General features: G+C 59.3%; 105 protein-coding genes, 1 tRNA gene and 4 pseudogenes (2 of these 110 running past the window's edge). 49 read left to right on the top strand and 61 right to left on the bottom strand.

Annotated features, from left to right (window positions below):
* From ACA052_RS01360 to ACA052_RS01325, 8 genes are all read right to left on the bottom strand, one after another.
* Positions 1–417, bottom strand: partial view of a DsbA family oxidoreductase gene (locus tag ACA052_RS01360; protein ID WP_497648072.1) — the 5' portion only. The gene continues 240 nt to the left of window position 1, outside the view; 417 of the gene's 657 nt are visible here — the first part of the coding sequence; it begins with the start codon at positions 415–417; its stop codon lies beyond the left edge, outside the window.
* A complete protein-coding gene (locus ACA052_RS01355; RefSeq protein WP_497648071.1) occupies positions 414–635 on the bottom strand; it encodes a tautomerase family protein in 222 nt (73 codons plus the stop codon). The genes ACA052_RS01360 and ACA052_RS01355 overlap by 4 nt, the downstream gene beginning before the upstream one ends.
* Before the next feature lie 104 nt (positions 636–739).
* A complete protein-coding gene (locus ACA052_RS01350; RefSeq protein ID WP_497648070.1) occupies positions 740–979 on the bottom strand; it encodes a hypothetical protein in 240 nt (79 codons plus the stop codon).
* 63 nt (positions 980–1,042) lie between these two features.
* Positions 1,043–2,326 (bottom strand): OprD family porin, encoded by a 1,284-nt coding sequence (locus tag ACA052_RS01345; RefSeq protein WP_497648069.1) that lies wholly within the window; start codon positions 2,324–2,326, stop codon positions 1,043–1,045.
* Between the two features lie 409 nt (positions 2,327–2,735).
* Entirely contained in the window at positions 2,736–2,948 is a 213-nt protein-coding gene (locus tag ACA052_RS01340) for a hypothetical protein (RefSeq protein WP_497648068.1), read from the bottom strand.
* A 244-nt stretch (positions 2,949–3,192) separates the two neighbouring features.
* Positions 3,193–4,299, bottom strand: a complete 1,107-nt coding sequence (gene aguA / locus ACA052_RS01335) for an agmatine deiminase (RefSeq protein WP_497648067.1) — start codon at positions 4,297–4,299, stop codon at positions 3,193–3,195.
* Between the two features lie 4 nt (positions 4,300–4,303).
* Positions 4,304–5,182, bottom strand: coding sequence for an N-carbamoylputrescine amidase (gene aguB, locus ACA052_RS01330; protein WP_497648066.1), 879 nt, complete (start codon positions 5,180–5,182; stop codon positions 4,304–4,306).
* A gap of 304 nt (positions 5,183–5,486) precedes the next feature.
* Positions 5,487–8,399 (bottom strand): aminotransferase, encoded by a 2,913-nt coding sequence (locus ACA052_RS01325; protein ID WP_497648065.1) that lies wholly within the window; start codon positions 8,397–8,399, stop codon positions 5,487–5,489.
* Positions 8,400–8,544: 145 nt separating this feature from the next.
* Between ACA052_RS01325 and rfbC the strand changes: the two genes are divergently transcribed.
* From rfbC to ACA052_RS01305, 4 genes are read left to right on the top strand one after another with little or no spacing between them, the layout of a single operon-like run.
* Positions 8,545–9,090 (top strand): dTDP-4-dehydrorhamnose 3,5-epimerase, encoded by a 546-nt coding sequence (gene rfbC / locus ACA052_RS01320; protein ID WP_497648064.1) that lies wholly within the window; start codon positions 8,545–8,547, stop codon positions 9,088–9,090.
* 52 nt (positions 9,091–9,142) lie between these two features.
* The gene (locus tag ACA052_RS01315; protein WP_497648063.1) at positions 9,143–10,951 is read left to right on the top strand and encodes a sensor histidine kinase; all 1,809 of its coding nucleotides are present in this window, start codon (positions 9,143–9,145) and stop codon (positions 10,949–10,951) included.
* Complete coding sequence (locus ACA052_RS01310; RefSeq protein ID WP_497648062.1) at positions 10,948–12,342, top strand: sigma-54-dependent transcriptional regulator; 1,395 nt, start codon at positions 10,948–10,950, stop codon at positions 12,340–12,342. Before ACA052_RS01315 ends, ACA052_RS01310 begins: the two co-directional genes overlap by 4 nt.
* Before the next feature lie 39 nt (positions 12,343–12,381).
* Positions 12,382–12,837 (top strand): YiiD C-terminal domain-containing protein, encoded by a 456-nt coding sequence (locus tag ACA052_RS01305; protein ID WP_497648061.1) that lies wholly within the window; start codon positions 12,382–12,384, stop codon positions 12,835–12,837.
* 100 nt (positions 12,838–12,937) lie between these two features.
* Here the strand turns inward: ACA052_RS01305 and cysQ are convergent, their stop codons facing one another.
* Together cysQ and nudE are read right to left on the bottom strand one after the other, a co-directional pair.
* Positions 12,938–13,765: a 3'(2'),5'-bisphosphate nucleotidase CysQ gene (gene cysQ, locus ACA052_RS01300; protein ID WP_497648060.1), complete on the bottom strand. Its 828-nt coding sequence runs from the start codon at positions 13,763–13,765 to the stop codon at positions 12,938–12,940.
* On the bottom strand, positions 13,762–14,328 hold the full coding sequence (nudE, locus tag ACA052_RS01295; RefSeq protein ID WP_497648059.1) for an ADP compounds hydrolase NudE: 567 nt from the start codon (positions 14,326–14,328) through the stop codon (positions 13,762–13,764). Before nudE ends, cysQ begins: the two co-directional genes overlap by 4 nt.
* Before the next feature lie 90 nt (positions 14,329–14,418).
* Between nudE and yrfG the strand changes: the two genes are divergently transcribed.
* Positions 14,419–15,081, top strand: a complete 663-nt coding sequence (gene yrfG, locus ACA052_RS01290; protein ID WP_497648058.1) for a GMP/IMP nucleotidase — start codon at positions 14,419–14,421, stop codon at positions 15,079–15,081.
* 103 nt (positions 15,082–15,184) lie between these two features.
* Here yrfG and lysM read toward each other — a convergent pair whose 3' ends face one another.
* A complete protein-coding gene (gene lysM, locus ACA052_RS01285) occupies positions 15,185–15,634 on the bottom strand; it encodes a peptidoglycan-binding protein LysM (protein WP_150712480.1) in 450 nt (149 codons plus the stop codon).
* A gap of 136 nt (positions 15,635–15,770) precedes the next feature.
* Here lysM and ACA052_RS01280 point away from each other — a divergent pair, with 136 nt between their 5' ends.
* The 4 genes from ACA052_RS01280 (at position 15,771) to ACA052_RS01265 (ending at position 20,730) form a co-directional block, all read left to right on the top strand.
* Positions 15,771–16,658: a LysR family transcriptional regulator gene (locus tag ACA052_RS01280; protein ID WP_497648057.1), complete on the top strand. Its 888-nt coding sequence runs from the start codon at positions 15,771–15,773 to the stop codon at positions 16,656–16,658.
* A 92-nt stretch (positions 16,659–16,750) separates the two neighbouring features.
* The gene (gene fdhD / locus ACA052_RS01275; protein WP_497648056.1) at positions 16,751–17,590 is read left to right on the top strand and encodes a formate dehydrogenase accessory sulfurtransferase FdhD; all 840 of its coding nucleotides are present in this window, start codon (positions 16,751–16,753) and stop codon (positions 17,588–17,590) included.
* Complete coding sequence (locus tag ACA052_RS01270) at positions 17,587–19,935, top strand: FdhF/YdeP family oxidoreductase (RefSeq protein WP_497648055.1); 2,349 nt, start codon at positions 17,587–17,589, stop codon at positions 19,933–19,935. The genes fdhD and ACA052_RS01270 overlap by 4 nt, the downstream gene beginning before the upstream one ends.
* A 312-nt stretch (positions 19,936–20,247) precedes the next feature.
* On the top strand, positions 20,248–20,730 hold the full coding sequence (locus ACA052_RS01265; protein ID WP_497648054.1) for a glycine zipper domain-containing protein: 483 nt from the start codon (positions 20,248–20,250) through the stop codon (positions 20,728–20,730).
* Between the two features lie 64 nt (positions 20,731–20,794).
* Here the strand turns inward: ACA052_RS01265 and ACA052_RS01260 are convergent, their stop codons facing one another.
* From ACA052_RS01260 to ACA052_RS01250, 3 genes are all read right to left on the bottom strand, one after another.
* Positions 20,795–21,226 (bottom strand): acyl-CoA thioesterase, encoded by a 432-nt coding sequence (locus tag ACA052_RS01260; protein ID WP_497648053.1) that lies wholly within the window; start codon positions 21,224–21,226, stop codon positions 20,795–20,797.
* A 93-nt stretch (positions 21,227–21,319) separates the two neighbouring features.
* Positions 21,320–22,546, bottom strand: coding sequence for a 3-hydroxyacyl-CoA dehydrogenase (locus ACA052_RS01255; protein ID WP_497648052.1), 1,227 nt, complete (start codon positions 22,544–22,546; stop codon positions 21,320–21,322).
* A 211-nt stretch (positions 22,547–22,757) separates the two neighbouring features.
* Positions 22,758–24,686, bottom strand: coding sequence for a RecQ family ATP-dependent DNA helicase (locus ACA052_RS01250; RefSeq protein ID WP_497648051.1), 1,929 nt, complete (start codon positions 24,684–24,686; stop codon positions 22,758–22,760).
* Between the two features lie 439 nt (positions 24,687–25,125).
* On the opposite strand from ACA052_RS01250, the gene ACA052_RS01245 reads away from it, so the two are divergent.
* The 4 genes and pseudogenes from ACA052_RS01245 (at position 25,126) to ACA052_RS01230 (ending at position 26,796) form a co-directional block, all read left to right on the top strand.
* Positions 25,126–25,428, top strand: coding sequence for a hypothetical protein (locus tag ACA052_RS01245; RefSeq protein ID WP_497648050.1), 303 nt, complete (start codon positions 25,126–25,128; stop codon positions 25,426–25,428).
* A 333-nt stretch (positions 25,429–25,761) separates the two neighbouring features.
* A pseudogene (locus tag ACA052_RS01240) lies at positions 25,762–25,854 on the top strand (hypothetical protein); the annotation flags it as partial.
* 349 nt (positions 25,855–26,203) lie between these two features.
* Positions 26,204–26,359 (top strand): annotated as a pseudogene (locus ACA052_RS01235) (YhfG family protein); the annotation flags it as partial.
* A gap of 88 nt (positions 26,360–26,447) precedes the next feature.
* Positions 26,448–26,796, top strand: a pseudogene (locus tag ACA052_RS01230) (DUF1493 family protein).
* 111 nt (positions 26,797–26,907) lie between these two features.
* Here the strand turns inward: ACA052_RS01230 and ACA052_RS01225 are convergent.
* Entirely contained in the window at positions 26,908–28,449 is a 1,542-nt protein-coding gene (locus ACA052_RS01225) for a phosphoenolpyruvate carboxykinase (protein ID WP_497648049.1), read from the bottom strand.
* 182 nt (positions 28,450–28,631) lie between these two features.
* Positions 28,632–29,534 (bottom strand): Hsp33 family molecular chaperone HslO, encoded by a 903-nt coding sequence (gene hslO, locus ACA052_RS01220; RefSeq protein WP_497648048.1) that lies wholly within the window; start codon positions 29,532–29,534, stop codon positions 28,632–28,634.
* A 104-nt stretch (positions 29,535–29,638) separates the two neighbouring features.
* On the opposite strand from hslO, the gene ACA052_RS01215 reads away from it, so the two are divergent.
* Positions 29,639–30,448 (top strand): phosphatase PAP2 family protein, encoded by an 810-nt coding sequence (locus ACA052_RS01215; RefSeq protein ID WP_497648047.1) that lies wholly within the window; start codon positions 29,639–29,641, stop codon positions 30,446–30,448.
* An 89-nt stretch (positions 30,449–30,537) separates the two neighbouring features.
* Here ACA052_RS01215 and ACA052_RS01210 read toward each other — a convergent pair whose 3' ends face one another.
* Complete coding sequence (locus tag ACA052_RS01210; protein WP_497648046.1) at positions 30,538–30,945, bottom strand: RNA-binding S4 domain-containing protein; 408 nt, start codon at positions 30,943–30,945, stop codon at positions 30,538–30,540.
* Positions 30,946–31,061: 116 nt separating this feature from the next.
* Between ACA052_RS01210 and rimA the strand changes: the two genes are divergently transcribed.
* Genes rimA through rimK form a run of 3 tightly spaced genes read left to right on the top strand, consistent with a single transcriptional unit; the run spans position 31,062 to position 33,239 of the window.
* Positions 31,062–31,841 (top strand): S6 modification regulatory phosphodiesterase RimA, encoded by a 780-nt coding sequence (rimA, locus tag ACA052_RS01205; protein ID WP_497648045.1) that lies wholly within the window; start codon positions 31,062–31,064, stop codon positions 31,839–31,841.
* Between the two features lie 16 nt (positions 31,842–31,857).
* Positions 31,858–32,337 carry a retropepsin-like aspartic endopeptidase RimB gene (gene rimB / locus ACA052_RS01200; RefSeq protein WP_497648044.1) on the top strand — a complete coding sequence of 160 codons (480 nt, stop codon included), beginning with the start codon at positions 31,858–31,860 and terminating at the stop codon, positions 32,335–32,337.
* On the top strand, positions 32,334–33,239 hold the full coding sequence (gene rimK, locus ACA052_RS01195; protein WP_003220641.1) for a 30S ribosomal protein S6--L-glutamate ligase: 906 nt from the start codon (positions 32,334–32,336) through the stop codon (positions 33,237–33,239). Before rimB ends, rimK begins: the two co-directional genes overlap by 4 nt.
* Before the next feature lie 84 nt (positions 33,240–33,323).
* Here the strand turns inward: rimK and ACA052_RS01190 are convergent, their stop codons facing one another.
* Positions 33,324–34,637: an ATP-binding protein gene (locus tag ACA052_RS01190; RefSeq protein WP_497648043.1), complete on the bottom strand. Its 1,314-nt coding sequence runs from the start codon at positions 34,635–34,637 to the stop codon at positions 33,324–33,326.
* A 102-nt stretch (positions 34,638–34,739) separates the two neighbouring features.
* Positions 34,740–35,480 (bottom strand): osmolarity response regulator transcription factor OmpR, encoded by a 741-nt coding sequence (gene ompR / locus ACA052_RS01185; protein WP_027922237.1) that lies wholly within the window; start codon positions 35,478–35,480, stop codon positions 34,740–34,742.
* A gap of 361 nt (positions 35,481–35,841) precedes the next feature.
* On the opposite strand from ompR, the gene ACA052_RS01180 reads away from it, so the two are divergent.
* The 7 genes from ACA052_RS01180 to tauD all read left to right on the top strand — a co-directional run bounded on the left by ACA052_RS01180 (position 35,842) and on the right by tauD (position 44,265).
* A complete protein-coding gene (locus tag ACA052_RS01180; RefSeq protein WP_497648042.1) occupies positions 35,842–38,166 on the top strand; it encodes a Tex family protein in 2,325 nt (774 codons plus the stop codon).
* The gene (locus ACA052_RS01175; protein WP_497648041.1) at positions 38,166–38,549 is read left to right on the top strand and encodes a PaaI family thioesterase; all 384 of its coding nucleotides are present in this window, start codon (positions 38,166–38,168) and stop codon (positions 38,547–38,549) included. Before ACA052_RS01180 ends, ACA052_RS01175 begins: the two co-directional genes overlap by 1 nt.
* Positions 38,550–38,792: 243 nt before the next feature.
* Positions 38,793–40,376, top strand: coding sequence for a glutamate--cysteine ligase (gene gshA / locus ACA052_RS01170; RefSeq protein WP_497648040.1), 1,584 nt, complete (start codon positions 38,793–38,795; stop codon positions 40,374–40,376).
* 254 nt (positions 40,377–40,630) lie between these two features.
* On the top strand, positions 40,631–41,608 hold the full coding sequence (gene tauA, locus ACA052_RS01165) for a taurine ABC transporter substrate-binding protein (RefSeq protein WP_497648039.1): 978 nt from the start codon (positions 40,631–40,633) through the stop codon (positions 41,606–41,608).
* Between the two features lie 16 nt (positions 41,609–41,624).
* Entirely contained in the window at positions 41,625–42,419 is a 795-nt protein-coding gene (gene tauB / locus ACA052_RS01160; protein ID WP_497648038.1) for a taurine ABC transporter ATP-binding subunit, read from the top strand.
* Positions 42,416–43,249: a taurine ABC transporter permease TauC gene (tauC, locus tag ACA052_RS01155; protein WP_497648037.1), complete on the top strand. Its 834-nt coding sequence runs from the start codon at positions 42,416–42,418 to the stop codon at positions 43,247–43,249. The genes tauB and tauC overlap by 4 nt, the downstream gene beginning before the upstream one ends.
* Before the next feature lie 179 nt (positions 43,250–43,428).
* Positions 43,429–44,265 carry a taurine dioxygenase gene (gene tauD, locus ACA052_RS01150; RefSeq protein ID WP_497648036.1) on the top strand — a complete coding sequence of 279 codons (837 nt, stop codon included), beginning with the start codon at positions 43,429–43,431 and terminating at the stop codon, positions 44,263–44,265.
* Positions 44,266–44,355: 90 nt separating this feature from the next.
* Here the strand turns inward: tauD and mgrA are convergent, their stop codons facing one another.
* Positions 44,356–45,393, bottom strand: coding sequence for an L-glyceraldehyde 3-phosphate reductase (mgrA, locus tag ACA052_RS01145; RefSeq protein ID WP_497648035.1), 1,038 nt, complete (start codon positions 45,391–45,393; stop codon positions 44,356–44,358).
* Between the two features lie 232 nt (positions 45,394–45,625).
* Positions 45,626–46,516: a LysR family transcriptional regulator gene (locus tag ACA052_RS01140; RefSeq protein ID WP_497648034.1), complete on the bottom strand. Its 891-nt coding sequence runs from the start codon at positions 46,514–46,516 to the stop codon at positions 45,626–45,628.
* Positions 46,517–46,645: 129 nt separating this feature from the next.
* Between ACA052_RS01140 and ACA052_RS01135 the strand changes: the two genes are divergently transcribed.
* Together ACA052_RS01135 and ACA052_RS01130 are read left to right on the top strand one after the other, a co-directional pair.
* Positions 46,646–47,386 (top strand): SDR family oxidoreductase, encoded by a 741-nt coding sequence (locus tag ACA052_RS01135; protein ID WP_497648033.1) that lies wholly within the window; start codon positions 46,646–46,648, stop codon positions 47,384–47,386.
* 129 nt (positions 47,387–47,515) lie between these two features.
* Positions 47,516–47,776 carry a hypothetical protein gene (locus ACA052_RS01130; RefSeq protein WP_497648032.1) on the top strand — a complete coding sequence of 87 codons (261 nt, stop codon included), beginning with the start codon at positions 47,516–47,518 and terminating at the stop codon, positions 47,774–47,776.
* 8 nt (positions 47,777–47,784) lie between these two features.
* Here ACA052_RS01130 and betT read toward each other — a convergent pair whose 3' ends face one another.
* Positions 47,785–49,740 carry a choline transporter BetT gene (gene betT, locus ACA052_RS01125; protein ID WP_497650249.1) on the bottom strand — a complete coding sequence of 652 codons (1,956 nt, stop codon included), beginning with the start codon at positions 49,738–49,740 and terminating at the stop codon, positions 47,785–47,787.
* Between the two features lie 376 nt (positions 49,741–50,116).
* Positions 50,117–51,043 (bottom strand): serine O-acetyltransferase EpsC, encoded by a 927-nt coding sequence (epsC, locus tag ACA052_RS01120; protein ID WP_497648031.1) that lies wholly within the window; start codon positions 51,041–51,043, stop codon positions 50,117–50,119.
* Positions 51,044–51,233: 190 nt separating this feature from the next.
* On the opposite strand from epsC, the gene ACA052_RS01115 reads away from it, so the two are divergent.
* The 12 genes from ACA052_RS01115 to ACA052_RS01060 all read left to right on the top strand — a co-directional run bounded on the left by ACA052_RS01115 (position 51,234) and on the right by ACA052_RS01060 (position 63,652).
* Complete coding sequence (locus tag ACA052_RS01115) at positions 51,234–52,226, top strand: D-cysteine desulfhydrase (protein ID WP_497648030.1); 993 nt, start codon at positions 51,234–51,236, stop codon at positions 52,224–52,226.
* A 289-nt stretch (positions 52,227–52,515) separates the two neighbouring features.
* Positions 52,516–53,316 carry a cystine ABC transporter substrate-binding protein gene (gene tcyJ, locus ACA052_RS01110; RefSeq protein WP_497648029.1) on the top strand — a complete coding sequence of 267 codons (801 nt, stop codon included), beginning with the start codon at positions 52,516–52,518 and terminating at the stop codon, positions 53,314–53,316.
* Positions 53,316–53,981: a cystine ABC transporter permease gene (tcyL, locus tag ACA052_RS01105; RefSeq protein ID WP_497648028.1), complete on the top strand. Its 666-nt coding sequence runs from the start codon at positions 53,316–53,318 to the stop codon at positions 53,979–53,981. The genes tcyJ and tcyL overlap by 1 nt, the downstream gene beginning before the upstream one ends.
* A 4-nt stretch (positions 53,982–53,985) precedes the next feature.
* The gene (gene tcyN / locus ACA052_RS01100; protein ID WP_497648027.1) at positions 53,986–54,741 is read left to right on the top strand and encodes an L-cystine ABC transporter ATP-binding protein TcyN; all 756 of its coding nucleotides are present in this window, start codon (positions 53,986–53,988) and stop codon (positions 54,739–54,741) included.
* Positions 54,742–55,181: 440 nt separating this feature from the next.
* Positions 55,182–55,946, top strand: coding sequence for a hypothetical protein (locus ACA052_RS01095; RefSeq protein ID WP_497648026.1), 765 nt, complete (start codon positions 55,182–55,184; stop codon positions 55,944–55,946).
* Positions 55,947–56,334: 388 nt separating this feature from the next.
* On the top strand, positions 56,335–57,576 hold the full coding sequence (locus ACA052_RS01090) for an SfnB family sulfur acquisition oxidoreductase (RefSeq protein WP_497648025.1): 1,242 nt from the start codon (positions 56,335–56,337) through the stop codon (positions 57,574–57,576).
* Positions 57,577–57,614: 38 nt separating this feature from the next.
* The gene (locus tag ACA052_RS01085) at positions 57,615–58,808 is read left to right on the top strand and encodes an SfnB family sulfur acquisition oxidoreductase (RefSeq protein WP_497648024.1); all 1,194 of its coding nucleotides are present in this window, start codon (positions 57,615–57,617) and stop codon (positions 58,806–58,808) included.
* Positions 58,808–60,166: an LLM class flavin-dependent oxidoreductase gene (locus tag ACA052_RS01080; protein WP_497648023.1), complete on the top strand. Its 1,359-nt coding sequence runs from the start codon at positions 58,808–58,810 to the stop codon at positions 60,164–60,166. The genes ACA052_RS01085 and ACA052_RS01080 overlap by 1 nt, the downstream gene beginning before the upstream one ends.
* A 131-nt stretch (positions 60,167–60,297) precedes the next feature.
* Complete coding sequence (locus tag ACA052_RS01075) at positions 60,298–61,107, top strand: MetQ/NlpA family ABC transporter substrate-binding protein (protein WP_497648022.1); 810 nt, start codon at positions 60,298–60,300, stop codon at positions 61,105–61,107.
* 2 nt (positions 61,108–61,109) lie between these two features.
* Complete coding sequence (locus tag ACA052_RS01070; RefSeq protein ID WP_497648021.1) at positions 61,110–62,231, top strand: methionine ABC transporter ATP-binding protein; 1,122 nt, start codon at positions 61,110–61,112, stop codon at positions 62,229–62,231.
* The gene (locus ACA052_RS01065) at positions 62,221–62,865 is read left to right on the top strand and encodes a methionine ABC transporter permease (protein ID WP_497648020.1); all 645 of its coding nucleotides are present in this window, start codon (positions 62,221–62,223) and stop codon (positions 62,863–62,865) included. The genes ACA052_RS01070 and ACA052_RS01065 overlap by 11 nt, the downstream gene beginning before the upstream one ends.
* Positions 62,866–63,022: 157 nt before the next feature.
* On the top strand, positions 63,023–63,652 hold the full coding sequence (locus ACA052_RS01060; RefSeq protein WP_497648019.1) for a class I SAM-dependent methyltransferase: 630 nt from the start codon (positions 63,023–63,025) through the stop codon (positions 63,650–63,652).
* 92 nt (positions 63,653–63,744) lie between these two features.
* Here the strand turns inward: ACA052_RS01060 and ACA052_RS01055 are convergent, their stop codons facing one another.
* From ACA052_RS01055 to ACA052_RS01045, 3 genes are read right to left on the bottom strand one after another with little or no spacing between them, the layout of a single operon-like run.
* The gene (locus ACA052_RS01055; protein WP_497648018.1) at positions 63,745–66,795 is read right to left on the bottom strand and encodes an efflux RND transporter permease subunit; all 3,051 of its coding nucleotides are present in this window, start codon (positions 66,793–66,795) and stop codon (positions 63,745–63,747) included.
* Complete coding sequence (locus tag ACA052_RS01050; RefSeq protein ID WP_497648017.1) at positions 66,792–67,859, bottom strand: efflux RND transporter periplasmic adaptor subunit; 1,068 nt, start codon at positions 67,857–67,859, stop codon at positions 66,792–66,794. Before ACA052_RS01050 ends, ACA052_RS01055 begins: the two co-directional genes overlap by 4 nt.
* Entirely contained in the window at positions 67,856–68,959 is a 1,104-nt protein-coding gene (locus ACA052_RS01045; protein WP_497648016.1) for an efflux RND transporter periplasmic adaptor subunit, read from the bottom strand. Before ACA052_RS01045 ends, ACA052_RS01050 begins: the two co-directional genes overlap by 4 nt.
* 230 nt (positions 68,960–69,189) lie before the next feature.
* On the opposite strand from ACA052_RS01045, the gene ACA052_RS01040 reads away from it, so the two are divergent.
* A complete protein-coding gene (locus ACA052_RS01040; protein WP_497648015.1) occupies positions 69,190–70,386 on the top strand; it encodes an AAA family ATPase in 1,197 nt (398 codons plus the stop codon).
* A gap of 112 nt (positions 70,387–70,498) precedes the next feature.
* On the opposite strand, the gene ACA052_RS01035 is transcribed toward ACA052_RS01040, so the two are convergent.
* The 7 genes from ACA052_RS01035 to ACA052_RS01005 all read right to left on the bottom strand — a co-directional run bounded on the left by ACA052_RS01035 (position 70,499) and on the right by ACA052_RS01005 (position 76,525).
* On the bottom strand, positions 70,499–71,365 hold the full coding sequence (locus ACA052_RS01035; RefSeq protein ID WP_497648014.1) for a transporter substrate-binding domain-containing protein: 867 nt from the start codon (positions 71,363–71,365) through the stop codon (positions 70,499–70,501).
* A complete protein-coding gene (locus ACA052_RS01030; protein ID WP_497648013.1) occupies positions 71,362–72,144 on the bottom strand; it encodes an amino acid ABC transporter ATP-binding protein in 783 nt (260 codons plus the stop codon). Before ACA052_RS01030 ends, ACA052_RS01035 begins: the two co-directional genes overlap by 4 nt.
* Entirely contained in the window at positions 72,141–72,800 is a 660-nt protein-coding gene (locus ACA052_RS01025) for an amino acid ABC transporter permease (RefSeq protein WP_497648012.1), read from the bottom strand. The genes ACA052_RS01030 and ACA052_RS01025 overlap by 4 nt, the downstream gene beginning before the upstream one ends.
* Complete coding sequence (locus ACA052_RS01020) at positions 72,781–73,446, bottom strand: amino acid ABC transporter permease (protein ID WP_497648011.1); 666 nt, start codon at positions 73,444–73,446, stop codon at positions 72,781–72,783. Before ACA052_RS01020 ends, ACA052_RS01025 begins: the two co-directional genes overlap by 20 nt.
* 545 nt (positions 73,447–73,991) lie before the next feature.
* Positions 73,992–74,774 carry a MetQ/NlpA family ABC transporter substrate-binding protein gene (locus tag ACA052_RS01015; protein ID WP_497648010.1) on the bottom strand — a complete coding sequence of 261 codons (783 nt, stop codon included), beginning with the start codon at positions 74,772–74,774 and terminating at the stop codon, positions 73,992–73,994.
* A 180-nt stretch (positions 74,775–74,954) separates the two neighbouring features.
* Positions 74,955–75,884, bottom strand: a complete 930-nt coding sequence (locus ACA052_RS01010) for a sigma 54-interacting transcriptional regulator (protein ID WP_497648009.1) — start codon at positions 75,882–75,884, stop codon at positions 74,955–74,957.
* A 59-nt stretch (positions 75,885–75,943) separates the two neighbouring features.
* A complete protein-coding gene (locus tag ACA052_RS01005; RefSeq protein ID WP_497648008.1) occupies positions 75,944–76,525 on the bottom strand; it encodes an alpha/beta hydrolase in 582 nt (193 codons plus the stop codon).
* A gap of 713 nt (positions 76,526–77,238) precedes the next feature.
* On the opposite strand from ACA052_RS01005, the gene ACA052_RS01000 reads away from it, so the two are divergent.
* Complete coding sequence (locus ACA052_RS01000) at positions 77,239–77,550, top strand: hypothetical protein (protein ID WP_497648007.1); 312 nt, start codon at positions 77,239–77,241, stop codon at positions 77,548–77,550.
* 65 nt (positions 77,551–77,615) lie between these two features.
* On the opposite strand, the gene ACA052_RS00995 is transcribed toward ACA052_RS01000, so the two are convergent.
* Positions 77,616–78,689 carry a fatty acid desaturase gene (locus ACA052_RS00995; protein WP_497648006.1) on the bottom strand — a complete coding sequence of 358 codons (1,074 nt, stop codon included), beginning with the start codon at positions 78,687–78,689 and terminating at the stop codon, positions 77,616–77,618.
* 100 nt (positions 78,690–78,789) lie between these two features.
* Between ACA052_RS00995 and ACA052_RS00990 the strand changes: the two genes are divergently transcribed.
* Positions 78,790–79,794 (top strand): AraC family transcriptional regulator, encoded by a 1,005-nt coding sequence (locus ACA052_RS00990; RefSeq protein ID WP_497648005.1) that lies wholly within the window; start codon positions 78,790–78,792, stop codon positions 79,792–79,794.
* Here the strand turns inward: ACA052_RS00990 and ACA052_RS00985 are convergent.
* The 4 genes and pseudogenes from ACA052_RS00985 to ACA052_RS00970 form a co-directional block, all read right to left on the bottom strand.
* Positions 79,795–80,489 (bottom strand): annotated as a pseudogene (locus ACA052_RS00985) (HipA domain-containing protein).
* A complete protein-coding gene (locus tag ACA052_RS00980; RefSeq protein WP_497648004.1) occupies positions 80,482–80,730 on the bottom strand; it encodes a helix-turn-helix domain-containing protein in 249 nt (82 codons plus the stop codon). The pseudogene ACA052_RS00985 and the gene ACA052_RS00980 overlap by 8 nt, the downstream one beginning before the upstream one ends.
* A 105-nt stretch (positions 80,731–80,835) precedes the next feature.
* Entirely contained in the window at positions 80,836–81,201 is a 366-nt protein-coding gene (locus ACA052_RS00975; protein WP_497648003.1) for a response regulator, read from the bottom strand.
* A gap of 164 nt (positions 81,202–81,365) precedes the next feature.
* Positions 81,366–82,052 (bottom strand): Crp/Fnr family transcriptional regulator, encoded by a 687-nt coding sequence (locus tag ACA052_RS00970; RefSeq protein WP_497648002.1) that lies wholly within the window; start codon positions 82,050–82,052, stop codon positions 81,366–81,368.
* An 85-nt stretch (positions 82,053–82,137) separates the two neighbouring features.
* Between ACA052_RS00970 and ACA052_RS00965 the strand changes: the two genes are divergently transcribed.
* Positions 82,138–82,656, top strand: coding sequence for an Mpo1 family 2-hydroxy fatty acid dioxygenase (locus ACA052_RS00965; protein WP_497648001.1), 519 nt, complete (start codon positions 82,138–82,140; stop codon positions 82,654–82,656).
* 89 nt (positions 82,657–82,745) lie between these two features.
* On the opposite strand, the gene ACA052_RS00960 is transcribed toward ACA052_RS00965, so the two are convergent.
* From ACA052_RS00960 to dibA, 6 genes are all read right to left on the bottom strand, one after another.
* Positions 82,746–83,735 carry a sulfate/molybdate ABC transporter ATP-binding protein gene (locus ACA052_RS00960; RefSeq protein ID WP_497648000.1) on the bottom strand — a complete coding sequence of 330 codons (990 nt, stop codon included), beginning with the start codon at positions 83,733–83,735 and terminating at the stop codon, positions 82,746–82,748.
* A gap of 3 nt (positions 83,736–83,738) precedes the next feature.
* Positions 83,739–84,611 (bottom strand): sulfate ABC transporter permease subunit CysW, encoded by an 873-nt coding sequence (gene cysW / locus ACA052_RS00955; protein ID WP_497647999.1) that lies wholly within the window; start codon positions 84,609–84,611, stop codon positions 83,739–83,741.
* Between the two features lie 13 nt (positions 84,612–84,624).
* The gene (gene cysT, locus ACA052_RS00950) at positions 84,625–85,443 is read right to left on the bottom strand and encodes a sulfate ABC transporter permease subunit CysT (protein ID WP_497647998.1); all 819 of its coding nucleotides are present in this window, start codon (positions 85,441–85,443) and stop codon (positions 84,625–84,627) included.
* Between the two features lie 176 nt (positions 85,444–85,619).
* Positions 85,620–86,633, bottom strand: coding sequence for a sulfate ABC transporter substrate-binding protein (locus ACA052_RS00945; protein ID WP_497647997.1), 1,014 nt, complete (start codon positions 86,631–86,633; stop codon positions 85,620–85,622).
* Between the two features lie 149 nt (positions 86,634–86,782).
* Positions 86,783–86,965, bottom strand: coding sequence for a sulfur starvation response protein OscA (gene oscA, locus ACA052_RS00940; protein WP_409833049.1), 183 nt, complete (start codon positions 86,963–86,965; stop codon positions 86,783–86,785).
* A gap of 246 nt (positions 86,966–87,211) precedes the next feature.
* The gene (gene dibA, locus ACA052_RS00935; protein ID WP_497647996.1) at positions 87,212–89,131 is read right to left on the bottom strand and encodes a phosphodiesterase DibA; all 1,920 of its coding nucleotides are present in this window, start codon (positions 89,129–89,131) and stop codon (positions 87,212–87,214) included.
* A 147-nt stretch (positions 89,132–89,278) separates the two neighbouring features.
* On the opposite strand from dibA, the gene desA reads away from it, so the two are divergent.
* Positions 89,279–90,463, top strand: a complete 1,185-nt coding sequence (desA, locus tag ACA052_RS00930) for a delta-9 fatty acid desaturase DesA (protein ID WP_497647995.1) — start codon at positions 89,279–89,281, stop codon at positions 90,461–90,463.
* Between the two features lie 263 nt (positions 90,464–90,726).
* Positions 90,727–91,716, top strand: a complete 990-nt coding sequence (locus tag ACA052_RS00925) for a GGDEF domain-containing protein (protein WP_497650248.1) — start codon at positions 90,727–90,729, stop codon at positions 91,714–91,716.
* Positions 91,717–91,829: 113 nt separating this feature from the next.
* Here the strand turns inward: ACA052_RS00925 and ACA052_RS00920 are convergent, their stop codons facing one another.
* The 3 genes from ACA052_RS00920 to gabD form a co-directional block, all read right to left on the bottom strand.
* Positions 91,830–93,044, bottom strand: a complete 1,215-nt coding sequence (locus ACA052_RS00920; RefSeq protein ID WP_497647994.1) for an HDOD domain-containing protein — start codon at positions 93,042–93,044, stop codon at positions 91,830–91,832.
* Between the two features lie 125 nt (positions 93,045–93,169).
* Complete coding sequence (gene gabT, locus ACA052_RS00915) at positions 93,170–94,447, bottom strand: 4-aminobutyrate--2-oxoglutarate transaminase (protein WP_497647993.1); 1,278 nt, start codon at positions 94,445–94,447, stop codon at positions 93,170–93,172.
* A gap of 183 nt (positions 94,448–94,630) precedes the next feature.
* Entirely contained in the window at positions 94,631–96,073 is a 1,443-nt protein-coding gene (gene gabD, locus ACA052_RS00910) for an NADP-dependent succinate-semialdehyde dehydrogenase (RefSeq protein WP_497647992.1), read from the bottom strand.
* Between the two features lie 349 nt (positions 96,074–96,422).
* On the opposite strand from gabD, the gene ACA052_RS00905 reads away from it, so the two are divergent.
* The 4 genes from ACA052_RS00905 (at position 96,423) to ACA052_RS00890 (ending at position 99,371) form a co-directional block, all read left to right on the top strand.
* Positions 96,423–96,499, top strand: a tRNA-Arg gene (locus ACA052_RS00905).
* 206 nt (positions 96,500–96,705) lie between these two features.
* Complete coding sequence (locus tag ACA052_RS00900) at positions 96,706–97,989, top strand: S-type pyocin domain-containing protein (RefSeq protein ID WP_497647991.1); 1,284 nt, start codon at positions 96,706–96,708, stop codon at positions 97,987–97,989.
* A gap of 14 nt (positions 97,990–98,003) precedes the next feature.
* Complete coding sequence (locus tag ACA052_RS00895) at positions 98,004–98,243, top strand: pyocin S6 family toxin immunity protein (protein ID WP_497647990.1); 240 nt, start codon at positions 98,004–98,006, stop codon at positions 98,241–98,243.
* An 834-nt stretch (positions 98,244–99,077) separates the two neighbouring features.
* Entirely contained in the window at positions 99,078–99,371 is a 294-nt protein-coding gene (locus ACA052_RS00890) for a DUF3077 domain-containing protein (RefSeq protein ID WP_497647989.1), read from the top strand.
* A 235-nt stretch (positions 99,372–99,606) separates the two neighbouring features.
* Here the strand turns inward: ACA052_RS00890 and ACA052_RS00885 are convergent, their stop codons facing one another.
* From ACA052_RS00885 to ACA052_RS00865, 5 genes are all read right to left on the bottom strand, one after another.
* Entirely contained in the window at positions 99,607–99,816 is a 210-nt protein-coding gene (locus ACA052_RS00885; protein WP_497647988.1) for a hypothetical protein, read from the bottom strand.
* 79 nt (positions 99,817–99,895) lie between these two features.
* Positions 99,896–100,498, bottom strand: a complete 603-nt coding sequence (locus ACA052_RS00880; RefSeq protein ID WP_497647987.1) for a hypothetical protein — start codon at positions 100,496–100,498, stop codon at positions 99,896–99,898.
* Entirely contained in the window at positions 100,495–101,061 is a 567-nt protein-coding gene (locus tag ACA052_RS00875) for an RNA polymerase sigma factor (RefSeq protein ID WP_497647986.1), read from the bottom strand. Before ACA052_RS00875 ends, ACA052_RS00880 begins: the two co-directional genes overlap by 4 nt.
* A 1-nt stretch (position 101,062) precedes the next feature.
* Entirely contained in the window at positions 101,063–102,754 is a 1,692-nt protein-coding gene (locus tag ACA052_RS00870) for a vWA domain-containing protein (RefSeq protein ID WP_497647985.1), read from the bottom strand.
* 86 nt (positions 102,755–102,840) lie between these two features.
* Positions 102,841–103,401, bottom strand: coding sequence for a YbhB/YbcL family Raf kinase inhibitor-like protein (locus tag ACA052_RS00865; protein WP_497647984.1), 561 nt, complete (start codon positions 103,399–103,401; stop codon positions 102,841–102,843).
* 139 nt (positions 103,402–103,540) lie between these two features.
* On the opposite strand from ACA052_RS00865, the gene ACA052_RS00860 reads away from it, so the two are divergent.
* Entirely contained in the window at positions 103,541–105,064 is a 1,524-nt protein-coding gene (locus tag ACA052_RS00860) for an FAD-dependent oxidoreductase (protein WP_497647983.1), read from the top strand.
* Positions 105,065–105,209: 145 nt separating this feature from the next.
* On the opposite strand, the gene ACA052_RS00855 is transcribed toward ACA052_RS00860, so the two are convergent.
* The 9 genes from ACA052_RS00855 to ACA052_RS00815 form a co-directional block, all read right to left on the bottom strand.
* Entirely contained in the window at positions 105,210–106,715 is a 1,506-nt protein-coding gene (locus ACA052_RS00855) for a YdgA family protein (protein ID WP_497647982.1), read from the bottom strand.
* Positions 106,716–106,956: 241 nt separating this feature from the next.
* A complete protein-coding gene (locus tag ACA052_RS00850) occupies positions 106,957–107,592 on the bottom strand; it encodes an NADH:ubiquinone oxidoreductase subunit N (protein ID WP_497647981.1) in 636 nt (211 codons plus the stop codon).
* 81 nt (positions 107,593–107,673) lie between these two features.
* Positions 107,674–109,122 (bottom strand): efflux transporter outer membrane subunit, encoded by a 1,449-nt coding sequence (locus tag ACA052_RS00845; RefSeq protein WP_497647980.1) that lies wholly within the window; start codon positions 109,120–109,122, stop codon positions 107,674–107,676.
* Positions 109,119–110,006: an efflux RND transporter periplasmic adaptor subunit gene (locus tag ACA052_RS00840; RefSeq protein WP_497647979.1), complete on the bottom strand. Its 888-nt coding sequence runs from the start codon at positions 110,004–110,006 to the stop codon at positions 109,119–109,121. The genes ACA052_RS00845 and ACA052_RS00840 overlap by 4 nt, the downstream gene beginning before the upstream one ends.
* Positions 110,003–110,212: a DUF1656 domain-containing protein gene (locus tag ACA052_RS00835; protein WP_497647978.1), complete on the bottom strand. Its 210-nt coding sequence runs from the start codon at positions 110,210–110,212 to the stop codon at positions 110,003–110,005. Before ACA052_RS00835 ends, ACA052_RS00840 begins: the two co-directional genes overlap by 4 nt.
* The gene (locus ACA052_RS00830; RefSeq protein ID WP_497647977.1) at positions 110,209–112,281 is read right to left on the bottom strand and encodes an FUSC family protein; all 2,073 of its coding nucleotides are present in this window, start codon (positions 112,279–112,281) and stop codon (positions 110,209–110,211) included. The genes ACA052_RS00835 and ACA052_RS00830 overlap by 4 nt, the downstream gene beginning before the upstream one ends.
* Positions 112,278–112,706, bottom strand: a complete 429-nt coding sequence (locus ACA052_RS00825) for a MarR family winged helix-turn-helix transcriptional regulator (protein WP_497647976.1) — start codon at positions 112,704–112,706, stop codon at positions 112,278–112,280. Before ACA052_RS00825 ends, ACA052_RS00830 begins: the two co-directional genes overlap by 4 nt.
* Before the next feature lie 145 nt (positions 112,707–112,851).
* On the bottom strand, positions 112,852–113,097 hold the full coding sequence (locus ACA052_RS00820) for a DUF2789 domain-containing protein (protein WP_497647975.1): 246 nt from the start codon (positions 113,095–113,097) through the stop codon (positions 112,852–112,854).
* 118 nt (positions 113,098–113,215) lie between these two features.
* A protein-coding gene (locus ACA052_RS00815; RefSeq protein ID WP_497647974.1) for an aminoacyl-tRNA deacylase crosses the window boundary here: on the bottom strand, positions 113,216–113,445 show its 3' portion. Its footprint extends 232 nt past the window's final position; 230 of the gene's 462 nt are visible here — the last part of the coding sequence; its start codon lies beyond the right edge, outside the window; the stop codon is at positions 113,216–113,218.

The raw sequence follows: 113,445 nt of genomic DNA, 5'->3' as shown, positions 1-113,445 counted from the left end.
GCGATCACTCGGGTTCTGGCCGTCGGTGAAGTAAGCGCGTAGCAGGATTTTCTTCAGCTCAACCTGCCGTCCTTCCTGCAGCGCCCACAACAACAGCCGATGCGCATCAAACGTGTTGTAGAAGTGAGTACGCTTCTCAAGATCGAACGTGAAACCGATGGCCTCGCCGCGTTCGATCTGCATCGCTTTGCCGGCGGCAACGTCCTCGGCGGTTCGTCCATATTTGCGCATCAAATGCTCGACCGCTTTCTCGCCGACTGCCGGCATGTCCGGGTTCAACTCAAAAGGCTTGTAGGTCAGGGCCACCGACACTTCACTGGCCACATTCTCGATCGCCTGCTCCAGCGCCGTCGCACCCAATGCGCACCAAGGGCACACCACGTCGGAAATGAAGTCGATGGAGACGGACGTGGTCATGACTTGCCCTCCGTCTCAGCCAGTTGCTTGCGGTACTGGGTGGTGGTGATGCCGGCGTAGCCCCAGTTATCGGTGTCGACTTCTTCGATCACGATGTGGGTAAGGTGCGGATCCTTTTTGAGGACGCGTTGCAGGGTTTCAGTGATTTCGGCGATCACCTGAGCTTTCTGCTCGGAGGTAACGCCATCGCGGGTGATGCGAACGCTTACGAAAGGCATGAGGAATCTCCAGTGACCTGCTCATCGGGGTGATGGGTAGGTGTTGGAGTTCAATGTATGAGGTTGTCTGGAGGGGATAAAGGGGGGGGCGGGAACATCATTAGTTACTTGGTGTAATTGGTGCAGTCACGACTACACAACACTTTTGCCTCAGAAAGGATCAGTCGGCTGGCGCTGACCGTCGCTGCCGATTCAGCGACCGGGCCCGAGAACTCGAATTCGATGCAGGAACCAACCGGAGTAATGACGAAGGCAATCATCGATGATGTGGTGAAGGTGTTGGACGCACCCCGATCAACAATCGCAGCCAGTAAAATCATCTCGTGTACCCAAAGTGCGCGCATAAAAAGCCCCGAACCAGTCGGGGCTTCTTTTTTTTCAGCCTTGAATCAGGCCTCAACCCATCATCAGAAAATGTTGATCGGGTAATCCACAAACACGCGCAGTTCGTTACCGCTGGCGTTGTATTCACTCGATTTCTGCGAAACGCGCAGGATCGAGCTGCGCAGTTTCACGCTCAGGTCTTTGGCCGGGCCGCTTTGGACGACGTACTTGAACTGGTTGAAGATTTCACGCTCGGTTCCGCCTTCGCTGGTGGACGTGGTGATGTTGTCACCGCGCACGTAGGCCACGCTGTAGCTCAGGCCTGGAACGCCGAAAGTGCTGAAGTCCAGGCCGTAGCCCAACTGCCAGCTGCGTTCGTCTTCGGCGTTGAAGTCGGACCAGTAGGAGTTCGCCAGGTAGATGGTGTTGCCACCGTCACCGATGCGGCCTTGATCCTTCTGATAGCCGCCATAGGCATAGCCCAGGTTGCTGTCGCCGGTGCTGCGCTGGTGGGCGATGGTGAACGAGTGCGGGCCGGTGGCGAAGGTCGCAGCCAGGCTCCAGATCTTGTTGTCGTCGCCGGTGGCCTGGCTTTCGCGGACGTAGGAATCGTCCAGCTTGGTACGGTAGCCGTTGAAGTCCAGGGTCAGGGACTGATCCTTGTCGATCGGGAACACGTAGTTGGCGTTTACGTATTGCTTCTTCAACACGTCTTCAACGTCGGATGCGTATACCGCAGCCTTGAATTGTTCGGTGAACTGGTAGCTACCACCCAATACGTTGATCGACTTCAGGCCGCCGCTGTCACGTGCTTCCGCGCTTTTGCGCGATTCGGCGGTGAAGCGACCGGCGTTCAGCTCAAGGCCCTTGATCTCTTTGGAAGTGATCATGGTGCCCGTGTAGCTTTCCGGCAGCAGGCGCGAGTTATCGTAGCTCAGCACCGGCAGGACCGGCATCTGGTCACCGTAGGTCAGGACGGTGTTGGACACGCGAAATTTTACCGCGCCGCCGGCCTTGGCCAGATCGCCAGCCGGGTTGCCGCTGTCGCCTTCCTTGAAGAAGTCGATGCCCTGGCCGCCGCTGTGGCTGCCACGGTCCAGACGCAAGGCATACAGGCCGAAGGCATCAACGCCTACGCCCACGGTGCCTTGGGTGAAGCCCGATGTGTAGGTGCCGATGGCAGCCTGACCCCACTCGCGCTGATCGGGATTACCGTCTTTTTTGTCGCGGTTGATGTACGCATTGCGCAGCAGCACTTTGAGGCTGCTGTCTTCAACAAAACCCTTGGACTCAGCCTGGTCGTTTGCCATAACCGATGTAGCACTCAACATCCCCAGAGCGATCAAGCTGATTCGCTTATTCAACATTTTGTTCTTTTCCTTATTACCGGTTGATACGCGCTGTGTCGAACGGCTGAAACGGCGCTATCGCACTCTTTTTTCACCTCGAAACAAAAAGGCCCGCCCACTAAAAATCGCGGCGGGCCTTTTTATTAATTTGAGTCATGGCGGTTAGCCACAGGCGTTGGGGCGAATCCTAGTCGCGCCCTTAACCTTGTGTCAATTTCATCAATCTTCTGAAGATAGGCAAAAATCGTCTAAGGCGATGAGCGGGACTTATAGCTTCTGAAAGCAAAATCAAAAGATCGCAGCCTGCGGCAGCTCCTACATTGATCCCTGTAGGAGCTGCCGCAGGCTGCGATCTTTTGATCTGCAAAAAAAAACGCTGCCATCCCCGGCAGCGCTTTTTTGTTTTATCAATCCGTTGCTGTTCTTCTTATCCTTCCATCACATCCCACAACGCATCCAGTTCCGCCTCGCTAAATAAACCAGCGGGATAGCGCTCGATCATCGTCCGGCGCGGATCACTTTCTGTGATCTGACGCGTTCCTTTGGACTTCAACCAGTGCGCCAGGATCTGGAGCGATTCGCTGTTTACTGCCAGGGGATGCAACGCCCGCTCGCTCACAATGTTTACTTCGGCGTTCATTTCCGCGCTCTCTCCTGGTGTGTGAGCGGCTAACTTATCCAAGGTTTATGACAGAACATCGAAGTTCTCCCCTCCCTGTTTCACCCCATGACAGATACAAGAGCTGTGCCAATGTGTCGCAAGTATCGACAAGTGGATACAAAGAAGCCCGCGGTCCTGTAGGGATGCGGGCTTCGTTGTCAAACGCGAAGGTAAAACGCTGCTTGAGCGATTTCGCTATCAACTCAAGCTGTTACAACCTCACTCACTGCTTGTGCGGCGCGGGCTGTTGTTGGGTAAGGCAGTGGATGTTTCCGCCTCCCAGTAACAGTTCACGCCCGGGCACCATCACCACTTCGTGCTGCGGGAACAAGGCCTGCAAAATCTCTTTGGCAGGACCGTCCAGCGGATCGTCGAAGCTTGGCGCGATGATGCCGCCGTTTACAATCAGGAAGTTCACGTAGGAACCGGCCAGACGCACGGTCGGATTTCTTTCTTGCGTACCATCCACCGGATCAACACCCGCACACTCTTCCTCAGTCGCGTACAGCGGCCCCGGAATTGGCATCTTGTGCACCGTAAATGGGCGACCCTTGGCGTCCGTGCTGCTTTGCAGCACGTTCATCGCCGCCTGGCAGCGCGGGTAGTTCGGGTCCTGCGGGTCATCGGTCCAGGCCAGCAGTACTTCACCCGGACGCACGTAGCAGCAGAAGTTATCCACATGGCCGTCGGTTTCGTCATTGAACAAACCGTCCGGCAGCCAGATGATTTTATCCACAGCCAGATTCGCGCTGAGCACCGCTTCGATCTCTGCACGATTAAGGTGCGGATTTCGATTGCGGTTGAGCAGGCATTCTTCGGTGGTGATCAGCGTGCCTTCGCCGTCAACGTGGATCGAACCGCCTTCGAGTACGAAGCCTTCGGTGCGGTAGCGTTGGCTGCGCTCGATCTCGAGGATCTTGCCGCCGACCTGCGAATCACGGTTCCACGGCGAATACAGACCGCCATCAAAACCGCCCCACGAGTTGAAGTCCCAGTTAACACCCCGGACTTCGCCGCTGTTATTGATAACGAACGTCGGGCCTGTGTCGCGAACCCAGGCGTCATCGCTGGACATTTCCACAACGCGGATATTCGGCCCGTCGAGACGGGCACGAGCGTTTTCGTACTGGCCGGCGGAAACCGCCACGGTCACCGGTTCGAAGCGGGCGATGGCCTTGGCCACCGCCACGTGTGCGGCTTGTGCCGGTTTGCCACCCAACCGCCAGTTGTCCGGGCGCTCGGGCCAGATCATCCAGGTCTGGGTTTGTGGCGCCCACTCGGCGGGCATGTAGAAGCCATCGGCGCGCGGGGTGCTGTGTAAAGTGGTCATCGGATCAGGACTCCAGGGAACCGTCGAGGGTTTTGATCGCATTGTATAGGTTCGGGCGTCGATCACGGAACGAGCCCCACGCGCTGCGAATGTGCTCCAGTTCATCGAGGTCGAAGCTCTGAACCAACACGCCTTCCTCGGTTTTGTCGAGTTCCTGAACCTTTTCGCCGAACTGGTTGGCGATGAACGACGAGCCGTAGAACGTAATGTCGTAGCCGTCCTGTTCTTCGTTGCCGATGCGGTTGCTGGCGATGAGCGGCATCAGGTTGGCGCCGGCATGGCCTTGTTGCACGCGCTGCCAGTGATCACGGGACGAGATGGTCTTGTCGTGCGGCTCGCTACCGATGGCGGTCGGGTAGAACAGAATTTCCGCGCCCAACAACGCCATGCTGCGGGCGCATTCAGGGAACCACTGATCCCAGCAGATGCCAACGCCGATTTTCGCGTAACGGGTGTTCCAGACTTTGAATCCGGTATCGCCTGGATTGAAGTAATACTTTTCGTGATAGCCAGGGCCGTCCGGGATATGGCTTTTCCGATAAATCCCGAGGTTGCTGCCGTCGGCATCGATGATCGCGATGCTGTTGAAACGCGCGCGGCCCGCCAGCTCATAAAAACTGATCGGCAGCACGACCTGCAATTCTTTGGCGACTTTCTGGAAGTGCTTGATGGCGACGTTGTCTTCAACCGTCGTGGCCAGTTGCAGGTAATCCGGGTTCGGCTTCTGGCAGAAGTACGGAGCCTCGAACAGTTCCTGGATGAGGATGATCTGCGCGCCTTTGGCTGCGGCCTCACGGACCAGCTTCTCGGCAGTCTCGAGGTTGGCTTCAAGGTCCCAGGAACAGGCCATCTGGGTGGCGGCGACGGTAACGATACGACTCATGAATCATCTCCGGGAAGTGCTGAGGGTCGAGGGTGGCATCGACCGATGACAGAAAGGGGAAGCACCGGACGTGATGAGTCACGCCGTGGCAATGGCGACTTTATAGCCGATAAAAATCGGCTTTCAAAGCTGTCAGTACGCCTTCTGTCTAAAATTTCGCACTTAAACCCGATAACAATCGACATTGATCTGTAGGAGCTGCCTGAGGCTGCGATCTTTTGATCTTCGCTTTTTAAAAGCAAGATCAAAAGATCGCAGCCTGCGGCAGCTCCTACAGGGTCAGGGTCAGGGTCAGCGGTGATGATTACAGTCCTTCGCTCAGTACCTTCGAAAGCATATCGACGAAGAAATCCACGCTTTGGCGCGAGGTGACCATCGGCGGTTTGATCTTGAGGACGTTCAGGTAATCGCCCGTTGGCTGCATGAAGATCCCCAATTCACGCAGGCGATCACACAACGCGGTGGTTTCTTCAGTGGCGGGTTCCAGGGTTTCACGGTTGCGGATTAACTCCACACCCAGATAAAAGCCCGATCCATGCACCGCGCCCACCAGCGGATGAATATCGATCAGCGCTTCAAGACGCTCCTTGAAATACCCGCCCACAACCTGGGCATTTTCCCAGAGCTTTTCTTCTTCCATCACATCCAGCACCGCCATGCCGATCTGGCAACTGACCGGACTGCCGCCAGCCGACGAGAAGAAATAACCCTCGGCCTCCAGCGCTTCGGCGATTTCCCGGCGGGTGATCACTGCGCCCAGTGGCTGGCCGTTGCCCATGCCCTTGGCCATGGTGATGATGTCCGGCACCACGCCTTGCTCTTCAAAGCCCCAGAAAAAATGGCCCATGCGCCCGTAACCAACCTGCACTTCGTCGGCGATGCACACGCCACCCTGCGCCCGAACCAATGCATACACGTGCTTCAAATAGCCCGGCGGCAGCGAAATCCCGCCCGCATTGCCATACACCGGCTCGCAAATAAAACCAGCCAGTTGGCGCTTCTGCTCGGCGATTTTGGCCAGGTTGTGTTCGACGCTGCGCACATACTCTGGCGCACTGTCCGGGCCACGGTACTCGCCGCGATAAGTGTTCGGCGCGATCACCGGATGCACCCAGTCCGGACGACTGCTCAAGGCCTTGGGGTTGTCGGCGATCGAGGTCGAGACCGCGTCCGCGCCCACTGTCCAGCCGTGATAGGCCTCCAGCACGCTGAGCATGTCGCGGCCACCGCTATAGGCCCATGCGAGGCGAATCGCCAGGTCGTTGGCCTCGCTGCCGCTGTTGACCAGGAATACCCGGTCCATGGAGTCCGGCGACAACTTCAGCAAACGCTCGGAAAACTCGGCGACCGCGGCGTAGTTAAACCGCGAGTTGGTATTGAGCAGCGACCATTGACGACTGGCGACCGCTGCCATGCGCGGGTGACCGTGACCGAGCACCGCGACGTTGTTGAGCATGTCCAGGTAGGAACGGCCCTGCATGTCGATCAGGTGATTGCGCCAGCCGCGCTCGATGCGCGGCGGATCGACGTAATAGTGTTTCTGGGTGCGGGCGAAACTGGCATCGCGGCGTGCCAGCAACGTCTGCGAATCGAGCTCTGCTTCAGCATCGCAAGCCAGCCCCAGCAGCGCCGCCGGGGACGGGCATAACGCTTGCCAGGCTGGCGCGCGCGACGGCGTGCAAAACAATGGCGCGTCAAGCTGAGCGCCACGCCACAACTGCACGATCAACGGCCCGCTGACCGAACCCAACACCTGGCCTTTCACCAAGGCCGCGCCGGTATGCAGTGACGGTGTCACTCCCCACAACCGCACGCTCACTTGCGGGCCATCCAGTTGCAGCACACCCGGTGCTGGCTGGTGAACCATGCCGGCGAACGGCGACTCAACCGCCGTGCCGTGGGGCACTCGCAACTCGACGTGCAAGGGGCAGGTATCGGGTTCGCTGGCAGTGTCCGGGCGAGTGCGGGACAAACGGTACTGCCCATAACGACTGGCCGCCAAACCATGGGCGGCTGCGGCTTCATTCAGCAGACGCTGATCGACGCCCTCCTGCTCCCAGTTACCGGCCTCGAAATGCGGGCTGAGCACGCCGAGGTCAATCAGCGCGAATTCACGCCCCACCAGGCTCGGCAGCAGCGGCGCAAAGCCTTCACTGCCGATGCCCGGCAGGCTCTGGCCAACCGCAGTCAGGATCGCCGCTTCCATCAACGCCAACGGCACCGACGTCGCGACACGGAAAATTTCCCACTCATGGGTGAGATTGTCGCGGCTGTAGGTGTTGCCAGGATCAATGCTCACCTGCTGTTCGCCGCTCAGCACCAGTACCGCTGCACGCGCGACGATCAGCGGCCAAAGCGCCAGCAGCTCTTCATGGGTTAACGGATTGACCGCGTGATAAGCCTGGACCGCCGGCAAGATATAAAACGGGTCGCCAGCGGCATGGTGCAGCAATGCCGCGCAGGTCACCGACAGATCAGTGATGCGCCAGGTCCGCACCAGGTCGCCGAAATCAATCACGCCCTGCAATTGCCACTGCCGTTGCGCATCCCGCTGCCAGACCACGTTGTCGTCGGTGATGTCCATGTGAATGGCCTGCACCGGCAGCTTGTCCACCAGCGGCTGCAAATGACGCTCGGCCCGTTCTGCCGCCTCGGCAATCAGTCGGCGTTGCTGCTCATCCTTGATGACCGGCAGCAAATGCGCGATCAACGCGTTGGCGTGGCGCGCGTCCCATTGCAGCGTGCGCTCGAGGCCCGGATGGTCGAAACCGGCCAGCACCCGATCCATTTCCCCACAGAGCCGACCAAATCCAGCCACGACCGGGCCAGGTAGATGATCAAGGTGAGTAAGCGACTGGCCTTCGATGTAATCGAGCAGGCGCACATGCACCGCCTGGCCGTCTACTTCCAGAGACAGCAGGTCCGCGCCATTTTTTGCCGGGATCACTCGCGGCACGTGAACATCGGGGTGTTCGCCCAGATGCTTGAGCCCCGCGTGCTGCGCCTGCAGCTCCAGCACCGAGTAATCGCCACGGCAGATTTTCAGGACAAAACGCCCTTGATCGCTATCGACGCGGTAGTTCAAATCTTGCTGGCTGCCGAGGGCCTGCAACCTTCCGCTCAGCCCGTAATGTCCTTTCAGCAGCTCAAGCGCTTGCTCCGCAGACACTTGCGGGCTGGGCAAACTGGCGCGATGAATCAACGTGGCGAGCGGCATACAACAACCTCTGAAATTTTATTAGGCGCTTATATCGCCATTGCTTGGGGCGATACGCAACCCCCTTCAGAGTCAGACCACTCGCGCCGACCAGGCACTTTGAGCAAGAATGTCGGCCATCAACGCCTACTGCCGGAGAAGCACCATGAATGTAATCACCACCGATCTGCCCGGTGTTCTGATCATCGAGCCCAAGGTGTTTGGCGATGAACGCGGTTTCTTTTACGAAAGCTTCAACGCCAAGGCCTTCGAAGAAGCGACCGGGCTGGACACGAAATTTGTTCAGGACAACCATTCGCGCTCGCAAAAAGGCGTCCTGCGCGGTCTGCATTACCAACTTGAAAACACCCAGGGCAAACTGGTGCGCGTCACCGTCGGAGAAGTACTCGATGTGGCCGTCGACATTCGTCGCAGCTCGCCGCATTTCGGCAAATGGGTGGCGGTGCGTTTGTCGGCGGAGAACCATCGCCAATTGTGGGTGCCGGAAGGTTTCGCCCATGGCTTCGTGGTGCTGAGCGAGTTCGCCGAGTTCCTCTACAAAACCACTGATTACTACACACCGTCGGCCGAGCGCAGCATTCGCTGGAACGATCCGGACCTGGCCATCGACTGGCAACTGGAAGGCAATCCGCAACTGTCCGCCAAGGATCAGGCCGGCGCGTTCTTCAAGGACGCCGACGTCTTTTCCTGAAACGCCGCCAGCCTAGGCATAATGCGTCTGTCCCCACAGGCGCTTGATGCTCATGACTCCGACCCTCCCCCGCAGACCCCGCTGGCGCAGCCTGGCCCTGCTCGCGCTGTGCCTGGCGCCGTTGTTGTGGCCGCTGCAGCATTTGGCCGAGCGCTACTACCGCAGCGAACTGGCTGGGCAGAACCGTCAGACGCTCGACCTCTACGTCGCCAACTTGCTGGGCACCCTGCACCGTTATGAAGTTTTGCCGCGGATCCTCGGCGACCTGCCGGCCCTGCGCGCCGTCCTGGGGGCACCGGATGATAGCGTTACCCAGGGCAACGCCAACCGCTTGCTGAAAAACATCAGCGCCCAGACCGGCGCGGAAGTCATGTACCTGATGGACACCACCGGCAAGACCCTCGCCGCCTCGAACTGGGACAAACACGACAGTTTTGTCGGGCGTAATTTTTCCTTCCGGCCTTATTTCAGCGAAGCCATGGCCGGCCGGCTCGGGCGCTTTTTCGGCTTGGGCACAACCTCCGCCAAGCGCGGCTATTTCTTCGCGGCTGCGGTGCGTGATGGCGAGAAAGTCCTCGGTGTGCTGGTGGTCAAGGTCGACCTCGACCACACCGAAAGCCTGTGGGGCAAAACCCCGGAACAACTGCTGCTGACCGACCATAACGGTGTGGTCATTCTTACGTCGCGGCCCGAGTGGCGTTTCCGCTCGACCCGCGCGTTGAGCGAGGAAGAAAGCAAAGCCATTACCGCGATCCAACCCTACCCGACCCGCGATCCCAAGCCGTTGAAACTCAACCCCAATGCCTGGCTGACCCAGACCCGGCAGATCGAAGAAACCGGCTGGAGCGTCAACATCCTTGCCCCTCGTACGCTGATCGACCGCCCCGTGCGCACGGTCGTCGCCATCGGTGGCGCAACGTTGCTGGTGTTGATGCTGTTGCTGGGCCTGATGATGCAGCGCCGCCGCCATTACCTCGAACGGATTGCCTTCGAAGCCAAGGCCCGCCGCGAACTGGAGGGTCGGGTGGCCGAGCGGACCAGCGACCTCGAAGGCCTCAACCGTCGCCTGAAACAGGAAGTGTTGGAGCGCGAACAGGCCCAGCAAGAGTTGGTGCGCGCCCAGGATGATCTGGTCCAGGCCGGCAAGCTTTCGGCGCTGGGCACCATGTCCGCGAGCATCAGTCACGAACTGAATCAGCCACTGGCAGCGATCCGCAGCTACGCGGAAAACGCCGAAGTGCTGCTCGACCATCAGCGCACTGACGACGCACGGGGCAACCTCAAGCTGATCAGCGAATTGACCGGGCGCATGGCTTCGATCATCGCCCACCTGCGTGCCTTTGCCCGACGCGATCGTCACGCCCCGGAAAGCGTCGCCCTGCAACCGGCGCTGGACGATGCGTTGGCCTTGCTGGCCAAACGGCGACGCAGCATGGAGGTCGAGTTGATCCGCGATTTGCCCGCCGCCACCTTGTGGGTCGAGGCCGGGGAAACCCGATTGCGCCAGGTGCTGGGCAATCTGCTGGCCAACGCCCTGGATGCGCTGACCGAAAAAGGACCACCGCGCAAACTCTGGTTGAGTGCCCAATCCACCGCCGACGGCGTCAATCTGTACATTCGCGACAATGGCCCCGGCTTTTGCATGGAAGCCCTTGGCCGCGCCAGCGAGCCCTTCTACACCACCAAGACCCGCACCCAAGGGCTTGGTTTGGGGTTGGCAATCTGCGAGACCCTGATGCGCGCCTTCGGGGGTGAACTGTCGTTCTCCAACCACAAGGAAGGTGGCGCCCTGATTACCCTGAAGCTGCGCGCAGGCGCACCGGGCGTGAGCCTGCAACCGTCCGAGGACCGAAGTGCATGACCATCGACAACCGCATTCAGGTCGTGCTGATCGACGACGATCCCCACCTGCGCCAGGCATTGAGCCAGACGCTGGATCTGGCCGGCCTGAAAATCCTGCCGCTGGCCGAAGCCAAGGGCCTCGCCGCGCAACTTGAGCGCGACTGGCCCGGCGTGGTGGTCAGTGACATCCGCATGCCTGGCATGGATGGGCTTGAACTGTTGACCGAACTGCACGCCCAGGATCCGGAGCTGCCGGTGCTGCTGATCACCGGTCACGGCGATGTGCCGCTCGCGGTGCAAGCGATGCGGGCCGGCGCCTATGACTTTCTGGAAAAGCCGTTCGCCAGCGACGCCCTGCTCGACAGCGTGCGTCGGGCCTTGGCCTTGCGCCGGCTGGTGCTGGATAACCGCAGCTTGCGTCTGGCCCTGAGCGATCGTAATGAACTGAGCACCCGACTGGTCGGGCAATCGGCGCCGATGCTGCGTTTACGCGAGCAAATCGGCGCATTGGCGGCGACCAAGGCCGACGTGCTGATCCTCGGTGAAACCGGCGCGGGTAAAGAAGTCGTGGCCCGGGCGCTGCATGACCTGTCGAATCGGCGTAACGGCCCGTTCGTGGCGATCAACGCCGGGGCGCTGGCCGAATCGGTGGTGGAAAGCGAGTTGTTCGGTCACGAGCCGGGCGCTTTTACCGGGGCGCAAAAGCGCCGGATCGGCAAGTTCGAATTCGCCAACGGCGGCACGCTGTTCCTCGATGAAATCGAGAGCATGAGCCTGGATGTGCAGGTGAAATTGCTGCGCTTGCTGCAAGAGCGGGTGGTCGAGCGTCTGGGCGGCAATCAGTTGATCCCGCTGGACATCCGGATCATCGCGGCGACCAAGGAAGACCTGCGCCAGGCAGCCGATCAGGGCCGCTTCCGTGCCGACTTGTATTACCGGCTGAACGTCGCGCCGCTGCGCATTCCACCTCTGCGTGAACGCGGCGAAGATGCGCTGATGCTGTTCCAGCACTTCGCCGACGAAGCCAGCGCCCGTCACGGGTTGCCGCCTCACGAACTGCAACCAGGCCAGCGCGCCCTGTTGCTGCGTCACCCCTGGCCGGGCAACGTCCGCGAACTGCAAAACGCCGCCGAACGCTTTGCCTTGGGCCTGGAACTGGCGCTGGACAACAGCGAGCCGGACGGCGTGGCTGGCACAACGATCGACGTGGTCAGCGGCGGGCTCAGCGAGCAAGTGGAAAACTTCGAGAAGAGCCTGATCGCCGCCGAACTGGCGCGCTCCCACACCTCGGTGCGCAGCCTCGCCGAAGCGCTGGGCATCCCCCGCAAAACCTTGCACGACAAGCTTCGCAAGCACGGGCTGAACTTCGCCGACGGTGGCGCCAGCAGCCATCACGATGATCTCGATTGAATGCCGTCAAATCACCATTTTCAAACAAGAGGCCTATGAATGAACCGCGACAGTCGCCACTTGGAATCGGTCCTCCATCACGACATTCCCCTGACGCAAGCCATGGGGGTCAAAGTGCTCGACTGGCACGACCAGCAACTGCGCCTGTATTTGCCGCTTGAGGCCAACGTCAATCACAAGAGCACCATGTTCGGCGGCAGTTTGTACTGCGGCGCGGTGTTGGCAGGCTGGGGGTGGCTGCATTTGCGTTTACGTGAAGAAGGGATTGAAAACGGGCATATCGTGATTCAAGAAGGGAAGATCAGCTATCCGCTGCCGGTGACGGGCGATGCGAATGCCATTTGCCAGGCGCCGGGCGCGACGGTGTGGAAGCGGTTTTTGGCGACCTACGAACGCTACGGCAGGGCGCGTTTGACCCTGCATACGCGGGTCGTGAATTCAGGGAGTGAAGAAGATGCGGTGACGTTTACCGGGCAGTACGTGCTGCACCGGTGAATTAAAAGATCGCAGCCTCGTTTCACTCGACAGCTCCTACAGACAAACGCGTTCCCCTGTAGTAGCTGTCGAGTGAAACGAGGCTGCGATCTTTTGATCTTCAGCCGCGTGCAAGCTCCAATAGTTTCTCCCGCCAAGCAGCCTTCGCCGGCAGCGCCAAAAAGAACTCATTCAACAGTGATTCGCGAGCTGGATAACTGAACGGCACGCCACTCAATTCCAGCACCTCACCACCCGCCCCTTCCAGCACACCTTGCGCCGCCGCCGTATCCCACTGCGAAGTCGGTGCCAGACGCGGATAACAATCTGCCGCCCCTTCCGCCAACAGGCAAAACTTCAGCGAACTGCCGATATTGGCCAGTTGCAGCTCACCCAGGCTGGCACTCAACCCCGACAGCAAACGCTCCTGCTCTGGGCTCGAATGCCGACGACTGGCCACCACGGTAAAGGCTTCACCCGCCGCCGGAGTGTCGCGAACCCGAATCGGCAACGGCTCGGCATCTTTATCACCACGCCATGCGCCCAGACCGGCGCCACCGACATAAAAGCGCCCGTTGGTTGGGATCGATACCACGCCAAACACCACCCGACCTTGCTCGATAAGCGCAATGTTGACGGTAAATTCTTCGCTGCCGGAGATGAACTCCTTGGTCCCGTCCAACGGGTCTACCAGCCACCAGCGCTGCCACCCGGCGCGAACGCCTTGGGGAATGTTGGCGTCTTCTTCGGACAGCACCGGAATGCTCGGGTCCAGTGCCGTCAGCCCGGCCAGGATCAAATGGTGTGCGGCAAGGTCGGCAGCGGTGACCGGTGAATCGTCAGCTTTGGCGGTCACGGCAGTGCCTGTGCGCCAGAACGGCAGGATCGCGTCACCGGCCTTCAATGCCAGCTCAATGACTGGCGCCATCAACGGATGAGGGAAATTCATGGCAGGAACACCTCGCGCTGAGTCAGCAGATCACGGGCCAAGTACAACGCCGCCAAGGCTCGGCCCTCGGTAAATCTCGGGTTCTGCGCCAGCGCCGACAGCTCACGCAGATTGATCTTGTCCACCCCCATTGGCTCGGGCTCGTCACCTTCAAGCCGCTCCTCGTACAGATCGGTGGCCAGCACTACCTGGATCTTCTGGCTCATGTAACCGGGCGACAACGACAACTCGGTCAGATGCTCCAGTTGCCGCGCGCCATACCCGGCCTCTTCCTTGAGCTCACGCTCGGCCGCCGCCAACACGTCTTCGCCTGGTTCGATCAAGCCTTTGGGCAGGGACAGCTCATATTCGTCGGTGCCGCCGCAGTACTCCTCGACCAGCACCGCGTGGTCCGCATCGAGCATCGCCACGATCATCACCGCGCCATAACCGGCACCCTTGCCGACCAATCGCTCATAAGTTCGCTCCACGCCATTGGAAAAGCGCAATTTGAGCTCCTCGACGCAGAACAAACGGCTGGTGGCGACGATCTCGCGGGCGAGGATGGTGGGTTTCTGGCGCATGAAAAGCTCCTTGGCGTGAACGCGTTACTATACCCGGCCTATCCTGATTATTGACTTCGGATATCCTTTTTTAGCGCTGGAGACGTTTTTATGCCCTTGCTGCCCTGGCACGACATCGACACCGTTTTGCTCGATATGGACGGCACGCTGCTGGACCTGCACTACGACAATCATTTCTGGATGGAGCATCTGCCCCAGCGTTACGCAGAACTGCATGGCGTGAGCCGGGCGATGGCCGAGCTGGAATTGCAGCCGCTGTTCGAGCGCAATGCCGGCCAGTTGCAGTGGTATTGCCTGGATTTCTGGAGCGCCGAGCTGAAATTGCCGGTACGTGAATTGAAACTGGAAACCGCACACTTGATCGCCCTGCGTCCGGATGCGGATACGTTTCTGGCTGCGATCAAACAAGCGGGAAAACGGGTGGTGATGATCACCAATGCGCACCGCGATTCGCTGTCATTGAAGCTGGAAAGAATTGAACTGGCCCCCTACTTCGAGCGCCTGATCAGCTCTCACGATTACGGTTTCCCTAAGGAAAACCCGCAGTTCTGGGAGGCGTTGCAGGCGGATATCGGTTTCGACCCGGCACGCAGTCTGTTTATCGACGATACGTTGCCGATCCTGCGCAGTGCGCACAATTTTGGCGTAGCGCATCTACTGGCGGTGAGTGAGCCAGACAGTCGAAAAGGGCCGAAGGACACGGCGGAATTTGCGGCGGTGGGGGATTATCGGGAATTGATTGCAGGCCTGTGATCCCGTGTAGGAGCTGCCGCAGGCTGCGATCTTTTGATCTTGTTTTTTTAAAAGGCAAAATCAAAAGATCGCAGCCTGCGGCAGCTCCTACATGGGCCTCACATTATTCGGGAATCCGCAACGACTGCCCTGGATAGATCTTGTTCACATCCTTGAGCATCGGCTTGTTCGCCTCGAAGATTTTTTGATACTTGTTGGCATCGCCATACACCCGCAGGGAAATCGCGCTGAGGGTGTCGCCCTTCTCGACCACGACAAATTTCGCTGCCACGACCACTGGACCGGTCACGGTGATCTGGTCTTCCACACCGCTGACACCGGCGACGTTGCCCAGCGACAGGAGGATTTTTTCTTTCTCTTCCTGGGTCGCGGCCTCGCCACTGGCGATGACCTTATCGCCTTCGACCTTCACTTGAATTTTCGACGTATCGATCCCCGTCAGCGCATCCTTCACGTGCTTGGTCAGCGCCTCGCTGTTGGCTTCGGCCTTGTCCGGCGTCAACGCATCGAGGATTTTTTCACCGGCTTCTTTGAGAAAACTGAAAAGACTCATCGTGTGCTCTCCATGGAAAAAGTTGTCCAGACGCAAAAGCCTAGACCAAGGTTGCAAAACCCGGTTGCCACCCGACCAATGACGCCGCTTCCCCCCAAGCGCTAGAATCCGAACCGTCCCCCACCCTGGAGCGAAGATGGACATCAAGCAGCTCAAATTCCTCATCGCCCTCGACGAAACCCGGCATTTCGGCCAGGCCGCTGCACGCTGCCACATCACCCAGCCAACCTTGTCCATGCGCCTGCGCAGCCTCGAAGAGGAACTTGAGTTGCCCCTGGTCAACCGTGGCCAACGCTTTGAAGGCTTCACCGCGCCGGGCGAGCGGGTGCTGGCCTGGGCGCGAACCGTGCTGGCGGCCTACGATGGCTTGCAGGCCGAAGCCGCTGCCTGTCGCGGCAATCTGGTCGGCACGTTGCGCCTGGGCGTGGTGCCCCTGTCGAGCTTCGACCCGTTGCCGCTGATGCAACGCCTGCACGGGGAACACCCGAACCTGCGCTTCGAACTCTCGGCCCTCAGCTCCGAGCAGATCCTCGAACAGTTGGCGAATAACCGTCTGGACCTTGGCGTGTCCTACCTGGAACGCCTGGACGGCGAGCGCTTCGATTCCCTGGCCTTCAGCGAAACCCGCATGGGCTTGCTGTACGACCAGCGCTTCTTCAGTTTCGGCCTGGAGCCTCTGACGTGGGAATCGCTGATCGAATTGCCACTGGGCATGCTCACCAGCGGCATGCATTTCCGCCAATCCATCGACCACAACTTCCATAGCCGCGGCCTGACCCCGCAGCCGCTGTTGCAAACCGATGCCGTCCATCAATTGTTACAAGCGGTGCACGGCGGATTTTGTTGTGCGGTGATGCCGCTGGACGGCGGCCTGGAAAACCTCACCGACCATCTGCGCCTGCAACCCATCGAAAACGCCCAGACCCTCGCCCGGCTGGGGCTGATCATGCGTCGCAGCGCGCCACGTTCGGCCCTGGCCGAGGCCTGTTTCGCGATCTATCAGAAATCGCCGACAGGCTCTTGATCGACGTCATCTATCGGTAGATCGGTAATAGCGATTAGACGCGACCTATTGACGCGCCTAGGCTTAAAGCTGATCAAACCGTCGGTGATGCCATGAACGCCAAGCGCCCTGCAAGCGCGGCGCCCGCACTTGAAACGCCCGCGCCAGACGCAAGCCAGACCTACAGCTACTGCGATCTTCAATACACCGAATCGGCCAGCACCGCGCTGGCCGAGGAAGTCGCATTGGCGATTGCCTATAACGGCATCAGCCAGGCTGTGATGCTGGTGACGCCGACGGATCTCGAAGACTTCATCGTCGGCTTCAGCCTCGGCAGCGGCATCATCGAAGACGCCGCCGATATCTATGACCTGCAACTCAGCGGATCGGGCTCGGCGCAATACGCGCAAGTGACCATCGCCAACCGTGCGTTCTGGAACCTCAAGCAACAGCGTCGGCAACTCGCCGGCACCAGCGGTTGCGGACTGTGTGGCGTCGAAGCGGTCGAGCAGGCCTTACCGGATCTCAAGGTGTTGCCCGGTGCACCCTTGCCGCCCGCCGAATGGCTCGATGGTTTGCGCCAGCGCATCGGCGCGTTTCAGCCGCTCGGCCAGCATTGCGGCGCCGTGCATGCGGCCGTATTCATGAACGCTCAGGGTGAGTTGTTGCTGGGCCGCGAAGACATCGGCCGGCACAACGCGCTCGACAAGCTGATCGGCGGGCTGATCCGCCAGAAGATCCCGACCACCGGCGGATTGGCGATTGTCACCAGCCGTTGCAGTCTCGAATTGATCCAGAAAGTGTTGCGCGCAGGTATCCAGACCCTGGTCAGCCTGTCGTCGCCCACGGGCCTTGCCGTGCAATGGGCCCGTCGTCACAACCTCAATCTCATCCACCTGCCGCAAAAAAATGCGCCGCGGGTCTACAGCCCTGCGTTGGAGAATCAAGCGTGAGTCAACACAATCAAGCCGACCAGACACCCGTTCCGCGCTACAAGCCCTATAAAGGCCCGGCCGGTGGCTGGGGCGCGCTGGCCAGCGTTGCCCGGGCCTGGTTGACCAGCGACAACGCGCTGAAAAACCTGCGCATGATGCTCAAAACCAACAAGAACGGCGGGTTCGACTGCCCTGGTTGCGCCTGGGGCGATTCCAAGGAAGGTGGCATGGTGGCGTTCTGCGAGAACGGCGCCAAAGCGGTGAACTGGGAAGCGACCAAACGGCGTGTCGATGGCGCGTTTTTCGCCAAGCACAGCGTTAGTTCTTTGCTGGAGCAAAGTGATTATTGGCTCGAATACCAAGGCCGCTTGACCGAGCCGATGAGCTACGACGCCCAAACCGATCGTTATAAACCGATCAGCTGGGACGCCGCCTTCGCCCTGATCGGCAAACAACTGCAAGGTCTGTCGAGTCCGGATCAGGCCGAGTTCTACACCTCGGGCCGCGCCAGCAACGAAGCGGCGTTCCTTTATCAATTGTTTGTGCGCGCCTATGGCACCAACAATTTCCCCGACTGCTCGAACATGTGCCACGAAGCCAGCGGTGTTGCGTTGGCGCAGAGCGTCGGCGTCGGCAAAGGCACCGTGACCTTCGACGACTTCGAACACGCGGATGCGATTTTCGTCTGGGGCCAGAACCCTGGCACCAACCACCCGAGGATGCTCGAACCGCTGCGCGAAGCGGTAAAACGCGGTGCGCAGGTGGTGTGCATCAACCCGCTGAAAGAGCGCGGCCTGGAACGCTTCCAGCACCCGCAACACCCGATCGAAATGCTCACCAACGGCGACAAGCCGACCAACACCGCCTACTTCCGTCCGGCATTGGGCGGCGACATGGCGATCATGCGCGGCATGGCCAAGTTCCTGCTGCAATGGGAGCGCGATGCGCAGAAGGCGGGGGAGCCTGCCGTGTTCGATCACGACTTCCTCAATGAACACAGTGCCAACGTGTTGGAATACCTGGGCGTCGTCGACGACACCTCGTGGAAGCAGATCGTCGAGCAATCCGGTCTGACCCTGGTTGAAATCGAGCAAGTGGCGCGGATGTACGCCAAAGGCAAGAACGTGATCATGTGCTGGGCGATGGGCATCACCCAGCATCGCCATTCGGTGGCGACCATCCAGGAAATCGCCAACCTGATGCTGCTGCGCGGCAACATCGGCCGGCCCGGCGCGGGTCTGTGCCCGGTGCGCGGCCACAGTAACGTGCAGGGCGACCGCACGATGGGCATCAACGAGCGTCCGCCGGTGGCGTTCCTCGATTCCCTGGAGCGGCGATTCCAGTTCAAGGTGCCACGCGAAAACGGCCACAACGTGGTCGAAGCGATCCACGCCATGGCCGAAGGTCGCGCGAAAGTCTTCATCGGTCTGGGCGGCAACTTTGCACAAGCAACGCCGGACAGCCCACGCACCTTCCAGGCCCTGAGTAATTGCGACCTGACCGTGCAGATCAGCACCAAGCTCAACCGCAGCCATTTGACCCACGGTAAAGACGCACTGATCCTGCCGTGCCTGGGTCGCACCGACATCGACATCCAGACCGAAGGCGCGCAAGCGGTGACCGTGGAAGATTCGTTCAGCATGGTCCACGCCTCCAACGGCCAGTTGCAGCCGCTGTCGAACCAGATGCGCTCGGAGCCTGCGATCATCGCCGGCATCGCCGCCGCGACCCTGGGCAGCAAACCGGTGGACTGGAACTGGCTGGTGGCCGATTACAGGCGCATCCGCGACCTGATCGCCGACACCATCCCGGGCTTCAAGGACTTCAACGAGAAGATCAAGAATCCGGGCGGTTTCTACCTCGGCAACAGCGCCGGGGCTCGCCGCTGGAACACCGCGTCGGGACGCGCCAATTTCCGTGCGAACGTCCTGCCCAAAGACCTGGTGCACGAACGCACTCGCGCTACCGGGGTGTTGCCGGACCTGATCATGCAGTCGATGCGTTCGCACGATCAGTACAACACCACCATATATGGGCTCGATGACCGTTATCGTGGGGTGAAGGGGCAGCGGGATGTGTTGTTCGTGAATGAAGCGGACATCATTCGCCTGGGGTTCAAACCGGGGCAGAAGGCGGACATCGTTTCGATCTGGGATGATGGCCGCGAGCGTCGGGTGAAGGGCTTTACGCTGCTGGCGTTTGATATTCCTGCGGGGCAGGCTGCCGCGTATTACCCGGAAGTGAACCCGCTGGTGCCGCTGGAGAGTACCGGGGATGGCAGCCATACGCCGACGTCGAAGTTCGTGGCGATCCGGTTGGAAATGGCGAGTGAGACGGGGTTGATTTTGGCGAAGTCGGCTTAACGGCAAGATCAAAAGATCGCAGCCTTCGGCAGCTCCTACAGGGTGTACGCGATTCCCTGTAGGAGCTGCCGAAGGCTGCGATCTTTTATCCACTTCACTGATACAACACTTTTCCTGCGCCCACAAAAAAGGCCGTTTTTTCACAAAAACGGCCTGTCCGAAGTAGCTAAAGACCGGCGGAAAACACTTAAGTTCCGCCTAAAAAACAGTAACTTATAGAAATGTGTTGAAGTCGTGTTACTCGTCGGATTTCGATTGTCACACCGATGACACAGCCTCAGGATCGCGCCGTCATCCCCTTGAGGTTCCTCTATGAAGTTCTCCTCGATTCTCTTGTTGTCCCTTGGCCTGGTCAGTGGCTTCGCTTCTGCAGGCGGCACCACCGAAGCAGGTGTGGGCGGCGCATTGGGCGGGGTTCTGGGCTCGGTCGTCGGTCAGTCGTTAGGCGGCAATACAGGTTCGACCATTGGCGCGGCCCTGGGCGGCGCGGGTGGTAGCGCAGTCGGCGCAGACAAACGCAGCCGTGGCGAAGCCGCCATTGGCGGTGCGTTGGGCGCAGCAGGCGGTAACGTGGTCGGCCGCAGCATGGGCGGCACCACCGGCAGCCTGATCGGCTCCGCAGCAGGCGGCGGCGCGGGTGGCGCGCTGGGTAACTACATGGGCAACAAGAGTGATGACGAAGATCGTCATTCCAGCCGTGGCCATGATGATCGTCGTTACTACCGTGATGACCACCGTGGTCGCGGTCATGCCTACGGCCATCGCAAGCACCACAACTACGATCGTCATCGCTGATCGCTAAAAAGATCAAAAGATCGCAGCCTTCGGCAGCTCCTACAGAGGCTGCGATCTTTTCGTTTCAAACCACCAACCGCTCCAATGCCATGCGTAACGGGGCAGGAATCGCCACGGGCTGGTTCGATGCCCGATCCACAAACACATGCACAAAGCGCCCCGCCGCGCAGGCTTCGTCTTCACCGGCCTTGAATACCGCCAATTCATATTGCACCGAGCTGTTGCCTAACTTACCCACGCGCAAACCTATTTCGATCCGATCCGGGAAGGCGATGGACGCAAAGTAATCGCAGGCCGAACTCACCACAAAACCCACCACCTCGCCATCATGGATATCCAGGCCGCCGACTTCGATCAGGTAGGTATTCACCGCCGTGTCGAAAAAACTGTAGTAGGTGACGTTGTTGACGTGACCGTAGGCGTCGTTGTCGTGCCAGCGGGTGGTGATCGGCTGGAAGTGGAGATAGTCGTTGCGTTGGGGCATAGGGTTGGACATCAATGTCGGTTCCTGGAGTTGGATTGCCAGTCTAGGCAGATTTCCGCGTTATCGTTCTTCGCGAGCAGGCTCGCGATGGCGTCATTAAAGACGCTATAAATCGGCAAACCCTTTACCCACTGCGGCCAATTCACCGATCAAGCGCGCCGGTTTCCAGTGATCACCTTGCTTGGTCTCAAGCTGCATCAACCGCTGATGAATATCCCCCAACCCCTGCTGATCCGCCCAAGCCATCGGCCCGCCCTTGTCCGCCGGGAAACCGTAACCGTTGAGGTACACCAGATCGATGTCATGCGCCGACCCGGCGATGCCTTCCTCGAGGATCTTTGCCCCTTCATTCACCAGAGCCAGCAAGCAGCGCTCGAGAATTTCCTCAGGCCCGATCTCGCGGCGCTGGAAACCCAAGCCTTCGCTGACCTTGAGCACCAGCGCATCGACTTCTACATCGTGCTCAGCCTGGCGACTGCCCGGCTCATAGTGGTAATAGCCATTGCCGCTCTTCTGCCCAAAACGACCCAGTTCACACAGCCGGTTATCCACTTGAACTTCTGGCGCATCCTGCCCTTTGCCCGCCAGTTCCCGAGCCCGCCAACCCAAGTCCACGCCGACCACGTCGTACATGCGGAAGGGCCCCATGGCGAAACCGAACCCTTGCAATGCCGCATCCACCTGATAAGGGTAAGCGCCCTCCAGCAGCATCTTGCGCGCTTCAAGCACGTAGGTATTGAGCATGCGGTTCCCGATGAAACCATCACAGTTACCCGCCACCACGCTGACCTTGCCCATGCGCTTGCCCAGGTCCAAAGCCGCCTCAAGCACTGCCGGAGCCGTCTGCGCACCACGGACGATTTCCAGCAGTTTCATGATGTGCGCGGGGCTGAAAAAGTGCAGGCCCAGCACCTGACGTGGACGGCGAGTGGCCGCAGCGATCGCATCGATATCCAGCGCCGACGTGTTGCTGGCCAGAATGGCTTCAGGTTTGAGCAGGCCATCCAGTTCGCGGAAAATTTTCTGCTTGAGTTCGAGGTTTTCGTACACCGCTTCAATCACCAGATCGACCTCGCGGATCGACGCGTAATCGGCAGCCGCCGTGACCCGCGCAATACGAGCGTGCGCTTCAGCCTGATCGATCCGGCCTTGGCGCACATTGTGCGCGTAGGTCTCAGCCACCGTGGCCAATGCCTGCTCAAGCATTTGCGGATTGTTATCGACCCATTGCACCGGCACCCCGGCGTTGGCCAGGCACATGACAATGCCACGGCCCATGGTGCCCGCGCCGATGACGGCTGCGCGCTGAATGTTGAACGGTGTCTGGCTCATGGTTGTTCTCTTGTTGGCGATCCAAAGACAGCCCCTACGATAGTCAGCCACCGGGCTTTTTTGAAATTTATTCCTGTGATGAGCAACATTCAGCGGATGGATGACCCATCCTTGTAGGAGCTGCCGCAGGCTGCGATCTTTTGATCTTGATCTTCGGCTATTTCAGCGACGCCAAAGACTAAGATCAAAAGATCGCAGCCTGCGGCAGCTCCTACAGGTTAGCGGCGGCCCAACTGCGTACCTCGCCATACGGATAATCCTCCAGCACTGCAAACCCCGGAATCGACCGCGCCTTGAGCTTGGTAAACAACGGCACGCTAATCCCGCACAGAAACCGTGTCACCCGCTCAGCCGAAGGAACATTGCCGGTGTGCTGCTCATGCCTGTGGATAAAATCACCGCACAGCGCTTCGAAGTTTTTATCCACAAGCGCTGGCAGTTCCGGTGGAGCAGGCAGTCGCGCCACATCCCCATGACACACCGAACAATGCCCGCACTGCTGCGGCGCGTTCTCGTCGCCGAAGTACTCGGCCAGGCGATAACCCAGGCAGTGGTCGGTGGCGAAGAGATCGAGCATGGCGTGTATCCGTGCGATCTCGGTTTGTTCGTGCTGGGTGAAATAGGCGTGAAGCTCGGCACTGAGCGCCTGACTGTCGAAGTCGGTTTGCAGCAGGCTGTAGACCTCGGTCATCTGCTTGCTTTCAAGCTCAACCCAACCCTTCTCCTGAAAATAATCCAGCGCTTTGACCACCCGATCGCGCTCGGCTTGATGCTGCTCGTACAACGCGTCGAAATTCACCGTCGCCCAGGTTCGCGCGCGGGGGGAGGTCTGGATGATGGCCGAAACAAAGTCTTTACGCTCACCCTCGAAACGGGCAAGCAAGGCCTCGGGTTCCTGCAAATACTTGAAGCGGTATTCGGCGTAATAGGCGTACCGCGGGGCGATGACCCCGCGCAGCTCCAACTGCACCAGCAAGGTCTTGAGCGGTAGCTGGCGAATGTTGCTCTGGTCCGCTAACGGCCCCAGCAAAAACTCCCACTGGCCCTCGGGCGCGGCGGCTTGCAATTCGTCGAGCACGAATCGGATGCCGTCCAGTTCTGGCGTATCACCGTAGACGAAGTTTTCCAGCACGTTGAGGCTGTCGCGGTTAGCCAATACCAGGCAATCGGACGGCTGCCCGTCACGCCCGGCACGGCCGATTTCCTGGCTGTAGTTTTCGATGGATTTGGGCAGGTCGAAATGCACCACGTTGCGGATGTCACTCTTGTCGATGCCCATGCCAAACGCGATGGTGGCGACGATGCAATTGGACTGCCCACCCATGAAGCGTTTCTGGATCGCTTCGCGTTGTTCGTGGGGCAGACCAGCGTGATAGGCCTCGGCCTGAATGCCGTTGCGGCCCAGGTGCTCGGCAATGTGTTCGGCGGTTTTCTGCAGGGTGACGTAGACGATGCTTGGCTGATTGGGACGTTGGCTCATCCATTCGACAAGGCGTCGGCGCTTGTCCTGCCCGCGTACCGGCTCCACCAGCAAGTTGAGGTTCGGCCGGTAGAAACCAGTGGTCACGACATCTTCAGGGGCGATAGCGAACTTGGCCTCCATGTCGGCAATCACTTTGGGCGTCGCGGTGGCGGTCAGCAGAAGTACCTGAGGGATGTTGAACTGGCGCTGGTAGTCGGGGAGCTTGAGGTAGTCGGGGCGGAAGTTATGGCCCCACTCCGAGATGCAATGCGCCTCGTCCACCACCAGCAGCGAGATCGGCACCTGCTGCAAGAAATTGCGGAAGCGCTCGTTCTTCAGGCGCTCTACGGAAATCATCAAAATTTTCAGTTCGCCAGACTTGGCGCGGGCCATCACATCGCTCGCGTCATCGCGGCTCTGGGCCGAATCGATGCTGCCCGCCGCGATGCCATGGCGTTGCAGGAACGCCAACTGGTCCTGCATCAACGCCAGCAGCGGCGAGACCACCAGCGTCAGGTGTGGCAGCAACACGGCCGACAATTGGTAACAAAGGGACTTGCCCGAACCCGTGGGGAAAATCGCCGCCGCCGAGCGCCCGGCCAGCACTGCACTGATCGCCGCTTCCTGGCCGGGCCGAAATTGTGGATAACCGAAAACCTGTTCCAGGGTGTTGTGCATAAGCTGTCACTCCGTTGACCGCTGCGAAGCCCAAAGCCTAGCCGGTGATCGCAGCCAGTCGAGAAAAGGTCGGGGGTAAAAAGGATACGGGATGATACAGCGGATGGCATGAAGGGGATTGCAAGGCATGAAGAATGGAGCGACTGACCGATCGCAAATGCTTAACCCGGCATTTCGAAATGTCCTACACATTCTGGCGCGCACCATACAGAGCTTTACTGCGTTGCGCCTGACCACCCCGTAGGAAACTTCACCTGTAGGGGTTTCGCGGGCAAAAACCCTGGCAAATGCGTAGGACCCATGCCCGAAGGCCAGTAAACCCCCTACAAATCCTGTCGATTGCGGCGGTATTGCCGTGCAACGCGGCGCCCTTCATAGTTTTCGGCGCCGCGAAATAAAGTGTGTCGGCCTGCCCGACTTCCTACAGGACCGACCCTAGATGCAAGACCGCTATCGCCCACTCAAAAGCAGCTACAGCGAAACCCCGGTGCTAGTCATCGACACCGAAGCAGACCCTCACGAAATCCTCGACGCCGCCCGACAACGCATTCGCGCCGCCAGCGACCTGCTCGAAACGCTGTATTGCACGTGCTTCAAACAGGCCAATGCGAGCGACATTCCCAACCTCGTCAACGCGCTCTACCTGCTGACCCAGGACGGCAACGAACTCCTCGAAATCGCCCGGCAACGCCTCCCAAAAAACCCACCGATTAATAATCTCCCACCACACACTCCCCTGTAGGAGCGAGGCTTGCCCGCGAAGAACGATAACGCGGTAAACCTGATGAAAACCAAAATGCCCGAAACCCAATCACCTACAGAAAAAGCAGCCTAAGACGCTAATGCCGATCAGTTAAGCCGTAATGCGATCCGTAGCAGCTGGCAAAGCCTGCGTTCGGCGGCGAAGCCGTCGTGAAATCAGCCGACGCGGTGCATCAGAAACACCTCGTACACAGGTTTTACGACGGCTTCGCCGCCGAACGCAGGCTTCGCCAGCTGCTACAGAAAGCGTGTTGCGCCTGAGATTCTTAACTGACAGGCATTAGCCTACGACCCTTGGTTCAAAGCACAGGTACAAGCTAGCCTCGACGCCCCTCGCCCAAGCATTCCAGATGAAGAAGCCAAGCAACTAATGGCAGTCAAACGTGAAAAATTGCGAAAGAAATAAGTCCGTAGGCAACGCCCTATCAAAGCTTCGTCCCGGTCCTACAACAGAAGACACCTTGTCGCCTAGCGCCAACCAGCGACTCACACCTATAGTCGGACTGTCGCTGCCAAAGCTTCGAGCAAGGCGATCTCGAAGACATCCCCCACATCACCCACGCGCTCTACCTCCTGACCCAGGGCGGCTGCGACCTGCTAAAAGTCGCTCAACAACGCATGCTGAACTGGAAAGCCCCGGCCTAAAACAAACTCTGAGGGGCAAGCCAGACCCTGTGGGAGCTGGCTTGCCTGCGATGAACGCACCGCACAATCCCGGCCCGGAACACAACCGCTGGTAGCCCGAGACAATCGTGATGAGTGAATTAACCTTCAAACAAAAACAAGCACACTACGGAAAATTCCACCGCTCAAATTACCTGGCCAGTCTTCGCCTCGAAGGATTCGACACGTCACCCGCAGACCTCGAAAAACCACTTCCGACGCGAGAAGAAGTGCTCGCCAAATACCGACAAGACAAGCCGCCACAATTGTCCCCGCCCTTCCCCCCAAGCCTGTCGACCAATAAGATCCGCCCAAGCCCAACCGGACGCCCCCGCAATGAACCTCGCCCCCCAAGTTCCCCGACGATCCCACCATGCACCTGCTCATGCAGGTGCTGCACGAAGAACTCGGCCTGCCAGAACGCAAAACCATCAGCCTCACCACCTCGATCAACTTCGACCTGGGCTGCGACGGTGCCGATGCGCGAAACCTGATGGAAGCACTGGATGAACAGTTCTGGATCGATTTCGTGGACTTCGACGCCTATCGCTACTTTCAGCCCGAAGAATTTGATGTCTTTCTCAAGCGCCGAGCGAAAGGTCGTGGCGAAAAAATCCCGTTGACCATCGGGTTTTTCTCGGATATGTGTTCTTCAAGGAGAGACTGGCGAAGATACAGGTGCTAGGCGTGGTTTTGGTGTTGGTCGGGGCGTTCGTTTTACATCTGAAAACTTGAATCAGACACCCACAAAAAAGCCGCCCCAAGGGGCGGCTTTTTCATTACATCAAACCAACACTTACAACTTCGGCCCAGCCGCCTTGATCGCGTCGCTCACTTCAAACTTTTTAAAGTTCTCAACAAACAACCCAGCCAGTGCTTTAGCCGATTCATCGTAAGCAGCCTTGTCAGCCCAGGTATTACGTGGGTTCAACAGGCCAGTTTCAACGCCCGGTACGGCCAATGGCACGTCGAGGTTGATGGTGTCGAGGTGTTCGGTTTCAGCACCGATCAACGCGCCGCTCTGGATCGCTGCGATGACGCCGCGAGTGGTCGGGATGTTGAAGCGTTTGCCGACGCCGTAGCCGCCGCCGGTCCAGCCGGTATTGACCAAGTAGACCTTGGAGCCGAAGCCGCGGATGCGCTTGATCAGCAGTTCTGCGTATTCGCCAGCCGGACGCGGGAAGAACGGTGCGCCGAAGCAGGTGGAGAAGGTCGACTTGATGCCGCTGCCGGAACCCATTTCGGTCGAGCCCACCAGAGCGGTGTAGCCGGACAGGAAGTGGTAGGCCGCTTGTTCTTCGCTGAGGATCGACACTGGAGGCAGGACGCCGGTCAGGTCGCAGGTCAGGAAGATCACCGCGTTTGGCTCGCCACCCAGGTTTTGCTCGGAACGCTTGGCAACGTGCTCCAGCGGGTAGGCGGCGCGGCTGTTCTGGGTCAGGCTGACATCGGCGTAGTCGGCGTGCTTGGCGTCATCGATAACGACGTTTTCCAGGACTGCGCCGTGCTTGATGGCTTTCCAGATGACCGGCTCGTTTTTCTCGGACAGATCGATGCACTTGGCGTAGCAGCCGCCTTCGATGTTGAAGACAACGCCTTCACCCCAGCCGTGTTCGTCGTCGCCGATCAGGTAACGGCTTTCATCGGCGGACAGGGTGGTCTTGCCGGTGCCGGACAGACCGAAGAACAGGGTCACGTCGCCTGCTTCACCGATGTTGGCAGCGCAGTGCATCGGCAGCACGTCGGAAGCCGGCAGCAGGAAGTTCTGCACCGAGAACATGGCTTTCTTCATTTCACCGGCGTAACGCATGCCGGCGATCAGCACTTTCTTCTGTGCGAAGTTGAGGATCACGCAACCGTCGGAGTTGGTGCCGTCACGCTCTGGAACGCATTCGAAGTTGGCAACGTTGAGAACCTGCCACTCTTCACGACCAGCCGGGTTGTACTGGGCCGGATTGATGAACAGGCAACGACCGAACAGATTCTGCCAGGCAGTCTGGGTGGTCATCTTCACGGCCAGGTAGTGATCTTCCGCCGCACCTACATGCACGTGGGAAACGAAATGCTCTTGTGCGTTGTTGAACGCCTCGACGCGGTCCCACAGGGCATCGAACTTGTCGGCCGGGAACTTGCGGTTGATCGGGCCCCAGGCAATGGCGGCCGACGTGGACGGTTCTTCAACGATGAAACGATCGACTGGCGAGCGGCCGGTACGATGACCGGTGCGAACAACCAGCGCGCCGGTATCGGCAAGCTCGCCTTCACCGCGATTGAGCGCTTCTTTTACCAGATCATCAACACTCAGATCGGTGTACACGGCGTTATTAGCTTGCGTCATGAGATTCCCCGTCGGCCAGTGGCCGAGTGTGCTCCAAACGTTTTGTAGTAGAAAGTCGTGCACTACTACCGCGACAAAAAGTGGGCCGGATTATGCCAGAAACGCCCAAAAATAGTAGGGCCCTCCCGTCGTAACGGCGTTATTCCGGCGCTAAGCAGTGAATTTACCTGCGCTGAACCGTTTTAGTGACGGGTATCTGACGGCGTCTCAACACCCGCGCCCGCGAATAGTTGCGTGATATCGGCGGCGTCGAACAGGTAGCGCTGGCTGCAGAACTGGCAGTCGATCTCGATGTTGCCACCGTGCTCGACCACCAGATTCTGCGCATCGTCCAGACCCAAACTGACCAGCGCATTGGCAGAACGTTCGCGCGAGCAACTGCAACGGAAGCGCAGTTTCTGCACGTCGAACAAACGAACCTGCTCTTCATGGTAGAGGCGATGGAGCACGGTTTCGTTGTCCAGGCTGAGCAATTCATCGGCGGTCAGGGTGCCGCCCAACGCGGTGAGGTGCTGCCAGCTGGCGGCGCGCTCTTCTTCGTCTTTCAGACGGTCGGCCGGCAACTGCTGCAACAACAGGCCACGTGCGCGACGACCATCGGCGTACAGCCAGAAGCGCGTGCCCACCTGTTGGGACATGACGAAGTAATTGGTGAAGCACTCCGACAGGGTTTCCCCATCCAGGTCGACGATGCCCTGGTAACGCTGACCCTGGGTCGGGTCGACCGTCAACGCCAAGACGCCGTTGGGCATCAGGTCAGCCAAGGTTGCATCGGGGGCAATTTTGTCCGCCTCGTAACGGGCCAGGCCACGGATCTCGCGTTCACTGGAGCACTCGATCATCAACAGCGGGATAGGGCCGTCGGAACGGGCCTGGAGAATTAGCAAACCATCGAACTTCAAGGTGCCGACGAGCAGCGACGCCGCCGCCATCAATTCGCCAAGCAGTTGCGCGACCGGCTCCGGATACGGGTGTTTGGCAAGGACTTCGGCGTAGCTTCGCTCCAACGAAACCAGCTCGCCGCGGTTGTCGCTGTCATCGAAGATGAAGCGTTGGGTGTAGTCGGTATCCGTTAGATCGGTCATAGGTTTGGGTATCTGAAGTAAATGACAAAAAGATTACAAAAAGTGAAAATTGCGCTTCTGCGGCACCGTTTTGGTGCGCTCTGTTCAGCCATGGGAGGCATTTTATGAACAATCCGGGTTTGTTCCAAGCAAGGTGGAACGTCCGCCGGTTGGCGCTGTGCAACTTTGTGCCTCTGGCGCTGCTTGCCTTCTGGTTATGGCCTACAGGTCAGATGCTGTGTGTGCTTTTCGACGAATGGCTTTTTCACCAACTCAATTCGCCGCTGGCGACTAACCCGATATGGCTGCACATTTGGGCGATTGCAAGTCTGCGCCCCTTCGATGCGGTGGTCGGGGTGATTCTTCTGACGTTGTTGATCAAGGGCGGCTGGGTCTTCAAAGCGGTGGAGGTGCGCCGCGCGTTTTTCGGTTTCCTTTCAGTGCTGCTGTTGTTGCTGCTCATCCGCATGCTGTTTACCAAACTCGCCGGGCACATGGGCTGGCAGCACAGCAGCCCGTCGATAATGATCGACCGCGCCATCCGAATGAGCGACTACTTTCCGGGGCTTGAAAAGACTTGGGAATTGAAGGACCGCTCAACCCAGAGTTTTCCTGGTGACCATGCTTCCGTGTTGCTGCTTTGGGCGCTGTTCATGACGGTGTTCAGCCGCCGCGCTGTGCAGGTGCTGACGATCTGGGGCCTGGCGCTGCTGTTCATGATGCCGCGCCTGGTGGCCGGCGCTCATTGGGGCCAGGATGATTACATTGGCGGAATGTTGATGGCGGTGTGGGCATTGGGCTGGGGTTACTACACGCCGTTTGCCTATTTTGTTTCGGAGTTTTTCTTGAAGATGACGTCGCCGGTGTTTGGGCTGTTGGGGAAATTGCCTGTGGTTTCGCGGATGAGTGTGGTGCGTGGTATTTCCATTCGGTAATTAGGTGATCCTGAAAAGATCGCAGCCTGCGGCAGCTCCTACAGGTGGCTCATGTAGGAGCTGCCGCGGGCTGCGATCTTTCTACAGGATCACTCGTCGTTGCTGTTCCCACGAAATTTAAACAAATCCCGCCGCTGTTTCTTGCTCGGCTTGCCGTCGGTGCTTACACCCAACGCGCCCGCTTTGCGCATGGCCGCTGCCGCTTCGCGCTTGGCGATGCTGGCTTCGGTTTCGGCGTATAGCGTCTGAGCCTCCGGCGCCCCGCGACGCACAATCGACAACGCCTGGACCACCACCGTGCGCTCCTCAAACCCAGCGCGAATCTGAAACTCGTCGCCGATCCTTGGCTCCTTGCCCGGCTTGCAGCGCTCGCCCCGACAATGCACCTTGCCGCTTTCTATCGCCGCCTTGGCCAAGGCACGTGTTTTATAAAATCGCGCCGCCCACAACCACTTATCGAGACGGACTTTGTCGTCCTCTTCCTGTATTTGTGCCATATGAATTCCTCTTTCAGCTAATAGTCGGAACTGTACTACCGTTTCTGTCGGGCGCAAGAACCCGGCCCTCCAGATAGAATGTGACCTTGGCCGGCTCACCGGCATGGAGTAATCGAGTGACTGTATTTCCGTCTTCATTGACTGCGCCCAAGGGCGGATGCCAGGGCTGTCAGCAAAGCGAGCCTTTGGGCTTTGATTTTTCCTTCGCCTACCAACCGATCGTCGATTTGCGCGATCAGTCGATTTTCGCCCATGAGGCACTCGTGCGCGGCGTAAACGGTGAGGGCGCGCGCTCGATCCTCGATCACGTTACCGAAAACAACCGCTACCGCTTCGACCAGCTCTGCCGGACCCGAGCCATTGAAGGTGCGGCGAATTTAAGTATGCAGACACACTTGTCGATCAACTTCATGCCCAACGCCGTGTACCGCCCCGAGCTGTGTATTCGCAGCACGCTGGAGGCCGCGAAAAAACACAACTTCCCCATCGAGCGACTGATTTTCGAAACGCTGGAAAGCGAGCACGTAGATAACTATCGCCATTTGACTAATATTCTGCGTGAATACCGCGAATTCGGCTTCAAGACCGCCATCGACGATTTCGGCGCGGGCTACTCGGGGCTCAATCTGCTGGCTGATTTCCAACCGGACCTGATCAAACTCGACATGGCACTGATCCGCGATGTCGACCGCGATCGTGTTCGTCAGGCTATCGTTCGGGGGATTGTCACAATCTGTGCGGAGTTGGACGTTACAGTCATCGCCGAAGGCATTGAAAGCGCTGGAGAACGGGATTTCCTGGCGGACTGTGGAATTTTTCTAATGCAGGGTTACTGGTTCGCCAAACCTGCATTCAAAGCGTTGGCTCAGGTTCCACCTGAAGCCTGGACGCGATAATCGCCGGTTTTTCCTATTGAAGACATTTGACCATTTGACCGTTGTCGGTCTGCGCGAGTGGGTGGCGCTCCCGGGTTTGGGAGTCGCGGGCCTTCGGGCAAAAATCGACACCGGCGCCAGTACCTCCAGCCTGCACGCCACCGACATCGAGCCGTTCGAGCGCGATGGCGAACAGTGGGTGCGCTTCACCGCGCACTTGGGCACGGTGGTGCAACTGCGTCACCGACGCTGCGAAGCACCGCTGGTGACGATGAAAACCATCAAGAGCTCCAACGGTCACGCGCAAAAGCGTTACGTGGTCAGCACGACCCTGGCCCTCGGTGATCGGGTCTGGCCGGTCGAGTTCACACTCGCCTGCCGCAAGTCCATGCGTTATCGCCTGCTCCTCGGCTCCAAAGCCTTGATCGACGGCCAATTGGTGGTCAATCCGGGCATTAAATATGTACAAGACAAGCCGGTGTTCCCGGTATCTACCTTCTCCACAGGTGTTGCATGAAGATCGCTGTGCTGTCGCGGAACCCGCGTCTATATTCCACTCGTCGACTGGTCGAAGCCGGAACTGAACGTGGACATGAAATGGTGGTGGTCGACACCCTGCGCGCCTACATGAACATCGCCAGCCACAAACCGCAGATCCACTACCGCGGCAAGCCGCTGGAAGGTTTCGACGCGGTGATCCCGAGGATCGGTGCGTCGGTGACGTTTTATGGCTGCGCGGTGTTGCGCCAGTTCGAAATGATGGGGGTGTTTCCGCTCAACGAATCGGTGGCGATTGCCCGTTCGCGGGACAAACTGCGCTCTCTGCAATTGCTCTCACGTCGCGGGATCGGTTTGCCGGTCACGGGATTTGCACACTCCCCTGATGACATTCCCGACTTGATCGACATGGTCAACGGCGCACCGCTGGTGATCAAGGTGCTGGAAGGCACCCAAGGCATCGGCGTGGTGCTGTGTGAAACCGCGACGGCGGCGGAATCGGTGATCGAGGCGTTCATGGGCCTCAAGCAGAACATCATGGTTCAGGAGTACATCAAGGAAGCTGGCGGCGCGGACATTCGCTGCTTCGTGGTCGGCGACAAGGTGATCGCAGCGATGAAGCGCCAGGCCAAACCTGGGGAGTTTCGCTCGAACCTGCATCGGGGTGGCAGTGCCAGTCTGATCAAGATCACGCCGGAAGAACGCATGACCGCATTACGCGCGGCGAAGGTCATGGGATTGGCGGTGGCAGGCGTGGATATCCTGCGTTCCAACCACGGGCCGTTGGTGATGGAAGTGAACTCGTCGCCGGGTCTGGAAGGGATTGAGACCACCACCGGGAAGAATGTGGCGGGGATCATCATCGAGCATCTGGAGAAGAATGGTGGCCCGAACATGACTCGGACCAAAGGTAAGGGTTGAAGCAAAAGATCGCAGCCTGCGGCAGCTCCTACAGGGTACGCATTTCCTTGTAGGAGCTGCCGCAGGCTGCGATCTTTTCAGCCGTTAAACCGCATCCCGAGGCAACATCAACCCAAGCGGCAAGCGAACCCGCGCTTCCAGCCCACCACCGGACCGATTACGCAGCTCAACATTCCCGCCATGCATCGAAGCAATCCGCTTCACGATCGCCAGGCCCAAGCCGGTTCCTTTACCACCGCGGGCACGATCACCCCGGGTGAACGGGTTGAAAATCGCTTCCAGCTCCGACGGATCAATCCCCGCCCCACGGTCCAGGACGCTCAGCACCACGTACGGTGCACTCACATCCCCGGACACATAAGCCGCGACTTCAACGCTGCTACCGGCGTGATGCAACGCGTTGCCGATCAGGTTGTTCAACAAGCGCTTCATCGACACCCGACGCAACGGAAACGGCTGGATTGGTTCCAGGCGCAGGCGCACTTTCTCTTCATTCTGGTTGTACGGCGCGGCGACTTCGCGCACCAGATCGGTCAAGTCCACCTCCTCCACCGATTCGTCGCGGCCATCGCGGATGAACGCCAGAAACTGGTCGAGAATCGCGTCCATGTCTTCGATGTCGCGAACCATGTCGTCCGTCAGGTCGTTGCGGTCGCCCATCAGCTCCAGTGACAGCCGCAGACGAGTCAACGGCGTACGCAGGTCATGGGACACCCCGGCCAGCATCAACTCACGCTCGCGTCCGGCCTGTTCGACGTCTTCGGCCATCTGGTTGAAGGCGCGATACACCTCGGTCATCTCGCTCGGCGTATCACTGATCGGCAGGCGCACGCTGCGCCCCTGACCGAGTTGCCTTGCGGCGTAGACCAGGCGCTTCAAGGGTTGATTGAGCTGGCTGACGAAGATCCACGCCGACGCCGTGGACAGCAAGCCAATGGCGAGGAACCAGCCAAGCACGTTCCAGATTTTCTGGCCACGCAGCGGATGTGGATAAAGTGGCACTTTCAGCCAGCCATCGCCCAGGCTGGGCGCCCGAACCCACAGTGCCGGCGGCGAATGCATGCGTAATCGGACTTCAGTGTCGACACCCAGCTCTGCCTGCATCTGCCGCTGGTAAATCTCGCTGTAGGGCCAATGCTGTTCGCCCTCCGGCACACCGGCGCCCACTACCCGGATCAGGGTGGCGGCTTCGGCGATCTTTTCGCGGTTTTTTTCATCTGCCGCCCAGTAGGCGCGCAGCGTCAGGGCGACGCCGTGGCTGTACTGGCGATCCACCAGCACGTCTTCGTTCATCAGCAGATAAACCAGCGTCAGCGCCTTGGAGAACAGGACAACGATCAGCACCAGCCACAGGGTGCGGGAGAAAAAGCTCTGGGGGAACCAAACGGGGGTTTTCATGGATAACCGCTACACACTTGCAGGAGCGAGCGATGCTCGCATATTGCGGATCGCGAGTCTGCGGTCCAATCGACCGCAAGACCCGCTCCTACAAATCGCCGATCACTTGGTGGCGGCGCCATCCGGAACGAACACGTAACCCACGCCCCAAACGGTCTGGATGTAGCGCGGCTTGGACGGATCGGGTTCGATCATCCGACGCAGACGGGAGATCTGCACGTCGATGGAACGTTCCAGGGCATCCCACTCGCGACCACGGGCCAGGTTCATCAGTTTGTCGCGGGTCAGTGGCTGGCGCGCGTTCATCACCAACGCCTTGAGTACCGCGAACTCACCGGTGGTGAGCATGTGCACTTCGTCACCGCGCTTGAGTTCGCGAGTGGCGAGGGACAGTTCGTAATCACCGAAGGTCACGCTCTCGTCTTCGCTGCCCGGTGCGCCCGGCACCGGAGTCGACTGGCGGCGCAGGACCGCTTTGACGCGGGCCATCAGCTCGTCCGGGTTGAACGGCTTGGCCAGGTAATCGTCGGCACCCAGCTCCAGGCCCTTGATACGGCTCAGCTCGTCACCCTTGGCGGTGAGCATGATGATCGGAATCTGATTGTTCGCTGTACGCAGGCGGCGGCAGGCGGTCAGACCGTCTTCGCCGGGCAGCATCAGGTCGAGAACAACCAGGTTGAACACTTCACGCGCCAGCAGGCGGTCCATTTGCTCAGTGTTCGGTACAGCGCGGGCACGGTAGCCCTTGCTGACGAAAAAACGTTCCAGCAGGCTGCTGAGCCCCGGATCGTCGTCAACAATAAGAATTTTTTCGCCTTCAGCAATGTTTGCAGTGCTGCTCATTGGATGCTCCTTTGATCTCGGCGCGCATTATGGCGTAGCTGCCGTTATACGCACCGTGTGCATTGTTAGCAGATTTTTCCTTCACCGCCAGGAATCCGGGCATTGTGCCTACAGCCTGTGATGCCCCCGAATGACAGAACGCTGGTTATAATGCCCGGCCTTTTGTGTCAGGCAACGTCTGATCATTGCGACCGGGAGCCGCTTTTTATTTCCATGGCGCCGGCAGTATTTGTTCGATTTCACGGGTCAACGGAATGCCTGTTGATCCAGGTAGCGGCGCAGGCCAGGCCGCTCAACCAGACTCGCCGAGCCTCTATCTCTGCGCCTGCGAGCCTGCTTTCACAATTTGTCAGGTGGTTTTATGGACAGCATCAACAGCCGCATTGCCGAGGAACTCGGTGTACGCCCACAACAGGTCGAAGCGGCCGTCGCGCTACTCGATGAAGGCTCTACCGTTCCCTTCATCGCCCGTTACCGGAAAGAAGTGACCGGCAGCCTCGATGACATCCAGTTGCGTCATCTGGAAGAGCGTCTGCGCTACCTGCGAGAACTCGACGAACGGCGCATCAGCATCCTCGCCAGCATCCAGGAACAAGGCAAGCTGACCCCGCAACTTGAACGGGACATCAAGCTCGCCGACACCAAGACCCGCCTCGAAGACTTGTACCTGCCGTACAAGCAGAAGCGCCGCACCAAGGGCCAGATTGCCCTGGAAGCCGGCCTCGGTGAATTGGCCGACGGCCTGTTCAACGACCCGAGCTTGACGCCAGACGCTGAAGCCGCGCGCTTCGTCGACGCCGAAAAAGGCGTGGCCGACGTGAAGGCCGCCCTCGAAGGCGCCAAGTACATCCTGATGGAGCGCTTCGCCGAAGACGCTGGTCTGCTGGATAAACTGCGCAGCTATTTGAAGCAGGAAGCCACCCTCAGTGCCCGCGTGATCGCCGGCAAGGAAGAGGAAGGCGCCAAGTTCCGCGACTATTTCGAACACGATGAACCCTTGAAAAGCATGCCGTCGCACCGCGCGCTGGCGATTTTCCGTGGCCGCAACGAAGGCATTCTGAGTTCGGCGCTGAAAGTCGGCGACGAACTGCCGGGCACCATGCACCCGTGCGAAGGCATGATCGGCCAGCAATTCGGCATCCAGAACCAGAACCGCGCCGCCGATAAGTGGCTAGGCGAAGTCGTGCGCTGGACCTGGAAGGTCAAGCTCTACACGCACCTCGAAACCGACCTGCTGGGCGAACTGCGCGACGGCGCGGAAACCGAAGCAATCAACGTGTTCGCGCACAATCTGCACGACTTGCTCCTGTCGGCCCCGGCCGGTCCGCGCGCCACGCTGGGCCTCGACCCGGGCCTGCGCACTGGCTGCAAGGTCGCCGTGGTCGATTCGACCGGCAAGTTGCTGGATCACGCCACGGTTTACCCGCACGTGCCACACAACAAGTGGGACCAGACCCTCGCGATCCTCGCCGCCCTGTGCGCCAAGCACTCGGTGGACCTGATCGCCATCGGCAACGGCACCGCCAGCCGCGAAACCGACAAGCTCGCCGCTGAACTGATCAAAAAATACCCAGCGATGAAGATGACCAAAGTCATGGTCTCCGAGGCCGGCGCATCGGTTTACTCGGCGTCGGAGCTGGCGTCCAAGGAATTCCCGGACCTCGACGTGTCGATCCGTGGCGCGGTGTCGATTGCCCGTCGCCTGCAGGATCCATTGGCCGAGTTGGTGAAGATCGACCCGAAATCCATCGGTGTCGGCCAGTACCAGCACGACGTGTCGCAGCTGAAACTGGCGCGCGGCCTGGACGCGGTAGTCGAGGACTGCGTGAACGCCGTGGGCGTGGACGTGAATACCGCTTCGGTGGCGCTGCTGGCCCGTATCTCCGGCCTCAACGCGACCCTGGCGCAGAACATCGTCAGCCACCGCGACGAGCACGGCGCGTTCAAGACCCGTGCGGCGTTGAAGAAAGTCGCTCGCCTGGGTGAAAAAACCTTCGAACAGGCTGCCGGTTTCCTACGCGTCATGAACGGTGACAACCCGCTGGATTCGTCCGCGGTTCACCCGGAAGCCTATCCGCTGGTACAGCGCATTGCCGCTGAAACCGACCGCGACATCCGCTCGCTGATCGGCGACGCGAGTTTCCTCAAGCGCCTGGACCCGAAGAAGTACACCGACGAAACCTTCGGTCTGCCCACCGTCACCGACATTCTGCAAGAACTGGAAAAACCGGGTCGCGATCCACGTCCAGAGTTCAAGACCGCCGAGTTCCAGGAAGGCGTCGAAGAACTCAAGGATCTGGAGCTGGGCATGATCCTCGAGGGCGTGGTGACCAACGTGACCAACTTCGGGGCGTTCGTCGATATCGGCGTGCATCAGGACGGTTTGGTGCACATCTCTGCGCTTTCGGAGAAGTTCATCAAGGATCCGCGCGAAGCGGTGAAGGCCGGTGACGTGGTGAAAGTGAAGGTCATGGAAGTCGACATCCCGCGCAAACGCGTTGGCCTGTCGATGCGCATGAGCGACACACCGGGCGAGAAAATCGACGGCGCCCGTGGCGCGCGTCCGGGGTCGGCGCCGCGCCAGTCCCAGAACAGCGCACCGCGTAAAGAAACAACAGCGGCGGCCCCGGCCAATAACGCCATGGCTTCGCTGTTCGCCAACGCCAAGCAGTTGAAGAAACGCTGATGGACATCCCTGCCGGGCTGACCGAAAGCGCGTTTTTCAAGCTGCTGGGCTGTCGCTTGCACAGCCTGGAGACCGGGGTGGCGCAAATTGCCCTGGCGCTTGAGCCGCAATTGCGCAATCGCGGCGGCAAGCTGCACGGCGGGGCCTTGTTCAGTCTGGTGGACATTGCCATGGGGCTGGCCTGTTCCAGCACCCACGGTTTTGACCAGCAGAGCGCGACCATCGAATGCAAGATCAACTACATTCGCGCCGTGTCTGACGGTGAAGTGATGTGCACGGCACGGGTGATCCACCCGGGCCGCCGCACGTTGGTGGTCGAGGCCGATGTGATGCAGGGCGACAAACTCGTCGCAAAAGCACAAGGCACGTTCGCTGTCCTGTAGCTAGATGTCACCCATTTGAGTTAATTTCAGCGCAATGCATCTTGTAGGAGCGAGCTTGCTCGCGATGGTGCTGTGTCAAACGGTACTTGTGTTGACTGAACCCTCATCGCGAGCAAGCTCGCTCCTACAGGGGAAGGCCCACGCGGTCCGAAAACCAGGCGAAAACGCCAGTTTTAACTTCACCCTTGTAGACCGTCTTGCCCACCCCCATATTGGGGCGACTGACGCGTGAAGGAATCCAACTTGAGCGAACTTCTCAACCGCCGCCTGGCTCTGCTCGGCGAGCGCGCTAACCTCTCTCTGCTCGAACAGTGCCTTCACGGCATCGAACGTGAATGCCTGCGCGTGACCGGCGAAGGTCGCCTGGCGCAAACGCCGCACCCGGAAGAATTGGGTTCCGCGCTGACCAATGAACAAATCACCACCGACTATTCCGAGTCGCTGCTGGAGTTCATTACCCCGGCCCTGCCAGACCCTGCGGAAACGCTGGCGAGCCTGGACAAGATTCATCGCTTTGCCTACAGCAAGCTCGGCAACGAGTTTCTGTGGAGTCCATCGATGCCGTGCCCGTTGCCGGCCGAGGAAGACATCCCGATTGCCTATTACGGCACGTCCAACATCGGTCAACTCAAGTACGTCTACCGCAAGGGCCTGGCCCTGCGCTATGGCAAGACCATGCAGTGCATTGCCGGGATTCACTACAATTTTTCCCTGCCGGAAAAGCTCTGGCCGCTGCTCAAGACAGCTGAAGGCTTTGTCGGCACCGACCGCGACTATCAGTCGTCGGCCTACATCGCGCTGATCCGTAACTTCCGTCGCTACAGCTGGCTGCTGATGTACCTGTTCGGCGCGTCGCCAGCGCTGGATGCCGGTTTCCTGCGCGGTCGTTCGCACCAGTTGGAACAACTGGACCCGGACACCTTGTACCTGCCGTACGCCACCAGCCTGCGCATGAGCGACCTGGGTTACCAGAGCAACGCCCAGGCCGGTCTGACGCCGTGCTACAACGATCTGGCCAGCTACACCGACAGCCTGCGCAAAGCGGTGGCCACGCCGTATGCGCCATATGTCGAAATCGGAACGCACCAGGACGGTGAGTGGGTTCAGCTCAACACCAACATCCTGCAGATCGAAAACGAGTACTACTCCAACATCCGCCCGAAACGCGTGACCTACACCGGCGAGCGGCCGATCCAGGCGCTGGTGGCCCGCGGCATCCAGTATGTCGAAGTGCGTTGCCTGGACATCAACCCGTTCCTGCCGATGGGCATTGATCTGACCGAGTCGCGCTTTCTCGACGCGTTCCTGCTGTACTGCGCGCTGAACGACAGCCCCCTGTTGACCAATACGTCTTGCGGCAACGCGACCGCGAACTTCCTCAGCGTGGTCAAGGAAGGTCGCCGCCCGGGCCTGCAATTGCACCGCAATGGTCAACCGGTTGACCTGAAAGAGTGGGCCAGCGAGTTGCTGGAGAGCATTGCGCCACTCGCCGCGCTACTGGACCAGAGCCAGGGCGGCGATGCCCACAGCACGGCATTGGATGCGCAACTGGCCAAGGTCAAGGACCCCTCCCTGACGCCATCGGCCCAGGTACTGGCGGCAATGGCCGAACACAAGGAGAGCTTCAGCCAGTTCTCCTTGCGTCAGAGCCAGGCGCACGCGGAGTTTTTCCGCAGCGAGCCGCTTTCAAGCGCAGACCAAGCGAAATTTGAAGAGCGGGCGCGTTCTTCGCTGGCTGAGCAAGTGGAGCTGGAGCGGAACGAAGTGGGCGATTTCGATGTGTTTGTCGGGTCGTATCAGGCGAGTATTCTGGCGATCAGTAACTAAGCGGCGCCTGTCAAAAGATCGCAGCCTTCGGCAGCTCCTACAGGGATCGGCTGAAGTCTGCGATTTTTTTTGCCCGCGCCGAGCATTTCCGGGCTCGCACGCAACCTTTGTAGGAGCTGCCGCAGGCTGCGATCTTTTGATCTGTAAATTCTTCCGCTCATAAGCTAATTCGAAAAAGTTATTTATTTTAGAATTCTTAGATCATTTAGTCTCCATTCACGCCGATCCTCGGTCGCCTGATATGGAGCTCTCCAATGAAACTGCACTTCCCTCTTCGCCTCCTGGCGGCCGCTTCTTTGGCTGCAGCGAGTTTCCTGGCCCAGGCAGCCGACGTCACCGTCGCCTACCAGACCACCGTTGACCCGGCGAAAGTCGCCCAGGCCGACGGCGCTTACGAAAAAGCCACCAACGCCAAGATCGACTGGCGCAAATTCGATAACGGTGCCGACATCATCGCCGCCATCGCGTCCGGCGACGTGCAGATCGGCTACCTCGGTTCCAGCCCGCTGACGGCTGCGATTACTCGCAAGGTTCCGGTTGAAACCTTCCTCATCGCCACGCAGATCGGTGCCGCCGAAGCGCTGGTCGCTCGCGACGGTTCCGGGATCAAGACGCCGCAAGACCTGATCGGCAAGAAAATCGCCGTTCCCTTCGTTTCCACCGGTCACTACAGCCTGCTCGCCGCGCTGAAGCACTGGAACATTGATCCGTCGAAAGTCACCGTCCTCAACCTCGCACCGCCAGCCATCATTGCCGCCTGGAAGCGCGGTGATATCGACGCCACTTACGTTTGGGACCCAGCGCTCGGCGTGGCGAAAGAAAATGGCAAAGTGCTGATCACCTCTGGCGAGCTCGCCAAGTTCGGCGCACCGACCTTCGATGCGTGGATCGTGCGCAAAGACTTCGCCGAGAAGCACCCGGAAATCGTCACCGCGTTCGCCAAGGTGACCCTGGACGCCTATGCCGACTACCGCAAAGACCCGAAAGCCTGGCTCGCCAATCAAAGCAACGTCGACAAACTGGTGAAACTCTCCGGCGCCAAGGCCAGCGACATTCCATTGCTGCTGCAAGGCAACGTCTACCCGCTGGCGGCTGATCAGGTGATCACCCTCGGCGCACCGACCACCAAAGCCATCACCGACACCGCCACGTTCCTCAAGGAACAAGGCAAGGTCGAGGCCGTGCTGCCGGATTACGCACCGTACGTCAGCGCCAAGTTCATCACCAACTGATCCGGAGTTAATTGCGATGGCTTTGCTACAGCTGGAGCGCATCAGCGCACAGTACCCCGGCAGCCCGGAACCCGTGCTGGCGGACATTTCCCTGAGCCTTGGGCCCCAGCAGTTGCTGGTTGCCCTCGGCCCGTCCGGCAGTGGCAAGACTTCGCTGTTGAACCTGATTGCCGGTTTCGTCGAGCCCAGTGCCGGGCACATCACCCTCGACGGCGTGCCGGTCAAAGGCCCGAGTGCCGAACGCGGGGTGGTGTTCCAGGACGACGCCTTGCTGCCTTGGCAGGACGTGCTCGCCAACGTTGGATTCGGTCTTGAGCTGGCGGGCGTGTCCCGGGACAAACGTGAAGTTCGCGCCCGGGAAATGCTCGCACTGGTCGACCTTTCAGGTTTCGAACACCGCCGCATCTGGCAACTTTCGGGCGGCCAGAAGCAGCGGGTCGGCCTGGCCCGTGCGCTCGCTGCCGACCCTCGCGTCCTGCTGATGGACGAACCGTTCGGCGCCCTCGATGCCTTCACCCGCGAACAGATGCAAGAACTGCTGCTGCAAGTCTGGCAGCGCACCGCCAAGCCGGTATTTCTGATTACCCACGACATCGAGGAAGCGGTGTTCCTCGCCACAGACCTGATTCTACTGGCGCCAAACCCTGGGCAAATCGTCGAGCGCCTGAGCCTGGATTTCGGCCAGCGTTACGCCGCCGGTGAGTCGGCGCGGGCGATCAAGTCCGACCCGCGCTTTATCGAAACCCGCGAACACGTACTCGCCAAAGTGTTCTCCCAACGCAGCGCCGTTCAGCGCCAGGAGCTCGCATGAGCAGCTATGAAATCCCGGCCGTCACGGTCAAACCGGGGTCGAAGGCAAGTTCTGTTCGTCGCAGCTTGAGTACTCGCTGGATCAGCGTGCTGACGCTGGTCGCGCTCGTTTTCATCTGGTGGGCCGTCACGGCCACTGGAATGATCGAACCGCTGTTCCTGCCGCCACCGTCCGCCGTGCTGCAAAAAGGCTGGCTGCTGGTGACCACCGGCTATATGGATTCGACGTTATGGCAGCACTTGGGCGCCAGTCTGGGTCGAATCGGCCTGGGCCTTGGCTTCGCGGTGCTGACCGCCGTGCCGATCGGCATCGCCATCGGCCACAATCGGATCGCGCGCGGGATTCTCGATCCGCTGATCGAGTTCTACCGCCCGATTCCGCCGCTGGCCTATCTGCCGTTGATCGTGATCTGGTGCGGCATCGGTGAGCTGTCGAAAGTGTTGTTGATCTACCTCGCGATTTTCGCCCCGATTGCCATCGCTACCGCCACCGGTGTGCGCACGGTCGACCCGGCCAAGTTGCGCGCCGCGCAGTCCTTGGGCGCGACCCGGGCGCAGTTGATTCGCCATGTGATTTTGCCTAGCGCGCTGCCGGACATCTTGACCGGCGTGCGCATTGGCCTGGGCGTGGGCTGGTCGACGCTGGTCGCCGCCGAACTGATCGCCGCCACCAGCGGTTTGGGGTTCATGGTGCAGTCGGCCGCGCAATTCCTTGTCACCGATGTCGTGGTGCTGGGGATCCTGGTGATCGCCCTGATCGCCTTCGCCATGGAACTGGGCCTGCGCGCCCTGCAACGCAAACTGGTGCCGTGGCACGGCCAGGCTCACTGAAGCGTTCGAATGCGCCCCCCCCTTTTTTTGGATCAACCCTGTAGGAGCTGCCGAAGGCTGCGATCTTTTGATCTTGCCCCTCGACAGAAAAGTCAAAAGATCGCAGCCTTCGGCAGCTCCTACAGGTGCAGTGTCGTTTACAACATTTAAATACGACATCCGGATTGAAGAGAAAGACCATGAGCAACCTGACAATCGTCCCTTTAAGCTCCGCCCTCGGCGCGCAAATCAGCGGCATCGACATCAGCCAGCCGCTGGCCCTGGAACAACGCGACGCCATTGAGCAAGCCCTGCTCAAGCATCAGGTGTTGTTCTTTCGTGACCAGCCGATCAACCCGCATCAGCAGGCGCGATTCGCCGCACACTTTGGCGACCTGCACATTCACCCGATCTACCCGAATGTGCCAGAACAGCCGGAAGTTCTGATTCTCGACACCGCCGTCACCGACGTGCGCGACAACGCCATCTGGCACACCGACGTGACCTTCTTGCCAACCCCAGCCATGGGCGCGGTGCTCAGCGCCAAGCTGTTGCCGGAATTTGGCGGCGACACGTTGTGGGCCAGCGGAATTGCGGCGTATGAAGCGCTGTCCGCACCGATGAAAACCTTGCTCGAAGGGCTGACGGCCACTCACGATTTCACTCGTTCGTTCCCGCTGGAGCGCTATGGCAACACGCCTGAAGCGTTGGCTCAGTGGGAAGAGGCACGCCGCAAGAACCCGCCGCTTTCGCACCCGGTGATTCGTACGCATCCAGTGAGCGGGCGTCGGTCGTTGTTCGTCAATGAAGGCTTTACGTCGAAGATCAATGAGCTGTCGGAGACTGAAAGCGAGGCGATTCTGAAGTTGTTGTTCGCCCATGCGACGCGGCCGGAATTTACCATTCGCTGGCGCTGGCAGAAGGATGACGTGGCGTTCTGGGATAACCGCGTGACACAGCACTATGCCGTGGATGATTACCGGCCGGCGCGGCGGGTGATGCAACGGGCTACGGTGTTGGGGGATGTGCCGTTTTAAGATCAAAAGATCGCAGCCTGCGGCAGCTCCTACAGGGGTTGTATGATCCTGTAGGAGCTGCCGCAGGCTGCGATCTTTTGCTTTTGCGGGTTACTCAGCTGTCGAAGGCTTCTCCCAAAGATTGATTCCGCCCTCCTGGGCAAACCGGTCAATCTCCGCCAGTTCCTCAGCGCTGAAGCTCAGGTTTTTCAACGCACCGACGTTCTCGATTATCTGCTCCGGCCGGCTCGCGCCGATCAGCGCCGACGTCACTCGCGGATCCCGCAGGGTCCAGGCCAATGCCAATTGCGCCAGGCTTTGACCACGACGCTTGGCGATCTCATTGAGCCCACGCACATGGGCAATGTTGGCTTCGGACAAATGCGATGACTGCAACGAACCACCGCCCGGACGATTGACCCGCGCATCCTTCGGAATACCGTTGAGGTATTTGTCGGTCAACAGCCCCTGTGCCAAGGGCGTGAAGGCAATCACACCGGTGCCGAGTTCGTCGGTGACCTCCAGCAGGTCCTTTTCCACCCAGCGATTCAGCAGGTTGTAAGCCGGCTGATGGATCAGCAACGGCACTTTCCACTCTTTCAGCAGCGCCGCCATCTCCCGGGTTTTCACCCCGGAATATGACGAGATGCCGATGTACAGCGCCTTGCCCTGCTGCACCGCAGTCGCCAGTGCGCTGGCCGTTTCTTCCAGCGGCGTGTCCGGGTCGAAACGGTGGGAGTAGAAAATATCCACATAATCCAGGCCCAGTCGCTGCAGGCTCTGATCGAGGCTCGCCAGTACATATTTGCGTGAACCACCGCCCTGCCCGTAAGGACCGGGCCACATGTCCCAACCGGCCTTGCTGGAGATGATCAGTTCATCGCGATACTGCTTGAAATCTTCACGCAGCAAACGGCCGAAATTGATTTCGGCGCTGCCATACGGTGGGCCGTAATTGTTGGCCAGGTCGAAGTGGTTGATCCCCAGATCGAACGCCGTGCGCAGCAACGAGCGCTGGGTATCGATCGGCGTGCTGTCGCCGAAGTTGTGCCACAGGCCCAGGGACAACGCCGGCAGTACCAGGCCGCTGCGACCGACGCGGCGGTAAGGGATGGAGTCGTAGCGGTTTTCGGCAGCGGTGTAGGTCATCGAATCCTCTCTTGTCTGTCTTGAAGTTGGTATCGACTGCTTCGCAAGTTGCCCAGCATACGCCCAGACAAACGCCGATAAACCTCTGACGCGAGAAAATGCTGAAACGTTTCACAGATTTCATCTTCGGCGTCATGACTATCGGCAAGATCAAAAGATCGCAGCCTTCGGCAGCTCCTACAGAGGACACATTCCCTTGTAGGAGCTGCCGAAGGCTGCGATCTTCTGATCTTTAGACTGCATCCGCAAACACCTCCCCCAACCAATCCACAAACACCCGAACCCGTGGCGACATGTGTCGGTTGTGGGGATACAACACGGAAACCGGCATCGGCGGGGGTGGTGTGTCGGTCAGGACTTCCTGCACCAAGCCCTGGGCGATCTGCGTTTCCATTCGGTAGTGCGGGCACTGGATCAGACCCAGCCCCGCGATCGCCGATGCCGCATAGATCTCTGCACCAAAAACCGACAAAGCGCCTTCAATAGCGATTTCCCGCAACGCTCCGTCAACCATGAACTCGAACGGAAACTGCTTGGCGGTAGTGCGCGAGACGTAGTTCACCGCGCGGTGATGTTTCAGGTCTTCGAGGGTTTTCGGCTCGCCGTACTTGCGCAGATAGGACGGGCTGGCGCAGGTGATCTGGCGCAGGTTGGCCACGCGTTTGCCGATCAGTGCCGAGTCGCCCAGCGTGCCGGCGCGCAGCACGCAGTCAACGCCTTCAGCAATCAGGTCGACGAAACGGTCGGACTCGCTGATGGACAGTTCAATCTGCGGGTAGCGCTGCATGAACGCCGGCAACGCGGGGATCACAAAACTCTTCGCCAGCGTGCCGTGGAGGTCAACGCGTAATCGGCCTTTCGGTGCGCAGCCACGAAAAGCCAGTTCAGCCTCTTCCAGTTCCGCCAGCAATTGCACACAGCGCAAGTAGTAGGCCTCGCCATCCAGCGTAGGACGAACCTTACGCGTACTGCGCTCGAGCAAACGCGTGCCGAGCCAGGCTTCGAACTGATTCAACGTGTGGGTCAGCGTCGCTCGGGGCAAATTCAGGTCATCTGCCGCCAGGGTGAAGCTGCTGCGCTCGTAGATCCGCACGAACACCTTCATCGCTTTGACTTGATCCACGGTACGCTCCTGCCCTTCGATTGTTGGCGATTATTGAACAGTCAAGGCAACTCTCAAGCATTTATCGGTCTGAGTAAACATGTGAAATTGGCTTCACCCCATGCAATCGCCTTCACAGGAATCACCGCCATGACTACTCAAACTTCGAAAGTCGCCATCGTGACCGGCGCCTCCCGCGGCATCGGTGCTGTCATCGCCAAACAACTGGCCAATGAAGGCTTTGCCGTCGCCATCAACTACGCCAGCAGCGCCACCGAAGCATCAAAGCTGGTTGTCGAATTGCGTCAGGCCGGTCGTCGGGCCATAGCGATCAAGGCCGATGTGGCCAGCTCCGAGGATGTGCGCCGGATGTTCGACGAGACTGAAGCGCAATTGGGCAAGGTCGACGTGCTGGTGAACAACGCCGGTATCCTCAAGGTCCTGCCACTGGCGCAGCACTCTGACGAGTTGTTCGACCAAAACTTCAACATCCACGCCCGTGGCACCTTCAACACCCTGCGTGAAGCCGCCACGCGCCTGAACGCAGGGGGGAGGATCGTCAACTTTTCCAGCAGCACCGTCGGCATGAACCTGCCGGGCTATGCGGTGTACATCGCGAGCAAAGCAGCGGTAGAGTCCCTGACCCAAGTGTTCGCCAAAGAAATGCGCGGGCGGCAGATCACCGTCAACGCCGTGGCGCCAGGCCCGGTCGCGACCGAGCTGTTTTTGCACGGCAAGAGTGAAGAACAGATCCAGAGTTTCGCCAAGATGGCGCCGCTGGAGCGTTTGGCCCAGCCGGAGGATATTGCTCGTGTCGTGTCATTTCTGGTGGGGCCGGAATCGGCTTGGTTGAACGGGCAAATCCTGCGGGTCAATGGTGGGTTGGTTTAAGCTGATTTGCAGGCAGGCTCGACGCCTTCGCGGGCAAGCCTCGCTCCTCAGATATCACCATCCGTAGGAGCGAGGCTTGCCCGCGAAGGCGGACTCAAGGCGACACACACCTGAAGGACGAAATCAGACATGCACACCACGATTATCATCACCTTCGGCCTGATCCTCCTGGCGCTGATGCTGTTCATCGGCGAAAGAATCGGCTTCAGCCGCCAGACCCTGGCCTACGGCTTTGTCGTGCTGTGGCTGGCGCTGACGTTGATCAACGGGGCGGTCGGCATGGTCCACGCCGGCCAGCCGTTTAGTACGGAACTGGCCGTCGGCAGCGCCGTGTTCGGTGTGCCCGTGGCGGCGCTGGTGTTGTTCATGGTGTTGAGCAGCGACACGTAAATGCTCGATCAACGCACCAAATGCAAAAACTGCAGGTGCCGCTCGTACTGATCAAGGATGTCGTTGATGATCTGTTCCTTGGTGTAGCCCACCAGATCGTAGTCCTGACTGCCCTCGCTCAAATGCACTTCAGCCCGGTAATAACGGCGATTGTTGAGTTCCTTGGAGCCCATGCCGCCACGCGCAAACGACGGCGTGAAATATCCGCGCATCTGCACCTGATAGATGAACGGGTGCTCCTCGCCATGACCGATTTCCAGGCTGACATTGTCGTTGGCCGGGTCCGGCTGAGTCATCACGTTCAGCCCCTTCTCGACGAACACGGCCGACACCTCCTCAATGGCCGGACGCACCGTCGACTCGAGAAAACGATAGACCTCATCCCGCGACGGGAAATGCACGGCCTGACTCAGGCGCTGACGCCAACCACCACGCCGTGACCCGGACACCGGGGCCAGGGAATGCAGTTGCGCAATCTGCTTCTGCGACTCCAGATAAAACGCCTTGTGCAGCCCCCACATCATCAGTAGCAAGATCATCGAGAACGGTAGCGAGGTCAGCACCACCGCTGACTTCAGCGCATCGATGCTGCCGGAGAACAGCAGCGCACTGGTCACCAGCGCGGTCATCGCCCCCCAGAACACCCGCAGCCATTTCGGTCCATCTTCATCCGGGTTGCCGCCCTTGGCCGATAACGTCGACAGCACCACCGTGCCGGAGTCGGCCGATGTGACGAAGAACACGAAGCTGATAAACACCGTGACCGCGATGACCGTTTTGCTCCACGGGTACGTTTCCAGCAGCAGGTAAAGGGTCATCGATGGGTTGTCGATGGCCGACATGCCGAGGGCACTCATGCCGTGGTTGAGCACTTGATCGATGGCGCTATTACCGAAGATCGACATCCACGCCAATGTGAAGCCGAGCGGAATCAGCAGCACGCCGAAGACGAATTCACGGATGGTCCGGCCGCGGGAAATCCGCGCGATGAACAGGCCCACGAACGGCGACCATGCAATCCACCACGCCCAATAGAACACCGTCCAGCTGCCCAGCCAGTCACTGGGTTTGTCGTAGGCGTAAAGATCGAAACTCTTCATCGGCAAGGCGCCGAGATAGTCGCCGATATTCTGGATCAAGGTGTTGAGCAGGTGCTGAGTCGGGCCGGCGAACAGCACGAACAGCAGCAACGCGCAGGCCAGCAGCATGTTGATGTCGGACATCACCCGCACGCCTTTGTCGACGCCGGAGACCGCGACAATGATCGCCGCGCCCATCATCAGCGTGATCAGGCCGACCTGAACCCATTGGGTGTGCGCGATGCCGAACAGGTAGTCCAGACCCGAGTTGAGGTGCAACACGCCAAAGCCCATGTCGGCGCCGAGGCCGAACACCGTGGCGATGATGCCGAAGCCATCCACCGCGTAGCCGATGGGGCCGTTGATGCGTTTGCCAATCAGCGGATAAAGCGCCGAACGCAAGGCCAGCGGCAGGTTATGCCGGTAAGCGAAGTAGGCCAGCGCCATGCCGACGAAGGCGAACACGCCCCAGCCGTGCAGGCCCCAGTGCAAAAACAGAATCTGCATCGCCTGGCGCGCCGCGTCCGCCGTGCCGGCTTCGCCTTGGGGCGGTTGCGCCAGGTGGGTCAGCGGTTCGGATACGCAAAAGAAGAACAGCGTGATGCTGATCCCGGCGGCGAACAGCATGCCGGCCCAGGACAGGTAACTGAATTCGGGCTCGTCGTGGTCGGCACCGAGCTTGATCTTGCCGTAGCCGGACAAGGCGGTGACCACCACGAAGACCAGATACAGGGACATCGCGAGCATGTAATACCAGCCGACCGTGTTGGCCGCCCAGTTTTGCGCCTGCAAAAGCCAGGCGCCGGCCTGTTCAGGCAGGGCGATGACGACGATGCCGAACACAAAGATAAACGTCGCCGCGAAGTAAAACACCGGCGGATTCATGCGGACCTGGCCGCTGGCGGGGGTGGACGATGCACTCATGAAAGGTGCACCTCGAGGGGGTAGAACCTGGTGTTCGAAAACGGACTCGGCAAAGGCAAGCCTCCTGTTGTGAGCGGGCAGCAAACCGGTGGTTTAACTTGAATGAGCGTTCAAGTTAAACATGAATAGGGGGCTAAGGACTAATCGCAAGGCTCGGCGGTACTGTTCGTACGCTAGCTCAAGGATGGGTATGACGTGGGGTTTGGACGATTTTGTAGGAGCTGTCGAGTGAAACGAGGCTGCGATCTTTTGACTTTAAGTGTTGCGGTGTTTTGAAAAGATCGCAGCCTCGTTTCACTCGACAGCTCCTACAGTTCGTGCAGCTAACAGAAGCGGGTTACTTCTGCGTCCCGTCGTCATGCTGCAGATTCGCCTGCGTCAGGTTGCACCCAGCCGGCACGCTGCGGGTCAGCCACACATTGCCGCCAATGGTCGAACCTTTGCCAATGGTGATCCGCCCCAAAATCGTCGCTCCGGCATAAATCACCACATCGTCCTCAACAATCGGATGCCGCGGATGGCCCTTTTGCAACTGACCGTCCTCGTCCGACGGGAAGCGCTTGGCGCCCAAGGTCACGGCCTGATAAATCCGCACGCGCTCGCCAATGATCGCGGTCTCGCCAATCACCACGCCTGTCCCGTGATCAATAAAGAAGCTGCGGCCGATCTGCGCCCCCGGGTGTATATCGATACCGGTTGCCGAATGCGCAATTTCCGCGCTGATCCGCGCCAGCAGCGGTAAGCCCGCACGGTACAAATGGTGAGCCAGGCGATGGTGAATCACCGCCAGAATTCCCGGATAGCACAGCAACACTTCATCGACGCTGCGCGCCGCCGGGTCGCCGTGATAAGCCGCGAGCACATCGGTATCCAGCAAGGCACGTAGCCCTGGCAAGGCGAGGGCGAAATCCTGGATGATCGAAATGGTCTTGGCCTCGACCTCGGCGCCAGCTTCCTCACGGTGGCGCGCGGCATATCGCAGTTCGAGTCGCGCCTGCGCCAACAACGCATTCAGTGCCACGTCCAGCGTATGACCCACGTAGAAGTCTTCACTCTCTTCGCGCAAGTCCACCGGGCCCAGGCGCATCGGGAACAACGCACCGCACAACGCTTCGAGAATCTCCGACATCGCCGCTCGCGAAGGCAACTCACGACCGCCCTGCTCGCCGCTGGCGCGGCCGTTTTGTGCGCGCCACTGGTCACGCGCCGTGCGCAGCTGGCTGACGATGGTCTGCAATTGCCAATGGCTCGAACGCTCGCTCACGGTAAAAACTCCTCACGGGCGGCCGGACTGTCTGGCCGCGCTGACGGCGCTTACTTTACGGCAACGCCAGGAAGTCGAATTAAGAACCAATAGTGCTGTGATCCGCTCAATTGGATATATGCGATTGGCGGTTGCCGGGTTTTTTACCCGTGCCTATAGTCCTGACATCTTCCTCCGCCAGTACGGAACCATGATCAAACAACAGCTCGCCCGTTTTGACCGACTCGATCTGCTCGGCCATTCCACGCCTCTGGAAAAACTCGAACGCCTGTCGACCTGGCTGGGCCGCGACGTGTATGTCAAACGCGACGACCTGACGCCGTTGGCGATGGGTGGCAACAAGTTGCGCAAACTCGAATACCTGGCCGCCGATGCCGTGGCCCAGGGTGCCGATACCCTGATCACGGCGGGTGCGCTGCAGTCCAATCACGTGCGCCAGACGGCCGCCATTGCCGCCAAGCTTGGCCTGGGGTGTGTTGCGCTGCTGGAAAACCCCTTGGGCACCGACGACGCCAACTATGTCGGCAACGGCAATCGACTGTTGTTGGACCTGTTCCAGGCCAAAGTTGAGTTGGTGGAAAACCTCGACAACGCCGACGAACAATTGCAGGCCCTGGCTGAGCGTCTGCGCCAGAACGGTAAAAAACCGTATCTGGTGCCGATTGGTGGCTCCAACGCGTTGGGCGCCCTGGGCTACGTACGTGCGGGGCTGGAACTGGCCGAGCAGATCAAGGATACCGGCCTGACGTTCGCGGCCGTGGTCCTGGCCTCGGGCAGCGCCGGGACCCACAGTGGGCTGGCGTTGGCACTCAGTGAAGTGCTGCCGGAATTGCCAGTGATTGGCGTCACCGTGTCCCGTAGCGATGAAGATCAGCGGCCGAAAGTCCAGGGGCTCGCCGAGCGCACGGCCGAGCTGCTGGGCGTCAGTCTGCCGAGCAGTTTCAAGGTCGAGTTGTGGGACGAGTATTTCGGCCCGCGCTATGGTGAGCCGAATGCCGGGACGTTGGCGGCGGTGAAATGGGTGGCGAGCCAGGAAGGTTTGCTGCTGGATCCGGTGTACACCGGCAAGGCCATGGCGGGATTGCTCGACGGGATTGGGCGTCAACGTTTCGATGAGGGGCCGATCATCTTCCTGCACACCGGTGGGGCGCCGGCGTTGTTTGCCTACAAAGACTTTCTCTAAAAAAACCAAGATCAAAAGATCGCAGCCTGCGGCCGCTCCTACACGGGCCGACCTGTAGGAGCTGCCGCAGGCTGCGATCTTTTCAACAAGCGTTACATATTTCCAAAAAGAATATTAAACGTAACATTTATTATTTTATTATCTAAAACCCTCATCATATAGTCACGCCGCAGGCGAATTTGGCGAGAGACGCATAAGCTGCTTTAGGGCAGGATATCGCTGTCGTCCAAATCCCGATTTTGCCAACTTTCCTAAAAGCGTCTTCCATAAGAAAACACAGGGGCTTGTCATGAATTTTTCCGCACTACGTCGAAATCTGCTGGTGGGTTCGCTGGGTCTGGCACTCAGTGCCGGCCTTTTGGGGCAAGCAGTTGCCGGTGAGCAACTGCAAAAAATCAAAGACGCCGGCGTAATCAACGTTGGCCTGGAAGGCACTTACCCACCGTTCAGTTTCGTCGACGCCGACGGCAAACTGGCCGGCTTCGAAGTCGAGTTCTCCGAAGCCCTGGCCAAAGAGCTGGGTGTGAAGGCCAAACTGCAACCGACCAAATGGGACGGCATCCTCGCGGCCCTGGAGTCCAAGCGTCTGGACGTGGTGATCAACCAGGTGACCATCTCTGAAGAACGCAAGAAGAAGTACGACTTCTCCGAGCCGTACACCGTATCCGGGATTCAGGCGCTGGTTCTGACCAAGAAGGCTGCGGAACTAAACATCAAGACTGCCGCTGACCTGGCCGGCAAGAAAGTCGGCGTAGGCCTGGGCACCAACTACGAACAATGGCTCAAGGACAACCAACCAAAAGCCATCATCAAGACCTACGACGATGATCCGACCAAGTTCCAGGACCTGCGTAACGGCCGCACCGACGTCATTCTGATCGACCGCCTCGCCGCACTGGAATATGCCAAGAAGGCCACGGACACTACCGCCGCCGGCGACGCGTTCTCCCGCCAGGAAGCCGGTATTGCCCTGCGCAAAGGTGAGCCTGAACTGCTGGCCGCGGTCAACAAGGCGATCGATAAACTTCGCGCCGACGGCACCCTGAAAAAGCTTTCGGAAAAATACTTCAGCGCTGACGTCACCCAATAATGGAAGAAGCTTTCCAACTCGCGCTGGATTCCGCGCCCTTCCTGCTGAAGGGCGCGTACTACACGGTCATCTTGAGCCTCGGCGGGATGTTCTTCGGCCTCGTGCTGGGCTTCGGCCTGGCATTGATGCGCCTGTCGCGCTTCAAACTGGTGAGCTGGATCGCCCGCATCTACGTGTCGTTCTTTCGCGGCACGCCGTTGCTGGTGCAACTGTTCGTGATTTATTACGGCTTGCCGCAATTGGGCATCGAACTCGATCCAATTCCGGCGGCCATGATCGGCTTCTCGCTGAACATGGCCGCCTACGCCTGTGAAATCCTGCGTGCCGCGATCAGCTCCATCGAGCGCGGCCAGTGGGAAGCTGCCGCGAGTATCGGCATGACCCGCGCGCAGACCCTGCGCCGGGCCATCCTGCCGCAAGCGATGCGCACGGCCTTGCCACCGTTGGGCAATAGCTTCATTTCGCTGGTCAAGGACACGGCGCTGGCCGCCACCATTCAGGTGCCGGAGCTGTTCCGTCAGGCACAGCTGATCACCGCCCGCACCTTCGAAGTGTTCACCATGTATCTGGCCGCCGCACTGATCTACTGGATTCTTGCAACGATGCTTTCGCACCTGCAGAACCAGTTGGAAGCGCGGGTCAATCGGCACGACCAGGAGTCCTGACCCAATGATTGTCGTGGAAAAACTGACAAAGCAGTTCAAGGGTCAAGTGGTGCTCAACGGCATCGATCTGGAGGTGAAGGAAGGCGAAGTCGTGGCCATCATCGGGCCTAGCGGCTCGGGTAAAACCACGTTTCTGCGTTGCCTGAATTTTCTGGAGGAACCCACCAGCGGCCGGATCAAGGTCGGCGACATCGAGATCGATGGCAGCCGTCCGTTGAACCAGCAGCAAAGCCTGGTACGGCGATTACGCCAACACGTCGGTTTCGTGTTCCAGAACTTCAACCTGTTCCCCCATCGCACCGCCCTGGAAAACGTCATCGAAGGCCCGATCGTGGTGAAGAAAATCCCACGGGCCGACGCCGTTGCCTTGGGTAAAAAGCTGTTGGCCAGGGTAGGCCTGGCGGGCAAGGAAGACGCTTACCCGCGACGCCTTTCCGGTGGCCAGCAACAGCGTGTGGCGATTGCACGTGCGCTGGCGATGGAGCCTGAAGTGATTCTGTTCGATGAACCCACCTCTGCGCTCGATCCGGAACTGGTAGGTGAAGTGCTGGCGACCATTCGCAGCCTGGCCGAGGAGAAGCGCACCATGGTCATCGTCACCCACGAAATGGGCTTTGCTCGCGACGTGGCGAACCGTGTGGTGTTTTTCGACAAGGGTGTGATCGTCGAGCAAGGCGAAGCCAAAGCATTGTTTGCCAATCCTAAAGAAGAACGGACGAAACAATTCCTCAGCAAGTTCCTTAATAACGCTCATCACTGAGTTTTATTAAATAATGTCAACTTCCAGGGATGGAAGTTACATTTACTCCTCTGCAACACTCCCCTCAGCAATTACTTAAATCGCACGAAAATATACTTCTCTCTATCGCCCTGTGCGGTACATACCTATATTCAGTAAACGATTTATTGCACCCGAAACCCAGACACTTCACCTGCCCTTGCAGACCATGGCTTGGCCCACCCCCACGCTTGAAATCGACTTATTGAGTGGTTTTATTCGACTGGGCGGTAGCGTTTATTACCTGTTACGCGTAGGAGTTTTCTGAATAACCAACAACGCCGCACCCAACTAATAAAGCCTATTGACACTTATTCATGCGCACTCTTATCTAGTACCCGCACACGCAAACTATTACCCGAAACCCATACATATTTTTCTTTAAGAAACGGACTTCGCTGCAAGACTTCAAGGAGAAACTCATGAAAAGCATCTCGAATAAATCCGAACTTGCGGCGCCGAAACTGGCGCACTCAAACAAGAGCGGCGTCAGCATCAACGCAGCGACTAATCTGCTGGTCGACGTCGCACCCTATCCCGGCATGGATGCAGGCGACCTGATCGAACTGTTCTGGAACAACTGCTACGTGGCCTCCAGGGTGCTGACCGCCAACGATGTCGGCAACGCCGTCAGCCTGCGGGTGCCAGAAAGCTTCATCGCCAATGGCACCTCGCGCGTGCATTACCGGGTCATGCAAGTGGGGCACGGGCCGGCGCTTTCAGCCGCGGTACGTGTCCAGATCAAACTCGATTGCCCCGGTGGCCAGTCGTCCGCGTTGTGTGGTGACGAAAACCAGAGCCTGGCACCGGTGGGCATTCCCGAGACCATCCGCCGCCAGGGGGTCAACCCGAACCAGATCAAGCGCGGCGTTCCATTGACCATCGAGCCGTACCTGAACATGGCCGCCGACGACGAAATTACCCTGCGCTGGGGCGATGTGCGCATGGACCTGCCACGGCTCAAGGCTGGCGACATCGGCGAGCCGATTCAGGTCTGGGTGCCGCCGGCAATCATTCTCGAAGCCGGCGAGGACCTGCGGCTGGAAGTGACTTACTGCATCCTCGACCGGGTGGGCAACAATTCACGCTGGGCGCCGCCGCGCAGGTTGAAGATTGGTTGCGCGAATCCTTATCTGAAAGTGCCGCCAAAGGAAACGCTCATGGCCGCTGAACCCCGCAAACGCTGAACCTTGTACATTCACTGTAGGAGCGAGCTTGCTCGCGAAGGACGTTAACGATGACGCGTGCTGTCTGGTTTAGCCCATTTCCCTGACGTTTTTCGCGAGCAAGCTCGCTCCTACGAGGCTGACCACAGGCTGACTCTGTTGCTACAAGAACAAAGTGTTGCCCTGCGTGCAGTTGCTCACGACACACTTCTATTCATATTCCTAAAAGTTAGTTTATTAATTTTTTATACGCGCTTAGGGTATATGCACCGGACCACCGGACATTCTTGTTTTTACTTCGCCGCAACCATCGCGGCGATCCCACGAGATGTGAGGTAGGTATGGTCCGGAACACAATCACCCCAGTGCAGATCGCCAGGGCATTGCGTGCAGCCAAGGAGCGGCATTGATGTCCAGTCTGGCAGATGCAATCGTCCAGAGTGATCTGGACGTCGCCCCGTTGTTGTTGCCCACGCAGGTCTTGCGCAACGACGCTCAAGCGATCAAGGCCGCCCATGAGCTGGCGCATGTCGCCCGCCTGCAAGCGGCTAAACGTGACCAGCAGCGCAAGCTGCCGTGGTCGGAAATCGAACACTTCACCCGCAGTGGCCTGGGCAGCATCACCCTCCCCCGCGAGTACGGCGGTCCACAGGTGTCGTTTGTCACCCTGGCTGAGGTTTTCGCGATCATTTCCGCGGCTGACCCGGCACTGGGACAGATCCCGCAGAACCAGTTCGGCATTCTCAATCTGGTGCTCGGCTGCGCCACCGAAGCGCAGAAAAAGCAGCTGTTCAAAAGCGTGCTCGAAGGTTGGCGCATCGGCAATGCCGGGCCCGAACGCGGCACCAAAAATACGCTGGAACTCAAGGCCCGGATCACCGCCGACGGCGACGGCTTTGTCATCAGCGGGCAGAAGTTCTACTCCACCGGCGCACTGTTCGCACACTGGGTCGCGGTCAAGGCGCTGAACGATGACGGCAAGCAAGTGATGGCCTTTGTCCGTCGCGGCACGCCGGGCTTGCGCATCGTCGATGACTGGTCCGGCTTCGGTCAGCGCACCACTGCCAGCGGCACCATCTTGCTCAACAACGTGCGGGTCGACGCCGAGCTGGTGGTGGATAACTGGAAGATCAACGACACGCCGAACATTCAGGGCGCCGTCTCGCAGCTGATTCAAGCCGCCATTGACGCCGGCATTGCTCGAGGCGCCATCGACGACGCCATCGAGTTTGTGAAAACCCGCGCCCGGCCCTGGATCGACGCCAAGGTCGACCGCGCCAGCGACGACCTCTATGTGATCGCCGACATCGGCAAGCTGAAAATCGAATTGCACGCCGCCGAAGCGCTGTTGCGCAAGGCCGGGCAAGTGCTCGATCAGGTCAATGCCGCGCCGCTCACCGCTGCGTCTGCCGCCCGAGCCTCGATCGCCGTGGCCGAGGCCAAAGTGCTGACCACCGAGATCTCGCTGCTGGCCAGCGAAAAGCTCTTCGAACTGGCCGGCAGCCGCGCCGCCCTCGCCGAATTCAATCTCGACCGCCACTGGCGCAACGCTCGCGTGCACACGCTGCATGACCCGGTGCGCTGGAAGTATCACGCCGTCGGCACCTATCACTTGAACGGCACATTACCCGCTCGCCACTCCTGGATTTAACGACCAGAACACTGTTGATCAAATCTCAGGAGAAACACATGACTCTTTCTCACCACGTCGCGATCATAACCAGCGATGAGCAAGCCCTGATCATCGCCACTGATCTGGCCGAAGACTTCAAACGCGACAGCGCCCTGCGCGACCGCGAGCGCCGTTTGCCGCATCCGGAACTGGAAGTGTTTTCCCGCTCCGGCCTGTGGGGTATCAGCGTACCCAAAGAGTACGGCGGCGCTGGCGTTTCCAACGTCACCCTGGCCAAGGTGATCGCACTGATTGCCCAGGCTGACGGCTCCCTCGGGCAAATTCCACAAAACCATTTTTACGCCCTCGAAGTACTGCGCGTGAACGGCAGTGACGAGCAGAAAAGACGTCTGTACGCCGAAGTATTGGCCGGCCAACGCTTCGGCAATGCGCTCGCCGAACTCGGGACCAAAACTGCCCACGACCGCGTCACCAGCCTGATCCGCGACGGTGAGGGTTATCGCATCAACGGCCGCAAGTTCTACGCCACCGGTGCCATTTATGCGCAACGCATCCCGACATCGGTCGTGGATGAAAACGGCGTGCAGCAATTGGCGTTCGTCCCGCGTGATAGCAAAGGCCTGTCCGTCATCGACGACTGGAGCGGCTTCGGCCAGCGCACCACCGGCAGCGGTTCGGTGGTCTTCGAGGACGTTTACGTCGCCGCCGAAGATGTGATCCCGTTTCAAAGCGCGTTCGAACGCCCGACGACCGTCGGCCCGTTGGCGCAGATTCTTCACGCCGCCATCGACACCGGCATCGCCCGTGCGGCGTATGAAGATGCGCTGCATTTCGTTCGGACCAAAACCCGGCCGTGGATCGACGCCACTCATGAAAAGGCCACCGACGATCCGCTGACCATCAAGAGCTTCGGCCACTTGAGTATTCGCCTGCATGCCACCGAAGCCTTGCTGGAACGCGCCGGCGAGTTCCTCGACAAGGCTCAGGCCCAGACCAATACCGAGACCGTCGCCGCGGCGTCGATTGCCGTCGCCGAAGCCCGGGCCATCAGCACCGACATTTCCCTCGCGGCCGGCAGCACGCTGTTCGAGTTGGCCGGCAGCCAGGCGACCCTGATCGAACACGGCCTGGACCGACACTGGCGCAACGCTCGCGTGCACACCCTGCACGACCCGGTGCGCTGGAAGTACCACGCTGTCGGCAACTACTACCTCAACGATGAAAACCCGCCGCTGCGGGGGACCATTTGATGGCCGACTCGAAAAAGAAAATCCTGCTCAACGCGTTCAACATGAACTGCATCGGGCACATCAACCATGGCCTGTGGACGCATCCACGGGACACCTCGACCCAGTACAAAACCATCGAATACTGGACCGAGCTGGCGCAGTTGCTGGAGCGCGGGTTGTTCGACGGCTTGTTCATCGCCGACATCGTCGGCGTGTACGACGTCTACCAGAACTCGGTGGACGTACCGCTCAAAGAGTCGATCCAACTGCCGGTCAACGATCCACTGCTGCTGGTTTCGGCCATGGCAGCGGTGACGAAAAACCTCGGCTTTGGCCTCACCGCCAACCTCACGTACGAACCGCCGTATCTGTTCGCCCGCCGGATGTCGACGCTCGATCATTTGAGCCGTGGTCGGGTGGGCTGGAACATCGTCACTGGCTACCTCGACAGTGCCGCCAAGGCCATGGGCCTGAGCGAGCAGGTCGAGCATGACCGGCGTTACGACCAGGCCGATGAGTACCTGCAAGTGCTCTACAAACTTTGGGAAGGCAGCTGGGAAAACGGCGCGGTGCTCAACGACCGCGAGCAGCGGATCTACGCGCAGCCTGAGAAAGTGCACAAGGTCGAGCACAAGGGCGAGTTCTATCATGTGGAGGGTTATCACCTCTGCGAGCCTTCGCCGCAGCGCACACCCGTGTTGTTTCAGGCCGGCAGTTCGGATCGCGGCTTGCTGTTCGCCGGGCGTCACGCCGAGTGTGTATTCATCAGCGGCCAGAACAAACCGTCGACCAAGGTTCAGGTGGACAAAGTCCGCGCCAGCGCCGTCGAAGCCGGGCGCCATCCTAAGGACATCAAGGTGTTCATGGGATTGAACGTGATTGTCGGCGCTACCGAAGCGCTGGCCTGGGCCAAGCATGCCGAGTACTTGAGCTACGCCAGTGCCGAGGCCGGCGTGGCACATTTCTCGGCGTCCACCGGGATCGATTTTTCCGAGTACGACATTGATGAGCCGATCCAGTACGTGAAGAGCAATGCCATTCAGTCGGCCACCAAAAACCTGCAAAACAACGACTGGACCCGGCGCAAATTACTGGAGCAACACGCGCTGGGTGGACGCTACATCACCGTGGTTGGATCGCCTGAGCAAGTGGCGGATGAGCTGGAATCGTGGATTGCTGAAACGGGTCTGGACGGCTTCAACCTGACGCGGATTGTCACGCCGGAAAGCTATGTGGATTTCATCGATTTGGTGATCCCGGAGTTGCAGCGTCGCGGGTCGTACAAGACTGCTTATGACAATGGCAGCCTGCGGGAAAAGCTGTTTCACGGTGAAGCGCATTTACCACCACAACATACCGGCTCGGCGTTTCGACGCTAAAAGCTTCGCGGGCAAGCCTCGCTCCTACAGTGGATCTTCGGTGTTCACACAATCCCTGTAGGAGCGAGGCTTGCCCGCGAAGAGGCCCTGACAAACACCACACATTTAATGCACTGACTGGAATAAACATCATGACCAAGAACTACCTCTCTCACCCAGTCAAAGCACTGGCCCTGGCCCTCGGCCTGTTCAGCTCCATCACCTTCGCCGCTGACGCGCCACTGAAAGTCGGCACCACCGCCGCCTTTGCCATTCCCCTGGAAGCGGCCGTCGAAGAAGCCAGCAAACAAGGCCTGAAAGTCGAGCTCGTGGAGTTCAGCGACTGGATCGCCCCCAACGTCAGCCTCGCCGCCGGCGACATCGATGTGAACTACTTCCAGCACGTCCCGTTCCTGGAAAACGCCAAGGCCGCCGCCGGTTTTGACCTGGTGCCGTTCGCGCCAGGCATCATCAACAACGTCGGCCTCTACTCGAAGAAATACAAAAGTTTCGACGAGCTGCCTGAGGGCGCCAGCGTCGCCATCGCCAACGACCCGATCAACAGCGGGCGCGGCCTGCAACTGCTAGCCAAGGCTGGCCTGATCACCCTCAAACCGGGTGTCGGCTACAAAGCCACCGAAGAAGACATCATCGCCAACCCGAAGAAAATCAAAATTCTCCAGGTTGAAGCCGTGCAACTGGTGCGCGCCTATGATGACGCCGATCTGGTCCAGGGCTACCCCGCTTACATCCGCCTGTCGAAGACCTTCGATGCCGGTTCGGCGCTGCTGTTCGATGGCCTCGATCACAAGGAATACGTGATCCAGTTCGTGATCCAGCCAAAAAGCAAAACCGACCCGCGCCTGATCAAATTCGTCGACATCTACCAGCATTCACCGGCCGTTCGCGCCGCGCTGGATAAAGCCCACGGCAAGCTCTATCAAGCCGGTTGGGAAAGCTGAGAATGACGGCGGCGACCCTACGGCGACTGGAAACTCCAGAGCCTCATAACGCTGAACACAGCGAACTGCACCCTCAGCTCAATCATGCTCACGTGCGCTTCATCGGCCTGGGTAAAACCTACACCGGCCAGCAAGGTCCGGTGGCGGCGCTGCACGGCATCGACCTGGCGATCCAGCGCGGCGAAGTGTTCGGCATCATCGGCCGCAGTGGCGCCGGCAAGTCGTCGCTGATCCGCACCATCAACCGCCTCGAACAACCGAGCACGGGGCGAGTGCTGATCGATCAGGTGGACATCGGCGGGTTCGATGAGGACCGTCTGGTCGCACTGCGCCGACGGATCGGCATGATCTTCCAGCACTTCAACCTGATGTCGGCCAAGACCGTTTGGCAGAACGTCGAGTTGCCACTGAAAGTGGCTGGTGTGCCCAAGGGCCAACGGGAAAAAAAGGTCCGTGAGCTGTTGGAATTGGTAGGCCTGCAAGAGAAGCACAAGGCCTACCCGGCGCAGCTTTCCGGTGGCCAGAAGCAACGCGTCGGCATTGCCCGGGCGCTGGTGCATGATCCAGAGATTCTGCTGTGCGATGAAGCCACCTCGGCGCTGGATCCGGAAACCACCCAATCGATCCTCGGCCTGCTGCGCGAGATCAATCAGCGCCTCGGTCTGACCATCGTGCTCATCACTCACGAGATGGCGGTGATCCGCGATATCTGCGACCGGGTGGTGGTGCTCGAGCACGGGCGGATCGTCGAGCAAGGCCCGGTGTGGAAAGTTTTTGGCAACCCGCAACATGAGGTCAGCAAAACCTTGCTGGCGCCGCTGCAACACGCACTGCCGCAAGAGCTGCAAAGCCGTTTGCATTCACAGCCACAGTCTTCGGATGCCGCCGTGGTACTGCGCCTGCAATTCACCGGCAGCGCGGCGGACGAACCGGACTTGGCGGCGCTGTTCGCTGCCCTCGGTGGTCGCGTGCGCTTGCTGCAAGGTGGTGTGGAGCGAATTCAAGGCCACGCCCTCGGGCAATTGCTGCTGGCGGTAACCGGCTCGTCCCTCGGCGCCGAGGAACTGCGCCAACGCGCCGGCCATTGGGCGCAACAGGTAGAGGTGCTGGGTTATGTGGTTTGATCGTTTGTTGCAGGGCTTCATCGATACGTTTTTGATGGTCGGCGTGTCGTCGCTGCTCGCATTGCTGGCGGGTATTCCGCTGGCGGTAATTCTGGTCACCAGTTCCAAGGGCGGCATCTACGAAGCTCCGGCGCTGAACCGAGCATTGGGCGCGTTCGTGAACCTGTTCCGCTCGATCCCGTTTCTGATTTTGATGGTGGCGTTGATTCCCTTCACCCGGTTGATCGTCGGCACCACGTATGGCGTCTGGGCCGCTGTGGTGCCGCTGACTATTGCGGCCACGCCGTTCTTTGCGCGTATCGCCGAAGTCAGTTTGCGCGAGGTTGATCATGGGTTGATCGAAGCCGCGCAAGCGATGGGGTGCCGGCGCTGGCACATCGTCTGGCATGTATTGCTGCCTGAAGCGCTGCCGGGAATTGTTGGGGGGTTCACCATCACACTGGTGACCATGATCAACTCCTCGGCCATGGCTGGCGCGATTGGTGCCGGTGGGTTGGGGGACATTGCTTATCGGTATGGGTATCAGCGGTTTGATAGCCAGATCATGTTGACGGTGATTGTGTTGTTGGTGGTGTTGGTGGCGGTGATTCAGCTGGGTGGGGACCGGTTGGCTCGTGGGTTGAATAAGCGTTAAGAGCAGACCAAAAATCGCAGCCTGCGGCAGCTCCTACAGGGTTTGGCGTTGGCGCGGAACTCGCGGCGGGCATGGCCCCTGTAGGAGCTGCCGCAGGCTGCGATCTTTTAAAGCGCGAAAGCGCTTATAGTCTTTCTTTTGCCTGCGCAGCCCGACCATGAAACAGACTCCCTCCGACCTCGAGCAAATCACCTCCACCACCCTGGGCCATTACAACTCGGTGGCCGAAGGTTTTCGCGAAGGGACTCGCGATCATGATGTCAGCCAGAATATCGACGCACTGCTGCGGCACATTCAGGGTGAGGCACCGTTTAGCATTCTCGACTTTGGCTGCGGCCCCGGACGCGATTTGCAGACGTTCACCCGTATGGGGCACACCGCCGTCGGCCTCGACGGGTCAGCGAAGTTTGCACAGATGGCGCGCGAGGACAGTGGTTGCGAGGTCTGGCAGCAAGACTTTTTGAAACTCGATCTACCCGCCGAGCGCTTCGACGGAATTTTTGCCAATGCGGTGCTGTTTCACATTCCTCGTCAGGAGTTGCCGCGTGTGTTGAAGGAATTGCACGGTGCTTTGAAACCGGGAGGCGTGTTGTTCAGTTCCAACCCCCGTGGCGAGAATCAGGAAGGGTGGAACGGGCCGCGGTATGGGGCTTATCACGATTTGAAGGCATGGCAGGATCTGATGACCGAAGCGGGATTTGTGGAGTTGGAGCATTACTACCGGCCAGCGGGGCTGCCGCGGGAGCAACAGCCTTGGTTGGCGAGTGTTTGGCGCCGCGTCGCCTAAGACGAAGATCAAAAGATCGCAGCCTGCGGCAGCTCCTACATAGGGATGGCGGATACCCTGTAGGAGCTGCCGCAGGCTGCGATCTTTTGCCTTTAAGCTTCTTTCTTCGGCTCGCGAATCTTGTACCAGGCGACATACAGCGCCGGCAAAAACAGCAGCGTCAACAACGTCGCAATAATGATCCCGCCAATCATCGCGTAGGCCATCGGCCCCCAGAACACTTCCCGGGCAATCGGGATCATCCCCAGGCTCGCCGCCGCCGCCGTCAGCAGAATCGGTCGGCGACGATGCTCCGTGGCCTGCGCCACGGCATCCCACGGTGCAACTCCCTCTTTCTCCAACGCGTCGATCTGGGTAACCAGAATCACCGAGTTACGGATGATGATGCCGATCAGCGCCAGAATCCCCAGGATCGCGACAAAGCCCATCGGCGTGCCCGTCGGGATCAGCGCCAGCACCACGCCGATCAGCCCGAGCGGCGCGACACTGGCGACCAGGAACAGTTTCTGTACGCTGTGCAACTGAATCATCAGGAAGGTCGCCATCAAAAACAGCATCAACGGCACGACCTTGGCAATCGGCCCTTGAGCCTTGCCGCTTTCCTCCACGGTGCCACCGGTGGCGACCTTGTAGCCGACCGGCAAACTGGCGGCGAATTTTTCGATGTCCGGCTTGAGCTGTTTCACCAGGTCAGTCGGCTGGATCTCGTCACGCACGGCGGCCTTGATGGTGATCGTCGGCTTGCGGTCACGACGCCAGACCAGCGGTTGCTCAAGTTCATAGCGCACCGTGGCGAAGGCCAATAGTGGAATCGAGGTGCCGCCGGGCGTAACGATTTGCAGGTTCTGCAAGGTTTCAGGCGTGCCACGTTCCGCGTCTTCAGCGCGGCCGACGACGTTGATCAAATAGATATCGTCATCGACCTGCGTCACCGGCGAGCCGACGACGATGCTGTTCATCAGGTTCGCCACGTCCTCCGATGACAGGCCTAATTGCCGGGCCTTGTCCTGAGCGATGTCGATACGCAGCACTTTGCCCGGCTCGTTCCAGTCGTAGATGATCTCGCCGATGTGCGGGTTTTTATCCAGTTCGGTGGCCAGCGCGATCGCGTGCTTGCGCACCTGATCGATGTCCTTGCCGCTGACCCGGTACTGAATCGGCCGGCCCACCGGCGGGCCCATTTCCAGTGCCTGGACGTAGCTGCCAATACCGACGAAGTCTTTACGCAGCCGCTCACGCAAGCGCTGGCTCAGGGCCGTGCGCGACTCCAGGCCCTTGCTCACGATGATCAACTGCGCGTAGTACGGGTTCTGCAGTTGCTGGTCGAGTGGCAGGTAGAAACGGATCGCACCTTCGCCGATGTAAGTGCTCCAGCGCACGATGTCCGGGTCGTCCTTGAACGTCGCTTCGAGCTTGTCCACCGCCTTGCGCGTCTCGGCAATCGACGCGTTTTGTGGCAGGTTCAGGTCGACGAGAATTTCCGGACGGTCCGAAGACGGGAAAAACTGGTTCTGCACGAACTGCATGGAAAACACCGACGCCACGAACAACGCGATCGTGATGCCGATGGCCCACCAGCGATTGCGCATGGCCCACAGCATCCCGCCGTTGAATGCCCGACCGATGCGACCCGGTTCAGCCGAGTGCGGTTTCACATTGGCGCTGAGAATGTGCACGCCGATTACCGGGGCGAACAGTACCGCGACAATCCACGACACGATCATCGCCACCGCAATGACCGCAAACAGGGTGAAGGTGTACTCGCCGGCCGAACTGGCGTTCAGGCCGATGGGCACAAAACCGGCGACCGTCACCAGGGTCCCGGTCAGCATCGGGAACGCGGTCGAGGTATAGGCGAATGTCGCCGCCTGCTCCTTGGTTTCGCCCATCTCCAGGCGCGTGACCATCATCTCGACCGTGATCATCGCGTCGTCGACCAACAGGCCGAGGGCGATGATCAATGCGCCCAGGGAAATCCGCTGCATGGTGATGCCGCTGTATTCCATGAAGACAAATACCATCGCCAGCACCAGCGGAATCGAGCACGCCACCACCAGGCCGGCGCGCACGCCGAGGCTGATGAAGCTGACGATCAGCACGATCACTACCGCCTCGAACAGCGCGCTAGTGAAGCCGCCGACCGCCTCTTCCACCACTTCGGCCTGGTCGGAGACGTTGTGTACGCCGACGCCCACCGGCAAGTCGGCGGTCAGGTCGGTCATGCGCTGGTGCAGCGCCTTGCCGAACGCCTGGATGTTGCCGCCCTTCTGCATGGCAATGGCCAGGCCAATCGCCGGGTGGCCGTTGAAACGAAACTCAGGCGTTGCCGGATCGACATAGCCACGGCTGATGTCGGCGATGTCGGCCAGGCGATAGAAGCGATCATTGAGCCGCAGGTTGACGTTGGCCAGGTCTTTCTCGGACGCAAACTGCCCCGATGTACGCACGGAAATTCGCTCGGGACCGGCTTCGATGACCCCGGCCGGGGTCACGGCGTTCTGCGATTGCAGGCTCTGCACCACTTGGCGCTGATCGATGCCCAGTGCCGCCAGTTTACGGGTCGAAAAATTCAGGTAGAGGACTTCATCCTGCTCGCCCACCATCTCGACCTTGCCAAGCCCGGGGACGTCGCGAATTTCGGCGCGCACCTGTTCCACGTAGTCACGCAACTGGCGCATCGACAAGCCGTCAGCGGTAAAGGCGTACACCGAACCGAACACATCACCGAACTCATCGTTGAACCCCGGCCCTTGCAAGCCTTTGGGGAAGTCACCGCGAATGTCGTTGATCTTCTTGCGCACCTGATACCAGATTTCCGGGATGTCCTTGGCACTGGTGGTGTCGCGCAGGTACACGAACACCGTGGACTCGCCGGGGCGTGTGTAGCTTTTCACGTAGTCGAGAGAGTCGAGTTCTTCGAGTTTTTTCTCGATGCGATCAGTGACCTGCTTGAGGGTTTCTTCCTGCGTCGCGCCGGGCCAGCGGGTCTGGATGACCATGGTCTTGATGGTGAACGAGGGGTCTTCCTCGCGACCCAGGTTCATGTACGAGAACACGCCCATCAGCAGCGCGACGAACATCAAATACCAGACGAACGACTGATGTTTGAGGGCCCATTCGGATAGGTTGAAACTCCCTTTCATTGTGGGCTGTCCTCATCGACTTTGACTTTCTGCCCCGGCTTGAGGCTGTTGACACCGGCACTGACCACACGCTCACCGGACTTCACGCCGTCGGCCAGCACCACCGTTGAGTCGGTGCGGCTGATCAGGCTGACGTCTCGCGGGGAAACGGTTTGGTTCTGCGGGTCGATGACCCAGATGCGGGTTTTGCCGTCGACCTCTTGCAGCGCGGTGACGGGCAGTTCGATACGCGGTTTTATTGCCGAGCTGAGGGTCACGCTGATCGCCGTGCCCAAGCGAAAGCCCGGCGGCGTCTCGGCCAGGGTCAGGCGTGCGCGACGCGTGCGGGTCGCGCTTTGGGCCTGGGGTTCGATTTCGCGGATGATGGCCGTGGTGTTGATGGTCGGGTCCAGTTGTGCGGCGACCTGAAACACCACGTCCGCGGGCAATTGGTCGACCAGCGTGTCTGGCAAGTCGATCACCGCCTCCTTGATGTCCGGCTGCGCCAGGGTCACCACTTGCTGGCCGGCGGTAACCACTTGCCCGGCTTCGGCATTCCACGCCGTGACCACGGCTTTGTGGTCAGCGCGCAACTCGACGTAATTGAGCTGGTCCTTGGCCTGGTCGACCGCTGCCCGGGCCTGGTCGAGGGAAGCCTGGGTCGTTTTAAGGTCGGTCTGGGCAATATCGAGTTGGGCTTGGGCGCCCACCCCGCGATCGAACAATTCCTGCTGACGTCGTGCGTTGGCCTGGGCATTGATGAATTGCGCCTGGATGTTTGCCAGATCCCCTTGGGCGGAACGCAACTGGTTCTGCTGATCGGTGGGATCCAGTGTGGCGAGCAAGGCCCCTTTATCGACTTCGGCACCGACATCGACGGCGCGGCTGGCAATGCGGCCCGGCACCCTGAACCCGACATTGCTTTCATAGCGGGCCTGGATGCTGCCGGCGAAACGACCGAGGTTTTCTTCGTCCAGCGCCTGCACCTTGATCGACAGCACCGGGCGTACGGGCTCCGGCGGTGGTTCTTTTTTCGAGCAAGCCACCAGCATCACACCGGCGAACACCAGCATCAGACGCTTCATGGCTGCGCTCCCACGGCCAAATCCTTGTAGGTGTTTTCGGCAATTTCCACCAGAACGCCGGGGTGCAGCAATTGGCCGCCAGCGATGATGACTTTTTCGCCACCGTTTAGTCCGGCGCTGATGATGACTTTACCGGTCAGGTAACGGCCGACGGTGACCGAGTGCAACTGCGCCTTGCCCTCACCGTCCACCAGCCACACGGCGGGTTCGTCGATATTTTTGGTGAGTGCGGACCAGGGCAATTCCACCGCGGACTTGCCCGGGGTCTTGGCCGTGGCGCTCACTACCGAGCCCAATTGCATGCCTTCGGGCAAACCGTTGAGGGTGACTTTGACCTGCACGGTTCCGGTCTGCGCGGACACCGCCGGGGTGATTTCCCGAACGGTGCCGGTGGTTTTAATCGCCGGGTTGTCCAGCAGGCTGACCACGATCGTTTTATCCTCCGGCGCCTCGGCCAGTAGCGATTCGTAGACGTTGAACACGGCATCGCGCTCACCGTCCCGGGCCAGGCTGAAAATCGGCACGGTGGCCTGCACTACCTGGCCGACTTCGGCCTGGCGCGCGGTGATGACCCCAGGCGCATCGGCGATCAGCGAGGTGTAACTCAGTTGTTCACGCGCATTGGCCAGTTGCGCCTGGGCGGCCGTCAGCGCGCTTTGACTGCTGCGCAATGCGGCCTGGGCCGAGTCGTATTCGCTTTGACTGGTGTAGCCCTTTGGCAGGAGTTTTTGCTGGCGAACGAAGGCGGCGGCGGTCTGCTTGACCCGCGCCTGTTCGGCGACGACCTGTGCCTGGGCCGAGTCGACGCTGGTTTGCAGGTCTTTCGGATCGAGTTTGGCGAGCACCTGTTTGGCCGAAACCCGATCACCGACATCGACCGTGCGCTGGATGATCTTGCCGCCAACCCGAAACGACAACTCAGTCTGGACGCGCGCCTGAACATCGCCCGTGAGTGTCACGGACGCCGCGTAATCGACCGCCTTGACCACTTGCACAAAGACGCGTGGGCGGTCCTTTTCAACCTGAGGTTTATCGCCGCAGCCGCTCAGCAAAGCCAAGAGGCTCAGGCCGAGCACTGTTTTCAATCCGGGACCAGCCATGCAGACTCCTTTGCGTTGTACGGACGTGCCAATGGCGATACGACTGTGAGCGTAGAACAGGGTTCCACCTGCGCCCACACGGATCAACATTCCCCTGTAGGAGCTGCCGAGTGAAACGAGGCTGCGATCTTTTGATCTTGAAAGCAAAGTCAAAAGATCGCAGCCTTCGGCAGCTCCTACAATGTAAATTCGTCGGCGCGGCTACCATTCGCGACCACAGAGATTCATAAATGCTCAAAACCCTCGCGGTGGCCAACTACCGCTCGATCAACAAATTGGTGATTCCGCTGGGCCGGTTGAACCTGATCACCGGTCCTAACGGCAGCGGTAAATCCAACCTCTACCGTGCGCTGCGCCTGTTGGCGGAAACCGCTCAGGGTGGCGTGGTGAATGCACTGGCCCGTGAAGGCGGGCTGGACTCGACCTTCTGGGCCGGGCCGGAAAACATCACCCGACGCATGCGCAATGGTGAAGTGCCAATCGAGGCGACGGTTCGACACGGTGCAAAACGCTTGCGCCTGGGATTTGCCGGTGAGGACTTCGGTTACTCGATCAGCCTCGGGCTGCCCGATTCCAACGGCCACTTCATGCTACCCGAGCACAGTTCACCCATTCCGTCTCGTTTCAGCCTTGACCCGCAAATCAAGCGCGAATGTGTCTGGGCCGGGCCGTTCTATCGTTCGGCGAGCCTGCTGGTGGACCGCGACGGGCCGATGATCCGCGCCCGGGCCAACCGCAGTTGGGACGTGCTGGCCCAGCACACGCCGAATTTTGACAGCCTGTTCGATCAGGTCGGCAGCTTGCGTACTTCGCCGGAGGTTCTGGAGATGCGCGAGTTCATCCGTCGCTGGCGTTTCTACGATCACTTTCGCAGCGACGCCGATGCCCCCGTGCGCCAACCGCAGCTCGGCACCCGCACGCCAGTGCTGCACCACGACGGTCGCGACCTGGCGGCAGCCTTGCAGACCATCATCGAAATCGGCGACCCCGAGGCGCTGCGGGCGGCCATCAGCGACGCCTTCCCCGGCGCGAGACTGCACATCGAATCGCTGCCCGGCGGCCGCTTTGCCATCGAGTTTTATCAGGAAGGTTTGTTGCGGCCATTGTCAGCGGCTGAGTTGTCAGATGGGACGTTGCGTTATTTGCTGTTGGTGGCAGCGCTGCTGACGCCTCGGCCACCGACACTGATGGTATTGAACGAGCCGGAAACCAGTCTGCATCCGGACCTGCTACCGGCGTTGGCGCGGTTGATCATCCGGGCGTCCGGGCAGTGTCAGGTGTGGGTGGTGTCCCATGCTCGGCGGTTGATCTCGGCGTTGCAGGAAGATCCGGAGTGCAATTGCATTGTGCTGGAAAAGACGCTTGGCCAGACTGGGATTGTCGGGCAGCGGATACTGGATGAGCCGGCGTGGTATTGGCCGGACTAATGTGAAAAGCCGAAAAGATCGCAGCCTTCGGCAGCTCCTACAGGTGTACGCGCTCCCTGTAGGAGCTGCCGAAGGCTGCGATCTTTCAGCGGTCACTCAGATCTCGGGGCCATCACCCCTGCCACTTCCCACCCTCGACAATCACGCTCTCAGGCTTGGTGTCATCGCTCAATTCCTTACGCACATATTGGTCGTACAGCTTGAGCAAATACTTCTCCTCACCCAGCTTCGCCAACTCGGCATTCACCCAATCACGCAGCTCGATATTGCCCTTCTTCACCGCAGGCGCAATCGGTGCTTCGGCACCCAACGTCTGGGCCAGCACGCGATAGCCCGGGTTCTGCTTGGCCCAGCTGAACAGCACCAGATTGTCTTGGGCATACGCATCACCGCGACCATTGGCCAAGGCTTGCAAGGACTCGGAGTTTTTCTCGAACTTCAGCAGTTTCCAGTCCGGGTGGTTCTTGGTCAGCCAGATGTCCGCCGTGGTGCCGGTGGTGACGATGGTCGTGCGGGTCGCCAGGTCGTTCAGTTTTTTCACGCCGCTGGCCTCTGGCACCAGCGCCTGGACCGCGACTTTGAGGTTAGGGTTGGTGAATTCCACCGCTTCCTTACGCTCCGGGGTGACGGTCATGTTGGCCAGGATCAGGTCGACCTTGTCGCTTTGCAGGAACGGAATCCGGCTCGCCGGTTCCACCGCAACAAATTCGACCTTGTTTTCATCGCCCAGCAGGTCCTTGGCAAATTGCCGGCCGATATCGGTATCAAAACCGACGTAGCGCCCGGCCTCATTCACAAAACCGAACGGCGGCTTGTCAGTGAAGACGCCGACGATCAGCTTGTCCCGGGCTTTGATTTTTTCCAGATAGCCGGCGTTGGAGGCTACTGGCTTGGTCGGTTCTTCAGCTTTATTGCAGCCAGCGAGCAATGCGAGGCCGAGCAACGGCAGTAGCAAGAGTGAAGCCTTGGCAGTTTTCATAGCAGTTCCAGTTCCTTTGTTTGAGTCGTTTTGGGTAGTGCGGCGACGTAGGAGAACTTCTCCAGGAACTGCTGCGCTCGTGCGGTTTGCGGGTTCGTAAAGAAAATCTCGGGGGGGTTCTGTTCGAGGATTCGCCCGGCATCCATGAACACAATGCGGTCAGCCACGGCGCGGGCAAACGCCATTTCGTGGGTGACGATCAACAGGGTCATGCCCTCGCGGGCCAGGCCTTGAATCACTTCCAACACCTCCTTGACCATCTCTGGATCAAGGGCGGCGGTCACTTCGTCGAAGAGCATGACTTTGGGGTTCATGCACAGCGAGCGGATGATGGCGATGCGTTGCTGCTGACCACCGGAGAGCTGGCGCGGAAAGGCGTCGCGCTTGTCCAAAAGGCCCACGCGCTCAAGCAAGGCCTCGGCCTGGGCGCGGGCCTCGCTGCGTTCGCGCTTCTGCACTTTGAGTGGGCCAAGCAGCACGTTGTCGAGCACGCTCATGTGAGGGAACAAGTGATAACTCTGGAACACCATGCCGATCTGCTGACGCACTTCACGCCAGTCGGTGCCCTTGTCCAGCAGCTCACGGCCGGCAAAATTCAAGCTACCGCTGTGGGCGACTTCCAGGCCGTTGAGGCAACGCAGCAAGGTACTCTTGCCACAACCGCTGGGGCCGAGGATGACGATCACTTCGCCCGACTTCACCTGCAGGTCGATGCCGTCGAGCACTTGCTGCTCGCCGAAGAACTTGTTGAAACCCTTGAACTCGATCAATGCGCTCATGCTTGCGTCCAGCGTCGCTCCAGCACGCGCGAGGCGGCTGAAAGCGGATAGCAAATAAAAAAGAAAAACAGGAACAGCGCGCCGTAGATCAGCACCGATTCGTACGTGCGCTCAATGATTTGCTGGCCGACCTTGATCACGTCCACCACACCGATCAGTACCGCCAGGGAGCTGGTCTTGATGATCCGCGTGTAGACGTTGATGGTCGGCGGGGTCATGCGTTTCAGCGCCTGGGGCAACAGCACGTAGCCGTAGAGTTGCGGGTCGTTCAGGCCAATCGACAAGCCCGCCTCACGCTGTCCGCGCGGCAACGAATGCAACGCGCCGCGCACCACTTCGCCGACCTCGCTGGCGCCCCACAGCGACAACACCAGCACCGCGCACCAGAAACTCGGAATGCTCAGGCCGAAGAAGATCGGCAGACCGAAGAACAGCAAATACAACCAGACCAACACCGGAATCGCCCGGAACAGTTCCAGATACACCCGCAAAATCGCGTTCAGCCATTTCCGGTTCAGCGTACGCAGGACGCCGTAAAGCACGCCGCCCATAGTACTGATGGCGATACTCAGGAAAGAAATGGACAGGGTTTGCGCCGCGCCCTTGCCCAGTTGCGGCAACGACACCCACAGTAATTCAAGACCCGAACTGGCCATGCTGGAGCCTCCTTTCCAGACGGCTGAGCAGCAGCGACAGCGGCAAAAACAGCAGCACGCAAATCAGCGTCAGCACGGCGAGCATTTCGTAGGTTTTGTAGTAGAGCGCGATGTAGCTTTTGGTGGTGTAGAGAATCTCCGGCACCGCCACCGCCGAGACCACGGTGGTTTCCTTGAGCAGGAAAATGAAATTGGCGAACAGCGACGGCAGGCTGAGGATGCCGGCTTGCGGCAGGATTACGTAGCGCAGCAATTGCCCGTGGGACAAACCGATGGAGCGGCCGGACTCCAGTTGCGCCTGAGGCACCGCGTCGACGCCGGCACGCAACACTTCGGTGAGGTAGGCGCCGCCGAGGAAGGTCATGGTGATGATCGCCGCCGCGAAACCCGAGACCTTGACGCCCAGCGCCGGCAATGCGAAGTAAACGAAAAACAGCTGAATCAACAGCGGTGTGTTGCGCGCCAGCTCGACATAGAGCCCGACCAGGCGCTGCAAGTAAGGCGTGCGGAACACCAGAATCGTCGCGTTGATCAGCGCCACCAGCAAAGAGGTGCCGATGGCGATAAAGCCAACCTGCAGCGTCACGCCCACGGCCTTGAGAAACGCCGGCAAGGTGCTGAGGATAAAAGCGTAATCGAAATTCATTGAACATCCTGGACGTCGCGGGGTAGGCGACGGTGGTGCAGGTCCATGGGCAGTGGATAACTGCCCGGCAGACACAGACTTTAAAGGTATAAAAAAAAGAATTTAAATACCGTTAAAGCATATTGATATCACGCAAAAAACTATCCTTCGGATTTGCCGAGGCGGCGGAAGACGGCTATTTTCCTTTTCGCTGTAGGAAGGATCTTTTTTTCAGAATGCCCCTCCAAGGACGCACAGCTTTTGGCCAGACTCCCCGGCCGAACCCTCACAAGGAAGCGAACATGGCTGACGTAAAAGTGCCGCAACGGATGAATCCGCAGGACATCTTGAAATTGTTGATTGCATTGCGCAGGGCGTTGAAGGCCAGGGTGGCCTGAACCGTAAACAGCAAAAAGATCGCAGCCTGCGGCAGCGCCTACAGGGTGCATGCGTTCCCCTGTAGGCGCTGCCGCAGGCTGCGATCTCTTGATCTTCTGACACAAAAAAACGCCGACGCTATCGAAAGCCGTCGGCGCTTGAAACCTTGAAGGGGTTTACCTGGCGAATCAGAACGCCGGCAGAACTGCGCCGCTGTACTTCTTCTCGATGAAGGCTTTCACTTCAGGACTGGTCAAGGCCTTGGCCAGTTTCTGGATGGCATCGCTGTTCTTGTTGTCCGGACGAGCCACCAGGAAGTTCACGTAAGGCGAATCGGCGCCTTCGATCACCAGCGCGTCTTTAGCCGGGTTCAAGCCCGCTTCCAGCGCGTAGTTGGTGTTGATCAAGTCCAGGTCAACTTCCTTCAGGACACGCGGCAGCATGGCCGATTCCAGTTCCTTGAACTTGAAGTTGTGCGGGTTCTTGGCGATGTCTTTCGGCGTTGCCAAAGCGTTTTTCGGGTCTTTCAGTTCGATCAAGCCAGCCTTCTGCAGCAGGATCAGGGCACGGCCGCTGTTACTGCCTTCGTTCGGCAGAGCGATAGTCGCGCCGTTTGGCAGTTCAGCCAGGGATTTGTATTTGCTCGAGTAGCCACCGAACGGTTCAACGTGGACGCCGATAACGGTTTCCAGGTTGGTGCCTTTACCTTTGTTGAAGCTGTCCAGGTACGGCTTGGTCTGGAAGTAGTTGGCATCCAGACGCTTTTCAGCAACCTGCACGTTCGGCTGAACGTAGTCGGTGAAAACTTTGATTTCCAGGTCCACGCCTTCTTTGGCGAGGGTTGGCTTGATCAGTTCCAGAATCTCGGCGTGTGGAATCGGGGTCGCCGCAACTACCAGTTTCTCGCCAGCCTGGGCCAGGCCCGCAGCCAGGGCAGCCGCCAGTGCGGTGAACAACAGAACCTTTTTCATGCAGTGTCCTTATCGGAAATCACGGTCGCCGATGGCGACGGCTAAATAGTGAGGTGCCAGCGAAGTGCTATCGCTGGCGTGAAGCGGACAATACCGGGATTTTTTATTCCCGAACAATATCTTTTATTCACGTTCATATTCCATTTTGTTCATACCACCGCACAAACCCTGCGGCAGCTCCTACGCGAGACCGGTCTGTTTCAAAATTTCTTTCAACGCGGCTTGATCGGCGACAGATCCATTGCCAAGGATTTGTTTTATCCGGTTCTCGATCTGAACCAACGATGGTGGCAGTTCTGGCAGATTCAAATGCTCCGGCAGAATCTCATCGCCGGTGCTCACCAACAGCGCGAAGTGAATAACGTTTTCCAGCTCCCGGGTGTTGCCCGGCCAGCTGTGTTGCTCCAGCACAAGCTGCGCCGCCTCGCTGATCAATGGCACCGGCAGGTCCAGGCGTTGGCTGTAGATGCCGAGAAAGTATTCGGACAGCGACAGAATATCGCCCACCCGCTCACGCAAGGCCGGCAGTTCGAGCTGACCTTCGCTGAGGTAGTGATAAAGCCGTTCATGGAATTTCCCGGCGGCGACCGCCTGGGCCAGATCGATGCTGGTCGCGGCCACCAGACGCACGTCCACCGGGCTCGGCTGATGCGCGCCGACGCGAGTGACTTCGTGGTTTTCCAGCGCCGCCAGCAACTTGATCTGGATCGGCAACGGCAAGTCGCCGATCTCGTCCAGGTACAGCGTGCCGCCATTGGCCGAACCGAACCAGCCGGCACGGCTGCTGGCCGAGCCGCTGTAGCTGCCGGCGGCATAACCAAACAATTCAGCGTCGGCGTAGGTCGGGCTGATCGCGCCGCAATTGACCGAGACAAACAAGCCGCCGCGATCACTGGCGCGATGGATATGCCGCGCCAGCAATTCTTTGCCGCTACCGGTTTCACCGCGAATCAACACCGAGATTGCGCGCGGGGCCAGTTGCTCCAGCTCCTGGCGCAACTGCCGAGAGCGCGGATCGACGAACACCAGCGCCTTGGCGCGGATGCTCAGGGGACTTTTTTCTGCGTCGGGAAAGGTCAGCAGTGGCTGACCGAAGGCTTCAAAACTCATGGCAGACTCCCGCCCAAAACCGCCGGGAGACGGGGGCGTTTTTTAAAAAAAGAAAAGGTTCAAGCGCGGCGCAGGGCGTGATGTTCCATGCGATTTTGCAGGCGATAGAGGTAGGCAAAACCCTGCTCCCAACGCTGGTGACCGGACTTCACGTTGATGTGCCCCGCCCCCGACAAGATCCCCGCTTCGGCGCCCCAGTTGCGTGCCAGCTCCAGCGCGCGTGGTGCGCTCACGGCGCTGTCATTGTCTGAGCTGACGACCTGACTCGGGAATGGCAGCAGATGCGTCGGAATGGGTGCGAAATTACGTAGCGCCGGCACGCAGGCTGGACGCTCGACGTCCGCCGGAGCCACCAGCAAGGCACCCCGAACTTGACGCAAAAACTGCACAGGCGCCGTGGCCGCCCAATGAGCTACGGTGATGCAACCCAGGCTGTGGGCAATCAGGATCACCGGCGTGCTGTCAGCGGCAATGGCTTCGGCCAATGCGGCGACCCAATCTTCACGGCGCGGTGTCAACCAGTCGGCCTGCTCAACCCGTGCACTGTTCGGCAGACTGTTCTGCCAATGGCTTTGCCAATGATCTTCTGGCGATCCTTGCCAGCCCGGCACAATCAGGTAGCGAATTGATTCGTTGCGCATGGGGAGCTCTCCTGCTGCGTGTCTGTACCCGGGCAAGTATAGGGAGGAGATTTATATTCGTTAAGGAATAAGAAGCTATTTATTAAGACCTATATCGAATATAAAACTATGCGAATACCCCTGTAGGAGCTGCCGAGTGAAACGAGGCTGCGATCTTTTGATCCTGTTTTTTAAAAAGCAAAATCAAAAGATCGCAGCCTCGTTTCACTCGGCAGCTCCTACAGGGCACACGACCGAAGTTTTCCGCAGGCAAAAAAAAGGGACCGCACCCTGCCAAGGAGACGGCCCCGGAAATCGATGAATTCGGTTGAGACGACTGCAACAGCAACCGATGTGCTTCGCAGTCAACATTTAGCGAAAAAAGGTTTCGGTTTGATGAACTCGCCGGTCGACACCGGGCGTTACACCGCGGCGTAGAGCGGATCATCAATCAAAACACTTATTCGATAAAATAATATTTAAAGTTATCAGTAGACCAAAAAGGAATATAAAGACCCGCTACCTACGCTCAACGCAAGTCATACCGGGCGCTGCGTGGGGAGAGCCAGCGTATTCAGTCGAGAGGCATTTCAGGAAAGGGACAGGATCGGGAAAGCCTACATTTCCCCTTACAACACCAACCTTGCATGAGCTGCGATAGGCGCATTACATCACCAGCACGTTGTACCCATGGACAGTGCAGTTGCACATCAACCCACTCAGGACGAGTACCTATGAATTCAATGACCAAGCCGCTGGTTTACCTGGCATTGCTGTCAGCATCATTTTCGCTCGTCGCGGCCCCACTCAAGGACGCGGCGCAGGTTGAGCTTGAGATCAAAAACAAAACCACCTATCCCCTCTATGTTTTTCAAGGACAGTGGAGGGGCGTCGTCCTGCCGGATGATCGTTTTCAAACCCAAGACTACAAAAATGCCCCCGTGACGATTACCACCTCCACCCCCGATGCCACTGTAAAATTCATCACATTGAGCAATGCCAAGGGCTGCAAAGCACAAACCTGCGTGTTGATCACAGGTAACTGAGCACGCTCCGCTCCTGTGATCCCCCTGCCAACAAAAACCTTGTTCCCACGCAACGTGGGAACAACTTAGGCTTGAGCCGCTCGCACGGTTTCGGTTGTCTGCTGCTCCTTGCGCACAAACCGGTTTGCCCGGCCAAAGGTGCCGAAATCATTGAACCGCACCCCCATCTCCCGCATGACTTTATGCGCCACCGGCACGGTCATCTGGCGGATGTAAAACGGTTCCTTCACCACAAAGTGATGGATCCCGTGGCTGCTGCCGAAGTTGAAGCAGAACGCCTGCAACGGCCACATCCACCAAGGGTTCAGCACCTGGGTCTGCTGCATGACGTTGCCCGGTTCCACATCACCGTAGTAGTGCATGTTGGAGCTGACAAAATGCAGGCAAAACGTGCGCAACACATTCGGCCCGATGATCACCACTGCAGCGATATCGATCACCTGCATCACCGACAACGTGGTCGCCGACCATTCGATCGGCGCACCCAGCAGATGTGCGATGCCGTTGGCCGCGTGGAAACCGAGAAACACATACCACGCGCCCCAGTGCACCAGCGCCAATGGCGCATAGACCTTCAGCGTGCGCTTGATGATGCTGAATTTGTGCTCCCAGGTTTTGGCCCGCAGCATGCGGATGAAGGCGGACATCACGTTGTCGCCAACCATCAGCAACCGGGCGAAACCCCAAGGTTCACCATTGGTGATCGCCCGCTCTTCCATGTCGGTTTCGCTGCCCGAGACCTTGTGATGATTGAGGTGCAGATGACGGCGAATCCACGGATTGATCGTGCTCGGCCGCGCCAGCCAGACCAGGCCCATCATCAGGTTGTGCGGCACCCGCTGTTTGCGGAAATACATGCTGTGGATCAGGTCGTGTTCCAGTTCGTGGGTCAACGAGGCGAAAAACGCGTTGAGCAGCAGACACACCCACCACGCCATGTGCCCCATGACGTACAGCGCTGCCGAACCGAACATTCCGGCCAATGCGAAGGCCAGAACGCCGGCGCCGATGGCGTCCTGATGCTTCAATAAGGGGTAGCTCTGACGCAGTTCGACGCCCTTGGCCAACACCACTTCGCGAATATGCGCTGATCGCTGAGCTGCATTCAGTCGCTGGGGACTTGCAGAAGTACCTTGCATGCTTCCATCCTCTGGTTATTGATGTTCGCATCCTGCCCTGAGAACTCTCCCGGGACGGTAGCCGTGAACGCCAACCTGTTGACCGGAAGCGCCAATCAGCATGACTGAACCGACCTCCCTCGCCAGCTGGACCCGCGCCCTGCGCAAGCAACTTGATGCCCTGGGCCTCGACAGCACCGCCCTGTGTCACCAGGCAGGGCTCGACCCGCAATTGATGGACGACCCGAACGCCCGTTACCCGTTGTCCGGCACCACGCGCCTGTGGGAAATCGCCGTGCAAGTCAGCGGTGATCCGGCGATTGGCCTGCGCGTTTCGCGGTTTGTCAGCCCGACCACATTTCATGCGCTCGGTTATGCACTGGTGGCCAGCGGCAGTCTGCGGGAAGTGTTCGAGCGCATCGTGCGCTATCACCAGGTGGTCAGCGATGCCCTGGAGCTTGAATTAAGCCGCGCCGAGGATCGCTATCGCTTTCGCCTGAAAATCCCGCCAGGCAATCCGGCGCCGGCCTTCGAAGCCATTGACGCCTTCACCGCGATTTACGTGCGCACGTGCCGCAACCGGTTGGGCCGGGACTACGCTCCGCTGGCGGTGTACCTGCGTCGCCCGGAACCGGCAGACCCGCATCAATGGCACAAAGTCTTTCGCTCTCCGGTGCACTTTTCGGCAGACGAAGACCGACTGGAATTTTCCCTGGTGGACTTCGACAGTCACCTGGACGACGCCAACCCGGAGTTGGCCGAGCACAACGAGACCGTGCTCAAACGCACGCTGGCGCAGCTCAAGCCGCTGACCTGGGAGCGCAAGGTTCGCGATGCCATTGAAGAGCAACTGCCGGAAGGCGAACCCAGCGCCGAACACATCGCCAAGGCCCTGCACCTGAGTTTGCGCAGCCTGCAACGACACTTGGCAGACGAGGGGTATCGGTTCGACACGCTGCTCAATGAAAGTCGCCAGAACCTGGCGCTGCTGCACTTGCGCGACCCGCAATGTTCGTTGAGCGAGATCAGTTATTTGTTGGGGTTTGCCGACACCAGCAGCTTCAGCCGCGCGTTCAAGCGCTGGACGGGGCTGACGCCGGGGCAGTTTCGGGATGGGTTGCGTTGATCAGCTTTTGGCCAGGCTGCGCGCCGTACCCGCTTTCCACTGCTCGATCATCGCGGCACCAATCTCGGCAAAAACGCTGTTTGTCTTGATGTAATCAGCCATTTCCGCCATCGCTACATCCATTCCATGGGCGACTTGCTGGAGCAGCTCATTGCAACGCCCCTCGGTCAAGTTGCAGGCCGATCGACCAAAACGCATCAGCATTTTGTACTTGGGCCATGCTTTCGATCCTCCCAACAGTAACGCCATGCTGTCAGCCTTGATGTAGACCGAAGTCGTGACGATGTCGTAAGCCGGAGCCAGTCTGATGTGCGCATCAGAGTCGCAATGTTCGTACAACACACCGAAATTCTTGAGGTGTGCGTCACCGTTCTTCAAACCGGATGAGAGCGCAACGATCTTGAAAAAAGTCTCAAGAGACTGGTTGAGCAATGGCGGGGAGAGCTAAAACGACGAACCAACTCATCGCGCAAAGAGCCCTCTGGCAGATTCATTTCAAAAATCGGCGGTGCACCCTGCTCCCACGTGTAGCTCTGGAGGCGAGCCGGCATCGTCAGCGAAACGGCGTTTACTTCCAGCGCCTCTTGCGCATAAGTAAACACTGAATCAATGCGCGATTGCCCACGACCAAAAGTGCCTGCTGCGGTGCCGGAGACACTGATATGCAGCCTGTCCTTTTCCTGCTGCTCATCCATGGAAGTTCACCTTTTTCAGGGTGTCCAGCGTCGGACGCGTCGACTTGCGAGGGACAGCGGTGAGTTCGTATCCAAAGCCATTGAGGATCGCTTCAACCTTGCGAAGACCAATTTCAGAGAGGGTGTTGTTCTCTATGCCTGAGATCGTGGCACGGCTCATGCCGTACTGCCTGGCCAGTTCCTCTTGAGTCAATTTTCGCTCTTTACGTAGCAATTTGATCAATTCGCCGAGGCTTTCCATGAGTCAGTCCGTATCGTATACAGTGCATTTTCAAAATACTTATGCATTGTATTTAATGCAGATGATAGATGAAGTCCAGCTCATTTTTTGACCAGACTCCAACACTCAGCGCCCCCGATCACGTCGCAACAACTTGCGCACTCGCGCCACTAACTCGCTTACGGCAAACGGCTTGAGCAGGTAATCATCCTCATGCAATTCCAACCCACGCAGCCGATCCTCGATACCGTCCTTGGTAGTGAGGAAGAGTACGGGCGTGTCGCCGAGCTTGCGGATTTGCTGCTGCAACTGCCAACCGTTGAGCCCGGGCAGCATCACGTCGAGGATGATCAGCTCATAATCGCCGGACTCAATGAAGCGGCGACCGTCCATTCCGTTGAGCGCCACATCGACTGAATAGCTCGCCTCATTCAGGCCGTTGGCCAGGAGTTTGGCGGTCTCCGGTTCGTCTTCTACTAACAGCACACGCATGGCACACCTCGATTGTCGTCCCTACAGGCTAGGCGCCTTTGCGCGCAAAGCCCATTGATAAAAGATCGCAGCCTGCGGCAGCTCCTACAGGGATCAATGTTCCGCCGCGATATTGCGGCGAACTTGGCCAATGTAGGAGCTGCCGCAGGCTGCGATCTTTTTCTTCAAATCACCGACAGCGCCCGCAACCGTTCGGCATCCAGAATCTCGATCTCGCCATAGCTAAGGTCGAGAATTCCCTGACCCTGCAAATCCTTGAGAATCTGATTGGTGGTCTGACGCGACAGCGACAACATTGAAGCAAGCTGCTCCTGAGGCAGTTGCAACACCCGCCGCGGCGGGGTGATTTCGCCATAGCCGTCGGCGATCATCAGCAAGCGATGCGCCAATCTTGCCGCAGCCGGCATCAGGCTCAGCTGTTCAAGATTGATGAAGGTCATGCGCAATTTCTGGCTCATCAGCAATGCCAGTTGCCGCCAGTACACCGGCTGCTCGTCGAGCAACGCCAACAAGCCGTTATGCGCAATGTGCAACAAGGTGCACTGGCCCACAGCGAAGGCATCGTGAGTGCGTGGCTGGCCATCGAACAGGCAGATTTCGCCGAACCAGTGCGGTGGTTCCACCACACTCAGCAACGCTTCCTTGCCTTGCTCGCTGACCGCACCGATGCGCACGGAGCCTTCAAGTACCGCATACAACCCGCACGGTGGATCACCGCGCTTGAACAGCAATTGCCCGGACGACAAGCGCCGAACGCGAGCCGCTGCCAGCAGACTATCCTGCAAGGGAACAGGTAGATGACTGAACCATTGCCCGGTCATCAGGCGCGAACGCCAGGCCTGCGTATCCATGGAAACTCCTAAAGATTGTCGCCTGCCCGACAGAGCGAAAAGTGAACCCGGGGCATGATCAGTCCACCCTACAGGAGGAATAACAATGAAAAGCCTCGTTGACCATCTCAGTCAATATGCCGCTTACCACCGTGACCCGCGCAATATTGCCAGCCACTTTATCGGCATTCCGCTGATTGTGGTGGCGGTGGCGGTGTTGCTATCGCGGCCGCAATGGGCTGGGGGCTGGGTTTCGCCGGCAGTGCTGGTTGCGCTGGCATCAGCGTGGTTTTACCTGCGCCTGGAGTTGCGCCTCGGGGTGTTGATGACCGTGTTGCTCGGCCTGTGCATTTGGGCGGGTCAAGTTCTCGCGCAGCAAAGTACTCTGGTCTGGCTCGCGAGCGGCATCGGTATGTTTGTGGTGGGCTGGGCGATCCAGTTTGTCGGGCATCACTATGAAGGACGTAAGCCCGCGTTCGTCGATGATGTGACGGGACTGATTGTCGGGCCGTTGTTTGTGGTGGCGGAGTTGGCGTTTCTTCTCGGGTTGCGGCATGAGTTGAAAGAGCAGATCGAGGCGCGCGCGGGCGGGGTGCGGGTCAATCCGAAAAATGCGGCTGCTTAAACCGTTTTAAAAGATCGCAGCCTGCGGCAACTCCTACAGGGAAACGCATATTCCATGTAGGAGCTGCCGCAGGCTGCGATCTTTTGATCTTAGAGGTTGGCCAGTTTCTGCCAAACCTTCGGCTTGAAGAACAACGTCTCCCCCTTGGCCAACCCGACCAGGCTGTCGTGATCCTTCACCACCTCAGCCTCGATCAGTTCGCTCTGGCCTTCGACTTTCAACGTCACCCGCGTTGTCGCGCCCAACGGACGGATATCCCGCACCTCGGCCGCGTGGTGATCCTCCAGCTCATGCCGTGACAGCGACACTTCGTGCGGACGGAACAGCACGTGGTTGTCTTCACCCAAATGCAGACGGTTCGAATCACCCAGGAAGTGATAAACGAAATCGCTGGCCGGGTTTTCGTAGACATCGCCCGGGGAACCAATCTGCTCGATCACACCCTTGTTCATCACCACGATCCGGTCGGCCACTTCCATCGCCTCTTCCTGGTCGTGGGTCACGAACACCGAGGTCAGGTTGATGTCTTCGTGCAGCCGCGCCAGCCACCGACGCAGTTCCTTGCGGACCTTGGCATCGAGGGCGCCGAAGGGCTCGTCGAGCAGCAAGACTTTCGGCTCCACGGCCAAGGCACGGGCCAATGCGATGCGCTGACGCTGACCACCCGAAAGCTGCTCCGGATAACGATCCGACAGCCAATCCAGTTGCACCATGTTCAGCAATTCGTGGACTTTCACGGCGATCTGGCTTTCGGACGGGCGCTGGTTTTTCGGTTTCATGCGCAGGCCGAAGGCGACGTTGTCGAACACCGTCATATGGCGGAACAACGCATAGTGCTGGAACACGAAACCGACGTTGCGATCACGCACGTCATGCCCGGAAACGTCTTCACCGTGGAACACGATGTTGCCCTGATCCGGGGTTTCCAGGCCGGCGATGATTCGCAGCAGCGTGGTCTTGCCGCAACCGGACGGGCCGAGCAGCGCTACGAGTTCGCCGCTCTGGATGTCCAGGCTGATATCGTTCAGCGCCTTGAACGCGTTGAAATTCTTGCTGACGTTACGCACTTCGATCGACATGAATTATTCCTCCGCGGCGCTGGCGCGCAGGCGGTTAATACGGTTTTCGCTCCACTGCTTAAGCAGCAGGATGAAGAGCGCCATGATCAGCAACAGGCTCGCTACCGCGAACGCGGCCACGTGGTTGTATTCGTTGTAGAGGATCTCGACGTGCAGCGGCAGGGTGTTGGTCACCCCGCGAATGTGCCCGGAAACCACCGACACTGCACCGAACTCACCCATAGCCCGCGCGGTACACAGCACCACGCCATAGATCAGGCCCCATTTGATATTGGGAACGGTGACGTGCCAGAACATTTGCCAGCCATTGGCACCCAGCAACCTCGCGGCCTCTTCTTCCTGCGTGCCCTGCTCTTGCATCAGCGGGATCAGCTCACGCGCCACGAACGGCACGGTGACGAAAATCGTCGCCAGCACGATGCCGGGCAAGGCGAAGACGATCTGGATGTCATGGTCCTGCAGCCAAGGACCAAAAATGCCCTGGGCGCCGAACATCAGCACGTAGACCAGACCTGCGATGACCGGCGAGACCGAAAACGGCAGGTCGATCAAGGTCACCAACATACTTTTGCCGCGGAACGAATACTTGCTCACACACCACGCGGCGCTGACACCGAACACCACGTTCAGCGGCACCGAAATCAGCACGGCGATCACCGTGAGTTTTAGCGCTGACAAAGCATCGGGTTCAAAGATCGCGGTGAAGAACGCGCCCAGGCCAAGCTTCAGGCCCTGGGACACTACGATAAACAGCGGCAGTAGCAGGAACAGCGCAAAAATCAGCCAGCCGAGGCTGATCAGAATTCGCCGCGAAGTGGCACTGCCACGGCGGGCGGCGTTGGCCGAGGAGGCAGCTGCAATAGACGATTGGGACATTGTTCGCGCCTCCTTATGGGGTTTCGATGCGCCGCTGCAGCAAGTTGATCAGCAGCAACAGGACGAAGGAAACCACCAGCATCAGTACACCAATGGACGTGGCACCGGTGTAATCGTACTGGTCGAGTTTGACCATGATCAGCAGCGGCAGAATCTCGGTTTTCATCGGCATGTTGCCGGCAATAAAAATTACCGATCCATACTCACCGACCCCGCGGGCAAAGGCCAACGCGAATCCGGTCAGCCACGCAGGCAGCAACGCGGGCACCAGAATGTAGCGAAAAACCTGCAATGGTTTTGCACCGAGGCACGCCGCCGCCTCTTCGACTTCACGCGGGATATCGGCCAATACTGGCTGTACCGTACGTACTACGAATGGAAGCGTGACAAATGTCAGCGCGAGGGTGATACCGAGGGGGGTGTACGCGATCTTGAAACCCAGGTCCGCTGCAAACTGACCCACCAGCCCGGTCGGGGTGTACAACGCGGTCAGCGCGATACCGGCCACGGCGGTGGGCAGGGCGAACGGCAGGTCGATCATCGCATCGATGATCTTGCGCCCCGGAAAGGTGTAGCGCACCAGCACCCAGGCCAGCAGCGTGCCGATGATGCCGTTGATGATCGCGGCGTACAGCGCGGTGCCGAAGCTCAGCTTCAACGCCGCCAGCACGCGAGGCGCGGTGACGATGGCGTAGAACTGATCCCAGGTGAGCTGGCTGGCATGCACGAACATCGCTGCCAGTGGTATGAGCACAATCAGGCTGAGGTACACCAAGGTGTAGCCCAGCGTCAGCCCGAAGCCGGGTATGACGGGGGAGATACGACGCGACATAAAAGTCCTTGGTTGAAAATTCGATCTGCTAAACGCATTCATGTGGGAGCGGGCTTGCTCGCGAAGAGGGGCTATCAGCCAACATTTACGTCGTCTGACACGCCGCCTTCGCGAGCAAGCCCGCTCCCACATGTTACGCGCCCAAGCTTAAGGCTCGTTGTGTGGCTAATGGCAGATTACTGCGCTTGGTAAATCTGGTCGAACACGCCACCGTCATTGAAGAATTTCGGTTGTGCGGTTTTCCAGCCGCCGAAGTCCTTGTCGATGGTCACCAGGTCCAGTGTCGGGAACTGCTTGGCGTACTTGGCAGCCACTTCCTTGTCACGTGGACGATAGAAGTTTTTCGCCGCGATTTCCTGACCGGCCGGGCTGTACAGGTGCTTGAGGTACGCTTCGGCGATTTGCTCGTTGCCCTTTTTCTCGGCGTTTTTGTCGACCACAGCCACTGGTGGCTCGGCAAGGATCGACAGCGAAGGCACGACGATTTCGAACTTGTCGGCGCCGCCATCTTCTTTCAGCGCCAGGAAGGCTTCGTTTTCCCAGGCCAGCAACACGTCACCCTGACCGTTGTTGACGAAGGTGATGGTCGAACCGCGAGCACCGGTGTCCAGCACAGGCACGTGTTTGAACAGGGTTTGCACGTACTCTTTGGCCTTGGCTTCATTGCCACCGTTGGCTTTCAGGCCATAGGCCCAGGCCGCCAGGAAATTCCAGCGGGCGCCGCCGGAGGTTTTCGGATTGGGCGTGATGACCGACACGTCGTTCTTGACCAGGTCACCCCAATCCTTAATGCCTTTAGGGTTGCCCTTGCGCACCAGGAACACGATGGTCGAGGTGTAAGGGGTGCTCGCATCCGGCAGACGCGTCTGCCAGTCGGCTGGCAGTGTCTTGCCGAGTTTGGCGATTTCGTCGATGTCACCCGCCAGGGCCAGGGTCACTACGTCGGCGCGCAGACCGTCGATCACCGCCCGACCTTGCTTGCCCGAACCACCGTGGGATTGCTGGATTTTCACATTGTCGCCAGCGTGGTCTTTCTTCCAGAAGTTGACGAATTCGGCGTTGTAATCCTGGTACAGCTCACGTGTGGGGTCGTACGACACGTTAAGCAGCTCGTAATCCTTGGCAACCGCGGAACCCGCAAAAAGGGCACTGGCCAAGGCGGCCAAAGCGAAATGACGAATCGACGACATGGTGAAAGCTCCTGGAATTCTGTTTGTGATGGCTTTTTTTATGATCTGGAATCGGGTTGCCTGCTTAAAGATCGCAGCCTTCGGCAGCGCCCACAGGCGCGTAGGAGCTGCCGAAGGCTGCGATCTTTTGATCTTTCTATTTTTTCGCTTCAGCCCGGTTTATTCGCCGGGTTCTGCAAGCGGAATTTCTCTTTACGTTCGATCTGGACGACCTGGGCGTTGTGCACGGTGATTTCCACAGCGCCAAACCGCAGGTCGCGCAATGCGCTCTGGATCTCACGCAAGATGGTTGCTTCGTCCTGGCCGTCAACGCTACGTAGGGATGCGCTCATGGTGCTGCTCCTTCGACTGAGAGGTTGCCTGACAGTGGCGACACTGCTTGCGGCGTGAGACCAATAGTAGATAAGCGCGGTTATTCTTAAAAAGACTATTTAAGAATGTTTATATAACCAGAAGACATTATTTAACGGGGCAAGGGCTTGGGGCGCTCAAGATCAAGAGATCGCAGCCTTCGGCAGCTCCCACAGAAGCACGCATTCCCTTGTAGGAGCTGCCGAAGGCTGCGATCTCTTGATCTTTCAGCGAATGATCGGTGCGCGCATCCAGTCCAGTCTCTCAGCCGGCACCGGCCGCCCAAACCAGTACCCCTGCCCCAAATCACACCCCTGTTCAAGCAGGAAACCCGCCTGCTCAACCTGCTCGATCCCCTCGGCGTGCACCTGCATCCCCATGCTCTGGGCCAATGCAATGATCACCCGCACGATCGCCACGTCATCGTCATCCCACGGCAAGCCGGATACAAAGCCCTGATCGATCTTGAGCTTCTGTACCGGCAACCGCTTGAGTCGCAGCAAAGAGGAATAGCCCGTACCGAAATCATCGATGGCCAGCCGCACACCCAACTCACGCAGTCGATGCATCTGTTCCAGCGCCACTTCCGGGTCGTCCATGACCGCGCTTTCGGTGACTTCCAACTCCAGAAACGCCGGATCCAGCCCCGTTTCACGCAGCACCTGCGCCACCTGCTGATACAGCTCGCGGCGGGCAAACAGGCGCGATGACACATTCACCGCGACAAACGACAACACCACCCCGGCCTGCTGCCATTGGCACATCTGTTGACACGACTGATGCATGACCCAGGCATCGATTTCGGCGATTAATCCGGTGCGCTCGGCGATGGGGATGAACTCTGCCGGTGACACCAGGCCGCGCTGTGGATGCTCCCAGCGCACCAGCGCCTCGACGCCGATCAGGCGACGGGTCTTGAGGTCGTGGACCGGCTGGTAATGCACCCGCAACTCTTGTTGCTCCAGCGCCCGGCGCAATTCGAAGGCGGTTTCGACCCGAAGTTGGGCGTGGGCGGTCAACTCTTCGGTATAGAGGGCGTAGCCATTGCGCCCCGCACTCTTGGCCTTGAACAGCGCCGAATCAGCATTGCGCAATAACTGTTCGGCGCTCAAGGCGTCGGCTGGAAACAGGCTGATGCCGATGCTGGTATTGATAAACAGCGGGTGCCCGTCGATCGGGAATACCTCTTTGAGGCCATCAATGATCCGTTGTGCCAGCGCCGCGGCATGCACCAATTGCGGACAGCTTTCAGCCAGTACGGCGAACTCGTCACCCCCGAGTCGCGCCAGGGTGATCCCCGGCCCGAACATGGCTTTCAAACGCTCGGCCACGGCTTTGAGTAACTGATCGCCGATGGTGTGTCCAAGGCTGTCGTTAATCATCTTGAAGTGATCCAGATCGATCAGCAGCAACGCACAGCCGCGCTTGTGGATCTGCGCCGAAGCCAGCGCCTGCTCGGCGCGATCGGTGAACAACAGCCGGTTGGGCAGATCCGTCAGTGGATCGTGGTGAGCCAGGTGCATCAGCTCGTGCTCAGAGTTCTTGATCGCGCTGATGTCGGAAAACACCGCCACGTAATGGCTACGCTGCCCGTGGTCGTCAAGAATGATGCGGATGGTTTGCCATTGCGGGTAGATTTCGCCGCTTTTGCGACGGTTCCAGATTTCCCCGCTCCACTCGCCGGTGCGGTTAAGTGTCGCGAACATCGCCTGGTAGAAAACCGCCGCGTGACGACCGGACTTGAACAGACTGGGCTGCTGGCCCAGCACCTCGTCACTTTGATAACCGGTGATTGCCATGAAGGCGCGGTTCACATGGACGATCGACCCTTGGTTGTCGGTGACCAACACGCCTTCGTGCGTGCAATCAAATACCGCTGCCGCTTGCCGCAAATGTACCCGGTCTTTGTCGCGCTCTCGCAAGTTGGCGCCGATCCCCAGGCAACGGAATAATCGCGCCCGAGCGAGGAAGATCAATCCGGCACTGAGCACCACCCACACGTAACCGTTGATCAGTTGCCATCGCAGTCGCTCATCGGAGCTATCGAAGAAACTGTTCAATAAATAACCACTAAACTCCAGCCAGACGATGGAAAGCAGTAAGTAGAGCAGCGCTGCACGCAGGGCATCGCGATAGGTGGCAGACATTCGGCCGTCCATGTCCCTTCAAAAAGAATGGAATTATAGGTTAAAGACACATCCAGCCACTCTTATCTGAAAGGGTGACTGGTTTTATCTGTGGGCTTAGTGATAATGCAACGGCTGTTTTTTTCTTTATCGAGGGCCCTATAGCCTATGTGGTACGAAGGTTTTCTCGGCTTGTCGCCCTGGTCACTGGTGGCAGTCACCCTGCTGATGACCCACGTAACGATCGTCGGCGTCACGGTCTATCTGCATCGTTATTCAGCCCATCGCTCGCTCGAGCTCAATGCTGGCCTGAAACATTTCTTTCGCTTCTGGTTGTGGCTTACCACGGCGCAGAACACGCGCGAGTGGACCGCTATCCACCGCAAGCATCACGCCAAATGCGAAACCGTCGATGACCCGCACAGCCCGGTCATCAAGGGCTTGTCCACCGTTCTGCGCAAAGGTGCCGAGCTGTACCGCGCCGAAGCGGAAAACCCCGAGACCCTGCGCATCTACGGCAAGAACTGCCCCGAAGACTGGATCGAACGCAACCTCTACAGTCGTTTCCCGCTGCTGGGCGTGGCAATCATGGCCGTCATCGACCTGCTGCTGTTCGGCACCATCGGCATCACCATCTGGGCCATCCAGATGATGTGGATTCCGGTCTGGGCTGCCGGTGTGGTCAATGGCCTTGGCCATGCCGTCGGCTACCGCAACTTCGAATGTCGCGACGCCGCGACCAATCTGGTGCCTTGGGGCATCCTGATCGGCGGCGAAGAACTGCATAACAACCATCACACCTACCCTAATTCGGCAAAACTGTCGGTGAAGAAGTGGGAGTTCGATCTGGGCTGGGCCTGGATCCAGGTCTTCAGTTTTTTCCGCTTGGCCAAGGTTCAGCGGGTCGCTCCGATTGCCCACCGGGTTGAGGGCAAAGGCAATCTGGACATGGACACCGCCATGGCCATCCTCAACAACCGCTTCCAGATCATGGCCCAGTACCGCAAATTGGTGATCGCGCCACTGGTCAAGCAAGAGCTGGAAAAGGTCGATCACTCGGTCCGTCACCAGTTCCACCGGGCCAAACGCCTGTTGTCGCGAGAAACCAGCCTGCTGGATGACAAGCACCATGCACGCATCCAAAGCATGCTCGAGCACAGTCAGGCACTGAAGGTAATTTACGAGAAACGCTTGGCGTTGCAGCAGATCTGGGTCAAGACCAGCTCAAATGGTCACGACATGCTGGCGGCCATCAAGGATTGGGTGCACGAAGCCGAAGCCAGCGGGATTCAATCCCTGCGCGACTTCGCCGATCAGCTGAAAACCTACTCCCTGCGCCCCGCCGCTGTCTGACCCGGCAGAGGGGCTTCCCTGTGGCTGAGGGGGCTTCTGTGGCGAGGGGGCTTGCCCCCGTTCGACTGCGCAGCAGTCGCAATGTGACGACGCGTTTTAACTGAAGAAACGCGTCGCCAATACCGCCTGGCGGGAGCAAGCCCCCTCACCAAGAAAGGCGGGAACTAAGCTCCAAATCCCCTATCTCAAAAACACTTCGCCATCCAGGCGGGCTTTGTGTGGCCGCTGTCGAATACGCGGCACGCCCTTTGAGATTTGTGCCGATGGTCCCAAAAAACCTGCAAGACTCATCCCATCCCCAGTGGCCCGAAGCCGCGCAAACCCTGATGGCGCTGATGCATGCCCAGGGAGAAGTAGCGCGGCTGACTGAACGCGAGCAACTGTTCAGTTCCTTGCTGGTGAGCGTCAACGCAGTGCTTTGGGCATTCAACTGGGAAACCCGTCAGGTGCTGTATGTCAGCCCCGCCTATGAGCGGATTTTCGGTCGTTCAGCAGGCCTGCTACTGTCCGACTACAACCAATGGCGCGACAGCATTTACCCCGACGATCTGGAATACGCCGAGCGCAGTCTGGCCGACGTATTGGACAAAGGCGCTGTTGAGGACCGCGAATACCGAATCATCGCCGCTGACGGCCAAATACGCTGGCTCAGCGACAAATGCTTCATCAATCGCCAAGCCGAACCAGGGCAGCCGGTGATCATCGTTGGTATTGCCGAAGACATCACCGACAAGAAGCAGATGGAAACCGAGCTGCAACGCCTGGCCACCACCGATGCACTGACTGATAGCAGTAACCGCCGACACTTTTTCGAATGTGCCCATCGCGAGTTCGAGCAGGCACGGCTGAACGGCACGCCCCTGGCGTTCCTGCTGCTGGACATTGATGACTTCAAGGTGATCAACGATACCTACGGCCATCAGGAAGGCGATGCCGTGCTGCAACGAATCGCCGAGAGTGGTCGTGCCGCCTTGCGTCGAGGGGATGTGTTCGGGCGGATCGGCGGCGAAGAATTCGCTGCCGTGTTCCCAGGTTGTGCCCCGGACATGGCCATGCAAGTGGCCGAGCGCCTGCAACGGGAAATTCAGCGACTGAGCTTCAGCCATGACGAGCAGACGTTCGGCATCACCGTTAGCCAAGGCCTGACCAGCCTCACGACCGATGATGAAAGCATCGACAACCTGTTTGCCCGTGCGGATGCCGCGATGTACGAAGCCAAGCGCCAGGGCAAGAACCGCATTATCTCTGGCTGACAACTGTTTCCCTGTAGGAGCGAGCTTGCTCGCGATGGTGTGTCAGCCAAATGAGTGTCGACTGACACACCATCGCGAGCAAGCTCGCTCCTACAAAGGGCTTTGCGCCAGGCCTATTTTTTGCGCAAACGCATCAACTCCGGCAAACCGATCTTGAGCAACCGAGCCGTCCGGCTTTTCGCCAGTTCCTCGACGCCCTCATGCTCAGTCAGCAGCGCCAATTGCGCTGCCATGTTCATCACCAGCGCCTCGCGGGAGTAAACCCCGCCACCGAGCAGGTAGACGGCAGCAATCAGCTCTCGCAGCTCCAGCGGCAGACGCCAGCGGGTTCTCAGCGCCGAACCATAGGCCGCGCTGAACTCGACCAACGCATCGCCAACCTCCTCCCATTCATCCAGCTCACCACCGGCCTGTTTCCATTCCTGCAAACAGCGCAGCAACGCCAGGTCGCCGAGCCGATGCAGTATGCCGGCGCAATAACAGCGCTCTTGATCCAGGTCCAGCAAGCGCGCCAGCGTTCGCGCGTATTCGGCGGTGTGCAGCGACAGGTTCCAGAAACGCTCGGCATAGTCCGCCAGTAGCGGATCGTCGAGCCTGGCGGCGCGCTTGAGGGTCAACCCCAGAATCAGGTTCATGCTTTGTCCGGTGCCGAGGCGATGCAGGGCTTGGGACAGGGTTTGTACGGCGACTCCAAGATGTTGGGCCGCACTGTTGGCGGCGGCGATCAGCACGGCAGTGATCTGTGGGTCGACGCGAATCTCCTCCTCAAGCACCGTCAAATCGAGGCCGTTGGGGTTGAGGCTGCGTTTGACCGCCAGTTGCACGTCAGTCATCAGCGACGCACCGTCCGCCCGTTCACGACGGTGCTCCAGGTACACCGACAAGGTCATGCCCGGCACCAGTGACGGCGCCTCGCAAGACACGGCTTCACCGGCGTTCAGCAGCAGCTCCTGCAAACGGTGGGTCAGGTTTTCCATGTCCAGGGGTTTAGTCAGGTACGCGCTGGGGGCCAGCGGCAAGGCTTCGTGCACGCTGCCGCTGTCGTTGCGGCTGCTCATCAGAATGAATGGCAGCGGCGGGTTGCGTTTGCGCTGGCGGACACTGCGCAAGACATTCAAACCATCGATGCCGGGCAATTCCCAGTCGACGATCACCAGGTCGTAAGGATTTTCTGCCAGCAACTCCAGTGCCTGTTGACCATCAGCACACAGATCCAGCCGCGCGTCACAGCGCACATTCAACAGCACCTGCTTGAGCAGGTCGCGGGACCAAGGGTCTGCTTCGGCAATCAGCACACGCGGTACGGCGGGTAAAACTACAACGGTCATCTGCACACTCCATTTGCACTGCTTGCACCTTAGCCCAATGCTGGCCTCGAGACAGGGAGTTGTGTTTCAAGAGGCGTAAAAAAACCCGCCGAAGCGGGTTTTTTGTCAATCAGCTCACCAATGAATCAGAGCTCGGAGAAGCACTCTTCGATGATCGCCAGACCTTGGTCCAGTTGCTCGTCCGGCGAAGTCAGCGGTACCAGGACGCGCAAGACGTTGCCGTAGGTGCCGCAGGACAGCAGGATCAGACCCTTGTCGCGAGCCTTGGCCACGACAGCAGCGACCGCTGGAGCGTTCGGCTTGTGGCTATCGCCATCAACGAACAGCTCGACCGCGATCATCGCGCCCAGGGCACGGACTTCGCCGATTACCGGGTACTTGGCCTGAATGGCTTTGAGGCCAGTGACCAGACGCTCGCCGACTGCCTTGCAGCGGTCCAGCAGGTGCTCTTCTTCGAACACTTCCATCACGGCCAGGGCCGCGGCGCAAGCGATCGGGCTACCGGCATAGGTGCCGCCCAAGCCGCCTGGAGCAATGGCGTCCATGTATTCGGCCTTGCCGCACACACCGGCCAGAGGGAAGCCGCCAGCGATGGATTTGGCGAAGGTGGTCAGGTCGGCAGCAACGCCCATCTGTTCCATGGCGAAGAAAGTGCCGGTACGGCCAGCGCCGGTTTGTACTTCATCAGCGATCAACAGGATGCCGTGCTGGTCGCACAGTGCGCGCAGACGCTTCATGAACTCTTTCGGAGCGACGTAGAAACCACCTTCGCCCTGAACTGGCTCGATGATGATGGCAGCGATGTCACGCGGCTCGGCGTCATTCTTGAAGATGCGCTCGATGCTGGCGATCGAATCGTCGATGCTCACACCGTGCAGTTCGTTCGGGTACAGCGCGCGGAACACGCCGCCTGGCATCAGGCCCATGCCGGCCGAGTAAGGCACGACTTTACCGGTCAGGCCCAGGGTCATCATGGTGCGACCGTGGTAAGCGCCGGTGAACGCGATCACGCCGGCACGGCCAGTGGCGGCACGAGCGATTTTCACGGCGTTTTCTACGGCTTCGGAACCGGTGGTGACCAGCAGGGTTTTCTTTTCGAAATCGCCTGGCACCTTGGCGTTGATTTTCTCGCACACTTCCACGTACGGCTCGTAGGCCAGAACCTGGAAGCAGGTGTGGGTCAGCTTGTTCAGTTGCTCGGTCACGGCGGCGATGATTTTCGGGTGCACGTGGCCGGTGTTCAGCACGGCGATACCGCCGGCGAAGTCGATGAACTCGCGACCTTCAACGTCGGTCACGGTAGCGTTCTTCGCGGACTCGGCGAAGATCGGGTGAATCTGGCCAACACCGCGTGGTACAGCGGCTTCGCGGCGTTTCATCAGGGATGCGTTAGTCTTGCTCATAAAGTCCTCATTCACCGCTCATCGGGCGGCGTGGTTCAAGGAAAACGCAGCGGGGAGACAACGATGGCAGCATGCGATGATCGACTGCCACAGCGTTCCCGGCCACAGAGAAAATTCCATTTGAAACGCAGAAAGGGTCAGCGCTCTCGTGCCCTTTCCGCTTGAAGCAATCTCTTGCCGGACTCAGATGCCCAGGCAGAGGTATTTGATTTCCAGGTAATCTTCGATGCCGTACTTGGAGCCTTCACGGCCCAGGCCCGACGCCTTGATGCCGCCGAACGGCGCGACTTCGTTGGAGATCAGCCCGGTGTTGACGCCGACCATGCCATATTCCAGGGCTTCAGCCACACGGAACACACGGCCCAGGTCACGCGCATAGAAGTACGAGGCCAGACCGAACTCGGTGTCGTTGGACATCGCGATCACTTCGGCTTCGTCTTTGAAGCGGAACAGTGGCGCCAATGGACCGAAGGTTTCTTCCTTGGCCACCGCAGCGTTGTTCGGCACGTTGGTCAGGATGGTCGGCTCGAAGAAGTTGCCTTCGATCGACTTGCCGCCGGACAGCACGGTGGCGCCTTTGGCAACGGCGTCAGCGATGTGCTCTTGAACCTTGGCCACAGCTTTTTCGTCGATCAGCGGGCCAGTGGTAGTGCCGTCTTCCAGACCGTTGCCGATCTTGAGCTTGGCCACAGCCACTTTCAGCTTCTCGGCGAACGCGTCGTAGACCGAATCCTGAATGTACAGACGGTTGGCGCAGACGCAGGTCTGGCCGTTGTTGCGGTATTTGGAAATGATCGCGCCTTCGACGGCCTTATCCAGGTCCGCGTCGTCGAACACGATGAACGGCGCGTTACCGCCCAGTTCCAGGGACACTTTCTTAATGTCCTTGGCGCATTCTGCCATCAGCTGACGACCGATTTCGGTCGAACCGGTGAAGGACAATTTACGCACGATCGGGTTGCTGGTCAGCTCGCTGCCGATGTCACCGGCGCTGCCGGACACCACGCTGAACACACCGGCAGGGATGCCGGCACGCTGAGCCAGTTCAGCCAGGGCGAAGGCCGAGAACGGAGTTTGCGACGCAGGCTTGAGCACCATGGTGCAACCGGCGGCCAGGGCCGGGCCGGCTTTACGGGTGATCATCGCGGCCGGGAAGTTCCACGGGGTGATGGCAGCGGTCACGCCGATTGGCTGCTTGATCACGATCAGGCGTTTGTCCGGCTGGTGACCAGGAATCACGTCACCGTAGACGCGCTTGGCCTCTTCGGCGAACCACTCGATAAAGGAAGCAGCGTAAACGATTTCACCCTTGGCTTCGGCCAATGGCTTGCCCTGCTCCATGGTCATCAGGCGAGCCAGGTCATCCTGGTTCTCGATGATCAGTTCGAACCAGCGACGCAGCTTGTTCGCACGGTCCTTGGCGGTCAGTGCACGCCAGGCCGGCAGCGCTTTGTCAGCGGCTTCGATCGCACGGCGGGTTTCGGCAGCGCCCATTTTCGGCACGGTGCCCAAAATTTCGCCCGTTGCCGGGTTGTTGACCTTGATCGTCTGACCATTGTCCGCATCGACCCAAGCGCCATCGATAAAGGCTTGCTGGCGGAACAACTGGGTGTCTTTAAGCTGCATGTCGGCTTTCCTTAACAGCACCGCGACAGGCGCGGAGCAAATTATGATTGTAGAAAGGCGCCTCAAAAGGCTGCCGTCAGGGAAATCATTCACCGGGCTGAAGCACATAAATAGCGCACGGATTGGACTCGCGCGGTTCAGCACCCAGACAAGAGCGTTTGAAATCTCAAACGAATCCTAGGATCAAAGGGGGTAAAGGACAATAGGCTGTTCGAAAAAAAGAACGAAAACGCTGTATTTGCTGCTTTTTTCTGATCAACGTAGCAAATGCAGGTTACGCTTTGAAAAAGCGCTGTTGATTCAGCAGCATGGACGCCCGCAGTGCATATGAGTATCATGGCGCCCGCTTGCACCAGTAGCTCAGCTGGATAGAGTACTGCCCTCCGAAGGCAGGGGTCGTGGGTTCGAATCCCGCCTGGTGCACCATATGTAGAAACGAGAAAGCCTCAGACCGTAGGGTCTGGGGCTTTTTTGTGGGCGGCGTCTTAGGACGCTCAGCTCGCGAAGAGAGCGGAGCGTGTCAGGCCTGAATCAAGCAACCGATTCGGACAAATGCCGCAAAACTATTTTTTGCCCGGCGCGCTTTACCCTCTCCAGAATGCCTCCCCGAGGACTCAACCAAAGGGAACGCTATGCGTTTGATAAGGAAAGCCGACAAGGGCCTCGAAAAAACCGATAGCCCCAGTACCGCCGCCCGATTGGTAAATGACGCGCTGATGCGAGGTCGCCACAACATCTTCGGAATCGCTAATTTTGGGAGCCATTCCCGCATCAGCAGCGACAGCGAAATTGTCGAGGCCGTCCGCAAGGGTGATTTGCTGTTGGTAAAGGAACGCTTTGCCAGCTCAGGTGGTGGCTTCTCGGCTAGACCAGCGCCAGCGCCTGAACCGGTCTACATCCCCCCAAAAGATCCATGGCCGCAGGCCAAGTCTCGCGACGATCAGGTCTTTGCCAAATCCTGCATCCCCGATAACTGGTGTAGCACTGACGCCGGTACAGCTTCGGAGCCCGCTTCAAACTTCGGCAAGGTAATGGTCGAGGGCGCCATGCTATTTCCGTCGGCCAGTACCGCCGTAGCGACGGCACTCGGCGCCGATCTGGCACTAGGTCGCATGGCCGGTGGCGGCATACTGCAGCAGCGTTTGAATTGGGTGATACGCGGCGCGGGCGGCCCTGCCAGTGTTTTCATACTGGGCATGCTTCCGAGCAAGATGGGCGACGGGACGCTTCATACCGACACTCAGTTGCGGAGCATGACCCAAGTACCTACCCGCGTGCGTTTTCAGTTTCGTCGCGATGCCGAGGGCACACTACAGGTTTACGGCATCCACACCACCGCATCAGGCGACGACACGGTACGCACGGTGCAAGCCACATGGAACGCCGATAAAACCGCGTTGGAGGCCAAGCTCAATGGCATCACCATTCTGTGGACACCCCAGCGAGGGCCGCTGGGGCAGATGCCCCCGCTGATCTACCCCGACAGCAACGGCGAACAGCTTGGCACCATTCTGGTCCACCCGATTCCGGACAACACCGACAGCCAGATAGAAGGCCTCCCCGGCGAAGACATCACCACGGACGACTGTATTCTTGTGTTTCCAGCAGACACCGGGTTGAAGTCGCTGTACGTGGTCTTTGCTCGGCCTATCGGTGGCGACCATAGCTATCACCCTGCTCCCAGAGGGCTGACAGCATTCCCTGATGCGGTGAAGGACAAGTCCAAGAGTTCGGTAAAGGGCGGGGGCGGTCTGCGTAGACGCTGGAAAGATCGTAAGGGCCGCATTTATGAGTGGGACTCTGAAAATGGCAGGGTTGAGTTATACGACAAGCAAGGCAAGCATTTGGGAGAGTTCAACCCTGACACAGGGAAGCGAACCAAGGACGCCGAACCTGGCAGAACAACTTCAAAGTAATTAAGGGGAAAATTATGCACCTATGCATCACAGGTTTTTTATCGGGCGACAGCGATGACACTTCGCTGAAATATGAACTAGTCGTACCGTCTCAGTTTGAGCCAGCGGTACTAGAGGTGCTGGGGTGGCAAAGCCTTGCAGAAAGCCCGGACGGCGAATGGCTGCTTAAAGGCGACCAATCTCAGCGGATTGCGACCGCGATTAAAGAGCAGCTACCCAGCGACCTGGATCTATTCATCGGGCTAGAGGCCTAGCGAACCAGTTGGGCCCCTAACAGCACGCCAAAATAGTTCGCCCCTGGGGGCGGTCACGGCGCCCGGCATAAGTTACCTGAACGCTGAGCCATGCCGGACCATGCCAAAGTAGATCAGGTTGGTCCATCCGGCACTTAGCTTGGAGACACACGGATCGATTGATTCCGTAAGAAAAATGCCTGATCAGCGAAAGGGTCCACGCAACAAAAGAACCCTGAGCAATATCAGCGCAGGAGCGCATCAACCGATAGTGGCCGTGTTGCAGGTGATTGTAAGGGTGAGGACGTTCGACTACTGCTGGTCAGTCCGATGCAACCGTCAAGGAAAACTTGACGGTTCGATTTGAGCGTACGCATCAGACTGCGGCGCCCGCTGAAATCCTTAATTTCTTGGGCGGTTCTTCGGTAGTTTCTTGGGTAGTCAGCAACTACTGGTGCCCTGACATTCGCCGTTGCCATTCACCCAATATCCGAGGTTGCAGGAGACCATCCTGCGCGATACCCTTCCGCTGTCGCTGCCAATTCAGCGACCGGGCTTGGTAACCCGAGAGTTAAGCGCAACAGCGCCCCCATCAGATTTGCAGGCGTTTTTTTATGCCCGCAGTTTTGAGTTATGGCGGCTGTGCGTGGGACGTCTTCGGGCGTGCCGGATTCCTTGACTCCCGGTTTACCAACCTGCGCACAGCTGCCACCCATTCGCTTGGTAACGAAAAAGTGGCAGTTCCACGTCAAGGAGCTAGACCATGCGCACTACAAATCCGTACGAAATTCGATTTATCCCTCAACGCGATTTCGAATCGCATTCCCACTGCACCTCCATCAACGGAGGTGGCAAATGACCGATCCATCAGAGTTAAAAACCATCGGCTTAACGCCTGCCATCTACTGCTCGGATCAGGCGGTGTTCCACGTCACTCGCGGTGTGCCTCTCGGCGATGCGTTAGCCATGGCTTCCGACTTTCTGTTCCTTGCCAAAGCACTATCCAAAGATGCTGCCTACGATAGAGAAAGTGATCGTCACGCTTGGGCTGCGCATTATTTGACGGCGCTGAGTAAGGCGTTGGTTGATGACGTAGTGAAAGTGCTGACGCGAGAACCTCTGACGCGCAAGCAACAAACTGCAGAGTAGTGAAAACTCACCTTTAAAATGCGCCCCGAGTGTTCGGGGCCTCCACAACTGCCGGATGTCAGTGCGGTCAGGGCAGTATGAGAAAGATCACTGGCGATCTAAGTTCCAGGTCGCAGTTTGAAAAGAACACCGCGTGCGCAGGTTTCACGACTGCTTCGCAGCCGAACGCAGGCTTCGCCAGCTGCTACGGTGCGCGTTATGGCTTCACTTTCCGGTAGAAGCCGAAGCGGTTTTTTCATTCAGTCGTCCAATCAAACTCGTCGTAATCATCATCGTCTTCTTCGTCCTCGATCAACTCATCATCAAGAACGTCTTCCTCAAGCGCTGCTTCTTTCTCCTGCGCCAGAAGAAACTCCTTACGACTCTCCGTCACTGCTCGCCGCAGTTCCTCACCCTTTACTGGGCAGTTGAGCATTTGGGCGATGCGGTCGATTTTTTTCGCCATGGCTCCTCCAACGCATCGGCTATAGCCCGATAGTGCGCGCTTTCGGGGGTTGATGCCAAATTGCGGAGCACCTGTCTGCTTAGTTTTTCTTCAATTCCTTGAGTCGGGTCGTGAGGTTTTCCTTGGGAAAGCGTTTGTGCAATGCCGTCAGCAAGTCGTCAGCCGCTTGTGTCTGGCCGGCATTCTGCAGGCGCACCACTTCAAGCAGTTGCTCATCCAGGGTTTTCGCCGGGGCTGCTGCGCGTTTGCTGACCTTTGCTTCATCGGCCATTTCGGCGCGGATCGATTCGCTCTGCGCGGGGGCGGCAAAATCCGCCATCGGTGCGGCCGGGGCTGGCGCTGCGAGAGAGCGCGCAACCGACGACGGCGCTTGCGCAGCCTCTTTTTTGGCTACGGGAGCGGACACTTTGGGCGCGAAATCGTAACTTGGCGGTTGTTCCTCAGTTCGTTGCACCAGCGCCAGCATTAATGCGACACCGAAGAGGCTGGCAAAGGCGACTTGCCAACGGGGTTTCTGGCACGCCTGTAACCAGCGTTGCCACAGGCTTGGCTTACGAGCAGGGGCTTCACGGTGCGCGGTGGCCAGGATGAAGGCATCGAGATGGGCCGGAGGTTCGCCGGTGGAGTGTTCACGGAAGTGCTTCACCACTTCGTCTTCGGGCGTAGGACGGGCGTCAGTCATGTCAGTACCTCCTCGGCCAGCAGCCGACGCAGTTTTTGCTGGGCGTAGCGCAAGCGGCTCTTCACGGTTTCCAGCGGTGTTTCGGTGAGGGTGGCGATCTGCGGCAGGTCGAGATCGCCGTGGGCGCGCAGCAGGAATACTTCGCGCTGGTCGGCGGGCAGGTTTTGCAGGGCGGTTTCGAGGCGCTGGCTGTCTCGACTCAAACTCAGTAGCTGTTCGGGATCGGCGGCGTCATCGACCAGGGCGTGGGTCTGTTCGTCGTAGCTGTCGTGCAAGGGGTTGTGAATGCCATGTTTGCGCCAGTGGTCGATCAGCCGGTTACGGGCGATCTGGTAAAGCCATGTACGAAAATTCGCCCGGCCTTGTGGCTGACTGGTGCTGCGGATCAGGCTCAGCCAGGTGTCCTGATACACCTCTTCGGCCAGTTCGGTTTTGCCGCTGAGCCCAAGCAGGAATCGATAAAGACCTTGGCGGTGACGGGCGTACAGAATCTCGAACGCCGGCCCGTCGCCTGAGCGATAACGGGCCAGCAGCGATTCATCGCTCGATTCGGGAGCGGACATATCAGTTGTAGCCTCCTTTAAGCGGCTCGCTGTTCGATGCCGTCGTGGTGCGCAGACTTTGCGCCAGCTCCACCAATTGCACGAACTCTGCACGCAGGCCGAATCGATCTTCGCCCCGAGCACCGCGAGCCAGTGCTTCCGTGTCCCTGAGGCTGAAATCGCCGGTGTAGCGCCCATCTTTCAGCTGCTGGGAAAACGCCGCAACGGCCGCCGCAAATCGCAGGTCGTCACTGGCTTTACCTTTCAAATCACTCGTAATCGGCCGCTCGATCAAGCGACTGTTCCCACCCTCCGGCAGCTGATATCGCACACGCAGCATCGCCAGTTCTCCGAACTTCGCAGAAGCGGCTGACTCGGCATTGCCATACCGCAATGGCTCTAACCAACCTTTCTCACCCTTGGGCACGATTTCGTACAGCGCGGTGACCGTGTGTCCTGCGCCGATTTCACCCGCATCGACTTTGTCGTTGCTGAAATCCTCTCGCTTCAACGCCCGATTCTCATACCCCAACAACCGATATTCGCTGACCTGCGCCGGGTTGAACTCCACCTGCAGCTTCACGTTCTTCGCCACCACCGCGAGGGTCGAACCGAGTTGATCCACCAGCACCTTGCGCGCTTCACGCAAATTATCGATGTAGGCGTAGTTGCCATCGCCGGCATCGGCCAGTTGCTCCATCAAGTGTTCATTGTAGTTATCCACACCAAAACCCAGGGTGGTCAGGGAAACACCGGTCTTGCGTTTATCCACAGCCATTTGCTTGAGGCTGTCGAAGTCGCTGATGCCGACGTTGAAGTCGCCGTCGGTGGCCAGGAGGATGCGATTGATGCCCTTGGGGATAAATGTCTGTTGCGCCATCTGATACGCCAGTTCGATGCCCGACGCCCCGGCGGTAGAGCCGCCCGCGGAAAGTTGATCGATGGCTGTACGAATTTTGGTTTTTTCGCGCCCGGAAGTCGGCTCCAGCACCACACGTGAATCGCCGGCATAGACCACCAACGAAACCCGATCCTGTTCGCGCAATTGATCGACCAGCAGTTTCAACGTGCTTTTAACCAGCGGCAAACCTTCGCGACGGTCCATCGAGCCGGACACGTCCACCAGGAATACCAGGTTCGCCGGGGCCAGCTCCGCCACCGTCCGGTCCGACGCCTTGATACCGATGCGCAACAATCGGGTATGCGGGTTCCACGGTGATGGCGCCAGTTCCGTGGTCACGCCGAAGGGCGAACCATCGGTTGGCAACGGGTAATCGTAGGGAAAGTAATTGACCATTTCCTCCAGCCGTACCGCGCCCTCGGGCGGCAGGCGACCTTGATTGAGCAGGCGGCGGACATTGGCGTACGCGCCGGTGTCGACATCAGCGCTGAACGTGGAGACCGGCGCCTCGACCACGCTGTGAATCGGGTTATCCGCCAGCGCCTGGTATTGCTCACGCTGTTCATCCTGATAACCAGGCGGCGAAGACTCATGCGCAAAACTCGCCATCGGGGCCGGACGCACACTGCGCTTGGCCATTGAGGTGTCCGCCGAGATCGCTTCACTGCGCACCAACGCACCTTGCGCCGGTGGTGAGGCTGAAACCGAAGCGGAATCAGGCTTGGACGAAACGCCGCAACCGGCAACAGCCAGCAGCAACCCGACAGCGAAACCCTGGGCGGCCGGGCGGAGGACTTGCAGAGGGAGTGACATGGGGGCTGACCTCAGGAGGAAATTGTTCCATTCATCCTCTGAGACGGACAGCCCGCCGGGTTCGGGTTAAATCACCTGAAAAATCTTCAGCGGTGATAACGCCGCACCACACTGCTGTTTTTCAACACATGGCCTTTGATCTTTTCCAGCAACTGCACGCGGGTCAGACCGGCCGGCAAGGCGTCCGGCGCCAGGTCCAGGGCGTAGAGCTGGATAATGTAGTGATGCGCACTGTCGCCGACTGGCGGGCAAGGCCCCACATAAGTGGTGGTGCCTTTGTTGTTGGTGCCGCCCACGCCTTCGAGGCCGGGTTTGGTGCCGACACCCGCCGGGATTTGGTGGGTGGTGGCCTTGATGCCGTAATGCACCCAGTGATCGACGCCCTGGCCTTTTTGGCCATCGGGGTCGTGCATCACGATGGCGTAGCTGAGCGTGCCGGCCGGGCCGGCGTTCCAGTTCAGCGCCGGCGACGCATTGTGTCCGCCGCAACCCGGTGCATCGCTGGCAGCAACCGACGTGAACAATCGGTCATCCGTAACACCTGGGATGTTCAGGGTAAAACGCTCCTGGGCCTGCGCGGGCATTTGCACGCAAAGGGCGACAGCAACAGCCGCCAGCCAAGGGTTCAGAGAGGTCAATCGGGTCATTCCGGAACACCTTTTGCGGGTGGGGCCGTGGTCGGCGTGCAAACTATAGCCGGACCGTTCGCGCCATGGCAGCAGGATTTGGCTGAACCTCGGGTCAAGGGCCAAACTCTTAATTGAAATGCCTGTCTGGAGAGTGGTGATGGCACTGCATCGCGTTGCCCGTTTCGCCGATGTGCCTGACAACCGTGGCCTGGAAGTCCGGATCAGGGACACCAAAATCGTCTTGCTGCGGGTTGGCGATCAATTGCGCGCCTATCAAGGTGAATGCCCGCACGCCGGGGCGCCGCTGGCCGAGGGTGCGCTGTGTCACGGGCGCCTGATATGCCCGTGGCACAAGGCAGCGTACCGGATCGAGGACGGCGCGTTGTGTGAACCGCCGTCTCTGGACAGCCTCAAGCGCTACCCTCTGGAAGTGCGCGATGACGACGTCTGGGTCGACGAACATCCGCTCCCGGATGCGCACACCCCGCCGGCCGACGATGAACGCACGTTTGTGATTATCGGCGCCGGCGCCGCAGGCACCGCGGGTGCGGCGGCGTTACGCGAAAAGGGCTTCGGCGGCCGCGTGTTGCTGATCGACCGTGAACCTGATGCCGGTTACGACCGCACCGTGTTGAGCAAATTCGTGATTGCCGGGGAGATGCCACCCGAAGAAGTCCCGCCGCTGCGTGACGAAAGCTTTTATCGCGAACAGCGCATCGAACGAATAAACGGTGAAGTGGCCAGCCTGGATGCACAGACCCGGACCGTGCAGCTCAAGGACGGCCAGACATTGACCTACGACGCCGCGCTGATCGCCACGGGCGGCACGCCCAACCGTCTCGATTTGCCCGGCGCTGACCTGCCGCAGGTGTTCTTGCTGCGCTCGAAAGATCAGGCACAAAACATCCTGACCGCCGCCCAACCAGGGCAACGGGCAGTGATCATTGGCGACAGTTTTATCGCGATGGAGTCCGCGGCGGCCCTGCGTGAATACGGCCTGGACGTCACTGTCCTGGCCCGCCATGCGGTGCCCTTCGCCCAACAATTCGGCGAGACGGTCGGCAAAGCGATTCTTGCCCGCCACGTGGCCCACGGTGTGGTGTTTAACACCGACAGCGAAGCCGCGCAGATTGATGGCACAGACAAGGTCGAAGCGGTAAAACTGAAGAACGGCCAGCGATTGCCGGCAGACCTGGTGTTGGTCGGCATCGGCGTCAGCCCCGCGACGGAGCCGTTTGCTGGTCTGCCCATGGAAAAAGACCATTCATTGAAAGTCGACGGCGGGATGCGCGTGACCGAAGGGCTGTGGGCGGCCGGCGATATCGCAACTTTCCCGCTCAACGGCCAGCCCCAACGGATCGAGCACTGGCGTCTGGCACAACAACATGCACGAATTGCGGCGGCGAACATGTTGGGCGGTGACGAGCATTACCTGGATGTGCCGTATTTTTGGACCTGGCATTTCGGCAAAAACTACGACTACCTCGGCCACGCCGAGGCCTGGGACGAAGTCGAGTTCAAGGGCGATCCGTACCACCCGCCCTTTATCGGCCTGTTCGGCAAGAACGGCGTGGTGACCGCGGCCATAGCCTGCGATGAAGAACGGACGATGGCGATGCTTGCCGAACGGATGAAACAGCCGCTGCCGATGGACGAGGCATGGCGGCTGATCAGAGATTGAAACTCCATCTTCGATGCGCTGAATACCTGTAGGAGCTGCCGCAGGCTGCGATCTTTTGATCTTAAAAGGCAAAAGATCGCAGCCTGCGGCAGCTCCCACAGGAGATCGATCGCAGCCTGCGGGGAAGCGCAGTGCGCTTGCGGCGTTACTGGACGGGGCCGACACCACCGAACTTGCTCATCACGAAGCCAACAAACTCTTCGACCGTCATTTTCTGGCCGTTGAATTCCACCTGATTGTTGGCGTAATGCAATTTGGTGACGATGTTGTTGCCATCCAGCTTGGCGAATTGCGTGCCGACCGCCATGCTGCCGAACATGTCCGCTGTCGCCGTGGCCTGATCGGCAATGAGCTTGGCGTCGGTCTGGCCATCGATCTGGCTTTGCAGGGTGAACACGTCAACGAGCATTGGCTTGGAAACTTGCAGATTGACATCCAGCAGGGCAACCAACTGCTTGATAAGCTGGTCTGGCGGCAGGTCCATGGACGGGGGCTTGATCAAGTCGAGCACCAGGTTGGCGCGACTTTCACCGTTGGCGGTGTTGAACGACAGGTTTTCCAGCGCCAGCTGCGGACCGGCGGCCAGCAACTTCTCCAGACCGGTTTTAACCTGCGCCTCTTCAGCGGGGGTCAAGACTAGCTCTGGTGCAGGCTCACCCGCGGCAGCCGCTTCAGCGGCAGCTTTTTCGTACGGTTGCAGTTTGGTCTGGTAGACCTGCATCAACGACATGGTGGCCGGAATGTCGAGATTCTTCAGGCTCATCGCCAATTGTGCGGAGCCGACCGTCTTGCCGTTCAAGGACACTTCACCGACCTTGTAATCGGCCCGTCCGGAACCGCTGGTGCCCGATTCCTCAGTCTGGTTCTTCATCTCGAATTTCTTGAAGCCCAGTACTGACTGCTTCGCACCGAAGGTGGTCTTGCTCTCGGTCAGCTCCAGCGTGTTCTCGCCGGTGTAGTAGCCGTAAGTACTTTTTACCAGGTTGCTGGCCACGGTCATGCCGCTCACTTCGACTTTTACCGGGGTCAGGTCTTCGGCGACGGTGCTGAGTGTCAGGCTGTCCATGTAGCCGTTGGCCTTGACCTTCTGCGCTTGAGGGCTGGCCGCGACGTCGAGGTTCAGGCCGGAAAATTTCAAGTTGGACTTGTCATCCAGCGCCACGTCCAGCGGCAGCAATTGGAGGGAACCGTTGGTTGAGTTGTCGTAGCCGATGTTGACCACGCCCGTGAGCGGCGATTTGTCTTTGGCGGCGGCGAACCACTTTTCGGTGAGCGGCGTCTTTTCAAGCTCGTAATGACTGGTGGCCATGACCGGCAACCACTTCATTGACATCAGGCGCGAGAACGGCAGCGGGCCGTGTTCGATGTGATCGACGAAGAGTAATTCGACCGGTGCCTCGCCGAATATCTCGCCTTCACCCTTGAGGCGATAGTGCGCGGTGCTGCTGAACACATGGCGCTCCAGCGATACCAGTTCCAGCGACGCCGTACCGTTGGAACCGACCAGCGCGGCTTGCAGTTCTTTATTGGCGTCGGCGATCGAGGTGTTCAGCACTCCTTCGATTTTGGTGCCGGTGAACCAGGCACCGCCGGCGCTGATTGCACCGATGGCCACGACAATTCCAAGTAGCACGCCTGCTGATTTATTCATGAATGACCCGATCAATGTCCGTTGTTTGAAGTGTGGTCGTCTTCCCTGAACCCATGACGGGTACGGTCACGACTGCGTTGAAAGTGCGATGGAGATTAGCATCAGGCGCACCGGGCGGCCCAATGATTAAAGGTTAAAGAGTGTCTATTCGCGGGACCTGAAAAAGATCGCAGCCTGCGCCAGCTCCTACATTGGAATGCATTTCCCTGTAGGAGCTGCCGCAGGCTGCGATCTTTGCGGCTTATGAATACTGAACTTCAATCTCATCCAGCTGATGATCAAAGCTTTTGAGCCGCGCGGTCCAGGTATACACGAGCACCTCAAAATCCCGATTGATCACTGCCCCGCCCGTCACCTCCGCGCGCGGGTCGCAGACGTCCAGTTGATAGCGCTCGCGGGCCATGGCGGTGGCCACGTCGGAGAGTTCGCGGGCGTTGTTGAGCCAGTGCCACCCCTCGTCGGACACTTGCTTGTCCAGCGCCACACACTGCCTCTTCAAAGTCTCGAGGCTTTTTTCCAGGGGTGTGCCGGTGAGCTCGCCCATGACTTCCTGGAACGTGCGCCCCGGTTGCCAGTAACTGCCCCAGAAATACCGATCGAACACCGTCTCGACACGACGCAGCGCAACCTTGGTGTCCCAGATCAGCACCAGGGTCTTGCCTTGTTCGAGTTGTCTTTTCTTGATGCGCTGGCCCTGGAATGAAGCCCAGGCGACCACGACGATGGCCATCACGGCGATGAGCGCGGAAGCACTGTCGAGGAAGACCAGAGCCTTGTCGATCTGGTGGGCCAGCATGATGCCGTAGAAATAGGTGGCCGATAGCAAGACTAATGCTGCAATAGCGCACCAGAAGCCGGGAGCATATGGGTTTTTCATTATTAGATCCCCATGACCAACGCGAGCCTTGACTGATGAGATCGACGCGCGACCTCATCAAGTCAAAGCATAGCAACGGCCTCAGGGTTTGCCGGGGTTCGTGCCTTGCGTTCGTCCGCTTTCCCAACCGCCGCCCAGTGCCAGGAACAAATCGATCTGGCTCATGGCAACCTGAGTGTTGGCGGAAGCCAGTTGCGCCCGCACGTCGGTGTAGGTGCGGGTCGCTTGCAGGTCTGCCAGGAACGACGCGCGGCCAGCCTGGAAGAAGCGGTGGGTCTGGTCGGCCGCCAGTTTCGCCGATTGCTCGGCGTCGGCCAAGGCATCGCGGCGTTGCAGCAGCGCGGAGTACTGGGCCAGACCGGTTTGAGTCTCGCGGATGGCGTTAAGCACCACGCCATCGAAATGCGCCAGCGTGCCTTGGGTCGTCGCTTCGGCCTCACGGATCCGTGCCCGGGAACCGTTGGACGGCACCGTCCAGGTCAGTAGCGGACCGAAGCCCCAGCGATTGGTCGACGGTTGACCGAGGTTTTCCAGAATGCCGACCGTACCGACGGTCGCGCCGATGCTGATGTCCGGGTACAACTCACCGGTTGCGACGCCAATGCCCGCGGTCGCGGCCGCCAATTGACGTTCGGCCTGGCGTACATCAGGACGCCGCTTGAGCAAGGTCGCGCCGTCACCTACCGGCAACAACTGTGTAATCTTCGGCAGCTCGGCGCAGGTGGCGGTGCCGGCTGGCAACTGGTCCACCGGTTTGGCCAGCAACATCGACAACCGGAACAACCCCGCCTGCCGTGCGGCCTCATAACGCGGCATGTCGGCGCGCAAGGATTTGAATTGGGTTTGCGAACGAGTGACCTGGGTTTCGTCGCCACGTCCGGCGTCGCGCAGGCGCTGGATCAAGGTCGTGCCCTGGGCTTGCAAGTCGAGGGAGTGCTGGGCGATTTCTCGCTCTTCGTTGGCCGCACAGACCTGGGTGTAAGCCCGAACGACATCGGCCACCAGGGTGATGCGTGCGGTATCGGCCGCCGCCTGTGTCGCATCGGCATTGGCCTTGGCCGCCTCGATGCCGCGTTGCAATGTGCCGAACAGGTCGAACTGATAAGACGTCGTAATGCCGATGTCGCCGACGTTGGCGACCGGCACCTTCTCCGGCAGCAAGAAGGCTTCACCGGACTCTTGCAAACGCTGGGCCCCCATCTTCACGCCGCCACTCCAGCCACCCGCCGCCTGCGCTTCGTCGACCTGCGCCCGCGCCCGCGAGAGCCTGGCCGCCGCCACGCGCAAATCGGTGTTGGAAGCCATGGCCTCCTGGACCAATTGGTCGAGACGCGGGTCCTGATAGAGGCGCCACCAATCAGCCGGGACTGGCGCGGAGACGACATCTTTTGCATTTGCCGCCAGGCTGCCCTGCAGGTCTTCACGGTGGATGGCGGCTTCGTCCGGCAAGTGATAATCCGGCCCGACCACCTGGCATGCCGACAGCAACAGGCCTAATCCGGCGACCGCCAAAGCCGAGGCCCTGCTCATTTAGCCGCCTCCTGCTGCTGGTCGTCGATGATCGATACCGTCGCGGTCCGCCCGGCAATCATGCGGAAATCCGCCGGCACCTCGTCAAAGGCGATCCGCACCGGAATCCGCTGGGCCAGCCGCACCCAACTGAACGCCGGGTTGACGTTCGGCAGCAGGTTGCTGCCACTGCTGCGGTCGCGGTCTTCGATGCCGGCGACGATGCTTTCCACATGGCCGCGCAGACGAGCGCGATCACCCACCACCCGGATGTCGACACTCTGGCCGATGTGAATGCCGTCCAGTTTGGTTTCTTCGAAATAGCCGTCGATGTGGAACGAATTGCTGTCCACCACCGACAACACCGGCCGCCCGGCGCTGACGAATTCTTGCGCGCGCGGTGCGCGGTCGTTGACGTAACCGTCCACAGGACTGCGGATGACCGAGCGGTCTAGGTTCAGTTGGGCGCTGTCCACCGCCACCTGGGCCTCCATCAATGCCACCTCGGCGCGGGCGACCCTGGACTGGCTTTCTTCCAGTTGCTCACCCGGCACCAGATTGCCGAGCCCACGGTTACGTTTGGCTTCGCGCTGCGCCTGCGCCAGGGTTTCCTGACGGTCGGCGACCGCTGCCTTGGCCTGGCGCAGGGCCAGTTTGAAACGGTCCTGATCGATGCTGAACAGTACCTGGCCGCGCTTCACCAACTGGTTGTCGCGCACCTCCACTTGCTGGATCAGACCGGACACGTCCGGGGCGATCTGCACGATGTCGGCACGGATATGGCCATCGCGGGTCCACGGGGCAAACATGTAATACATCACCATGCGCCAGACCACGACAACGGCGAAGCTCACGATCAGTAGGGTCAGGACCACGCGGCCGAGGGTCAAAAAAGGTTTTTTCATGTCATCAGGTATCGACTGAGTGAATCCACGGCGCCGAGCAGCAAGGCGTAGAGAGCCACGTTGAACAATGCCCGGTGCCAGACCAGACGGTAAAAGTGCAGGCGCGTCAGCAACCCGTGCACCAGCAGGTACAACACATACGTAATGCCCATCAGCACCAGCAGCGTCGGCAGGAACACGCCACTGATGTCCAGACTACCGATCATAAAGGCGCTCCATCGATGCCATGGGGAAGCGGTTCTTCGAGTTCGCCTGCGCCGACGAATTCCACCCCTGGCAGCAACGCCAGACGCAGGCCGCTCAAGGCGTGCAGCAAATGTAGACGGGCGCCTTCATCGCACTCGCGGTTCAGGGCACGGCGCGTACGGTCCATGGTCATCAACAACGCACTGGGTGCCGGCAAACGCTCACCTGCCTTGAGGCAGGCTTTGAAATACTCGCCGACCTCGGCCACCACCTGGTGCAGCAACACCTGCGGGACGCCAAGCACACGCGGTGTGTAGGCGAGCAGGTCGAGCACATTCAAGGCAACACGCACTTCACGCAACGCGATACCGGTGTCCTGTCCGGTCATGGCCAGGCGCGGTAAGTGCTGCATCAGGCGGTCGAGCATCTGCACGCCCAAGTGCCGGTGTTCGGCCAGCGAGGCCGGTTCGGTCAGGCTGACGATGTCGCGCCAGCTGAAGCGGGTCAGTCGCTTGGCTGCCAGTTCCGCACCAAACGGCCGGGCGATCAGGGTCCATACGAACGCGAACAGCAAGCCGACGGGGCCGGCCAGATTGGAGTTGGCAAAACTGAGGAAATCCGCGTCGTAAGCGCCCTGGATACTGATGAAGGACGAGGTGTTGACGAGGGTCAGCAGCATGCCCAGATAAAACTGCGGCTTTACCGTCAGGGTGCCGACGCAAATGAATGGCACGGAGAACGCCAGCACCAGCATCGGGAAGTCGTGCAGGTTGGGCAGGACCAGAAACAGATAAAGGCTGGCGAACAGCACTGACATCGCCGTCCAGAAAAAGAAGCGGAAGATCTGCGGCGCCGGGTCATCCATCGAGGCGAAGAAGCTGCAGGACACTGCTGCCAGAATGACGGCGGCGCCACCATCGGTCCAGCCAAGCAGAATCCACAACACCGAAGCGACAATGATCGCGGTGACCGTGGACGCGGCCGAATAGAGCATCAACCCACGGTCCAGAAACGGCGATAGTCGACCGAGCCGCCAGTGCCGATAGACCGCGCGCCAGTTGTCCTGGCTTTCGCACCGGATGGCGTATTGCAGGCTGCGGCAGTCCTGCCACAAATCGATCCATTCGCCGAGGCGATACAGCGCGTTGGAGAACAACAGTTGCTTGCGATCTTCCAGTGCTTCGACACTGGGTTGCAGGGCTTCGAGCTGATTTTTCAGGGCCTGCCAGCGGTCGATGTCGGCGTCGTTGTGTTGCAGCCATTCGCTGGTTGCGGCCAGCAGCGGCGCAAACTTATCCACAAGCTCGGGCGTGCGCCGTTCCAGCGCATAGAGCGCATCGTCGAGGGCATCGATCACCGGCAACAGATGAATCATCCGGCCGCGCAATTCTTTGGTATTGCGCACCGTTTGCGGCCGCGCGCCCTCGTGGGGCAACTGACCGATCATCAACTCCAGGCTGTTGAAGGTCGTCACCATCGCCGAGCGCAGGGTGCTCACTTCATCCGGCTGCACATTGCGGCTGAGGAACCGCAGGCTGTACGTCGAGGCATCGGCGAACCATTTGCTGACCGAATCGTTGAACACCGGCGCCAGCCGTCGTGGCCAGAACATCGCGCCCACCACCGCCGCAACGGCGATGCCGAGAAAGATTTCTTCCGTGCGCGCTTCAGCCACATCCCACACCGTCAGCGGGTTATCCACCACCGGCAGGGCGATCAACGGCAAGGTGTAGCCAGCGAGCATCAACGCGTAACTGTTGGCGGTGCGCAAATGCAGGGACAGAAACAGCAACGTCCCGGTCCACAAGGCGATGACCACCACCAGGACATAAGGGCTCTGGACAAACATCGGCACGAAAAAAACCGCCGCTGCCGCACCGAGAAAGGTGCCAACGGCGCGGTACAAAGCCTTGGAACTGGTCGGGCCGACGAAAGGGCTGGAGACGATGTACACCGTGGCCATCGCCCAATAAGGACGCGGCATTTGCATGAGCATGGCGATGTACAGCGCGATCATCGAGGCGGCAAACGTGCGCACACCGTAGAACCAGTCCCGCGCCGAAGGAACCCCCGCGAAGAATCCGCTCAAGGGTTCACCACCGACGGAGCGTTGGCCGCTTCAAAGGCCCTGAGCACTCGCAGCGTCGCTTCCAGATCACGCTGGTCGATCCCGGCCAGCACTTCATTGCGCAAACGCACCAGTTCGATTTCCACCGCCTGAACCAGGTCGCGGCCGGTTGCGGTGAGGCTCAGGCATTTGGCGCGCCGGTCATGAGCATCTTCGGTTCGACGGACGTAACCGGCATGACACAACTGGTCGAGCAGCCGCACCAGTGACGGACTCTCCATGCCAGCCGCCTGCGCCACCGTGACCTGCCGCACGCCTTCGCCCAAACGCCCGATCATCAATAACGGGACGGCACAGGCTTCGGAGATTCCATAGTTGACCAGCGTGGTCTGGCAGATCTTCCGCCAATGCCTGGCGGCTACCACCATGGCACTGCTGATGTTCATCTGGAGAGCGTCGAGGTTCTTCGGCACGAGGAAATGCACACTGTTAGTTTGCTAACTATCAATATGCCATTTGCGAGGAAAGGCGGTCAAGTTTTGAAACAAATTGGCTCGTTTGTCACGACAGCCGCGCCAGAGTGCTGATTGTTTATCCCCCGCGCCCCTTCCTCAGCAGCACATCGAGCTGATCCACCACCTCCGCCCAATCCGCATCATCCAGAATCTCGTCACGCAAGAATGCCGCTTGGCTCTTGGTCCAGAAAAATGCATCCGCGAGGTGCAATTCCGGTTTCAGTGGGGAATGGGTGGCGATGAATTGGTCGATGCTGACCGGGTCGTTGTCCAGGCCCAGTTGTTTGAACAGGGAGGGGAGGCTGTGGGTTGGGGATTCCATGTCGGGCTCCTTGATGACTGAAAAAATGATTCGCGAGCAAGCCCGCTCCCACAGTGGAACGCGATCAACTGTGGGAGCGGGCTTGCTCGCGAAGGCGTCAGTAAAGACGCTACAAGACTTAATGACTCAACTCACACACCTCAGCATGCGGCACCATTTTCAGAAATTCCGGCATGCTCATGTGCAGCAGGTTGTTGTGGTTGCCGGCCTCCAGATAGATGTCTTTCTGCCGGGTCAGCAGCGGGTCGATGACCATGTCCAGCCCATAAGACTCGCCCAGCGCAGGTACCGCGCCACGTTCGCAGTCGGAGAACAGGTGCGCGAGCGTGCTTTCCCGGGTCACTTGCC

The sequence above is a fragment of the Pseudomonas sp. LBUM1644 genome (genome assembly GCF_059716195.1).
This window is presented reverse-complemented; position numbering and strand designations above follow the sequence as displayed.

What these genes read in the sequence shown, in the direction of transcription:
- ACA052_RS01305 (WP_497648061.1), top strand. Translation starts at nt 12,382, where the DNA reads ATGAACCGCGACAGTCGCCACTTGGAATCGGTCCTCCATCACGACATT.
- ACA052_RS00870 (WP_497647985.1), bottom strand. Translation starts at nt 102,754, where the DNA reads ATGTCACTCCCTCTGCAAGTCCTCCGCCCGGCCGCCCAGGGTTTCGCT.
- ACA052_RS01265 (WP_497648054.1), top strand. Translation starts at nt 20,248, where the DNA reads ATGAAGTTCTCCTCGATTCTCTTGTTGTCCCTTGGCCTGGTCAGTGGC.
- hslO (WP_497648048.1), bottom strand. Translation starts at nt 29,534, where the DNA reads ATGACCGATCTAACGGATACCGACTACACCCAACGCTTCATCTTCGAT.
- ACA052_RS00835 (WP_497647978.1), bottom strand. Translation starts at nt 110,212, where the DNA reads ATGATCGGTAGTCTGGACATCAGTGGCGTGTTCCTGCCGACGCTGCTG.
- aguA (WP_497648067.1), bottom strand. Translation starts at nt 4,299, where the DNA reads ATGACCACTTTACACAGCACCCCGCGCGCCGATGGCTTCTACATGCCC.
- ACA052_RS01210 (WP_497648046.1), bottom strand. Translation starts at nt 30,945, where the DNA reads ATGGCACAAATACAGGAAGAGGACGACAAAGTCCGTCTCGATAAGTGG.
- ACA052_RS01080 (WP_497648023.1), top strand. Translation starts at nt 58,808, where the DNA reads ATGGCCGACTCGAAAAAGAAAATCCTGCTCAACGCGTTCAACATGAAC.
- ACA052_RS00900 (WP_497647991.1), top strand. Translation starts at nt 96,706, where the DNA reads ATGCGTTTGATAAGGAAAGCCGACAAGGGCCTCGAAAAAACCGATAGC.
- ACA052_RS01010 (WP_497648009.1), bottom strand. Translation starts at nt 75,884, where the DNA reads ATGAGTTTTGAAGCCTTCGGTCAGCCACTGCTGACCTTTCCCGACGCA.
- ACA052_RS00840 (WP_497647979.1), bottom strand. Translation starts at nt 110,006, where the DNA reads ATGAAAAAACCTTTTTTGACCCTCGGCCGCGTGGTCCTGACCCTACTG.
- ACA052_RS00980 (WP_497648004.1), bottom strand. Translation starts at nt 80,730, where the DNA reads ATGGAAAGCCTCGGCGAATTGATCAAATTGCTACGTAAAGAGCGAAAA.
- tcyJ (WP_497648029.1), top strand. Translation starts at nt 52,516, where the DNA reads ATGAATTTTTCCGCACTACGTCGAAATCTGCTGGTGGGTTCGCTGGGT.
- ACA052_RS01025 (WP_497648012.1), bottom strand. Translation starts at nt 72,800, where the DNA reads ATGGCCAGTTCGGGTCTTGAATTACTGTGGGTGTCGTTGCCGCAACTG.
- ACA052_RS01280 (WP_497648057.1), top strand. Translation starts at nt 15,771, where the DNA reads ATGGACATCAAGCAGCTCAAATTCCTCATCGCCCTCGACGAAACCCGG.
- ACA052_RS00990 (WP_497648005.1), top strand. Translation starts at nt 78,790, where the DNA reads ATGACTGAACCGACCTCCCTCGCCAGCTGGACCCGCGCCCTGCGCAAG.
- dibA (WP_497647996.1), bottom strand. Translation starts at nt 89,131, where the DNA reads ATGTCTGCCACCTATCGCGATGCCCTGCGTGCAGCGCTGCTCTACTTA.
- tcyL (WP_497648028.1), top strand. Translation starts at nt 53,316, where the DNA reads ATGGAAGAAGCTTTCCAACTCGCGCTGGATTCCGCGCCCTTCCTGCTG.
- ACA052_RS00845 (WP_497647980.1), bottom strand. Translation starts at nt 109,122, where the DNA reads ATGAGCAGGGCCTCGGCTTTGGCGGTCGCCGGATTAGGCCTGTTGCTG.
- ACA052_RS01355 (WP_497648071.1), bottom strand. Translation starts at nt 635, where the DNA reads ATGCCTTTCGTAAGCGTTCGCATCACCCGCGATGGCGTTACCTCCGAG.
- nudE (WP_497648059.1), bottom strand. Translation starts at nt 14,328, where the DNA reads ATGCGCCAGAAACCCACCATCCTCGCCCGCGAGATCGTCGCCACCAGC.
- ACA052_RS01345 (WP_497648069.1), bottom strand. Translation starts at nt 2,326, where the DNA reads ATGTTGAATAAGCGAATCAGCTTGATCGCTCTGGGGATGTTGAGTGCT.
- ACA052_RS01255 (WP_497648052.1), bottom strand. Translation starts at nt 22,546, where the DNA reads ATGAGCCAGACACCGTTCAACATTCAGCGCGCAGCCGTCATCGGCGCG.
- ACA052_RS01340 (WP_497648068.1), bottom strand. Translation starts at nt 2,948, where the DNA reads ATGAACGCCGAAGTAAACATTGTGAGCGAGCGGGCGTTGCATCCCCTG.
- ACA052_RS01260 (WP_497648053.1), bottom strand. Translation starts at nt 21,226, where the DNA reads ATGTCCAACCCTATGCCCCAACGCAACGACTATCTCCACTTCCAGCCG.
- ACA052_RS00865 (WP_497647984.1), bottom strand. Translation starts at nt 103,401, where the DNA reads ATGACCCGATTGACCTCTCTGAACCCTTGGCTGGCGGCTGTTGCTGTC.
- ACA052_RS01175 (WP_497648041.1), top strand. Translation starts at nt 38,166, where the DNA reads ATGGACATCCCTGCCGGGCTGACCGAAAGCGCGTTTTTCAAGCTGCTG.
- ACA052_RS00995 (WP_497648006.1), bottom strand. Translation starts at nt 78,689, where the DNA reads ATGCAAGGTACTTCTGCAAGTCCCCAGCGACTGAATGCAGCTCAGCGA.
- ACA052_RS00855 (WP_497647982.1), bottom strand. Translation starts at nt 106,715, where the DNA reads ATGAATAAATCAGCAGGCGTGCTACTTGGAATTGTCGTGGCCATCGGT.
- rimK (WP_003220641.1), top strand. Translation starts at nt 32,334, where the DNA reads ATGAAGATCGCTGTGCTGTCGCGGAACCCGCGTCTATATTCCACTCGT.
- ACA052_RS01245 (WP_497648050.1), top strand. Translation starts at nt 25,126, where the DNA reads ATGCAAGACCGCTATCGCCCACTCAAAAGCAGCTACAGCGAAACCCCG.
- ACA052_RS01090 (WP_497648025.1), top strand. Translation starts at nt 56,335, where the DNA reads ATGTCCAGTCTGGCAGATGCAATCGTCCAGAGTGATCTGGACGTCGCC.
- ACA052_RS01190 (WP_497648043.1), bottom strand. Translation starts at nt 34,637, where the DNA reads ATGAAAACCCCCGTTTGGTTCCCCCAGAGCTTTTTCTCCCGCACCCTG.
- cysQ (WP_497648060.1), bottom strand. Translation starts at nt 13,765, where the DNA reads ATGAATTTCCCTCATCCGTTGATGGCGCCAGTCATTGAGCTGGCATTG.
- desA (WP_497647995.1), top strand. Translation starts at nt 89,279, where the DNA reads ATGTGGTACGAAGGTTTTCTCGGCTTGTCGCCCTGGTCACTGGTGGCA.
- ACA052_RS01350 (WP_497648070.1), bottom strand. Translation starts at nt 979, where the DNA reads ATGCGCGCACTTTGGGTACACGAGATGATTTTACTGGCTGCGATTGTT.
- rfbC (WP_497648064.1), top strand. Translation starts at nt 8,545, where the DNA reads ATGAATGTAATCACCACCGATCTGCCCGGTGTTCTGATCATCGAGCCC.
- ACA052_RS00860 (WP_497647983.1), top strand. Translation starts at nt 103,541, where the DNA reads ATGGCACTGCATCGCGTTGCCCGTTTCGCCGATGTGCCTGACAACCGT.
- ACA052_RS00920 (WP_497647994.1), bottom strand. Translation starts at nt 93,044, where the DNA reads ATGACCGTTGTAGTTTTACCCGCCGTACCGCGTGTGCTGATTGCCGAA.
- ACA052_RS01095 (WP_497648026.1), top strand. Translation starts at nt 55,182, where the DNA reads ATGAAAAGCATCTCGAATAAATCCGAACTTGCGGCGCCGAAACTGGCG.
- ACA052_RS00880 (WP_497647987.1), bottom strand. Translation starts at nt 100,498, where the DNA reads ATGACTGACGCCCGTCCTACGCCCGAAGACGAAGTGGTGAAGCACTTC.
- ACA052_RS01000 (WP_497648007.1), top strand. Translation starts at nt 77,239, where the DNA reads ATGAATTCAATGACCAAGCCGCTGGTTTACCTGGCATTGCTGTCAGCA.
- ACA052_RS01225 (WP_497648049.1), bottom strand. Translation starts at nt 28,449, where the DNA reads ATGACGCAAGCTAATAACGCCGTGTACACCGATCTGAGTGTTGATGAT.
- gabD (WP_497647992.1), bottom strand. Translation starts at nt 96,073, where the DNA reads ATGCAGCTTAAAGACACCCAGTTGTTCCGCCAGCAAGCCTTTATCGAT.
- ACA052_RS01060 (WP_497648019.1), top strand. Translation starts at nt 63,023, where the DNA reads ATGAAACAGACTCCCTCCGACCTCGAGCAAATCACCTCCACCACCCTG.
- ACA052_RS00945 (WP_497647997.1), bottom strand. Translation starts at nt 86,633, where the DNA reads ATGTCGTCGATTCGTCATTTCGCTTTGGCCGCCTTGGCCAGTGCCCTT.
- fdhD (WP_497648056.1), top strand. Translation starts at nt 16,751, where the DNA reads ATGAACGCCAAGCGCCCTGCAAGCGCGGCGCCCGCACTTGAAACGCCC.
- ACA052_RS00970 (WP_497648002.1), bottom strand. Translation starts at nt 82,052, where the DNA reads ATGGATACGCAGGCCTGGCGTTCGCGCCTGATGACCGGGCAATGGTTC.
- tcyN (WP_497648027.1), top strand. Translation starts at nt 53,986, where the DNA reads ATGATTGTCGTGGAAAAACTGACAAAGCAGTTCAAGGGTCAAGTGGTG.
- ACA052_RS00975 (WP_497648003.1), bottom strand. Translation starts at nt 81,201, where the DNA reads ATGCGTGTGCTGTTAGTAGAAGACGAACCGGAGACCGCCAAACTCCTG.
- ACA052_RS01070 (WP_497648021.1), top strand. Translation starts at nt 61,110, where the DNA reads ATGACGGCGGCGACCCTACGGCGACTGGAAACTCCAGAGCCTCATAAC.
- ACA052_RS01130 (WP_497648032.1), top strand. Translation starts at nt 47,516, where the DNA reads ATGCACACCACGATTATCATCACCTTCGGCCTGATCCTCCTGGCGCTG.
- ACA052_RS00895 (WP_497647990.1), top strand. Translation starts at nt 98,004, where the DNA reads ATGCACCTATGCATCACAGGTTTTTTATCGGGCGACAGCGATGACACT.
- ACA052_RS01115 (WP_497648030.1), top strand. Translation starts at nt 51,234, where the DNA reads ATGATCAAACAACAGCTCGCCCGTTTTGACCGACTCGATCTGCTCGGC.
- ACA052_RS00875 (WP_497647986.1), bottom strand. Translation starts at nt 101,061, where the DNA reads ATGTCCGCTCCCGAATCGAGCGATGAATCGCTGCTGGCCCGTTATCGC.
- mgrA (WP_497648035.1), bottom strand. Translation starts at nt 45,393, where the DNA reads ATGACCTACACCGCTGCCGAAAACCGCTACGACTCCATCCCTTACCGC.
- betT (WP_497650249.1), bottom strand. Translation starts at nt 49,740, where the DNA reads ATGAATCCGCCGGTGTTTTACTTCGCGGCGACGTTTATCTTTGTGTTC.
- ACA052_RS01065 (WP_497648020.1), top strand. Translation starts at nt 62,221, where the DNA reads ATGTGGTTTGATCGTTTGTTGCAGGGCTTCATCGATACGTTTTTGATG.
- ACA052_RS00925 (WP_497650248.1), top strand. Translation starts at nt 90,727, where the DNA reads ATGGTCCCAAAAAACCTGCAAGACTCATCCCATCCCCAGTGGCCCGAA.
- ACA052_RS01015 (WP_497648010.1), bottom strand. Translation starts at nt 74,774, where the DNA reads ATGAAAAAGGTTCTGTTGTTCACCGCACTGGCGGCTGCCCTGGCTGCG.
- ACA052_RS01215 (WP_497648047.1), top strand. Translation starts at nt 29,639, where the DNA reads ATGAACAATCCGGGTTTGTTCCAAGCAAGGTGGAACGTCCGCCGGTTG.
- aguB (WP_497648066.1), bottom strand. Translation starts at nt 5,182, where the DNA reads ATGAGTCGTATCGTTACCGTCGCCGCCACCCAGATGGCCTGTTCCTGG.
- ACA052_RS01250 (WP_497648051.1), bottom strand. Translation starts at nt 24,686, where the DNA reads ATGCACAACACCCTGGAACAGGTTTTCGGTTATCCACAATTTCGGCCC.
- ACA052_RS00885 (WP_497647988.1), bottom strand. Translation starts at nt 99,816, where the DNA reads ATGGCGAAAAAAATCGACCGCATCGCCCAAATGCTCAACTGCCCAGTA.
- ACA052_RS01085 (WP_497648024.1), top strand. Translation starts at nt 57,615, where the DNA reads ATGACTCTTTCTCACCACGTCGCGATCATAACCAGCGATGAGCAAGCC.
- ACA052_RS00960 (WP_497648000.1), bottom strand. Translation starts at nt 83,735, where the DNA reads ATGTCGATCGAAGTGCGTAACGTCAGCAAGAATTTCAACGCGTTCAAG.
- gabT (WP_497647993.1), bottom strand. Translation starts at nt 94,447, where the DNA reads ATGAGCAAGACTAACGCATCCCTGATGAAACGCCGCGAAGCCGCTGTA.
- tauC (WP_497648037.1), top strand. Translation starts at nt 42,416, where the DNA reads ATGAGCAGCTATGAAATCCCGGCCGTCACGGTCAAACCGGGGTCGAAG.
- ACA052_RS01310 (WP_497648062.1), top strand. Translation starts at nt 10,948, where the DNA reads ATGACCATCGACAACCGCATTCAGGTCGTGCTGATCGACGACGATCCC.
- ACA052_RS00820 (WP_497647975.1), bottom strand. Translation starts at nt 113,097, where the DNA reads ATGGAATCCCCAACCCACAGCCTCCCCTCCCTGTTCAAACAACTGGGC.
- ACA052_RS01030 (WP_497648013.1), bottom strand. Translation starts at nt 72,144, where the DNA reads ATGAGCGCATTGATCGAGTTCAAGGGTTTCAACAAGTTCTTCGGCGAG.
- cysW (WP_497647999.1), bottom strand. Translation starts at nt 84,611, where the DNA reads ATGTCCCAATCGTCTATTGCAGCTGCCTCCTCGGCCAACGCCGCCCGC.
- oscA (WP_409833049.1), bottom strand. Translation starts at nt 86,965, where the DNA reads ATGAGCGCATCCCTACGTAGCGTTGACGGCCAGGACGAAGCAACCATC.
- ACA052_RS01050 (WP_497648017.1), bottom strand. Translation starts at nt 67,859, where the DNA reads ATGAAGCGTCTGATGCTGGTGTTCGCCGGTGTGATGCTGGTGGCTTGC.
- cysT (WP_497647998.1), bottom strand. Translation starts at nt 85,443, where the DNA reads ATGTCGCGTCGTATCTCCCCCGTCATACCCGGCTTCGGGCTGACGCTG.
- ACA052_RS00890 (WP_497647989.1), top strand. Translation starts at nt 99,078, where the DNA reads ATGACCGATCCATCAGAGTTAAAAACCATCGGCTTAACGCCTGCCATC.
- yrfG (WP_497648058.1), top strand. Translation starts at nt 14,419, where the DNA reads ATGCCCTTGCTGCCCTGGCACGACATCGACACCGTTTTGCTCGATATG.
- ACA052_RS01055 (WP_497648018.1), bottom strand. Translation starts at nt 66,795, where the DNA reads ATGAAAGGGAGTTTCAACCTATCCGAATGGGCCCTCAAACATCAGTCG.
- ACA052_RS01315 (WP_497648063.1), top strand. Translation starts at nt 9,143, where the DNA reads ATGACTCCGACCCTCCCCCGCAGACCCCGCTGGCGCAGCCTGGCCCTG.
- ACA052_RS01005 (WP_497648008.1), bottom strand. Translation starts at nt 76,525, where the DNA reads ATGCGCAACGAATCAATTCGCTACCTGATTGTGCCGGGCTGGCAAGGA.
- lysM (WP_150712480.1), bottom strand. Translation starts at nt 15,634, where the DNA reads ATGAGTCTTTTCAGTTTTCTCAAAGAAGCCGGTGAAAAAATCCTCGAT.
- ACA052_RS01045 (WP_497648016.1), bottom strand. Translation starts at nt 68,959, where the DNA reads ATGGCTGGTCCCGGATTGAAAACAGTGCTCGGCCTGAGCCTCTTGGCT.
- ACA052_RS01040 (WP_497648015.1), top strand. Translation starts at nt 69,190, where the DNA reads ATGCTCAAAACCCTCGCGGTGGCCAACTACCGCTCGATCAACAAATTG.
- ACA052_RS01020 (WP_497648011.1), bottom strand. Translation starts at nt 73,446, where the DNA reads ATGAATTTCGATTACGCTTTTATCCTCAGCACCTTGCCGGCGTTTCTC.
- ACA052_RS01180 (WP_497648042.1), top strand. Translation starts at nt 35,842, where the DNA reads ATGGACAGCATCAACAGCCGCATTGCCGAGGAACTCGGTGTACGCCCA.
- ACA052_RS01035 (WP_497648014.1), bottom strand. Translation starts at nt 71,365, where the DNA reads ATGAAAACTGCCAAGGCTTCACTCTTGCTACTGCCGTTGCTCGGCCTC.
- tauD (WP_497648036.1), top strand. Translation starts at nt 43,429, where the DNA reads ATGAGCAACCTGACAATCGTCCCTTTAAGCTCCGCCCTCGGCGCGCAA.
- ompR (WP_027922237.1), bottom strand. Translation starts at nt 35,480, where the DNA reads ATGAGCAGCACTGCAAACATTGCTGAAGGCGAAAAAATTCTTATTGTT.
- tauB (WP_497648038.1), top strand. Translation starts at nt 41,625, where the DNA reads ATGGCTTTGCTACAGCTGGAGCGCATCAGCGCACAGTACCCCGGCAGC.
- tauA (WP_497648039.1), top strand. Translation starts at nt 40,631, where the DNA reads ATGAAACTGCACTTCCCTCTTCGCCTCCTGGCGGCCGCTTCTTTGGCT.
- ACA052_RS01135 (WP_497648033.1), top strand. Translation starts at nt 46,646, where the DNA reads ATGACTACTCAAACTTCGAAAGTCGCCATCGTGACCGGCGCCTCCCGC.
- ACA052_RS00965 (WP_497648001.1), top strand. Translation starts at nt 82,138, where the DNA reads ATGAAAAGCCTCGTTGACCATCTCAGTCAATATGCCGCTTACCACCGT.
- ACA052_RS01075 (WP_497648022.1), top strand. Translation starts at nt 60,298, where the DNA reads ATGACCAAGAACTACCTCTCTCACCCAGTCAAAGCACTGGCCCTGGCC.
- ACA052_RS00850 (WP_497647981.1), bottom strand. Translation starts at nt 107,592, where the DNA reads ATGAAAAACCCATATGCTCCCGGCTTCTGGTGCGCTATTGCAGCATTA.
- ACA052_RS01325 (WP_497648065.1), bottom strand. Translation starts at nt 8,399, where the DNA reads ATGCCGCTCGCCACGTTGATTCATCGCGCCAGTTTGCCCAGCCCGCAA.
- ACA052_RS00825 (WP_497647976.1), bottom strand. Translation starts at nt 112,706, where the DNA reads ATGAACATCAGCAGTGCCATGGTGGTAGCCGCCAGGCATTGGCGGAAG.